The sequence below is a fragment of the Micrococcus sp. HMSC067E09 genome, assembly GCF_001812555.1.
GTDB classification, from domain to species: Bacteria; Actinomycetota; Actinomycetes; order Actinomycetales; family Micrococcaceae; genus Micrococcus; species Micrococcus lylae.
Map to the genome: position 1 here is coordinate 102,182 of NZ_KV809452.1, position 86,539 is coordinate 188,720.

Below are 86,539 nucleotides of genomic sequence, written 5' to 3' on the forward strand. Positions count from 1 at the left end.
GGCCTCCATGCGGCGCCACAGCTCCTGGGACGCACGGTGGTGGTCCTCGTCGGTGGTCCGTATGAAGCGGTCGTAGGACACGTTCAGCACGTCGTCGTCCATCGCCTTGAAGGCGGCGGAGTTGCGGGTGGCCAGCTCCATGGGGGTCAGGCCCAGCTTCTCTGCGGCCTGGGCCATCTTCTGGCCGTGCTCGTCCGTGCCGGTGAGGAAGAAGACCTCGCGGCCGTCGAGGCGCATGAAGCGGGCGAGGGCGTCGGCGCCCACCATCTCGTAGGCGTGGCCGATGTGCGGCTCGCCGTTCGGGTAGTGGATGGCCGAAGTGACATAGAAGGGATCGCGCTGGGTGCTCACCCGCACGATTCTAACGACGACGGCCCCGTCACCCTGATCGGGTGACGGGGCCGCTTCCGTGCCGGGGCCGTGGCCGCGGCGGCTGCGGTGTGCCGCGGCGGGTCTGCCCGCTGACCGGCTCAGCGCTCGGCGAGGTCCACCTCGGCGGCGCGTTCTGCCTCGATGGCCTGCTCGAGCTTGTCCAGGGTGCCCGGCTGCAGCGCCGAGTCGATCTGGAGCACGGCCAGGGCGGTGCCGCCCTCGGCCTCGCGGGAGACGTCCATGCCGGCGATGTTCACGCCCTGCTCTCCCAGCGCCTGGCCGAGGATGCCGATGACGCCAGGCCGGTCCGTGTAGCGGAAGGCGAGAAGGTGCTCGGACAGCGGCACCTCGATCTCCGCGCGGTCCACGCCCACCAGCTTCTGCCGCTGGCGCGGGCCCACGAGGGTGCCGGAGACGGAGACCTGGTCTCCCTGCGCGGTGGCGCCGCGGACGGTGACCACGTTGCGGTAGGAGCTGGATTCGGCGGTGGTGGTCAGGCGGGTCTCCACACCACGCTGCTCGGCGAGCACCGGCGCGTTGACATAGGAGACCTGGTCCGAGACGACGTCCGTGAAGACGCCCTTGAGGGCGGCCAGCTGCAGGGAGGAGACGTCCTGCGCGGCGATCTCTCCGGCGACCTCCACCTCCACGGCGGTGAGCGAGCGCTCGCCCAGCAGAGCGGTGAGCACGCGCCCGAGGTTCTCGGCCAGCGGCAGGCCCGGGCGCACGTCCTCGTGGATGACGCCGCCGGCGACGTTCACGGCGTCCGGCACCAGCTCTCCGGCCAGCGCCAGGCGCACGGAGCGGGCGACGGCGACGCCGGCCTTCTCCTGCGCCTCTGCGGTGGAAGCGCCCAGGTGCGGGGTGACGGTGGAGTGGTCGTGGGCGAAGAACGGCAGGTCCGTGGCAGGCTCGGAGGCGAACACATCGATGCCGGCGCCGGCGATCTTCCCGGCGGCCAGGGCGCGGTCGAGGGCCTCCTCGTCCACCAGTCCGCCGCGGGCGACGTTCACCACGAACGCGGAGTCCTTCATGCGCTCGAACTGGTCGTCCGAGAGCATGCCGACGGTCTCCGGGGTCTTGGGCATGTGGATGGTGACGAAGTCCGCGCGCTCGAGGAGCTCGTCGAGCTCGACCAGCTCGGCGCCGAGCTGCTGCGCCCGGGCCGCGGTGATGTAGGGGTCGTAGGCGAGGATGTCCATGCCGAAGGCCTTCATGCGCTCGGCCACGAGGGCGCCGATGCGGCCCAGGCCGATGATGCCGAGGGACTTGCCGAACAGCTCGACTCCGGAGTACTTGGAGCGCTTCCACTCCCCCTGCTTGAGGGCGGCGTTGGCCGGCGCGATGTTGCGGGCCGAGGCCAGGATGTGGCCGCAGGTCAGCTCGGCGGCGGAGAGGATGTTGGAGGTCGGGGCGTTGACCACCATGACGCCGGCGGCGGTGGCGGCGGGCACGTCCACGTTGTCCAAGCCGACGCCGGCGCGGGCGATGACCTTGAGGTTCGTGGCGGCGGCCATGGCCTCGGCGTCCATCTGGGTGGCCGAGCGGATGAGGACGGCGTCGGCACCGGGCAGGTCCGCCAGCAGGCGGGCACGGTCGGCACCGTCGGTGTGACGGATCTCGAAGTCGGGGCCGAGGGCCTCGACCGTGGCCGGGGACAGCTCCTCGGCGATCAGGACGACGGGCTGGGCAGCGCTCACGGTTCTTCCTTCACGGGGTGCGGATCGGATGCGGCGGGTCGTGGCCGAGCCTAGCCGCATTTCTATGCAAGGAATGGAATATGAAGACGGCGCCGGCACCTCACGGGGTGACGGCGCCGTCGTCGGGGATCAGCCGGGGCGATCAGAGGGCGGGCGCACCGTCCGGGTCAGCGGGCAGCGGTGCCCTCGGTGTAGTCGTCGTCGGTGTCCTTGAGCCAGGCGAACATCTGGCGCAGCTCGCGGCCGGTCTCCTCGATCGGGTGCTGCTCGGCCTTGGCGCGCAGCTGCCTGAACTCGGGGGCGCCGGCCTTCTGGTCGTCCATGAAGCGCTGGGCGAAGGCGCCGGACTGGATGTCCGCGAGGACGGCCTTCATGTTCTCCTTGACGCGCTCGTCGATGACGCGCGGGCCGGAGACGTAGTCGCCGAACTCCGCGGTGTCGGAGATGGACCAGCGCTGCTTGGCCAGGCCGCCTTCGACCATGAGGTCCACGATCAGCTTGAGCTCGTGCAGCACCTCGAAGTAGGCGATCTCCGGCTGGTAGCCGGCCTCGGTGAGGGTCTCGAAGCCGTACTGGATCAGCTGGGAGGCGCCGCCGCAGAGCACGGCCTGCTCGCCGAACAGGTCGGACTCGGTCTCCTCGGTGAAGGTGGTCTCGATGACGCCGGCGCGGGTGCCGCCGATGCCCTTCGCGTAGGACAGGGCGAGGGCGTGGGCCTCGCCGGAGGCGTCCTGCTCCACGGCGATCAGGGCGGGGACGCCGCGGCCGGCCTCGAACTCGCGGCGCACCACGTGGCCCGGGCCCTTCGGGGCCACGAGGGCGACGTCCACGCCGGCCGGGGCCTGGATGTAGCCGAAGCGCACGTTGAAGCCGTGGGCGAAGAAGAGGGCGTCGCCGTCCTGGAGGTTCGGCGCGATGTGCTCGTTGTAGACGTCCGCCTGGACCTGGTCCGGGGTGAGGATCATGATCAGGTCGGCCTCGGCGGCGGCGGTGGCCACGTCGACCACGCGGAGGCCCTCGGCCTCGGCCTTGGCCCGGGACGTGGATCCCTCGGCCAGGCCGACGCGGACGTCCACGCCGGAGTCACGCAGGGACAGGGAGTGGGCGTGGCCCTGGGAGCCGTAGCCGATCACGGCGACGGTGCGGCCCTGGATGATCGAGAGGTCGGCGTCGGCGTCGTAGAACTTCTTCGCGGACATGGCGGTTCTCCTTCGGTTCACAGGTCCCGACCGGTGCGGCGGCCGGGGCTCTGACGGATGACGGGTTCGGTGTGCCGGTCCGCTCGGAGGCGGGCCGACGGGGCGGTGGGGTCCGGGGCCGGGCGGCGCCGGGGACGTCAGCGGGCCAGGGCCCGCTCGGTCATGGACCGGCCTCCTCGGGCGACGCCGAGGGTGCCGGAGCGGACGAGCTCGCGGACCCCGAAGGGGGCGAGCAGCTCGAGCAGGGCGTTGAGCTTGTCCCTGGAGCCGGTGGCCTCGAGGGTCAGCGACTCCGGGGCGACGTCCACGACCTGCGCGCGGAACAGCTCCGCGGCCTGGACGACCTGGCCGCGGGTCGTGGCGTCGGCGCGGACCTTGACGAGCAGGTGGTCGCGCTGCACCGATGCCTCCGGGGCGAGCTCGATGACCTTGATGACGTTGATCAGCTTGTTGAGCTGCTTCGTCACCTGCTCGAGCAGGCGCGGGTCCGTGTCCACCACCACCGTGATGCGGGACAGGCCCTCGACCTCGGTGACGCCCACGGCGAGCGAGTGGATGTTGAACGCGCGCCGGGCGAACAGTCCTGCCACCCGGGTCAGCACGCCCGGCACGTCCTGGACCAGGACGGACAGGGTGTGGCGCTGGGTGGGCTCCGTCTCGTTGACCATGTCTCAGTCCTCCTGCGTGAAGTCCGGCGTCATGCCGCGGGCGACCTGGATGGCGTCGTTGCTGACACCGGCCGGAACCATCGGCCACACCATCGAGTCCCTGGAGACCACGAAGTCGATGACCACGGGGCGGTCGTCCACCTCCAGGGCCTTCCGAATGGTCTCGTCCAGGTCCTCCTCGCGCTCGCAGCGCAGGCCGACCGCACCGTAGGCGTCGGCGAGCTTCACGAAGTCCGGGACGCGCACGGTGCCGTGTCCGGTGTTCAGGTCCGTGTTGGAATAGCGCGAGTCGTAGAACAGGGTCTGCCACTGCCGGACCATGCCCAGGGACGAGTTGTTGATGACGGCCACCTTGATGGGGATCCGGTTGATCACGCAGGTGGCCAGCTCCTGGTTGGTCATCTGGAAGCAGCCGTCGCCGTCGATGGCCCAGACCACGCGGTCCGGATCGCCGACCTTGGCGCCCATGGCGGCGGGCACGGCGTAGCCCATGGTTCCCAGTCCGGCCGAGTTCAGCCACTGGCGCGGGCGCTCGTACTGCACGAACTGCGCGGCCCACATCTGATGCTGGCCGACGCCGGCGACGTAGGTCGCCTCGGACCCGGAGAGCTCGGACAGGCGCTGGATGACCTTCTGCGGTGCCAGCAGGCCGTCCTCCGGCTCGGTCCAGCCGAGCGGGTAGGTCTCGCGCAGGCGGTTCAGCACGCCCCACCAGCCGGTGAGGTCGGGCATGCCCACACCGTCGGGGTCGCGGCGCAGTTCCTCGGTGAGGTCCGGGACGATCTCCTTGAGGTCGCCGACGATCGGGATGTCCGCCTGACGGTTCTTGGAGATCTCGGCGGGGTCCACGTCCGCGTGGATGACCTTGGCCCCCGGGGCGAAGCTCGCGAGCAGTCCGGTGACGCGGTCGTCGAAGCGTGCACCGAGCGTGATGAGCAGGTCCGACTGCTGCAGGGCCGCCACGGCGGAGACGGAGCCGTGCATGCCGGGCATGCCGACATGCAGCTCATGGGAGTCCGGGAAGACGCCCCGCGCCGTCAGCGTGGTCACCACGGGGATGCCGGTCACTTCGGCGAGCTCGCGCAGCTCGGCCGAGGCGTCGGCGCGCGCGATGCCGCCGCCGACGTACAGCACCGGTCGGGCGCTCTGCCGGATCAGCCGCGCGGCGGCCCGGATCTGCCGCGGGTGGCCGCGGCGCACCGGCCGGTAGCCGGGCAGCTCGGGCTTCGGCGGCCAGGAGAACTCGAACTCGCCGACCTGGGCGTCCTTGGTGATGTCCACCAGCACCGGGCCCGGCCGGCCGGTGGCGGCGATGTGGAAGGCCTCGGCGAGTGCCTGCGGGATGTCCTCCGCCCGGGTGACGAGGCGGGAGTGCTTGGCGATCGGCATGGTGACGCCGACGATGTCCGCCTCCTGGAAGGCGTCCGTGCCGATCGCCGTGGAGTTCACCTGCCCGGTGATGAACACGACGGCCTGGGAGTCCATGTGGGCGTCGGCGATGGCGGTGACGAGATTGGTGGCTCCGGGCCCGGAGGTGGCCAGGGCGACTCCGGGACGGCCGGTGGCCAGGTAGTAGCCCTGGGCGGCGTGGCCTGCGCCCTGCTCGTGGCGCACCAGGATGTGACGGATGGACGAGGAGTCCATCAGCGGGTCGTAGGTCGGGAGGATCGCGCCGCCCGGAAGGCCGAAGACATCGGTCACACCGATCTCCTCAAGGCTGCGGACGATGCCGGCGGAGCCGGTCATGCGGGTCGGCTTGACCGTGCGGCACGGGCCGGGGACGCGCGGCTCGATGTTGTCGGAGCGGTGGGGACGGGGCGGGCGGGGCGTCGGCGGTGCCGTGGCCGTGCCCGCGCGCTGCGGCGTGCTCATGAATGCTCACCTCGGTGGACGGAGGGTGGTGGAACTCTGGGTCCATCCGCGGACCCGCCGACCTGGTGGGGCCGGGGGTCCTCCGCGGCCGGCCCTATGGTGGGGGACGGACGCGACGGGTGGTCTCCTGGGTCACACTATCCGCGCAGCGCGGCGACCCCGGCCATGTGTCCGCGGGGACGTCTCACCATGCGGGATCCATGACCGGATCGTGAACAGCGCGGCCGACGAGGTCCGTGACGAGCACCTGTGCGGGGACACCCGGGCGCAGCCTGCCAAGATCGAGGCCGAGCGCGTCGGCGGGCACCGCGGTGACGGCACGCAGCGCCTGTTCCAAGCCGATCCCGGCGGCCACGGCGTGCTCGACGGAGCCTGCCAGGGTGACCGTCGAGCCGGCGATCGCCCCGGGCTCCCGGCCCCCGCCGAGTATCCGGGCGACACCGCCGGCGACCGTCACCGCGAGGGGCCCGAGCCGGTAGTCGCCGTCCGCGCAGCAGGCGGCCGCCATCGCGTCGGAGACCATCGCCCACCGCCGGCCCGCCTCGGCGGCGGTGCGGCGCAGCACGGCCGGATGCAGGTGCACGCCGTCTGCGATCGTCTCGATCGTCACCAACCCGGCCCGGGCACCCTCCAGGAGCGCAAGGACAGGACCGGGGTCCCGGTGGGTCGGTCGGCGGCAGCCGTTGTACAGGTGCGTCGCCACGGTGGCCCCCGCCTCGATGGCCTGCAGCGTGGTCCCGTAGTCGGCGGCGGTGTGTCCGACCCCGACGACGGCCCCCGCCTCCGCCAGCCGCCGCACCGCGTCGAGGCCGCCGGGCAGCTCGGGCGCGAGTGTCACCATCAGCGGCGCCCCGTCGGCGGCGGCGAGCAGCCGGTCCACGTCGGCCGGTGTCGGAGCGCAGAGCGCCGCTGGGTCGTGTGCGCCGCGGTGGTCCGAGGCGAGCCACGGCCCCTCGAGATGGAGCCCGGCCAGCACCCCCTCGGCCACGAGCGGGGCCAGGGCACGGACCTGGCGCTCCACCACGGGCACCGGCTCGCTCACGAGTGAGGCCACGACGTGCGCCGTGCCGTGGGCCCGCAGCGTCGCCGCGGCGTGGCGGGCCGCCTCCGGCCCCTCGGAGAAGGACGCACCCCCGGCGCCATGGCAGTGGATGTCCACCGGCGCCGGTGCGAGGACCACGTCGCCGAGATCGTGGACCGGCGCCCCCGCCAGGCGTGCGGCGAGCGCCCTGCCTGCGCTCGGCTCGCCCGCGGCCGCAGGGCCCTCCCCCGGGCCGTCGACGACGGTCGACGCGGAGCGTGCCGGCGGCAGACCCGGACCGGACCACACGGCCAGGACGCGGCCGCCGTCCAGGGCGAGGCGGCCGTCGTCGTGCATCACGTCCCCGTCATGGACGTGCGCGGCGCGCAGGATGCAGGGGCCCGCGCCCGGCACACGCCGACCGCCCCCGGCGTCAGGCACGGGGGCGGTCGGCGGCGTCGGCGTCATGGCCTCGAGGACCTGGGGACCCGGGCCTCAGCCCAGGTAGGCGCCCTCGGCGGCCGAGTGGACGAGCTTGGCGTACTTGCCGAGCACGCCGGTGGTGAACTTCGGCTGCACCGGCTCCCAGGACTCGCGGCGGGCGGCCAGCTCGGCCTCATCCACGAGCAGGTCCATGGAGCGTCCGGCGATGTCCACGCGGATGCGGTCGCCGTCCTGCACCAGGCCGATCGGACCGCCTTCAGCGGCCTCCGGGGCGATGTGGCCGATGCACAGGCCCGTGGTGCCGCCGGAGAAGCGGCCGTCGGTGATGAGCAGGACGTCCTTGCCCAGGCCGGCGCCCTTGATCGCGCCGGTGATCGCGAGCATCTCGCGCATGCCCGGGCCGCCCTTCGGCCCCTCGTAGCGGATGACCACGACGTCGCCGGCGGTGATGGTGCCGTCCTCGAGGGCGTCCATGGCGGCGCGCTCGCGGTCGAAGACGCGGGCGGTGCCCTCGAAGATGTCGGCGTCGAAGCCGGCGGACTTCACGACGGCGCCCTCGGGAGCGAGCGAGCCGTGGAGGATCGCGATGCCGCCGTTGGGGTGCATCGCGTCGTCCATGGTGCGGATGACCTTGCCGTCCACCGGGTCGGGGTCGAGCGCGGCCAGGTTCTCGGCGAGGGTCTTGCCGGTGACGGTGAGGGTGTCCCCGTGCAGCAGGCCCTCGTCCAGCAGGGCCTTCATGACCACCGGGACGCCGCCGATGCGGTCCACGTCCGTCATGACGTACTGGCCGAACGGCTTGAGGTCTGCGATGTGCGGGGTGCGGTCGGCGATGCGGTTGAAGTCGGACAGCTGCAGGTCCACGCCCGCCTCCCGGGCGATGGCGAGCAGGTGCAGCACGGCGTTGGTGGACCCGCCGAACGCCATGGTCACGGCGATCGCGTTCTCGAACGCGGGCTTGGTCATGATGTCCCGGGCCGTGATGCCCTGGCGGAGCATGGTCACCACGGCCTCGCCCGAGCGGCGTGCGAAGGCGTCGCGGCGGCGGTCCGCGGACGGGGCGGCGGCGGAACCGGGCAGGGACATGCCGAGCGCCTCGCCGATGGAGGCCATGGTGTTGGCGGTGTACATGCCGCCGCAGGCGCCTTCGCCCGGCACGATGGACTTCTCGATGCGGAGCAGGTCCTCCTCGGACATGAGGCCGCGGGCGCAGGCACCGACCGCCTCGAAGGCGTCGATGATGGTGACCTGCTTCTCGGTGCCGTCGGTCAGGCGGGCCACGCCCGGCATGGTCGATCCGGCGTAGACGAACACGGAGGCCAGGTCCAGGCGGGCGGCGGCCATGAGCATGCCCGGCAACGACTTGTCGCAGCCGGCGAGCAGGACGGAGCCGTCCAGGCGCTCGGCCATCATCACGGTCTCCACCGAGTCGGCGATCACCTCACGGGAGACGAGGGAGAAGTGCATGCCCTCGTGGCCCATGGAGATGCCGTCCGAGACGGACACGGTGCCGAACTCCAGCGGGAAGCCGCCGGCGGCATGGACGCCGTCCTTGGAGGCCTGGGCGAGGCGGTCCAGGGAGAGGTTGCACGGGGTGATCGCGTTCCAGGACGAGGCGATGCCGATCTGCGGCTTATCGAAGTCCTCGTCCCCCATGCCGACCGCGCGGAGCATGCCGCGGGCGGCGGTGCGCTCCTTGCCGTCGGTGACGTCGCGGGAGCGAGGCCTGGCGTCGACCTCCGCCGACCCTGCAGTGCTGTCCTGAGCCTTCGAGGTGGTGTCCATGCGCACATCATAGGGACGGCGTGCGGCAGTGAGACGGTCGCGTCCGCCAGATGACATGCAATCGGATCGTGACCTGTCACGGCACTGCCCCGCCGACGGCCTCACGTACGTTGGAGACATGGACTCGCTCACCCTCCAACGACGGCTGCGCGGCGTGTTCGACGCTCGGGTCTTCAACCACGGCGACTACAACCTCGTCTACGGCCAGACCTCCGGCACGGCCACGCCGTACGTGATCGGCTACCGGCGCGCCCCGCAGGAGCTCGTGCTGTGCCCGGTCGATCCGTCACGCCCGGTGGTGGAGGACGATGCGGACCCGAGCGAGGTCTCCACGGTCTCCCTGGGGAACGTGGCCACCGTCGCGGACACGGGCAGCGGCTATCAGCTGGAGACGGTGACGGGCTTCCGCACCTGGTTCGAGGTCTCCCCCCGCTGCCGCGTGCACGTGGGTGACCTCTCCGAGACCGGCGTGGCCGAGCTGGACCAGTCCGACGACGCCGCGGACTTCCACGAGTTCATGTCCGGATTCATGGACGAGCTCGACGGTCTCTACGCCGATGTGGACATTCGCAAGAAGGCCTGATAGAGTCTTCTCTCGTTGCAACGGAGCGAGTCCGAAAGGAACGGTCCGGAGCATGGCCTGCGCCTCTAGCTCAATTGGCAGAGCATCAGACTCTTAATCTGCAGGTTCCGGGTTCAAGTCCCGGGGGGCGCACACACCAGAAGGGCCCGTCACCGCGAGGTGACGGGCCCTTCGTCGTCCCGGGCGCCCGCACCGCGATCGGTGGTGTGAGAAACGCCTCATCCTCCCGGGGCGGGCGCGGACCGCATGTGTCAGAGTGGAGCCATGACCACCGAGAACACCCGCCTTGCCGTCGGGGACACCGCACCCGACTTCACCCTCCAGGACCAGGACGGCCGCCCCGTCTCCCTGCACGACCATGCCGGCAAGAACGTCATCGTCTACTTCTATCCGGCCGCCTCCACTCCGGGCTGCACCAAGCAGGCCTGCGACTTCCGCGACTCCCTCGCCTCCCTCAAGGCCGCCGGCTACGTGGTGCTCGGCATCTCCCCGGACCCGATCGGCAAGATCATCCGCTTCGCCCAGAAGGAGGGCCTGACCTTCCCCCTGCTGTCCGACGAGGACCATGCGGTGGCCGAGGCCTACGGCGCCTGGGGCGAGAAGAAGAACTACGGCAGGACCTACGAGGGCCTGATCCGCTCCACGATCGTGGTGGACCCGGCCGGCAAGGTCAGCCTCGCGCAGTACAACGTGAAGGCCACCGGCCACGTGGAGCGCCTGCGCAGGGCCCTCGGGGTCGACTGATCCGCCCCGGTCCGGGCCGATACACTGGGCACCCTGACCGGGCCGTCCAGCGCGGCCCGTCCGCGCGGGCGTGGCGGAACTGGCAGACGCGCTGGATTTAGGTTCCAGTGTCCTACGACGTGGGGGTTCGAGTCCCCCCGCCCGCACTCGTCACGACGACGGCCGCGTCCGTCCGGAGGACACCGCACCAGGGTGCCCCGCCGCAGGGACGGCGCCAAGACCGAACGACACCGAGGGAGGCCTGCCATGGAGCTGTCGCGCCGTGCCGCCCTGGGCCTGGGCCTGTCCGGGCTCGCCCTCGCCGCGGCAGGCTGCACCGAGGACCTGCGCCGCCCGGCTTCGCCGACCCCCTCGCCGAGCGCCTCCTCCAGCGCAGTCGCGGCGACCGGACCCCGCGGCCGAACCCTGGTGGTCGGCTCCCCCGGGCGTCTCACCTCCCGCGACCCTCACCTGCAGTGGGACTCGGAGACCTTCCGCCTCTCCCGCCAGGTGTTCGAGACCCTGCTGGGCGTGGACCCGGAGACCGGCAAGGCCGTGCCCGCCCTGGCCGAGAGCCACGAGGTGACCGCCGACGGTCGCATCCACCGCTTCCGCCTGCGCGAGGGGGTGGTGTTCTCCGATGACACCCCGTGCGATGCGGCTGCCGTGGCGGCCAACGTGGAGCGCTGGGCGGCGAAGGATGAGCGCGAGGACGTCACCGCCTCCCCCTTCGTCTCCGTCTTCGGCGCCCACCTGGGCGAGGAGGACTGCCGTCTGGACTCCGTCGAGGTCGAGGACGAGCTGACCCTGCGGCTGACGCTCAGCACGCCGCTGCGACATCTGGCGATGGCCTTGACGGCACCGCATTTCGCCATCTCCTCGCCCCAGTCCTGGGAACGCACCGCCCATACCCCCGAGGGCAGCGTCTCCTCCCCCGCCGGCACGGGGCCCTATCGCTGGGCCACGGCACAGGAGTCGCACGCGGCCCTCTCGGCCGCCTCGGCGGTGCGCCGAGGCGCCGTGCTGGTCGCCAGCTCCACCTACCGCGGTGAGCGCCCGCAGGCGTCCCCGGTGATCGTGGCCTCCTGGGGCCGGGTCGGCACCCGCCTGCGCGAGTTCCGCCGCGGCCATGCGGACGTCATCGACGTGGTCTCCCCGCCGCAGCTGCGCCCGCTCGTGGAGTCCGGCGCCCAGGTCCTGCAGCGTGACCCGCTGTCCGTGCTCTACCTGGGCATGAACATGGCGCACCCGGTGATGGGCTCGCTCTACGTCCGGCAGGCCGTGGCGCACGGCGTGGACCGGCCGGCCCTCGCCCGTTCCGGGCTCTTCCTGGACGGCACCTCGATGGCCCATGACGTGGTGCCGCCGACCCTGGGCGTGGCCAACGAGGACGCCGAGCGCTACGACATCAACCCCCGTGAGGCCCGCGACCTGCTCCACCTGGCCGGCTACGAGGGCGAGCCGCTCGAGTTCCTCTACCCGACCGGCACCGGCCGGCCGTCCCTGCCCACCCCGGAACTCGTCTACGCCCGGATCGCCGAGGACCTCGGGAAGATCGGGCTGAACATCGTGCCCGTGCCTGTGCCCGCGGACGAGGACTACCAGCGCACGGTCCGTGAGCGCGAGGGCCGAGCGCTGCACCTGATGAGCCGTGACGGCCTCTTCCGCGACCCCCACGCCTTCATCGAGCCGCTCTGCCGTTCGGACGCCGCGGAGACGAACTACGCGAACCCCCACGTGCAGCGGCTGCTGCAGCGCGCGGCCCTGGCCGAGGACGACGATCGCCGTCGCGAGGTGTTCGGGCAGATCCTCGCCTCCCTCGCCCTCGACCTCCCGGTGCTGCCGCTGGTCTACCCGATCTCCGCGGCCGCCGTGGGCGCCCGGGTCCAGGCCTACCCGACCTCCCCGCTGCTGGACGAGCACTACTCCTCCGTCCGGCTCTCCGCCGACTGAAGCGGCACCTGCCCGGAGTGCGTCCGGGGCCGCCAGACCCGGCCCGTCGGAGTGAGTCCCGTCATGCCGGTGACAGGACGTGGGCGCGGCGTCCGCGGTAGTAGACTCGGGCCCGAGCGGACGGACCCCGCAGACCTCCCGTCCACGGTGGTCGGGACCGGGTCCCACCCGCACCCGCATCCGCGTCCTTGACCTCGGAGAGTTGTTTTTCGTGACCACGCAGACCACCACCACGCACGACGTCGTCCTCATCGGCGGCGGCATCATGTCCGCCACGCTCGGCACCCTGCTGCAGAAGCTGGAGCCGACCTGGTCGATCGCCCTCTACGAGAACCTGGACCAGGCCGGCCTGGAGTCCTCGGATCCGTGGAACAACGCCGGCACCGGCCACGCCGCCCTGTGCGAGCTGAACTACGCACCCCGCCAGGCCGACGGCACCGTGGACCCGACCAAGGCCCTCGGCATCAACGAGCAGTTCTGGGTGTCCCGCCAGTTCTGGTCCTCCCTCGTGCAGGACGGCACCCTGAAGGACCCGAAGTCCTTCATCAACCCGCTGCCGCACATGTCCTTCGTGTGGGGCGACGACCATGCCGACTACCTGCAGGCCCGCTACGAGGCGATGTCCGCGCAGCCGCTGTTCGAGACCATGGAGCACACCGAGGACCCGGAGAAGATCCGCGAGTGGACCCCGCTGCTCATCAACGGCCGCCACGACGGCAAGCGCCTGGCCGCCTCCCGCGTGGCCGGCGGCACCGACGTCGACTTCGGCGCCCTGACCCGCCAGCTCGTCACCCGCATGGCCGACTCCGGCGTGGACGTGCGCTTCGGCCACAAGGCGACCGGCCTCACCCGCGGCACCGACGGCCGCTGGGAGGTCGGCGTGAAGAACCGTGCCGCCGGCGAGTCCTTCACCGACCGCGCCCGCTTCGTGTTCATCGGCGCCGGCGGCGGCGCCCTGCACCTGCTGCAGGCCTCGGGCATCCCGGAGGCCAAGGGCTTCGGCGGCTTCCCGGTGTCCGGCCAGTTCCTGCGCTGCACCGACGAGTCGATCGTGTCCCAGCACATGGCCAAGGTCTACGGCCAGGCCCAGGTCGGCGCCCCGCCGATGTCCGTGCCGCACCTGGACACCCGCTTCGTCGACGGCAAGCGCTCCCTCCTGTTCGGCCCGTACGCCGGCTTCTCCACCAACTTCCTGAAGTCGGGCTCCTACCTGGACCTGCCGTTGTCGGTCCGTCCGCACAACCTGGTGCCGATGCTCGCCGTGGCCAAGGACAACATGGACCTGACCAAGTACCTGGTCACCGAGGTCCTGAAGTCCCAGGACAAGAAGGTCGAGACCCTCAAGGACTTCTTCCCGGAGGCCGACGGCTCGAAGTGGGAGCTGATCACCGCGGGCCAGCGCGTCCAGGTGATGAAGAAGGACAAGAAGAAGGGCGGCGTGCTGCAGTTCGGCACCGAGGTCGTCACCCACGGCGACGGTTCCCTGAGCGCCCTGCTCGGCGCCTCCCCGGGCGCCTCCACCGCAGCGCCGATCATGCTGTCCCTCCTGGAGCGCTGCTTCCCGGCCAAGATGGACGCCTGGAAGCCGCAGTTCGAGGCGCTGGTGCCGTCCTACGGCCGCAAGCTCAACGAGGACCGTGCCCTGCTGGACAAGGTGCGCTCGGCCACCGATTCCGCCCTGCAGCTGAACTGACCTCGTGAGGGCTCTCGCGCGGTTCTCCCTAGCACACCGCGCGCTGATCGCGCTGGTCACGGTGTTCTGCACCGTGTTCGGCGTGATCGCGGCGGGTCAGCTCAAGCAGGAGCTGGTCCCGTCGCTGGAGCTGCCGGTGATCTCCGTCACCACGGTGTATCCGGGTGCCGGCCCCGAGGTCGTCGACGACGCCGTCGGCGAACCCCTCGAGCGTGCCCTCCAGGCCGTCGAGGGGCTCGAGTCGACGCGGTCGACCTCGTCGAACGGCTTCAACGCCGTGCTCCTGCAGTTCGAGTACGGGACCGATCTGAACCGTGCCCGCGGTCAGGTCGACCGCGCCGTCTCCAACCTCGCCCCGCAGCTGCCGGACGAGGCGGAGACCACCTCCTTCGCCGGCTCGTTCTCCGACTTCCCGGTGATGTTCCTCGCGGTGTCCTCGGACTCGGACCTGAACCGCACCCGGCAGCGGGTGGAGGACGTGGCGGTGCCCCGACTGCAGCGTCTGGAGGGCGTGCGCGGCGCGGAGGTCACCGGCGGCACACAGGAGTACGTCTCGATCGTCCCGGACCAGGCGGGGCTCGCCGCCGCGGGGCTGTCCACGCAGGACATCGTCACCGCACTCGAGGAGAACGCCGGCCTGTTCCCCATCGGCCAGGTGACGGAGGGCTCGCTGACGCTCCCCGTCCAGGCCGGGTCTCCGGTCGAGGACATCGAGGATCTGAAGGGCATCGTGCTGGTGCCCGCGGACGGCGAGTCCTCCTCCCCGGACCGCGCTCCCCCGGCCCTGGGCGATGTCGCGGAGGTCTCGATGGCCGAGGCCGAGCCCACATCGGTCTCCCGCACCAACGGCGTGGACACGCTGTCCCTGAGCATCACCGCCACCCCGGACGCTGATCTGGTGCGCGTCTCCGAGGCCGTGGAGGAGATCCTGCCGGAGCTGGAGGGCGTCGTCGGGGACAACGCCCGCTTCACGGTGGTCTTCGATCAGGCCCCGTTCATCCAGCAGTCCATCGACACGCTGTTCCTGGAGGGCGTCCTGGGCCTGGGCTTCGCGGTCCTGGTGATCGCCGTCTTCCTGCTCTCCCTGCGTTCCACCCTGGTCACGGCGGTCTCGATCCCGCTGTCGCTGCTGGCCACGCTGATCGGCGTCTGGCTGTCCGGCTACTCGCTGAACATGCTCACGCTGGGCGCGCTGACCATCGCGATCGGCCGTGTGGTGGACGACTCGATCGTGGTGGTGGAGAACATCCGCCGCCACCTCGGCCTCGGCGAGGATCGGCGCACGGCGATCGTGCGCGGCACCGGCGAGGTCGGTCTGGCGATCACCGCCTCCACCCTCACCTCGGTGGCGGTGTTCCTCCCGGTCGCGTTCGTCTCCGGCCTGGCCGGCGAGCTGTTCCGGCCGTTCGCCGTGACCATGTCCCTGGCCCTGCTGGTCTCCCTGCTGGTGGCGTTGACGATCGTGCCGGTGCTGTCCTTCTGGTTCCTCGGCGGCACGGCGTCGCGGCAGGCAGCGGGACAGGCGGCCACTCAGCGGCGTGTCGACGACGGCCCCTCGCCCTCCGCTCGCCCGGTCGCCCACGCCTCCTGGCTGTCCCGGGCGTACCGCCCGGTGCTCCGCGGCACCCAGGCTCATCCGAAGACCACGATCGCCGCCGCGCTGGCCGTGCTCGTCGGCACCGGGGCCCTCGTCCCCCTGCTGCCCACCAACCTGCTGGGCGACACGGGCCAGAACTCCTTCACCGTCACCGCACGCCAGAGTCCAGGCTCCTCGCTGGAGACCACGACCGCCGCGGCAGAGAAGGTCGACGAGGCCCTGCGCGGAACCGAGGGCGTGCAGGATGTGCAATTCACGGTCGGCTCGGCCGGGATGATGGCGATGTTCGGCGGCGGCGCCACGGACGAGGCCAGCTTCACCGTGGTCACCGACCCGGCCGTGGACCAGCCCGCCCTGCAGGACGAGGTGCGCGGCAGGCTGGCCCGTCTGCAGGACGTGGGCGAGGTGGAGGTCTCCCCCGCCGAGGGCTTCGGCGGCTCGGACATCGAGGTCACGGTCACCGCGCCGACCCCGGAGCAGCTGTCCGCCGCAGCGGAGCAGGTCGCGGACCGGATGCGCGGCCTGGAGGGGGTGCGCGAGGTGACCACGCCGGCCACAGACACCCGCCCCACCTTCCAGGTCGAGGTCGACCCGCAGGCCGCGGCCGCCGCCGGGCTCACCGAGGAGGCGGTCTCCGGCCAGGTGGCCGCCGCGTTGGATGCGGTCCCCTCTGGCCAGGTGCGCTTCGGGTTCACCGACTACACCGTGCGCCTGGGCGATCCCGAGCCGGTCACCTCTCGCGCCGAGCTCGAGGCCGTCGAGGTCATGACACCCACGGGGCCGGTGGCCCTGTCCGAGCTGGCAGAGGTCCGCCAGGAGGACGTCCCGGCGAGCGTGACCTCCTCCGACGGCGAGCGGACCGCGGTGGTGTCCGTGACTCCCGGCTCCGACGACCTCGGCGCGGCCGCCGCGGCTGTCCGTGAGGCCCTCGACGGCATGGAGTTCGCCGAGGGCGTCGCGGCGGAGATCGGGGGCGCCGCCTCCCAGCAGGAGAAGACGTTCCGGGATCTGGGCCTGGCCCTGCTGGCGGCGGTGGCGGCGGTGTACGTCGTCATGGTGGCGACGTTCCGCTCGCTGCTGCAGCCGTTCGTGCTGCTGGTCTCCATCCCGTTCGCAGCCACCGGCGCGTTCATCGCCCTGCTGGTGACGGGCACCTCCCTGGGGCTGCCGAGCCTGATCGGCATGCTCATGTTGGTGGGCGTGGTGGTGACGAACGCGATCGTGCTGATCGACCTGATCAACCAGTACCGCCGGGATGTGGGGCTCGGGCTGGACGAGGCGATCGAGCTGGGTGCGCTGAACCGCGTCCGCCCGGTGGTCATGACGGCCCTGGCGACCATCCTGGCGCTCATGCCCATGGCCCTGGGCGTGACCGGCCACGGCGGTTTCATCTCGCAGCCGCTGGCGGTGGCGGTGGTGGGCGGCCTGCTGTCCTCCACGGTGCTGACGCTGGTCGTGCTGCCCGTGCTCTACCGGCTCGCGGAGGCCCGCGGCGAGCGCCGCCGCCGGGCGGAGCAGTCCCGGATCGAGCAGGCACGGGCCGAGCGGGAACGACAGCTGCGCGAGGCCGCGGCGGCCGCACAGGCCGGTGCCGGGGACCCCGCCCCCGCTCCGGGCCGTCGGCGCCGCGGCCTGCGCGAGCGCCTGAAGACGTTCTCCCTGCGGCGACGCGGCACCGCCTGAGCGTGACTGCCGACGTCGGCAGCGCCTGAGCAGCGTTGCCGGCCGCGGCACCGCCTGAGCGCCGTTGCCGACGCTGCGCCACCGACCCACGCGACCAGGGCCTTCGATTGCGCGCTCGAGGCCCTTCCCACACCCGGTCTCAGTCTCCGTCGTGGACGGCGAGCGAGGAGCCGCGGCGGTGCTTGGTGACGGCCAGGCGGGTGGGGATGTCGTTCTTCATGCGCTCGACGTGGCTGACGAGCCCGACGGTGCGGCCGCCGGTGCGCAGGGAGTCCACGACCCCCATCACCTCGTCCAGGGTCTCCGTGTCCAGGGACCCGAACCCCTCGTCCACGAAGAGCGTATCCAGCTCGATGCCGCCGGAGGCCGCCTGCACGGTGTCCGCAAGACCCAGGGCGAGGGACAGGGAGGCCATGAAGGTCTCGCCGCCGGACAGGGTGGAGGGGTGCCGGACCTCGTCCACATAGTGGTCGCGCACGACGATCTCGAGGCCCTTGTTGCCGCGCCCGCCGACCGCGTCCGAGTACTCGAGGCAGTAGCGGTCGTCGGTCATCTTCCGCAGGCGTTCGGAGGCCGCGGCGGCGACCTCCTCGAGGCGCCCGGCCAGCACGTAGCTGGTGAGCGGCATCTTCAGGCGGTTCTCGCCGGAGCCGCGCACCAGGGCGAGCAGGCCGGTGACGCGCTCGTGCTCGGCGATCAGGTCCGCCGCCCGGCCCAGGACCTCGCGCAGGACGGCGGACTGCCGGCGTACGGCGGACACCAGGGCGGCCCGCGAGCCGACGACGGCCCCCTGCTCCCGGGAGGCGGCCTCGGCCGCCTGCAGACGCTCGACGGCGGCCGCGGTCTGCGCCTCGTCCGGCGCCTGCGTCCCCTCCGCCCGGAGCCGGCGCCCCTCGGCCACCAGGGCGGTGGCGGCGAGCTCGGCCAGCGCGGACTCCTCGCGCGCGTAGGCCTGCACGGCGGCCTCCTTCGCGGCGGCGTCCTCGGGCGAGAGGCGGGCGGCACGGGCCGCAGCCACGTCCGCGAAGTCCTTCTCCGCCAGCGCCGAACGCAGTGCGTCCTCGGCCTGGGCGGCCAGAGCGCCGGCGGAGGCACGGCGGCCGAGGGCCTCGTCGAGGCTCTCCAGCAGCGACCGGGCGGCGACGACGGCGTCCCGGCGCGCCTCCAGGTCCCCGCCCTCGCCGGCGGCCGCGGCGACGGACTCCTCGAGATCGGCGATGCGCTCGGCACGCTGGGCGGACTGCTCCTCGAGCTTGCCGTCCTCGGTGGCCAGCTCGGCCAGGAGCGCGGCGACGGACTCCTGCTTCGTCTGAGCCGTGGTCAGACGGCGGCGTGTCGCCGCCAGTGCACGCTTGGCGGCGGCCAGCTCCTGCTTGGCCGTCTCAGCGGCCGAGACCGCCTCCGAGGCCTCGTCCACGCCCAGTCCGCCGGCGGCGGTCTGCGCCTCGTGGAGGCGGGCCTGGGCGGCGGTCACGTCGGCCGCGGCCGCGGCGGTGGCGGCGGACGCCTTCTCCAGGGCCTTCTCGGCCCGCTGGACGGCGGCCTCGGTGACGTCCTCGTCCACGGGGTCGGCCGGCCGGGGGTGCTCCACGGAGCCGCAGACCAGGCAGGGATGACCGTCCTCGAGCTGCGCGGCCAGCTCGGAGGCGGCCTGCTCGTAGCGGGACCGGAGCAGGTCGAGGCGCCGCTGGGCGGCCTTCTCCTCGGCCTGGCGAGCCTGGGTGTGGGCGGCCTCGGCGGTCTCGAGCTCGGCGGCGCGGGCAGCGGCCGTCTCGGCCGCCTTGCGACGGGCCCGCGCGGCGGCCAGCTCCGCGTCCACGGCGTCCTGGGCCCCGAGCTTCGCGGCGCCGGCCTCGACCTCCTCCCGCAGCGCGGCGACCTCCTCAGCCCGGGCGTCGCGCTCGGTCTCCGCGGTCCGGCGCTCCCCCACGATGGCCTCACGACGCTGCGCGGCGGCGGCCTGCTGTTCCTGCAGCCGTCCGATGCGGATGCGGTCCTTCAGGGCCGCGGCGACCGCATCGGCGGCGGAGGCGCCGGCCTGGACGGCGGAGCGCACGGCCTTCCGGGCACGTTCCTCCTGCACCGTCTCCCGGGCCTCTGCCTGCTCGCCCTGCTGCACCTCCCCCTGCTCCGCGCGGGCCGCGGCCAGCCATCCGGCGGCGGTGGCGTCGGCTTCGGCCCGCTCGCGGGCAGCCTCCTCCTGGGCGGCGGCGGACTCCGCGGCGCCCGCCGCCTTCTCGGCGCGAGCGGCGGCGGTGACCACGGCCTCGGCGCGGCGGTGGGCCTCCACGGCCGTCCGGTCCGCAGCGGTGGCCTCGGCCTTCGACCGATGGTCCTCGTCCCGGACCGCCCAACCCGCGGCGGCCTCGAGCGCCTGGCCGGTGCGGCGCAGCTGCTCGAGCGCGGTGCGTGCGGCCTTCTCGGCGGCCTCGGCCTCGTCCTGGCGGGTCTTCGCCGCGGCGTGGGCGGCGTCGGCCCGCTCGGCGACCAGCGTCAGGAGGTCGTCGTCGTCCTCCGGATAGGGGGCGGGGTCGTGCCAGTCCTGGCCGAGCTCCTCGCGGGCGGCCTCACGCAGCTGCTCGCGCGCGCTCTGCGCGATCTGCCTGTCCGCGGCCGCACGGCTGTCCAGGCGGTCGGCCTCGGCCTTGAGGTGCTCTTCCACGCCGTCGAACCGCTGGGTGCCGAACAGCCGGCGGAGCAGGTCCCTGCGCTCGTCCGATGTGGCCGTGAGGAAGCGCGCGAACTGGCCCTGCGGGAGCATGACGACCTGCATGAACTGCTCGGCGTCCAGGTGCATCACGGAGGCGATCTGCTGGCCGACCTCGTCCGCGCGGGTCAGCGGCGCCGTCCAGGCGCCGTCCTTCAGCTCGCGCAGGGACACGGAGGCCGGGGTCGTGGTGGTGCCCTTGCCCCGCTTCTTGGGACGCGCGTGGCGGGGCGAGCGGAGCACCTCGAAGCGCCGTGTCTGGACGGTGAACTCGACGAGCACTTCCGGGGCCACAGTGCCGGCGGGACGGAGCGTGGTGACCAGGGAATCGGGCGAGCGGCCGCCCGGCACGGAGCCGTAGAGGGCGTAGCAGAGCGCGGTGAGGATGGTGGATTTGCCGGCGCCGGTGGGACCGTCCAGCAGGAACAGCCCGGCGCTGTTGAGCGCCTCGAAGTCCACGTCCTGGGTCTCGGCGTACGGGCCGATCCCGGTGAGGCGGATGCTGTGGATCCTCATGCCTGGACCTCCTGCACACGGGCGGCGGAGAGGGCGGCGTCCAGCAGGGCCGTCTCCTCCTCGGTGGCAGCGCGCTCGCGCACGTGGTGCACGAAGCCGGTGGTCAGGGCCAGGTCGGACGGGGCGTCCCGCAGCGCCTGGGCGTAGGTCTTCTCCCGCTCCTTGCGCCCGCCGGCGGGCTCGTGGCGGAAGACGAGCACGTGCGGGTAGCGCGCGCGCAGGCGCTCCAGCGCCTTCTCCGGGCGTTCGTCGTCTGTGACCGTGACCTGCACCCAGCGGTCCTCGGCCCAGTCGAACTCGGCGGACTCGAGCAGTTCGGCGGTCGGTCCGGAGAGCACGGCGAGCTGCCGCCCTCCGGGCCAGTCCACCTTCTCCACCGCGGTCACGTCGCCGCCGCTGACGTGGACGAGCCAGCCGCCCTTGTCCTGCTGCCACTCGCCGAAGGAGTACGGCAGCGGGGAGCCCGAGTAGCGCACGTGCTCGGCCATGGTCTGACGGCCGTGCAGGTGGCCGAGGGCCACATAGTCGAGACCGTCGAACACGCTGACGGGCACCTGGCCGAGCGTGCCGACGAGCGCCTCGGGGTCCTCGGCGCCGCAGTCCAGGTGCTCGCCCTCGCCGATGTCCCGCTCCCCCTCGGACCCCTGGCCGCCGGCGGCGAAGAGGTGGGCGAGCACGATCGAGGCGAGCGGGCCGCCGTCGGGGTCCTGCCGACGCGCGGCGAGGTCCGCGCGGATGCGGCGCACGGCCTCCTGCATCACCGGCGTGTGGTGCGGGTCCACACCCCACTCCTGCCCGAGATGGCGGGGTTCCAGGTAGGGGATGCCGTACACGGCGGCCCGCTCCCCGTCCCGGCCCTCCAGGAGGATCGGCTCGGCCAGGCGCTCCGGGTCGGTGCGCAGGTGCACGCCGGAGGCCTCCATGAGGGCGCCGCCGAAGCCGAGGCGGACGGCGGAGTCGTGGTTGCCGCTGGTCATGACCACGGCGGCGCCGGCGGCGCGGATCGCGGCGAGGGTCTCGTCCAGCAGGCGCACGGCGTCCGCCGGAGGCAGGGCACGGTCGTAGACGTCCCCGGCCAGGAGCACGGCGTCCACGCCGCGCTCGCGCACGGTGGCCACCAGCTGGTCCAGCACGGCGCGCTGCGACTCGAGCAGTCCGGTGCCGTGGAAGGAGCGTCCGATGTGCCAGTCGGAGGTGTGGAGCAGGATCATGGTCGTCACTCTAGTGAGGCCTGCGGACAGGATAAGGGCGGGCTGTGCACAGCCGGCGCTCACTAGCATGGAGGCATGACCGCCGAGCCCCTCGCCGACCCGCGCCTGCCCGACTATCCCGCCCGCGTCCTGGCCACCCTCGCCGCCGGGGCGGCCGGAGACGCCTACGGCTACACCGTGGAGTTCGACCGCGCCGACGCGATCGTGTCCGCCTGGGGCCCGACGGGCCTCGGGACCCCGGCCGAGCTGCTCGAGCGCCTGGGCGTGGCGCACCTGCCGATCTCCGACGACACGCAGATGACCCTCTTCGTGTCCGACGGCCTGCGCGAGTGGATCGAATGGCAGAACCGCGGACAGATGGCCGACGCCGCCGCCTGCGTCTGGCTGGCCTGCCTGCGCTGGCACCGCACCCAGACCGGCGCCCTGCCACAGGGTGCTCCCCCGGCACAGGACACCTGGCTGGATGCCCGCCGCGAGCTCCACGAGCGCCGCACCCCCGGCAACGCCTGCCTGTCCGGCCTCGCCGAGCCCGGCATGGGCGTGCCCACGGACCCGAAGAACCCGGCCTCCAAGGGGTGCGGCACCATCATGCGCTCGGCGCCCTACGGCATGGTCCCCGGCCTGCCGGACACCCATGTGGCGTCCTTCGCCCGCCAGGGTGCCGTGCTCACCCATGGGCATCCGACCGCCTGGACCTCCGCGGCCGCCTTCGCCCTGATCGTGGACGCGCTCTTCGCCGGCCGCACCCTGGCCGAGGCCGTGGAGACCGGCCGTGCCTGGCTCGCCGCCCAGGGCGAGGACGCAGCCGAGTCCCTCACCGCCCTCGAGCTCGCCCGGCAGCTGGCCGTCACGGCGGAGGGGGACGACGACGGCACGCGCCTGGGTGCCCCGGGGCACCTCCCCGTGGGGCTGGGCGAGGGCTGGGTGGCCGAGGAGGCGCTGGCGATCGCCGTCTACGCCGCACTCGTGGCCGAGCGGACGACGGACACCCCGGCCGCCGCGCTGGCCCTGGCCCTGCGGATCGGCGCGAACCACGACGGCGACTCGGACTCCACCGCCTCCCTGGCCGGGCAGCTGCTCGGCGCCGCCCACGGCATGGCGGTGTTCGGCGTGGAGTCGGCCGACGGGGTCCCGGTGGCGGCGCTGGCCGACGCGGTGCCGGAGTGGATCGCCGAGCGTGACGTGGTGGTCGAGGCCGCCGAACGCTGGGTGGCCGCCACCAGCTGACGACGTCGGCTGTCTTCCGTCAGGAGGCTGCCCGCCTGGCGCCGGCCACCGGTGCCGATGGTCGTCGAGCCCGTGGCGGGCCCGCCGGCATCACCGGGCGGCCGGGGGCCAGTTCCCGCCGAGCATCTGGAGGAATTCGGGCTCGGAGACCAGGGCGATCTGCTGTCCGGCCGCGCGACGGCGCAGCGCGTCGCGGGTCTTGCGGTGGGCCAGGGCCGTGGTGGTGACGCGGTCCGCGCCGCGGGCCGGGGCGCCGGAGCCGTCCGCCTCCCTGGCGGTGAGGACGAGATCCTCGGCGCAGAAGCCGTCCCCGATGACGAGCATGGTGGTGCGCGCGCTGACGCGGGAGGAGGGCTGCGCGCCGAGCGCAGCCGCCCGGTCCTTGGCCTCCTGCCGGGACATGCCGATGCCGCCGGTGAACACCACGACGTGCCCGAACAGGGGGTTCTGCGGGGACGCGTCCGGGTTGGCCGGCGTGTTCACGCCCTCCTCCGGCCAGCGCATGAAGTCCGGCATGGAGCGGTCGGAGCGCAGCGGCACCCGGGCGTCGAAGACGTCCTTCATGTCCCGCGCCTGACGGGTGGGGCGGGACTCGTGCCCCCGGCCGTGGGGGTGGCCGGCGAGACGGCCGACCTCGAGGCCGTGGGCGCCCAGGACGTGGGCGACCGGCACCGGGCCGGCGGCGTCCTGATGGGCACGGCGCCCGACGTCGATCAGGATCGCGGCGCAGGCCTCGGCATCCGCGAGCGCCTCATGGTGGCGGCCGGGCACGAAGCCGGCGGCGCGGCTGGCCGAGGGCAACGCGTAGCTGGGCAGGTCGTAGGCCTTGCGGGCCAGCATGAGCGTGCACGCGTACTCCAGCGGGGGCACGTCCGCATCCGACACCTCGAGGGCGGACTCGATGACGCCGACGTCGAAGCCCGCGTTGTGGGCCACGAGGACGTCCTGGCCGCAGAAGGCCCGCAGGTCCTCGAACACCTCGGCGAAGCGCGGCTGACGGGCGACCTGCTCCGCGGTGATGCCATGGATCCTCACGTTGCGGGGGTCGAAGCGGTCGAAGCCCAGCGGCGGCCGCATCATCCAGGAGGCGCGGTCCACCATCGCCCCGTCCCGCACGCGGACGACTCCCACGGAGCAGGGCGAGCCGCGGAAGCCGTTGGCGGTCTCGAAGTCGATCGCCGTGAAGTCCAGCCCGGGCACGGGCGCGGAGGACGACGGGGCGCTCATGTGGTGTGCTCCTCCTGGGCACGCAGGGCCTCGACGAGGGCCGGCAGCAGCGCGGTGAACGCCTCGCCGCGGTGGCTGATGGCGTTCTTCTCCTCCGCGGACAGCTGTGCGGTGGACACCTGCCGACCCTCGGGCTGGAGGATCGGGTCATAGCCGAAGCCGCCGTCGCCCACCGGCGCGGTGAGCAGGGTGCCGCGCAGGTGCCCCTCGGCGACGGTCTCGAAGACGATCTCACGGGCCCCGTCGGCGCCGGCCGGGCCCGGCACGGCGAGCGCGGCGCAGCAGACGAACCCCGCGCCGCGGTGCTCGGCCGGCACGTCCGCGAGCTGGTCCAGCAGCAGGCGGAGGTTCGCGGCGTCGTCCCCGTGGCGGCCTGCCCACCGGGCCGAGAAGATCCCCGGGGCGCCCCCGAGGACGTCGACGGACAGTCCGGAGTCGTCCGCCACGGCGATGAGGCCGGAGGCCGAGGCCACCGCGCGGGCCTTCTTCAGGGCGTTCGCGGAGAACGTCACGCCGTCCTCGACCACGTCCGGGGCGTCGACGGCCGCGGCGTCCACCACGGCGGCCTCCACATCCAGCTCCGGCATGGCGGCGGCGAGCATCTGGCGCAGCTCGCGGACCTTGCCGGCGTTGCGGGTGGCCAGGACCAGGCGGGCTCCCGAGGGGACGCCGTGCTCCGTCCCGGCGGGGGCGGTTCGGCTCATGCCCGCTCCCCGCGGAGGGTCTCGGCCTGGATCTGCGCCAGCTCGGCGGTGCCGGACAGGGCCAGGTCCAGGAGGGTGTCCAGCTCCTCACGGCGGAACGGGGCGCCTTCGGCGGTGCCCTGGACCTCCACGAAGTCGCCGGAGCCGGTGACCACCACGTTCATGTCCGTCTCCGCTTTGACGTCCTCGACGTAGGGCAGGTCCAGCACGGGCACGCCGTCCACGATGCCCACGGAGATCGCGGAGACCGAGTCCTTGAGGACCTTCGCCTCGCGCTTGACGTGGCCCTCGCGGCGGGCCCACTCGACGGCTTCGACGAGCGCGACGTAGGCGCCGGTGATGCTGGCGGTGCGGGTGCCGCCGTCTGCGTCCAGCACGTCACAGTCCAGGACGATCGTGTTCTCGCCGAGGGCGTCCATGTCGATCACGGCGCGCAGGGAGCGGCCGATGAGCCGCGAGATCTCGTGCGTGCGGCCGCCGATCTTGCCCTTGATGGACTCGCGGGTGCTGCGGGAGTCCGTGGCGCGCGGGAGCATCGCGTACTCCGCGGTGACCCAGCCGGTCCCCTCGCCCTTGAGCCAGCGGGGCACACCCTCGGTGAAGGAGGCGGTGCAGAGGACACGGGTGTTCCCGAACTCGATCAGGGCCGACCCCTCGGCCTGCCGGGACCAGCCCCGGGTGATGGTGATGGGGCGCAGCTCGTCGACGGCGCGTCCGTCCGGGCGGGTGTGGTTCTGGTCAGCAGCGGTCATGCCCACCAGTCTAGGACTCGCCTCAGACGCGGTAGCTCATGCCGGAGACGGCCACGGTGAGGGGTCCGTCATAGGCCTGCGCGGCCTCGGACACGGCCCGCTGGGGGTCGTTCCACACCGGAAGGTGCGTCAGCAGCAGACGCCTGGCGCGGGCACGGGCGGCCATACGCCCGGCGCGCAGGCCGGTGAGGTGCACGCCCTCGATCGCGTCGTCGCGGCCCTCGTGGAACGCGGCCTCGCAGAGGAACAGGTCGGCGTCGCGGGCGGCCTCGACGAGGCCGTCGCACTCGTCGGTGTCCCCCGAGTAGGTGAGCACGCGGGTGGTGGCGGAGCCGTCCGCGTCCGTCTCGTCCACCTCGATGCGCAGGGCGTAGGCCTCGTCGATGGGGTGGCGCACCGGGTGGGGCGTGATGCGGAACGGGCCAAGCCGGGCCGGCGTCAGCGGCTCCCACGTGGTGAAGTCGAAGTCCGGGTGCATGCCGGGCTCCGGGTCCATGCCGTAGGCCACGGCGATGCGCTCGGCGGTGCCGGTCGGGCCCAGCACCGGGACACGCCCGCGGTGCCAGCCGTCCGGGTTCCAGCGCACCGCCACGTGCAGGCCGCACAGGTCCATGAAGTGGTCCGGGTGCAGGTGGGACAGGCAGACACCGTCCAGGTCCTCCAGCATGATGTAGCGCTGCAGGGTGCCCAGGGAGCCGTTGCCCATGTCCAGCAGGATGCGCCACGTCTTCGGGGTGACGCCGTCCTCGGCCACGCCGTCCGCAGTGACGAGGTAGCAGGAGGCGGGCGACCCCGGGCCGGGGAACGACCCGCTGGCTCCGATGATGGTCAGCTTCATGCGGTGGGCTCCTCCCTCGTGACCGGCGGCCGGCGTCGGCTGCGCTCGATCATCTCGGGCGTGATCTGGGCGAGGACCCCGGTGGGGTACCGCTCACGGACGGTGTCGATGTGCTGGACGGCCCCGACCTCGGGGCCGAGGAAGCGGCGGGCCAGCGTCTGGAACTGCTCGGGGTCGCCGGTCGCCATGAAGCGGTGGTCCACGGCCTGGGCGGCGCCGGCCGCGGAGTGCGGGTGCCCGAGCCCGTGCTGGACGAGGGCACGGTACAGGTCCTTGGCCGTCTCCTCGGCCGAGGAGACCAGGGTGACGTCCTCCCCCATCACGAGGGACAGCACGCCGGTCAGCAGCGGGTAGTGGGTGCAGCCGAGCACCATCGTGTCCACGCCGGCGGCCTTGAGCGGGGCGACGTACTCCTCAGCGGTCTCGATGAGCTCGGGGCCGGCGGTGATGCCGGCCTCCACGAACTCCACGAAGCGCGGGCACGCCGAGGAGACGACCTCCAGGTGCGGCGCGGCGGAGAAGGAGTCCTCGTAGGCGCGGGAGCCCACGGTGGCCTGGGTCCCGATCACGCCGATGCGCCCGTTGCGGGTGGCCGCCACGGCGCGGCGCACGGCGGGCTGGATGACCTCCACCACGGGGATCCCGTAGCGGCCGGTGTAGCGTTCGCGGGCATCCCGGAGCACGGCCGCCGAGGCCGAGTTGCAGGCGATCACCAGCGCCTTCACCCCCGCCTCCACGAGCTCGTCCATGATGCCGAGCGCCAGCGCCCGGACCTGGGCGATCGGACGGGGACCGTACGGGGCGTGCTCGGTGTCGCCGACGTAGATCAGCGGCTCGTGGGGCAGCTGGTCCATGATCGCGCGGGCCACGGTCAGCCCGCCCACGCCGGAGTCGAAGATGCCGATCGGCGCGGCGGCGGTGGGCCCGGCGGAGGCGGCGTTCATCGGATGTCCTCTCCGGCGTCCGGATCCTCGGCGCCGGGCACGTCCTCGCGGCCGTCCTCGGGCAGGCCGCGCAGCATCTGGTCCATGAGGCTCTCGAGCAGCCACGAGGTGAAGTTGTACAGCAGCGCCATGGCGGACTGCTCGTCCGCGGCGTGCTTCCAGTCGTCCACGGAGTGCACGCGGGCGGCGGACTGCGCGTCCGTGATCCCGAGCCGGGCGGAGAGCACGAGCCTGACATCGTTGAGGGCGCGGCTGAAGGCCAGGGCCTCGGCGTCGTCCAGGCGCAGCTCGGTGGAGCGCAGCAGCTCGCGGGCACGCTCGGCGTCGGCGAGCTTCGCGTCGATCAGCAGGTCCTCGGCGTCCGCGCGGTGCTCGGCGTCCCGCTGGGCGTCTGCGGCGGCCTTCCCGGGGTCGTCCGCGCCGGTCCCGGACGGCGAGCCGAAGCTCGGCGGCAGCAGGCGCAGCAGCGCCGGATCGGCAGGGGCCTGGCGGGTGGCGGCGCCGAGACTGAGGCCGGAGACCAGCGACCAGAAGGCGCCGTCCGCACCGGAGCCGTCCGTCGGCTCGTCCCCGGTCTGCTCCGACGAGGAGGCGTCCTCCGAGGCGGAGTCGGCGGCCGTCGTCGTGCCCTCGTCCGGGCGGCCCGGCACAGGCGCCGTGGACGCGGCGTCCCGGGCGGGGGCGGCGGAGTCCTCGGCCGCGTCGTCGCGACGGCCGCTCAGCAGCGTCGCCACATCCTTGAACAGGCCGCGCAGCAGGCGCGCCTCGGCAGGCTCCAGACGCGCCCGATAGCCGCGCCGTGTCCAGCGGAATCCCTCGGCCACGGTCTCAGCCCTCCGCCTCTTCGAGGGTGGCCCACAGCCCGAAGCCATGCATGGCGCTGACGTGACGCTCGGCCGTCTCGCGGCCGGCGCGCGCCACCACGGCGCGGCCGTTCTCATGGACCTGCATCATCAGGGAGTGCGCCTTCGCTGCCGAGTAGCCGAAGTGGCTGCGGAAGACGAAGGCCACATAGCTCATCAGGTTCACGGGGTCGTCCCAGACGACCACGTTCCACGGACGGTCCGCGAGCGCGGCCGGATCCGGGCGCTCCAGCAGAGCGGTGTCGGCGGCGCCACGGGGGCCGGGGACACCGGATTCCGTCATCGACATGGGCTCCATCCTACTCACCGTGTTCCCGGGGACGGGGGCGGAACGGACCGTGGAGCCTGCCACACCGTGGCATAGGGTGGCTCACGTGAACCACACCGACCTCCACCAGGACACCGCGCAGCGCGAGCCGTGGCACACCACCACGGCCTTGATGACGGACCACTACGAGCTGACCATGCTGCAGGCCGCCCTGACGGCCGGCACCGCCCAGCGCAGGAGCCGGTTCGAGCTGTTCACCCGCCGCCTCGCCGACGGCCGCCGCTACGGCGTGGTGGCCGGCACCGGCCGCATCCTCGAGGGCCTGTCCCGCTTCCGCTTCGGCACCGCCGAACTGGACCATCTGGCGGACACGAAGGTGGTGGACGATGCGACCCTCCAATGGCTGGCCGACTTCCGGTTCTCCGGCACGATCATCGGCTACGCCGAGGGCGAGGCCTACTTCCCGCACTCGCCGATCCTGCAGGTCGAGTCCACGTTCGCTGAGGCCTGCATCCTCGAGACGTTCCTGCTCTCGGTGATGAACTACGACTCCGCCGTGGCCTCCGCCGCCTCCCGCATGACCGCGGTGGCCGGTGGCCGCCCGTGCATCGAGATGGGCTCGCGCCGCACCCACGAGGAGTCCGCCGTGGCCGCCGCCCGCGCCGCGGTGATCGCGGGCTTCGCCTCGACCTCCAACCTGGAGGCGGCCCGCCGCTACGGGCTCAGCACCGGCGGCACCGCCGCCCACTCCTTCACCCTGCTGCACGACTCCGAGCGCGCGGCCTTCGAGGCGCAGGTGGCCGCCCTCGGCGCGGACACCACCCTGCTCGTGGACACCTATGACGTGGAGCAGGGCGTCCGCACCGCCGTGGACGTGGCGGGCAGGGCCCTGAAGAACGTCCGGCTCGACTCCGGCGACCTCGTCTCCCAGACCCACTCCGTCCGCGAGCTGCTGGACGGGCTGGGCAACACGGAGACCGGCATCATGGTCACCTCGGACCTGGACGAGTATGCGATCGCCCACCTGCGCTCCGCCCCGGTGGACTCGTACGGCGTGGGCACCCGCCTGGTCACCGGCTCCGGGGCGCCGACCGCCGCGATGGTCTACAAACTCGTGGCCCGCCAGAACGACGACGGCGCATGGGTGGACGTGGCCAAGGCCTCCAAGGGCAAGGCCTCCCTGGGCGGCCGCAAGGACGCCGCCCGCCGCCGGGACACCCGCGGCCGCGCCGTCGCCGAGCTGGTGGGCGTCAACCGCTCGCCGGAGGCCGACGCGGACGACCGCCCGCTGCTGCACGAGTTCGTGGTGGACGGCGAGTTGCAGGCCGGCTGGACCGGCCCCGAGGCCGTCACCCGTGCCGCCGAACGCCACCGGGCCTCCCTCGCCGAGCTGCCCGCCTCGGTGGGACGCCTGCAGGCGGGCGAGCCCGCCATCCCCACCCTGTTCCAGGAATTCTGAGGAGGACCGCCATGACCGAGCTGACCCGCGCCCTGGTGATCGTGGACGTCCAGAACGACTTCTGTGCGGGCGGATCCCTTGCGACCGCCGACGGCGCCGACGTGGCCGCCGCGATCACCGAGCACCTGGCCGACCGCCGCGACGAGTACGACGTGGTGGTGGCCACCCGCGACTGGCACGTGGACCCGGCAGAGCACTTCGCCGCCGCCGGCGAAGAGCCGGACTTCTCCGTGTCCTGGCCCGTGCACTGCGTGGCCGGCACGGCCGGCGCCGAGCTGCACGCGGACCTGGACATGGAGGAGGTCCGCCCGGACGCCCAGTTCCTCAAGGGTCTGCACTCGGCCTCGTACTCCGGCTTCGACGGCCAGCTCGGCGAGCCGGACGAGGTCCGCTCCGGTGAGGGCGCCGAAGCCGGCGTGGGTCCCTACGGTGCCACCCGCGCCGCGGCCGACGCCGTGGAGCCGGGCGCCGAGACGCTCGACGAGTGGCTCCGCTCCCAGGACGTGGAGGCCCTCACCGTGGTGGGCATCGCCACGGACCACTGTGTGAAGGCGACGGTGCTGGACGGCATCGAGAACGGCTACGAGGTCACCGTGCTGACCGACCTGGTGGCCGGCGTGGCCGAGGACACCGCCGAGGCCGCGCTGGAGGAGATGAAGGACGCCGGGGCGATCCTGGCGACCTCGTGACCCCGTTCGGCCCCTCCCTGCCCGTGCGGAGGGTGTCCGAGCACGCCCTCGGAGGGCGTCTTGACCGTTCGGCGTGGCCGGCGACCGTCCCCACCGTCGCCCAGGTGCTGGACGAGGGACTGGACCTGTCCCCGGCGACCGTGCTGGTCGGCCCGAACGGTGCCGGCAAGTCCACACTGGTCGAGGCGATCGCCGCGGCCGCGGGGCTGAACCCGGAGGGCGGCACCCACCACGTCCGCCACTCCACCCGTGTCACCGAGTCCCCGCTGGCCGAGCACCTGCAGCTCACCCGCGGCGCCGGGGCCCCGCGCGGCGGCGTGTTCCTGCGTGCCGAGGCCATGCACGGGCTGTTCACGCACCTGGAGGGCGTCTCGCTCGGCTCCCGCCTGCACGAGATGAGCCACGGCGAGTCCTTCCTCGCCTTCTGCCGCGAGCGGGCGGGGGTGCGCGGGCTCTGGGTCCTGGACGAGCCCGAGTCCGCGCTGTCCTTCGAGAACTGCCTCGCGCTCACCGCCTTCCTCCTGGAGCGGGTGGAGCAGGATTGCCAGGTGCTGCTGTCCACGCACTCCCCCGTGCTCGCCGCCCTGCCCGGCGCCCGGATCCTCGAGGCCGGAGACCACGGCCTGCGCGAGACCCGCTGGGAGGAGTGGGAGACCGTGGACCACTGGCGGCGCTTCCTCGCCGGCCCCGAGCGGTACCTGCGCCACCTCTGACGGGCTTCGCCGCCGTGGTCACCGCCATCGACGGCGGTCGCCGGGTGGGTCTGGCCCGGGTGGTCTCGGACGGCCACGCACCTTCGGGTGCGTGGCCGTCGGTCTGCGTAGGGCAGGGGTCCGGCGGTCGGCTCAGGCCGCAGCCGGATGCCGCCGACCCTGCGCGCCGGTCGCGGGGAGGTCACCGAGCCGTTCGGCCTCGCGCGGGCCGGGCTTCATGGCACGCAGGGCGTTGACGATGGCCACGACGTCCACCAGCTCCTGGAACAGTGCACCCACGAGGGCCGGGATGGCGCCCGTGGCGGCGATCAGCATCAGACCCAGGGAGAGCACGATGCCCACCCAGATCGACTGCTTCGCCACCTGCAGGGTGCGCTGGCCGGTGGACACGGCGACGGCGACCTTGGAGACGTCGTCGGCGAGCAGCACCACGTCGGCGGACTCGGAGGCGGCGGTCGACCCGCGGGCGCCCATGGCGACGCCCACGTCCGCGGCGGCGAGCACGGGAACGTCGTTGACGCCGTCGCCGACCATCATCACCGGGCGCTCCGGGCGCTCGGAGAGCACGCGGACCTTGTCCGCCGGCAGCAGGTCCGCGTGGACCTCGTCGATGCCGGCCTCGCCGGCGATGTGCCGTCCGGTGGCCTCGGCGTCGCCGGTGAGCATGAGGACCTTGCCGGCGCCGAGGCGGTGCAGCGCCTGTACGGTGGCGGCGGGCTCGGGGCGGATGCGGTCGGCCAGCAGCAGCACGCCCGCGAAGGCCCCGTCCACGGCCACGTAGACGGCGGACTGGCCGGCGGCGAGGTCCGCGGCGACGGTGTCGGGCGCGGCCTCGGTGACGTAGGCGCGCTTGCCGACGACGACCCGGCGTCCCTCGAGCACCGCCACGACGCCGTTCGTCGCCTCCTCCGTGGCGTCCTGGGACGACGTCAGGGACAGCCCGCGCTCCTCGGCCGCGGCCCGGATGGCGTCGGCGAGCACGTGGACCGAGTACTGCTCGGCCGAGGCGGCCAGGCGCAGCAGCTCGTCCTCGGCGAAGCCGGCGGCCGGGCGCACACCGACCAGCTCGGGGCGGCCGGCAGTGAGCGTGCCGGTCTTGTCGAACCCCACGGTCTGCACGGAGCCGAGGGCCTCGATGGTCCCGCCCGACTTCACGATCACACCGGACTTGGCGGCACGGGACATGCCACCGAGGAAGGCCACCGGGGCCGCGATCAGCAGCGGGCACGGGGTGGCCACCACGAGCACCTCGGCGAAGCGCACCGGATCCTGGGACAGCCACCAGGCCAGGCCTGCGATGAGGTAGGCGACGGCGGTGAACGGCACGGCGTAGCGATCGGCCAGGCGCACCATCGGGGCGCGTGACTCGGCCGCCTGCTTCACGAGGGAGACGATGACCGCGTACTGCGAGTCCGCGGCGGAGGCGGTCGCCTCGAGCACGAAGGCACGGGTGCCGTTGAGCGCGCCGGACATCACGGTCGAGCCGGGGCGGTGTGTGACCGGCAGGGACTCGCCGGTCAGCGAGGACTCGTCCAGGTCCACGGCGATCTCGCCGCCGTCCTCGGCGGAGGCCACGGTGCCGTCCACGGGCAGGACCTCCGCGGGGCGGACCAGCAGGCGGTCCCCGGGGCGCACCTGCTCCACGGAGACGTCCTCCACGGAGCCGTCCGGGCTCAGGCGGTGGGCGTGCTGCGGGGCACGGTCCAGCAGGGCGGACAGGTCGCGCCGGGCCCGGCCGGCCGCGTAGTCCTCGAGGGCCTCTCCGCCGGTGAGCATCAGGCAGACCAGCACGGCGGCGAGGTACTCCCCCACCAGCACGGTGGCGACGATCGCGGTGACGGCAAGGATATCCACGCCCCAGTGCCCGCGCATGAGGTCCTTGACCATGCCCACCGAGGTCCAGGCCGCCACCACGAGCGCATACGCCGAGGCGATCCAGCGGGCGGGGTCCTCCGCCCCGGCCAGGTGCAGGCCGAGGGTGAGGACGAAGACGATGACGGTGGCCACCACCCAGGGGTAGTGGCGGACGATGCCGGTGATGCGCTACATGGCTGCGGGGCCTCCTTGCTCCTGTGGCCTCCATCGTCGCCCAGCAGGCGCCCCGGTGCCACGCAGGTGAGGCATGCCTGCCCCGCCTCCGTTCAGCGCCGACACGGGCCGGCCCCGACCGGAGGCGACGACGGCCGCCCGCGGTGGGCGGCCGTCGTCGTCAAGCCAGCAGGGGGCGGCTCAGGTGCGGCCGACGAACGAGGACCGGACGGCCTCGACGATCAACGACCCCCTCTGCTGGTCCGCAGGTGGAACAGCGACCACACTCACATCCGTCAGCTCCAGTCTTCGTCGGCGAAGAGGAGATCGACGGCACGCTCCATCTGTCGACGGTCGAGTTCCACTCCCGTGAGGTCGAGCACGACGCGATCGTTGACACGGGCATCGTCACCGAGGATCTCTTTGAGCCGACGGGCCTCGTCCGCATCCTCGAACTCGAGGTAAGTCCCCACGGAAGTCCGCCAGGCGTCACGGCATCCCTCATCGGGGCAGACATCGCTCGTGACACTTCGCGGACGCAGTTCGGTGTCATCGTGGAAATTGGCCATCAGATCGGCCAGGTGGGATCCCCTCGCAGCGAAGGATCCTGCCCCCCACCACGCGCCCGCTCCCAGCAACATGGCGAGGGCGACGATGACACCAATGACCACCATCCTCCTGCGCCCATTACCACGGTCACGAGGTGCGGCCGAGGGGTTGTGGATTTCCTGCACTGTCAACCTCTTCCGTCGCGTCAGTACCGGTTTGCCGTCTTCCAGTTGCAACGGTGGATCGCAACACCGTATGACCAGTGAACAGTTCTGTTCGGCCGCCACTTCTCAAGGTTCCACTCACCCGCGAACGGAGACCCGAGTGCGTGACACTCGAACTGCTGTCGCATGCTGTCCTTATTCAGGGCTCGGCGTACGTCAGCGCCTCGGCTCCATACTTCGAGCCACCCGTAAGTGTTGAGAACCGCCTGCCCTCCAGCCGGCCCGCCGGGAACACCTACCCCGGCCCAGACCAACTTCCCCCATGCCGAAGGGTTGGCATTGACCCTCATGGCGCCATGGGTCCAGTCCGTGTAAACATGTCCAAACAAGTTCTTACCCAGCCAAGGGTCCGCAACAACGGGGTAGGCGGCACCCCGGTGCTCCACTACCTGAGTCAACTGGTTTCCGTCCACTTCATAATGTGTTGCCACATCCCGCCCGTCAGCGTCCTTGGCCCATGCAGGTGCCACACCGCCGACCATCTGCTCATCGGCGTCGAGAATCAAGACAGAGTCGCCAGAAATTACCAGCTCCCCACCGGTAGGCACCGAGATATCGTATGTAAACTCCGTGGGCGCGTCAGCTTCTTCTATCACCGTATGAGCCTGCACTGTGGCATCTTCCCTCAGTACTGGAACATAGGAGAATCCATCTGGATGCTCGTACGAAACCACTCCGTAGTCGCCATCGATAGCCGCGCCGATGAACTCATCAGAACCGACCAGATCCAGCTCAAGTGCTGGGGTTCTACCGTCCATCGATTCGAGTCTGGCAGCACCCCCGTCCTCGGTGGCCAATGTTGCCTCGATGCCGTTCCTGGCTGCCGTCGGGTTGACGAGCGGATGGCCCTCACGGGCCACTACACCGGCGTCTTCCAGAGTCGGGCTTGCCCGCATTACGGCCGCAGTGGCATCCATCCTGATCTGTGCGTTCTCGTCCGCATTAACAGTTCCACCAGTCAGGCCGCTAGCCACAAGTGCTAGCGCCCCCCCCAACTGCTGCAGCCTTCATAGCGCTCCTTCAACGATTCCCATTCTCCGCGAGACCGGAGATGATGGAAATCGTACAGGTCTTTCGCTGGGGGAGGGATAGTACCTTCGTCCACACTTTCCGATCGATGGGGCCCACCGAGAACCTGGTTCGTCCGGGGGCGGCTCAGGTGCGGCCGACGAACCAGCCGCGCAGGGTCTCCAGACGCTTCTCCAGCTGCGCCTGGGTCGCCTGGGCGACCGCCGGGCCGCCGCTGATCTCACGCAGGCGGTTGTGGATCACCCCGTGCGGGGTGGCGGTGCGGGCCGCCCAGGCCGAGACCGTCTTGGACAGCTCGGAGCGCAGCTCCTTCAGCCGCCGGTGGTCCACCACCTCCTGCGGAGGGGCCGCCGTGGCCTTCGGCTTGCGCTTGAGCTGCTCGGCCTGGCGGGCGCGCAGCAGCTCGGACACCTGGTCCGCGTCCAGCAGGCCCGGGATGCCGAGGAAGTCGAGCTCCTCCTCCGAGCCCACGGCGCCGCCGAGGCCGAACTCGCCGCCGTCGAAGAGGACCTTGTCGAAGCTGGCCTGGGACTCCATCGCCTGGAACTGTTGGCGGTTCAGGGTGTCCGAGGCGGACTCGGCGCGGTTGGCCTCGGCGAGCAGGTCCTCCTCCGGAGCCTCGGCGAGATCCTCGATCTCCACCTCCTGGCCGGTCTTGCGGTCAAGGGCGTGGTCGCGCTCCACCTCCATCTCGTTGGCCAGCAGCATCAGATGCGGCACGGACGGCAGGAACACGGAGGCCACCTCGCCGCGCCTGCGGGAGCGCACGAAGCGGCCCACGGCCTGGGCGAAGAACAGCGGGGTGGAGGTGTTGGTGGCGTAGACGCCCACGCACAGGCGGGGCACGTCTACGCCCTCGGACACCATGCGCACGGCCACCATCCAGCGCTCATCCGACGCGGAGAAGGACTCGATGCGGTCCGAGGCGCCCTTGTCGTCCGAGAGGATCACCGCGGGCCTCTGACCGGTCAGCGCCTCCAGCTGGGCGGCGTAGGCACGCGCGTCCTCGTGGTCCGAGGCGATCACCAGGCCGCCGGCGTCCGGGACGTTGCGCCGCACCTCGGTGAGACGGCGGTCCGCGGCGCGCAGCACGGCCGGGATCCACTCGCCCTCCGGGTTCAGCGCGGTGCGCCAGGCCGAGTTGGTGATGTCCTTCGAGGCGGCCTCGCCGAGCTGGGCCTCCATCACGTCCCCGGTGGAGGTCTTCCAGCGCATCTGGCCCGAGTAGGCCATGAAGATCACCGGGCGCACCACGTGGTCCCGCAGCGCGGGGCCGTAGCCGTAGGTGTAGTCCGCCTTGGAGCGGGCGATGCCGTCCGCACCCTCGGCGTACTCCACGAACGGGATGGTCGCGGTGTCCGAACGGAACGGGGTGCCGGTCAGGGCGAGGCGCCGGGTGGCGGGCTCGAAGGCCTCCCGGATGCCGTCGCCCCAGCTCAGGGCATCGCCGCCGTGGTGGATCTCGTCCAGGATCACCAGGGTCTTGGCGGCCTCGGTGCGGTTGCGGTGCAGGATCGGCTTGTTCGCCACCTGGGCGTAGGTGAGCGCGACGCCGCGGTACTCCGCACCGTGGCGACCGTCCGCGTTCTTGAAGTTCGGGTCGATCGCCAGGCCCACACGGGCGGCGTTGTCCGCCCACTGCCGCTTCAGGTGGTCCGTGGGCGCGACGACGGTCAGGCGCTGCACGGCGCCGGAGTCCATGAGGATCTTCGCCACGCGCAGGGCGAAGGTGGTCTTGCCGGCGCCGGGGGTGGCGACGGCGAGGAAGTCACGGGGTGAGGCGGCGAGGTACTTCTCCAGGGCCTCCTGCTGCCACTGGCGCAGCTTCGGCGCCGTGCCCCAGGCCGCCCTCTCGGGCATGGCCGGGGGCAGGTCCTCGCCGACGTGGAACAGTGCCGCGGGATCCTGACGATCAGACATGCGTGCCGCTGATCAGCCCTTGTTCCTGCCGAACCAGCCGCGCTTGCCGCCGCCCGAGCCGCCGTCGCCGCCGTCCTGCGGGTCACGCAGGCCGTCGTAGACCTCCTTGCACTGCGGGCAGACCGGGAACTTGTTCGGGTCGCGACCCGGCACCCACACCTTGCCGCAGAGCGCGATCACGGGCTCGCCGGTCATGGCGGACTCCATGATCTTCTCCTTGCGGACGTAGTGCGCGAAGCGCTCGTGGTCGCCCGGCTCGATCAGCTGCTCCTGCTCCTGACGTTCGAGCACGGAGGTGCCGCCGCCGGAGGTGGACAGCGGATCGTTCTGGTTCGGTTCGCCGGGGAGAGTCATGCCGGACATTCTACGACCCCGCCGGAGGTGGACACCGCCCGTGTGGAACGTGGGTCCCCCGCGCCGCCCGGGCTGCGTGCAGTGCGCGCTCAGAACCGCGCCACCGTCTGATAGGTCTCCGCAGCGGTGCGGTCCAGCCAACGCCCGCCCAGGCGCACGCCGAGCAGGAGCACTCCCCCACCCCAGAGCAGGCCCACAGCGAGGGTGACCGCGCCCCACAGCGCCGTCATGCCCAGGAGCAGGTAGGCGACCACGCACGCGGTGATCGGCAGGGTGATCAGCAGGGACAGCAGCAGCGAGGCCATCTGCACCACCACGGTCCGCATGCCGGCACCCTGCGGCGTGGCGAACGGTGAGTCGCCGGGCTTGGGCACGGCGTAGACCAGGCGCGCCGAGAGCAGGCTGGCCATGCCGGTGACGCAGGCCAGCGTACCGACCGAGGCGCCGAGCACCACGGCCAGGTGGTCCCACATCCCGTAGAGCGCCACGGAGCCCACCGCGCCCAACAGCGTGGCCGGGACGCCGAGGACGCCCATGCCCAGCACGCGGCCCCAGCGGTCGTCCGCGCCGCGCACACCGGCGGTGACGTGGTGGTGGAAGGCGGTGTGGTCGTAGGCGATGTCCGCCGAGACCGCCACGCCCATGGTCCAGGCGATCATCGGGCCGAGCAGCAGCATCGTGGGGATCAGCGGTCCGCTCCCGACGTCGCCCCGGCTGCCGAGGAACCACAGGAGCACGGCGAACAGGGGCACCACCACCAGCGTGGCGGAGTAGCGCGGGTCCGTGAACCAGTAGCGCTGGCACCGGGCGGCGATCGCCGTGACGGGGCCGGTGGCCGGACGGCCGATCCAGCGCAGCGGCCGCTCCCGGGCCGTCGCGTCACCGGAGGAGGCACGACGACGGCCGCCCACCTCCGCCACGGGCTCCACCGTGCGCTGCAGGCCCCACGCCCACAGGGCGACGGCGGCGGCCAGCCAGGCCAGGCCGACCGCCAGGTGGACGGCGGCCGTCAGGTGGGCGCCCGACGCCGCGGCGCCGGCGGCGGCGCCGGCGGCCCCGAACGGGGTCCAGGCGAGCACCGCGGCGACCGGCTCGGCCAGCGCCACGAGCTGGTCGAAGGAGTCGACGATCCGGTTCAGGACCACGCCGCCGAGCATCAGCGGGATGAAGACCAGGACGGAGACGATGTCCCGGATGCGCCGTTGCCCGGTGTAGGAGGACAGGACGGCGGTGACGCCGTAGGCCAGGGCGAGCGCGGTGGCCGCGGTGAGGACGCCGCCGGCCAGGCCCCAGGGCAGGGCGGCCGGGTGGTCCCGCCAGGAGACGCCCACGGCGAGCGCGAAGACGAGGGTCAGCACACCCTGCGGCGTGGTGAGCGTGCCCACGAGCAGACCGGTGACCAGCGGCAGGCGGCGGATCGGGTAGGGCTGGAAGCTGCGCGGGTCCAGGGTGGCGTCCACGCCCGTGATGAACGGGGCGACCAGCGACCAGCCGAGCACCAGGCCCGCGCAGAACAGGGTGGTCACGGCGGCGCGGAGGGCCATCGACTCCGGCGCGGGGGCGAAGACCACGGCCGCGGAGGCCAGCAGGGTGAGGCCTCCGAAGTAGAGCACTCCGATGATGCTGAACACGAACGTGGCGGTGGAGCGGCGCCAGCCGGACACCATCAGGGCCCAGCGCAGGCGCACGAGGATGCCGACCGCCCGGCCGAGGCCGATCTCGGGGGCGCGACGGCCGTCCGGGCCGAGGGAGCGTGCTGCCGTGCCCGAGCCGGCCCGGCCGGCCGCTGCGTCCGGTGCTGCAGGCACGCCGTCGGTACGGTCGGTGCCGGTCACAGCCATGCCAGCCCCTCGCCGGCGTGGCGGCCACCGACGAGCTCGACGAACCGCTCCTCCAGGTCCTGGCCGCCTCGGACCTCGTCCACGGTGCCGGAGGCGACGAGCCTGCCCTCGGCGATGACGGCCACATGCGAGCACATGCGCTGCACCAGGTCCATGACGTGGCTGGAGACGATCACGGTGCCGCCGCGCTCCACGTAGCTGTGCAGGATGTCCCGGATGTTCGCGGCGGAGACCGGGTCCACGGCCTCGAACGGCTCGTCCAGCACCAGCACGTCCGGGGCATGGACCATGGCCGCGGCCAGCAGCACCTTCTTTGTCATGCCGGCCGAGTAGTCCACCACGGGCTTGCGGCCGGCGTCGGCCAGATCCATGACCCGCAGCAGGTCTGCCGTGCGTGCGGCCACCACGTCCGCGTCCAGACCGTGGAGCAGCCCGGCGTAGGTGACCAGCTGGGCGCCGGAGAGGCGATCGAAGGTGCGCACACCGTCCGCGAGCACACCGACGCGGGACTTGGCCTCGCGCGGCCGCTGCCAGACGTCCACCCCGTGGATCCAGGCCCGGCCGTGGTCCGGCCGCAGCAGGCCGGTGGCCATGGACAGGGCGGTCGTCTTGCCGGCGCCGTTCGGGCCGACGACGCCGAAGAACGAGCCGGCGGGCACGTCCAGGTCGAGACCCTGCAGGGCGAGGCGGTCGCCGAAGCGCTTGGTCAGCGCTCGGGCGACGAGGGCGAAGTCCGGGTCCGGGGCGTTCTCTGCTCGCATGGCGTCCACGCTAGCGGGCGCACAGCCTCCGCCGACTCCGTCTCAGGACGGAGATCAGGGTGTTCACCGGAGCCTCGCCTCCCCGTCGTCTCGGCCCCGCCGGGCACGATGACGGCCGCCCGCCTCGGCAGGCCGACGGCCGTCGTCGGGAAGCCGGCTCCGTGAGGAGCCGACGGGCTCAGAAGAGCGCGGAGGCGAGCTTGCGGCGGGAGGCCTGGACGCGCGGGTCGTCCGATCCGACCACGGTGTAGAGGTCCACCAGGTGCGCGCGGGCCGGCTCGCGGTCCTCGCCGGGGTGCAGGGCGATGAAGCGGACCAGGCGTTGGAAGGCGTCCTCCACATGGCCGCCGAGCAGGTCCAGGTCCGCGACGGCGGCCTGGGCGGCCACGTCGTCCGGATTCTCCGCGCCGGCCTGGCGCACGGCCGCGGCGTCCATGTCCGCGGTGCGGCGCATGAGCTTCGCGGAGGCCAGGCCCTGCTGGGCGGCGGTGTCCGCAGGGTTGTCATTGAGGGCCTTCTCCCAGGCGCCCACGGCGGCCTCCCAGTCGCCGGCGGCCAAAGCCTCCTGGGCCTGACGATGCAGCGGCGGCACCGGCGTCGCGGAGGCCTGCTGCCCGGCGCCGGCGCGGGCCGGGGCCACGGGCGGAACCTGGCCGGAGACGCCGTTCTGCCGCGCCACCTGCTGGATCTCCCCGACGAGCTTCTCCAGCGCGTCGGCCGGCAGGACCTGGTTGGCCAACGGCACCGGCTGGCCGGCCACCAGGGCCAGGACGGCCGGGCCGGCCTGCATGCCGAACGCCTGCAGCAGCTGGGGCTCGGCCGTGACGTCCACACGTCCCATGACGAGGCGACCGGCCTGGCCGTCCACCGCGTCCGCGAACTGCGTGTGCAGCTGCTCCGAGGTCTCGTCCCCCGGCACGTGCAGCAGCACGACCACCGGCACCTGGGCGGACAGCTGCACGAGCTGCTGCAGCACCTGCTGGTCGGCCTGCTCGATCACCCACGAGCCCTCCGATGCGGCATCTGCGGCGGCGGGCGACGACGTCCCCGGGGCGGAGGCGCCCGGCCCACCGCCGGGCGCCGTGCCCGGAGCGGCCAGGGAGGACAGGTCGACGGCGCCGCGCAGGCGGTCTGCGCCGGACGGCTGCTCGGCGTGCGGGATGCTCATGGCGGAGCGGGTCCTTTCATCAGGGAGCGGGGTCATCAGGGGGGCGGGGTCATCAGAGTGCGGAGTCTCCGCCGCCTGTGCCGACGGTCGCGGACCTCCGGCAGGCTCAGACGGCTATGGAGTCCCACGGTAGCGCCGTGCCCCGGCGCTGCCGAGAGACGCGAGGGCGGATTCGCCGACAGCGTGCACGGCGGGTCGGGGCACCGTCCGGCATCCTGGGGCCGGGTGAGACCCGGTGTGGTCCGGGCCACCGGCTGGCGTACCCTGACCGCGTGGACGAACAGCACCAGCGCAGCGGATCCGAGGTCCCGACGGCCGCCGAGGCACAGACCCGAGCCGCGACGGAACGACAGGACGGCCGACGGGCCTCCCGAGCCGTGCGTGCGGCCCGGCGCGGAGGCACCCTGCGCCGCCTCGGCCGCCGGCTCCCCCGCCCCCGCCGCATGGAGTTCACGGTCGACGACGTGCCGGAGCCGGCCACGGAGCCCGGCGGCGTCACCGCGCAGGCGGGCGCCGACGTCGTGACCGGCCGTGCGGATGCCCCGGGCGAGCGCGTGGGAGACGGGGCACCGGCCGTCGTCCTCCGTGCCCCGGTCACCTCCGGCTTCCTGCTCACGGCCGGGGTCGGCCTGGCGCTGCTGATCTTCTGGATGCTCTCGGCCAACTGGGAGCTCATCGTCTGGATCCTGGCCGCGCTGTTCATCGCGCTGGGCCTGGACCCGATCGTGCGGAAGATCGAGTCCTGGGGCGCCCCGCGCCCGGTCGGCGTGCTCGCGGCCGTCCTCGGACTGGCCGGACTGGCCGCCGCGTTCCTGTCGCTGCTGGTGCCGACGGTGGTGGAGCAGTCCGCAGAGTTCGTCAACGCCGTGCCGCAGATCGTGGAGGACGTCATGGGCTCGGCGATCTTCCACGACCTGGATCGAGAGTTCCAGATCCGCGACGCCGTGGACAGCCAGGTGGAGAAGCTCGTCCAGGACCAGAACGCCTGGAGCCAGGTCTTCGGAGGGCTCGTGGGACTGGGGCAGTTCCTGATCAACACGGCGTTCTCCACGCTCGTGGTGCTCGTGCTGACCCTGTACTTCCTGGCCTCGCTGCCGGCCATGAAGTACTGGCTCTACCGCCTGGCGCCGCGTTCGCGCCGCGTCCGCGTGGAATACCTGGCGGAGAAGATCACCTCCTCCGTGGGCCACTACGTCATGGGCCAGTCCTTCGTGGCCCTGCTCAACGGCACGGTGGCCTTCGTGGCGATGTCGATCGCCGGCACACCCTATGCCGCGCTGCTGGCGTTCTTCGCCGGCATGACGGCGTTCATCCCGCTGGTGGGCGCCATGATCGGCGGTCTCATCATCACGGGCATCTGCCTGACCGTGGACTGGCAGACCGCGGCCCTCTTCGCCGCCATCTACTTCGTCTACCTGCAGATCGAGGCCTACGTGGTCTCCCCCAGGGTCATGGCCCGTGCCGTCGCCGTGCCGGCCTCCATGGCCGTGATCGCCGTGATCGCCGGAGGCACGCTGCTCGGCGTGCTGGGAGCCCTCATGGCGATCCCGACCGCCGCCGCCGTCATGATCCTGGTGCGGGAGGTGTACATCCCGCGCCAGGACCGTCGCTGAGGCGCCGGGCGCAGCCGCTCGGCGCCGGGCGAGGAGACGCTGTAACGGCCCCGTCTCAACGCGAGTGACGCGTCCGCCAGCAGACCGGATGCCAGTGGCGGCGTTCCGCCCCGGCGTCCTCGTCCCCCATGATCCAGTCACTGCGCCAGGCCACCAGGTGTGCGGCCCCCTGCGGGATCCGACGCCCACAGCCCGGACAGGTGTAGTCCTTCACCGCACGCCAAGCCGGGACCTGCCGCACATGCCAGCCCCCGTCCGATCCCGTCTGGTGGCTGTAGCCGGTGTCCAGGCCCAGCAGCTCCTCAAGCCGATCCGCGCGGCCGGGGCCGACGGGATTCCGGCCGCCGGGCGGGCGCGCACGGGAGGAGCCGCCGCGACGGCGGCGCTGCGGGGAACGGGGCATGGCTCCATGCTCGCACACACCCGGCGTGAGGCCCGGAGCGAGGCCCGGAGCGAGGCCGGCGCGAAGCCCGGCATGCAGCCAGACGTGAGGCCCGGAGTGAGGCCCGGAGTGAGGCCCGGAGCGAGGCCGGCGCGAAGCTCGGCATGCAGCCCGACGTGAGGCCCGGCGCAGCCGCGCTCTCCCACTACACTGGCCGGGTGCGTCTCGTCATTGCCCGCTGCTCCGTGACCTACGAGGGCCGTCTCAACGCCCACCTGCCCACCGCGACCCGCCTGCTCATGGTGAAGGCGGACGGCTCGGTGCTGGTGCACTCCGACGGCGGCTCCTACAAGCCCCTGAACTGGATGAGCCCTCCGGCGACCCTCCACGTGGAGGAACCGACCGCGGACCAGGCCGCTCAGGGCATCGAGGAGGTCTGGCGGGTACAGGCGAAGAAGAGCGACGACCGCCTGGTGGTCCTGCTCGAACAGATCCACTCGGACACCCATCACGACCTGGGCGTGGACCCCGGACTCGTGAAGGACGGCGTCGAGGCGGACCTGCAGCGCCTGCTCGCCGAACAGATCACCACGCTCGGCGAGGGCTGGACCCTGGTCCGCCGCGAGTACATGACGGCGATCGGCCCCGTGGACATCCTGGCCCGTGACGGCGAGGGCGCGACCGTGGCCGTGGAGCTGAAACGCCGAGGAGACATCGACGGGGTGGAGCAGCTCACCCGCTACCTCGAGCTGATGAACCGCGATCCTCTGCTCGCCCCGGTGACGGGCGTGTTCGCCGCTCAGCAGATCAAGCCGCAGGCACGGACACTCGCGGAGGACCGCGGCATCCGCTGCGTGACCCTGGACTACGACGCCATGCGCGGCGTGGACGACGCCGAGGCCCGCCTGTTCTGACGCCGCTGCGGCCCGGAGCCGTGCACGTGAGAGAGCCCGTCCACCACGCAGACCTGATCGCTCCGTGCCGCAGATCTGCGGCGCCGGGAGGGCGAGGCGCCGCTCAGAGGCGGCCGGAGTTCCACCAGGGCTGGACCGCCTGGGACGGGCCGGCCTCGATCCAGGCGCGCAGGCCGGAGGCGTCGGCGGGGTCCAGGTCCAGCGTGAAGCTCGCCGTGGAGTCGGTGACCCGCACGCGCACGGCGGTCTCCGGAAGGTCGTCGGCATGCACCCGTTCCAGGTCCATGCCGCAGCGCTGGGCCGACCAGGCGGGCCGCACCTTGCAGGAGTAGCTGCGGAACAGCCGCAGGGTGTCGTCGTCGTACTGTCCGACGACGCGGTGACGCCGGCCCCGGCGGTCCGTGCCGACGGCGGGGAAGGTCCCCGGAGACGCCATGAGGGCCCGGTGCCGGATCAGCCACATGGCCAGCAGGATCGCTCCTGCCGCCACTGCGGCGATCACCAGCACCGGGCCCTTCATGCGTTCGGATCCCAGCGGGTGAGCGGGTCAGTCCTGCTTCCCAGAGCCCATGCGGGCGCTGGTGGCAGCGATGACGACCTGGTCGTTGTCCACGGAGAAGAATCCACCGGTGGCGTGGGCCGTCACCGTGGAGCCGTCCGTGGTGCGGAGCACGACCTCACCGTCGCCGAGCACGGCGAGCAGCGGGGTGTGGCCGGGCAGGATGCCGATCTCACCGTCGATCGTCCGTGCGGACACCGCAGAGGCGGTGCCGTTCCACACGGAGCGCTCCTCGGAGACGATCTCCACCTTCAGCTCTGCCATGACGATCAGCCCTCAGCCTGGATCTTGGCCCACTCGCGCTCGACGTCGTCCATGCCGCCGACGTTGTAGAAGGCCTGCTCGGCGATGTGGTCGACGTCGCCGTCGCAGATGGCCTTGAAGCCCTCGACGGTGTCCTTGATCGGCACGGTCGAGCCCTCGACACCGGTGAACTGCTTCGCGGTGTAGGTGTTCTGCGAGAGGAACTGCTCGATCTTGCGGGCGCGCGCCACGGTGATCTTGTCCTCCTCGCCGAGCTCGTCGACGCCGAGGATCGCGATGATGTCCTGCAGCTCCTTGTTCTTCTGCAGGATCTGCTTCACGCGGATCGCGGTGTCGTAGTGGTCCTGGCCCACGTACTGCGGGTCGAGGATGCGCGAGGTCGATGCCAGCGGATCCACGGCCGGGTACAGGCCACGCGAGGCGAGGTCACGGGTCAGGTTGGTGGTGGCGTCCAGGTGGGCGAACACGTTGGCCGGGGCGGGGTCGGTGTAGTCGTCCGCCGGGACGTAGACCGCCTGCATCGAGGTGATGGAGTGGCCGCGAGTCGAGGTGATGCGCTCCTGCAGCACACCCATCTCGTCCGCCAGGTTCGGCTGGTAGCCCACCGCGGAGGGCATGCGGCCCAGCAGGGTGGAGACCTCGGAGCCGGCCTGGGAGAAGCGGAAGATGTTGTCGATGAACAGCAGCACGTCCTGGTTCTGCACATCGCGGAAGTACTCCGCCATGGTCAGCGCGGACAGGGCCACGCGCAGACGGGTTCCCGGCGGCTCGTCCATCTGGCCGAACACCAGGGCGGTGTCCTTGAGCACGTCGGCCTCGTCCATCTCGACCCAGAGGTCGTTGCCCTCACGGGTGCGCTCGCCGACGCCGGCGAACACAGAGGTGCCGCCGAAGTTGCGGGCCACACGGGTGATCATCTCCTGGATGAGCACGGTCTTGCCCACACCCGCACCGCCGAACAGGCCGATCTTGCCGCCCTTGATGTAGGGGGTCAGCAGGTCGATCACCTTGATGCCGGTCTCCAGCATCTCGGTGGAGCCCTCCAGGGCGGCGAAGGACGGGGCGGCACGGTGGATCGGCCAGCGCTCGGTCACGTCGAGCGAGTCGATCGGGGTGTCCAGGGTCTCGCCCAGCACGTTGAACAGGTGGCCCTTGACCACGTCGCCGACCGGCACGGAGATCGGTGCGCCCGAGTCGGTGACCTGGGCGCCGCGGACGAGGCCGTCGGTGGACTGCAGGGAGATCGCGCGGACCATGTTGTCGCCCAGGTGCTGGGCGACCTCGAAGGTCACGACGCGGGTCTGGCCGTTGAGGGTCAGCTCAGCGGTCAGCGCGTTGTAGATCTCCGGCATGGCGTTGGCGGGGAACTCGGCATCGATCACCGGACCGATGACGCGGGCGACGCGCCCGATGGCACCGCCGGTGGAGGCCCCGGTGCCCTGATCGTTGATGGTGGCAGTCATCTCTCTCACTTCTTATCGTGTGTGGATGGCGGGTCGGATGGCGTCTGCGCTCAGGAGTTGTTGAGCGCGTCTGCACCGGCGATGAGCTCGGTGAGCTCCTGCGTGATCTCCGCCTGTCGAGCGTTGTTCATCAGGAGCGTGTAGTCCTTGATGAGGTTCGTGGCGTTGTCGCCCGCCGACTTCATCGCGCGCTGGCGGTTGGCCAGCTCGGAGGCGGCCGCCTGCAGCATCGCGTTGAAGATGCGGGACTCGATGTACTTCGGCAGGAGGGCGTCCAGGACCTGCTCCGCGTCCGGCTCGTACTCGTACAGCGGCAGGACGTCGTCCGGGTCGGTGACCTGCTCCTCGACGACCTCGAGGGGAAGCAGGCGCACGACCGACGGATTCTGCTTGACGAGCGAGACGAACTCGGTGAAGACCACGTGGATCTCGTCCACGCCGCCGGCGGCGGTGTCCTTGAGGAACGCGTCGACGAGCGTCTCGCCGATCTCCTTGGCGCGCTCGGCGACCGGGGCGTCGGTCTGGCCGGTCCACACCTTGACGTACTCGCGGCTGCGGAAGTCCAGGTATCCCTGGGCCTTGCGGCCGAGCACGTAGAGGTCGATCTCCTTGCCCTCGTCGGTGAGGCGCTGGATGAGCTCCTCCGACTTGCGCAGGACGTTCGCCGAGTAGGCGCCGGCCAGGCCCCGGTCGGAGGACATGATCAGCACGGCGGCCCGGGTCGGGTTCTCCGGCTCGGTGGTCAGCACGTGGTCGATGTCGTGCTGGGACGAGACTGCGGAGACGGCGCGCGTGATCGCGTTCGCGTACGGCAGCGACTGGTTGACCCGCTCGCGTGCCTTCGTGATGCGGGACGTGGCGATCAGTTCCATCGCCTTGAAGATCTTCTTCATCGACGAGGTCGATGCGATCTTCTGACGGTAGACCCGGATCTGGGCTCCCATGATGGTCCTTTCCTGGCGGAGGGGCGGCGGCCCGGCGCCGGCATGACGCCGGGCCGCTCACTGATCCTCTGCGGTCAGCGCTTCTGCTTGGTGATCTGCTCCTGCGCGACCTGATCCTCGTCGATCGCCTGGTGCTCCTCGTTGCCGGCGGCGACGCCGTCCTTGCCCGAGGGCTCGAAGTTCTTCTTGAACTCCTCGATCTCCGAGGTCAGGACCTCGAGGGTGTCGTCCTCGAGCTTGCCGGTAGAGCCGATCGCACCGAGCGCCACGTCCTTGCGGCGCAGGTGGTCGATGAACTCACGCTCGAAGCGGAGGACATCGTCCACGGCCACCTCGTCGAGGTGGCCCTTGGAACCGGCCCAGATCGACACGACCTGCTCCTCGACCGGGTACGGCATGTACTGCGGCTGCTTCAGGAGCTCCATGAGGCGCTCACCGCGGGCGAGCTGGCGGCGGGTGGCCGGGTCCAGGTCAGAGGCGAACATGGAGAACGCCTGCATGTCGCGGTACTGGGCCAGGTCCAGCTTCAGGGTGCCGGAGACCTTCTTCATGGCCTTCACCTGGGCGGCACCGCCCACGCGGGACACGGAGATGCCGACGTCCACGGCCGGACGCTGGTTCGCGTTGAACAGGTCCGACTGCAGGAAGATCTGCCCGTCGGTGATGGAGATGACGTTGGTCGGGATGTAGGCCGACACGTCGTTCGCCTTGGTCTCGATGATCGGCAGGCCGGTCATGGAGCCGGCGCCCATCTCGTCGGACAGCTTCGCGCAGCGCTCGAGCAGCCGGGAGTGCAGGTAGAACACGTCGCCCGGGTAGGCCTCGCGTCCCGGGGGACGACGGAGGAGGAGGGAGACGGCGCGGTAGGCCTCGGCCTGCTTCGACAGGTCGTCGAAGATGATCAGGACGTGCTTGCCGCCGTACATCCAGTGCTGGCCGATGGCCGAGCCGGCGTACGGGGCCAGGTACTTGAAGCCCGCCGGGTCGGAGGCCGGGGACGCCACGATGGTGGTGTACTCCAGCGCGCCCTGCTCCTCGAGGGTGGCGCGCACACCGGCGATGGTGGAGGCCTTCTGGCCGACGGCGACGTAGACGCAGCGGACCTGCTTCTCCGGATCGCCGGACTCCCAGTTGGCCTTCTGGTTCAGGATGGTGTCGACCGCGATGGCGGTCTTGCCGGTCTGGCGGTCGCCGATGATCAGCTGGCGCTGGCCACGGCCGATCGGGATCATGGCGTCGATCGCCTTGATGCCGGTCTGCAGCGGCTCGTGCACCGACTTGCGCTCGGTCACGGTCGGCGCCTGCAGCTCGAGGGCACGGCGGCCCTCGGCCTCGATCGGGCCCAGGTCGTCCAGCGGCTGGCCCAGCGGGTCCACGACGCGGCCCATGAAGCCGTCGCCGACCGGGACCGAGAGGATCTCGCCGGTGCGGTGCACCTCCATGCCCTCGCGGATCTGCTGGAACTCGCCCAGCACGACGACGCCGATCTCACGGGTGTCGAGGTTCTGGGCCAGGCCCAGGGTGCCGTTCTCGAAACGGAGGAGCTCGTTCGCCATGACGGAGGGCAGGCCCTCCACACGGGCGATGCCGTCCGCGGCGGTGAGCACGTGGCCCACCTCGGTGCGGTCTCCGCCGGTCGGTTCGTAGGATGCCGCGAAGTCGTTCAAGGCATTGCGGACATCGCCAGCGTTGATGGTCAGTTCGGCCATCTGCAGTCCCTGCTCTCTGTTGCTTTGGCGATCATCGACGTGACGATGATGCAGCGGTTCGTAAGTGTTCCGTCCCCGGTGCGGCCGACCCGCGGGTCAGCCGGCCATCCGGCGCTGGAGGTCGTTGAGTCGGCTCGACATGGACGCGTCGATCACGTCGTCGCCCACCTGCACGCGGATGCCGCCCACCACGGTGGGGTCGACGGTCATGTCCAGGACGAGCTCGCGACCGAAGGCGCGGCTCAGGCCCTGGGCCAGGCGATCCTGCTGGGTCTCGTCCAGGGGCTTGGCGACGGTGACGTCGGCGATCCACTGACGCTGACGGTCTGCCACGACGTCAGCACAGTCGCGCACGGCGCGGAAGGGCTTGCGGCCGCGGGGAGCCTTGACGGCCCGCTCCACGAGCAGCTTGCCCGGCTCGGTGGCGTCCTTGCCCAGCAGGCGGTGCGCCAGCGCCACACGGGCCTCGGCGGGGGCCTGCTGGTCGGTCAGCGCCCACTGCACCTCGTGCGAGGAGTCGGCGGTGCGGTTGAAGCCGAGCAGCTCGCGGGACAGGCCCGCAAGGCCCTCGTGCCCGCCGCGCTCGGCCTCGGCGGCCGCGGCATGGGAGGCCACGACCTCCAGGGCGTCGCCGAGATCCCGCTCAGTCGACCAGCGACGACCGGCCAGATCCTTCAGGACCTGCAGCGCACCGGGGGTCACCCGGGTGCCGAACAGGGAGTCGACGAGGCCGTGACGGCGCTCGGTCGTCCAGGCCGGGTCGGTCAGCGCGCGACGCACGGCACCGTGCTCGTCCATGACGTCCAGGGCGCCGAAGAGCTCACGGGCCAGGGCGACGCCGCCCTCGTTCAGCACCGGCTCCGCCGCCTGGAGGGCAGCGGCCAGGGAGTCCCTCGATGCACCGGTCATCATTCGGACACACCTGCGTTCTGGTGCTTGTCGAGATCAGCCAGGAAACGGTCGACCACTCGCTGGGAGCGGGCGTCGTCGTCCAGGGACTCGCCCACGATCTTGCCGGCCAGCGTGGTGGCCAGGGTGCCGACCTCGGTGCGCAGCTGGGTGGCAGCCTGGGCGCGGTCAGCGGCGATCTGGGTGTGGGCCTGCTCGGTGATGCGGTTCGCCTCGGCCTGAGCACGCTCCTTGGCCTCCGCGACGATCTGAGCGCCCTCGGTGCGGGCCTCCTCGCGGATGCGGTTGGCCTCGTGGCGGGCGTCGGCGAGCTGCTGCTCGTAGTCCGCCATCATCGCGTTCGCCTCGGCCTGGGCCTTCTCGGCCTTGGCCAGGCCGCCCTCGATCGCCTCGACACGGTCCTGGTAGGACTTCTCGAGGGCCGGGACGATGAACTTGATGACGATGAACATCAGCACGGCGAAGCCCACCGCGACGACGAGCATCTCCCACGGGTTGGGAACGAGAGGATTCGCACCCTCAGCCGCGCCCAGGATCAGTGCAGAGCTGATCATGTTTCAACCATCCTTCGGTCATGAGTCCTGAATAGGAGGAGCCGCCGGGCCGACCCTCAGGTCGGCCGACCGCTCGCTGGACACGGGCGCGTCAGGCGCCGATGACGAAGGCGAAGACCAGGCCCAGGATGGCGAGGGCCTCGGCCAGCGCGAAGCCGAGCAGGGCGATCGGCTGCAGGATGCGCTGGGCCTCCGGCTGGCGGGCGACGCCGTTGATGTAGGCGGCGAAGATGAGGCCCACGCCGATGGCGGAGCCGATGGAGGCCAGGCCGTAGCCGATCATGTTGAGAGAACCGTGGAGATCCATGGTGTTCCTTTCACGATGCCGGAGTCGGTCCCCGGCAGGGTCGGAGGGTGTTCCCGATGTGGCCCGGCGGTCACCGGCATCGAGACGTCTGTGGGGTGGCGGCCGCCGGCCGCCGCTCCGTGGCCGGTGCGCTCAGGCTGCCGGCCCCGGAAAACTCAGTGGTCGTTCGCCGCGATCGCTCCCTGGACGTAGATCGCGGTGAGCAGGGTGAACACGAAGGCCTGCAGGTACATGATCAGCAGCTCGAGGAAGTACAGCGCGACCGAGCCGATGATCGCCAGGACACCGGCGCCCTGCAGGAAGAGGGAGCCCGACTCCATGATCAGGTAGGCGGCACCGGTGCCGGCCAGCATCACGATCATGTGGCCGGCGAGCATGGTCGCCATCAGACGCAGGGAGTGGGTCAGCGGGCGCACGATGAAGTTCGAGATGACCTCGAGCGGCACGAGCAGCGGGAGGATCCAGCCCGGGACGCCGGACGGGACGACGGCCAGCTTGAAGTACTTCGGGCCGTGGTGGCGGATGCCGACGCCGATCCAGATGACGTAGACGATCAGGGCGAGGGCGTAGGTGGCGCCGGCGTGGGAGAACGACGGCAGCTGCAGCAGCGGGATCGCGCCGAAGATGTTGTTGACCAGCACGAAGAAGAAGAGGCCGAACAGCAGCGGGACCCAGGCCTTGAAGTCCTTCTCTCCGAGGATGTCCTTGGCGATGGAGTTGCGCACGAAGGAGTAGCCCGACTCGGCCAGCCACTGGGTCTTGCCCGGGACCAGCTTCGGCTTGCGCATGGCCAGCATGAAGAAGCCGGAGATCAGGACGATCGACAGGATGACCATCAGCATCTGCTTGCCGAAGCCGGTGCCGTACTCGGCACCCCACGGCAGGATCTCCGGCAGGTGGGCGTCGCTGATGCTGGGCGGCGTGAAGCCGGCGCTGGCGACATTGGCGAGCACGAGGGAAAGCACGCGGGTCCTCTCTGGCAGTGATGCGTCGACAGCCCGGCTGCCGGCTCCCGCATCCGCGCACGTCAGGGCCACGGTCGGCGGCTCTGCCATGGGGTGATGTGGTCGCGCACGGCGGCACCTGTGGCCGTCGATTGTGATCTGAGATAACGATACCAAAAAGATGCCCCCGCGAACGAACTGCAGACGCCGTCAGGAGTGTGGCGCTCACCCCATTCGGGCATGGCCTGCCCGGTCCGACGCCCGCCCCGCAGATCTGCGGCGCAGGACCCGTTTCACGCGTCAGTAGATGCTGCGGCGGGTGCGTGCGAACACGAGCACCTCCGCGGCCTGCCAGACCACGATCGCCACGAGCGCGGCCACCCCTGCGGCGAGCTCGTCGAGCCACGGCGGTCGGGGGACGACGGTGAGTGCGAGGCCGTAGAGCACGATCTTGAGGACGAATGCACCGATGCTCAGCACCATGACCATCTCGCGCTGCCGGTCCCACAGCCAGGCGATGAGGGCGAGGGTGACCGCGGACAGCAGCAGCACCAGTCCCCCGCCGAGGCCGGCGGAGGCGGCGGCCGCTCCCCCATGCATCAGGCCGGACACGAGCGCGCAGACGGCGACGGCCGCGGCGGTGGCCGCCACCGAGACCAGGAGGATCCCCCACCAGCCCCGGGTGTTCTCGCGCGGGGCTCGTCGTCGGCGGGCGGTCATCGCAGCTCCTGGGGGTCGACCTCGTCGGGGGTGGTCTCGGCCGCGCCTCGGCGGCGGCGCACCATGGGGTGCAGGGTGAGGTACCCGGCGGCGAGCAGCAGCACGGCCAGGACCGGGAGGACGACGCGGTCGTCGAAGAAGTTCAGGGACACCGCTCCCCAGGAGACGAGGAAGCTCCAGAGCCAGAGCAGCGCCACGGCCTGCGGCTGGGTGTAGCCGCCGTCCACGAGCTTGTGGTGGAGGTGGCCGCGGTCCGCGGAGAACGGGCTTGAGCCGCGGGCGGTGCGGCGGATCACCGCCGTGGTCAGGTCGATCAGCGGCAGGGCGAGCACGGCCAGCGGCAGCAGGATCGGCATGTATGCCGGCACGTTGCGGAACCGGAACCCGTCCAGCGCGTCGACGTCGGCCGTCACGGCGACGGCGGCCGTGGCCAGCAGCAGCCCGATGAGCAGGGCGCCGGCCTCTCCCATGAAGATCTTGGCCGGGCTGACGTTGTACGGCAGGAACCCGAGGGCGGCCCCGACGAGCAGCGCCATCATGAGCGTCGCGAGGTTCGAGTAGTCGAACTCGTTGATCGTCCTGGTCAGCAGGTACGAGTACACGAAGAAGGCCGACCCGCCGATCAGCGCGACGCCCGCGGCGAGGCCGTCCAGCCCGTCCACGAAGTTGATGGCGTTCATGGTCAGCACGATCACGAACACGGTCAGCAGGATCTGGATCGGCTCGTTGCCGACCGGGATCCAGGCGAAGGGCATGGCCTCGACCCTGATGCCGCCCATCGCCACCGCGAGGGCCGCGGCGATCTGCCCGGCCATCTTCGCCCACCAGCGCAGGTCCCAGAGGTCGTCCACGATCCCGAGGACCGTGATGATGCCGAGCGCCGCGAGGAGCCCGCGGACGGGGGCGGAGTCGGTGAAGATGCCGTCGAGGAAGGGCACGGTGCCGGCGACCGTCATGCCCAGGAGCACGGCCATGACCATGGCCACCCCGCCGAGCTTGGGGACGGCGCGGACGTGCATGTCGCGGGTGCGGTGCGGGCTGTAGGCGCGGCCCCGGAGCGCGACCTGGCGGATCAGCGGCGTCGTCACCAGGCAGGTGAGCGCCGTGACCGCGATGACCAGGACGTAGGCACGCATGGGGGACGGTCAGTCCCGGGGCAGGTGTTCGTCGGCCTCGTCCTCGGCGGCCTCCTCCGGCACGGAGGCGCCCCCGTTCCCCGGGGCGGGGACGCCGTCGGCGGGGTCGACGCTGGAGAAGGTCCCCGGGTCGGCGGGGGTGGCGGTGTCCGGCGGCGGGGCGTCCTCGCCCTCGGCCAGCAGGTCCGGGACGGTCTCGCGCAGCACCTCGAGCGGCAGGGCGCCCTGGCGGGCGACCCGGAAGGGGGTGACGGTGCAGTCGACGATGGTCGACGGGGTGTTCTCGGCGCGCGGGCCGCCGTCCAGGTAGACGGAGACGGTCTCGCCGAGCATCTCCTGGGCCTCCTGGACGGTGGTGGCCGCGGCCATGCCGGTGCGGTTGGCGGAGGAGACGGCCATCGGGCCCACGGCGTAGAGCAGTTCGCGCGCGGCCGGGTCCGCAGGCACGCGCAGGGCCACGGTGCCGCGGGTCTCGCCGAGGTCCCAGGTAAGGGTCGGCTGGGACTTGAGGATCAGGGTGAGCGGCCCGGGCCAGTGCTCGGCGGCCAGCTGTTCGGCGGCCTCGGGGACGTCGTACGCCAGGCCCTGCATCACGTTGCGGTCCGCGATGAGCACCGGCGGCGGCATGGTGCGGCCTCGGCCCTTGGCGGCCAGCAGCACGGCGACGGCCAGCGGGGAGAACGCGTCCGCACCGATGCCGTAGACGGTGTCGGTCGGCAGCACCACGCACTCGCGGTTGCCCAGGGCCGTCCGGGCACGCTCCACGGCGTGGTGAAGGTCGGAGGTGTCCGTGACGTCGATCAGCTCACTCACGCGGTCCATTCTTCCATCATCGTCCTCTCTGTCGGTCAGGCGCGCACGGCGTGCAGCCAGCGGGGGCGTCCGGTCAGGTCCTGGTGCCCGACGACGTCGGCCCAGGCCCCCTGTGCCCTCACGGCCGCGACCAGCTCGGGCCCGTGGGTCTCGTCGTGCTCCATGGTCAGCACTCCCCCGGTCCGGAGCAGCCGGGCGGCCGCCGTGGCCATCGTCAGGGGGATGCGGGTGCCGGCCGCGTCGCCGCCGTAGAGGGCGATCGCCGGATCGAGGCGAGCCTCCGGCTGGGCCGGCAGCCGCCCGTCGGGCACGTACGGCGGGTTGACGGTCACCGCGTCCGCCGTGCCGTCCAGCTCGGACAGCGCCGCGGCGGCATCGCCGAGCACCAGGTGGACGCCGAGCGGCTCCAGGTTCCGGGCCGCCCAGCGGTGGGCGGCCGGGTCCAGCTCCACGGCGTGCACGTCGGCGGGCCGCCCGGTCTCGGCGCGGGCGTGGGCGAGGGCGGCGGCGACGGCGCCGGAGCCGGTGCACAGGTCCACCAGCACGGGGCGGTCGATCCCCGCCACGGCTGCCAGGGTGTGCTCGACGAGCAGCTCGGTCTCCGGGCGCGGCAGGAAGACCCCGGGGCCCACTTGCAGGCACACGCCGTGGAAGGAGGCCTCGCCCGTGAGGTGCTGCAGCGGCACGCGCTCGACGCGCCGGGCGACGAGCTCGCCGTAGCGCGCGGCCTCGTCCGCCGACGCCTGGGCGCCGGCGAGGATGCGGGCCAGGGCGGCACCGGTCTGAAGACCCATCACGTGGGCGGCGAGCTGCTCGGCGTCGGCCCGCGGGCTGTCCACCCCGGAGCCGGACAGACGCCGGAGCGCACCGCGCACGAGCAGGTGCCAGTCCGTCGTCGCCGGCTGCGGGAGGGCACCGCCGGAGGCGGGCCCGGCACCGTCCGCGGACAGGCCGCTGCCGGTCATGCCGCTCCCCCGCCGAGGGCGTCGAGGCGGCGCTGCTCGTCCTGGGCCTGCAGGGAGGCGATGACGGGGCCGAGGTCTCCGTCCAGCACGGCGTCCAGGTTGTAGGCCTTGTAACCGGAGCGGTGGTCCGCGATCCGGTTCTCCGGGAAGTTGTAGGTCCGCACGCGCTCGGAGCGGTCCAGGGTGCGGACCTGGCCGTGGCGTGCGGCGGCGTCCGCTGCCTCGCGCTCCTGGCGCTGCAGGTCCAGCAGGCGGGAGCGCAGCACGCGCAGGGCGGCCTCGCGGTTCTGCAGCTGCGACTTCTCGTTCTGCATGGACACCACGATGCCCGTCGGCAGGTGGGTCAGGCGCACGGCCGAGTCGGTCGTGTTCACGGACTGCCCGCCCGGGCCCGAGGAACGGAAGACATCCACCTTCAACTCGTGCGGATCGATCCGGACCTCCTCGGCCTCCTCCGCCTCCGGCAGCACCAGCACGCCGGCGGCCGAGGTGTGGATGCGCCCGGCGGACTCGGTGACGGGCACGCGCTGCACCCGGTGCACACCGCCTTCGAACTTCAGGGCCGCGAACACACCCTCGGACGGGCCGGACCCCGTGCCGCGCACGGCGATCTGCGCGTCCTTGTACCCGCCGAGGTCCGATTCCGTGGCGGAGAGCACCTGGCAGGACCAGCCGCGGGACTCGGCGTAGCGCAGGTACATCCGCACCAGGTCCCCGGCGAACAGCGCGGCCTCCTCGCCGCCTTCGCCGGCCTTGACCTCCATGATCACGTCTCGGGCGTCGTCCGGGTCGCGCGGGATGAGCACGCGGCGCAGGCGCTCGGCGGCCTCGTCCCGGCGTGCGGTGAGCCCGGGCAGCTCGGCGGCGAAGGCCTCGCCGTCCTCCCCGGGCTCGGCGGCCAGCTCGGCGGCGTCGGCCAGGTCCTCCTCCGCCTGCTCCCACGCGGTGTGGGCCGCGACGACGGCCCCCAGCTCCGCGTACCGCCGCCCCAGGCGTCGGGCCAGGGCGGCATCTGCGTGCACGGCCGGGTCGGCCAGGCGCTCGGTGAGCTCGCGGTGCTCGGCGAGCAGCTCGGTGACGGAGTCGAACACGGCGGTGGCCTTTCGGGGTGGGACGGGGCAGCGGCGGACAGGACAGGGGCGGACACGACGACGCCGGCCCCGGCGGAAGCAGGTGCTCCCGCCGGGGCCGGCGTGGCGGTGTGGACTAGTCGTCGCCCTTCGAGCCCAGGGTGGTCTTGGAGACCAGCATGAGGAACTCGGCGTTGGACGCGGTGTCCTTGATCTTGTTGGTGAGCAGCTCCAGCGCCTGCTGGGTCTCCAGACCGGAGAGCACGCGGCGCAGCTTCCACATGATCTTGACCTCCTCGGGGGAGAGCAGGGCCTCCTCGCGGCGGGTGCCGGACGCGTTGACGTCCACCGCCGGGAAGATCCGGCGCTCGGCGAGCTGGCGGGACAGGCGCAGCTCCATGTTGCCGGTGCCCTTGAACTCCTCGAAGATGACCTCGTCCATGCGGGAGCCGGTCTCCACCAGGGCGGTGGCGAGGATGGTCAGGGAGCCGCCGTTCTCGATGTTGCGGGCGGCGCCGAAGAACTTCTTCGGCGGGTACAGCGCCGAGGAGTCCACACCGCCGGAGAGGATGCGGCCCGAGGCCGGCGCGGCCAGGTTGTAGGCGCGGCCCAGGCGGGTCATGGAGTCGAGCAGGACCACCACGTCTCGGCCCAGCTCCACGAGGCGCTTGGCACGCTCGATCGCCAGCTCGGCCACGGTGGTGTGGTCGTCCGCCGGCCGGTCGAAGGTCGAGGCGATGACCTCGCCCTTCACCGAACGCTGCATGTCCGTGACCTCCTCCGGGCGCTCGTCGACGAGCACCATCATGAGGTGGACCTCGGGGTTGTTCGTGGTGATCGCGTTGGCGATCGACTGCAGGATCATCGTCTTGCCGGCCTTCGGCGGGGAGACGATGAGGCCGCGCTGGCCCTTGCCGATCGGGCTGACCAGGTCGATCACGCGCGGGCCGACCAGCTTGTGGTCGGTCTCCAGGCGCAGGCGCTCCTGCGGGTACAGCGGGACCAGCTTGGAGAACTCGACGCGGGTCGGATCCTCCTCGGCCGGGGCGCCGTTCACGGTGGACAGCTTCACCAGGGCGTTGAACTTCTGGCGGTTGCCGCCGCCGCTGTTGCGCTTCTCGCCCTCACGCGGGGCACGGATGGCGCCGACCACGGCGTCGCCCTTGCGCAGGCCGTACTTCTTGACCATCTGCAGGGAGACGTAGACGTCGTTCTGGCCGGGCAGGTAGCCGGAGGTGCGGACGAAGGCGTAGTTGTCCAGCACGTCGAGGATGCCGGCCACCGGCTGCAGGACGTCGTCCTCGGTCAGCTCGGTGTCGTCCACCTCGGGGCCGCCGCGGCCGCGGCGGTTCCGGTTGCGGTCGTTGCGGTTGCGGTTGCGGCGGGAGCGACGCGAACCGCGCTCGTCGTCGTCGCGGTCGCCGCGGTTCCGATTCCGGCCGCCCTTGTCATTGCGGCCGCCGTTGTCGCGGTCGTCCTCGTCGCGGTCGCCGCGCTTCCGGTTCCGGCCGCCGTTGTCGTTGCGGCCGCCGTTGTCGCGGTCGTCCTCGTCGCTGCTGCGGCCGCCCTTGTCCCTGCGGCCGTTCTCGCGCTCGTGGCTGCCGGACTTCTTCTCGTCCTCAGAGCGGTCGCCGCGGTCCTCGCGGTCGCCGCCGGAGGCCTTGTCCTGGCCCTCGCCACGGGTCTCGTCCTGACCCTGCTTCCGGCGGCCACGGTCGCGGCTGTCCTGCTCGCCCTGGCTCTGCTCGTCCCGGCTCTGCTCGTCCTTGCGGTCCCCGCGCTGCTCGGCCGGCGCGGAGCCGTCCGAGTCGACGCGGCGGGAGCGGCGGGCCGGGCGCTCGGAGCGCTGTTCGCCCTGCGCGGTCTCGTCCTTCTCCGTCTTCTCGGCGGCCTTCTTCTGCTCGGCGGCCTTCTTCTCGGCCGCACGCTTCTCCGCGGCCTCGCGGTCGGCCACGGCACCGCCGCGCTGGTGGTCGGCGATCGCGGCCACCAGGTCCGACTTGCGCATGCGGCGGCTGCCGGTGATGCCGAGCTGGGAGGCCAGGGCCTGGAGCTGGGCGAGCTTGAGAGAGGCCAGTCCGCCGCCGGCGTTCGCGGAGGGGGCGGTCTGTTCCATGGATTCGGTCACGAAGGGTCCTTCTGACTCGGTTTCGGCCGTGGCGCGCTCACTGCGGGCACGGCTCGTCGATGGTTTCCGGCCGTGCTGCGCTGCGGCAGCCCTGAGGGCCGGGTGAAAAAGAGGGGGTTCTCCGCCACGGGTGGGGAGGTGGTCGTCGCCGTCGCGGCGATGCCTGCGAACCGGTCCTTGCCGATGTCCCAGAACGGGACGTGTGGAAGACGGGTCCGCCACCGCAGCAGAAGCCTGGATCGGCTCCCGTCAGCCGTGTTGGAGTGTCTCCACCCTAACACCCTCGGACGCCACGGCACTCACCGTCACGGTCCAGCGCGCCGCGGTCGACTCCGCCTCGGCCTGCAACAGCCCGGCCGCTTCTTCGGCGGCCGTCGCGCCGGCGGCGAGCACCAGCACGGTCGGGCCGGCACCGGAGACCACGGCCGCGTGGCCGGCGCGGCGCAGCACCTGGACCAGCCGGGCGCTCTCCGGCATCGCAGAGGCACGGAAGTCCTGGTGCAGCCAGTCCTTGGTGGCCGGCAGCAGCAGGGACGGGTCCTCGGCGAGGGCGTGCGTCAACAGCGCGGCGCGGCCGGCCTGGGCGGCGGCCACGGCGTGCGGCACGGTCTCCGGCAGCAGTCCGCGGGCGGTGTGGGTGGCCAGTCGGGCGTCCGGCACCGCCACCACCGGCACCAGGTCCGGGTGCAGTCGCAGCCTGGCGGTGCGGAAGCCGCCGTCGGCGTCGTCGACCCAGGAGGCGGTGGCGCCTCCGACCAGGGCGGGCGCCACGTTGTCCGGGTGGCCTTCGCGGTGCGCACACGCGTCCAGCAGGCCGGCCGGATCCAGCCGGCCCCTCGGCTCGAGCAGCGCCTCGGCACCGGCCAGGGCCGCCACCACGGCGGCCGCGGACGACCCCAGGCCGCGCGAGTGTGGGATCACGTTGCGGGCCTGCAGGGCGAGACCGGGCGCCGTGGCGCCCCTGATGGCCAGATGCTCCAGGGCGAGGCGGACGATCAGATGCGTGCCGTCGTCGGGCAGGGCCCCCTCCCCCTCCCCGGTGACGCGGGCGGACGAGGGGCCGTCCACCACGGTGAACGTCACCTCGTCCCGCAGCTCCAGGGCGAGGCCGAGGGTGTCGAAGCCCGGGCCGAGGTTCGCGGAGGTGGCCGGCACGGCCACGCGCACGGACCGGCCGGCCGGGAGCGCACGCAGCGTCGGCATCAGGACAGCCCCAGCGCCTTGGCCACGGTGACCACGTCGACGTCCACGGACTCGGGGGTGACGTCAGATCCGTCGGCTGCCTTGAGGGCCCACTGCGGGTCCTTCAGGCCGTGCCCGGTGACGGTGATGACCCAGGTCTTGCCCTCGGGCACGTCGCCGGCGGCATGGTGCTTGAGCAGCCCTGCCACGCCGGCGGCGGAGGCCGGCTCCACGAACACGCCCTCCTTGGAGGAGAGCCAGCGGTGCGCCTGAAGGATCTCTTCGTCCGTCACGGAGTCGATGAGGCCGCCGGAGGCGTCGCGGGCGGCGGTGGCCTGGTCCCAGGAGGCGGGGTTGCCGATGCGGATGGCCGTGGCGATCGTGTCCGGCTCGAGGATCGGGTGGCCTGCCACGATCGGGGCCGCGCCGGCGGCCTGGAAGCCCCACATCGTCGGCGTCGTGGTGGCCACGGCCGGAAGCTCCTCGTCCGAGGTGCCCGGGTGCGGGTTCACGTACGGTCGGGCGTACTCCTGGTAGCCCTTCCAGTACGCGGTGATGTTGCCGGCGTTGCCGACCGGCAGCAGGTGGTAGTCCGGGGCGTCGCCGAGGGCGTCGACCACCTCGAACGCGCCGGTCTTCTGGCCCTCGATGCGCGCCGGGTTCACCGAGTTCACAAGGAACACCGGGTAGTTCTCGGAGAGCTTGCGGGCCACCTCGAGGCAGTTGTCGAAGTTGCCCTGGACCTGCAGGATCTGGGCGCCGTGGGCCACGGCCTGGGACATCTTGCCCATGGAGATCTTGCCCTCCGGCACCAGCACCGCGCAGGTGATGCCGGCCTGTGCCGCGTAGGCGGCGGCAGAGGCGGAGGTGTTGCCGGTGGAGGCACAGACCACAGCCTCGGCCCCCTCGGCCACGGCGGCCGTGATGGCCATGGTCATGCCGCGGTCCTTGAAGGAGCCGGTGGGGTTCATGCCCTCGAACTTCACGTACACGTCGCCGGCCACGAGCTCGGACAGGTGCGGAGCCTGGATCAGCGGGGTGCCGCCCTCGCCCAGGGTGATGACGCGGGTGTGCTCGGTGACCGGCAGGCGGTCGGCGTACTCGCGGACGACGCCCTTCCACTGATGTGCCATCAGGTGTTCACTTTCCTTCGACTCGGACGACGGAGACGACGCCGCGGACGACGTCCAGGTCGCGCAGCTCCTCGACGGTGGCGTCGAGGTCCCGCTGGCGGGCGTGGTGGGTGATGATGCGCAGCTGGACCTCGCTCTCGCCCTCGGCGGTGGCGGAGTTCTGGCGCATCGCCTCGATGGAGACGCCGTGGCCCTCGAAGACGCCGGCCACGCGGCGCAGCACGCCGGGGGCATCGGCGACGGTGAGGACCACCATCACGGAGGTGTGGGCCTCCTCGGCGTCCAGCGCCGGCAGCGAGGCGATCGAGGTGCGCACGCGGGCCGGGCCGCCGCGCACGAGGCGCTCGGCCACCGAGACCACGTCGCCCATCACCGCGGAGGCGGTGGGGGCTCCGCCGGCGCCCGGGCCGTAGAACATGAGCTCACCGGCGTTCTCCGCTTCCACGTACACGGCGTTGTAGGCGCCGCGGACGGCGGCGAGCGGATGCTCACGCGGGACCATGGTGGGGTGCACGCGCAGCACGGCGCCCTCGGTCCCGTCCTGTCCGGTGCGGCGCTCGGCGATGCCGAGCAGCTTGATGACGTAGCCGGCGTCCGCGGCCGCGGCGGAGTCGGCGGCGGTGATCTGCGTGATGCCCTCGCAGGAGACCTCGTCGATGGAGTAGTCCGTGCCGAAGGCGAGGGTGGCCAGGATGGCGACCTTCGCGGCGGCGTCGTGGCCCTCCACGTCTGCGGTGGGGTCGGCCTCGGCGTAGCCCAGCTCCTGGGCCTCGGCCAGCGCGTCGGCGAAGTCCGCGCCGGCGCTGTCCATGCGGTCCAGGATGAAGTTCGTGGTGCCGTTGGCGATGCCCATGATGCGGGTGACCCGGTCCCCGGAGAGCGAGTCGCGCAGCGGGCGCAGGATGGGGATGGCGCCGGCCACGGCGGCCTCGAAGGCCAGCTGGGCGCCGTGCTCGGCGGCGATGGCCGAGAGCTCCTCGCCGTGCCGGGCCAGCAGCGCCTTGTTGCCGGTGACCACGGCCTTGCCGTCCCGCAGCGCCTGCTCGATCAGGGTGCGCGCCGGTTCGATGCCGCCCATCAGCTCGACCACGATGTCCGCGCCGTCGATCAGCGGCTCGGCCTCCGTTGTGTACACGTCCTTCGGCAGCTGGTAGTCACGTCTCCGGTCCGTCGAGCGCACGGCCACGCCGGCCAGGCGCAGCGGAGCACCGGCCTTGGCGGCGAGCATGTCCGCGTCCTCGGTGAGGATGCGGGCCACCTGGGATCCCACGGTGCCGCCGCCGAGCAGGGCGACGGTGATGGCCTGGGTGGTGGTCTGCGGCTGCGTCATGGTCCTCCTGGTGGGCGTTGCTTCGACTGTGCGCGGCACGGGGCGGCCGTCGGTGCGGTGTGTGCCGTCCGCCGTCCTCAGCGGGCGGGGTCCTGCGGGTCGACCTCGCGATCCAGCAGGTCCGCGACCGTCTCCCGGCGGATGATCGTGCGGGCCGCTCCCCCGGTGACGGCCACGACGGCCGGGCGGGGCAGCGCGTTGTAGTTGGAGCCCATCACGTGGGTGTAGGCGCCGGTGGCCGGGACGGCGAGCAGGTCGCCGCGGGCCACGTCTGACGGAAGGTACACGTCCTTCACCACGATGTCCCCGGACTCGCAGTGCTTGCCCACCACGCGAGACAGCACGGGGGTGGCCTGCGGCGCGCGGTTCGCGCAGACGGCCGTGTAGTCCGCGTCGTAGAGCACGGGACGGGGGTTGTCCGACATGCCGCCGTCCACGGCCACGTAGCGGCGGGCGGCGGTGGTGCCGTCCGGGGCGTCCACGTCCACGGTCTTGGTGACCCCGACGGTGTACAGGGTCAGGCCGGCGGGGCCGGCGATGGCGCGGCCGGGCTCGATGGAGATCCGCGGGCAGGCCAGACCGTGCTCGGCGGTGGCGGCGCGGACGGCCTCGGCCAGCGCCGCGGCGATCTGCGCCGGCGGCCTCGGAGTGTCCACGGCGGTGTAGGCGATGCCGTGGCCGCCGCCGAGGTCCAGCTCGGCCAGCTCGACGCCGTGGGCATCGCGCACCTCGGCGAGGAAGGCGAGCACGCGCTGGGCGGCGAGGGCGAAGCCGTCGGCCTCGAAGATCTGGGAGCCGATGTGGCAGTGCACGCCGATCAGCTCCACGGACTCCGCGGCCAGGGCCGCCTCCACGGCCACGGCGGCCGGCGAGCGCCCGGTGACGTTGCCGTCGTCGTCCCCCGTGGCCGGGGCCAGGGAGAGGCCGAATTTCTGGTCCTCGTGCGCGGTGGCGATGAACTCGTGGGTGTGCGCGTGCACGCCGGGGGTCAGACGCAGCATCACCGGAGCCGTCAGACCGTGCTGCGCGGCGAGCTCGGCCAGGTGGCGCAGCTCGTCCACGGAGTCCACGATGATCCGGCCGACGCCCTGGGTGAGCGCGTCCAGCATCTCGGCGTCCGACTTGTTGTTTCCGTGCAGCCCGATGTGCGCCGGGTCCACACCGGCGCGCAGGGCGATGGCGAGCTCGCCGCCGGAGGCGGTGTCCACGCGCAGGCCCTCCTCGGCTGCCCACCGAGCCGTGGAGAGGGTGAGGAAGGACTTGCCTGCGAAGTAGACGTCCGCTCCCCCGCAGAGGTCGGCGAAGGCGGCGTCGAAGCCGGACTTGAAGGCGCGGGCACGGGCGCGGAAGTCGTCCTCGTCCACCACGAGCAGCGGGGTGCCGAAGGTCTCCGCGAGCTCGGCGGCGGGGATCCCCTGCACGGTGAGCTGCCCGGCGCCGTCGCGCGCCACGCCGGCGGCCCACAGTCGGTCCGTCAGCGCGTTGGCGTCGCCCGGGGCGGGCAGCCAGTCCGGGGCCAGCGGGGAGGCGCCCGCGGCCGGGGGCTGCGCGGACTCCCCTGCGACGACGGCCGGTCCGGTGGTCTTGTCGGGCTCGCTCATTGCGGGCCTCCTCACATTTTTGCGGGAGCGGAGACGCCGAGCAGGTCCAGGCCGTTGCGCAGGACCTGGGCGGTGGCGTCGTTGAGCCAGAGGCGGGTGCGGTTGACGTCCTGCACTGCGCCGCGGGTGCCGTCCTGTTCCGGGGCGGGGACGATGCGGCAGGCGGCGTACCAGGAGTGGTAGGCGCCGGCGACGACCTCGAGGTGGCGGGCGATGCGGTGCGGCTCGCGCAGGCGGGCGGCCATGCCCACCACGGACGGGAACTCGGCCAGCTGGGCGAGCAGCTCGCCCTCGGTCGGGTGCGTCAGCAGGGAGGCGTCGAACGCGGAGCGGTCCACGTCGTGGGCGGCGGCGGTCTCGGCGGCGTTGCAGGCGCGAGCGTGGGCGTACTGCACGTAGAAGACCGGGTTGTCGTTGGTGGCCGAGCGCAGCAGCTCCGGGTCGATCGTGATCGGCGAGTCGGCCGGGTAGCGGGCCAGGTCGTAGCGCAGGGCGTCGCGGCCGAGCCACTCGACGAGGTCCTTGAGCTCGATGATGTTGCCGGCGCGCTTGGACAGCTTGGCGCCGTTGACGGAGATCAGCTGGCCGATGAGGATCTCGATGTTCTGCGCCGGGTCGTCGCCGGCAGCGGCCGCGATGGCCTTGAGGCGGCCGACGTAGCCGTGGTGGTCCGCACCGAGCAGGTACACCTTCTCGGTGAATCCGCGGTCGCGCTTGTCCAGGTAGTAGGCGGCGTCGGCGGCGAAGTAGGTGGGTTCGCCGTTGGCCCGGATGAGGACGCGGTCCTTGTCGTCGCCGAAGGCGGTGGTCTTCAGCCACACGGCACCCTCGCGCTCCTCCACGTGGCCCTGCTCCCGCAGGCGCTCGACGGCCTGGCCGATGGCGCCGGTGTCGTGGAGGCGGCGTTCGGAGGTGAACACGTCGAAGTGCACGTCGAAGGCCGTGAGCGTGTCCTTGATGTCCTGCATCTGCAGCTCGTAGGCGGCCTCGCGGACCACCGGGCGGGCGGCCTCGTCCGTGAGGTCCAGGACGTCCGGGTGGTCCTTGGCCACCTGGTCGGCGAGGTCCTGCACGTACTGGCCGGGGTAGCCGCCCTCGGGGACCTCGCGCCCGTGCAGGCGGGCGAGCACGGAGTCGGCGAAGACGTTCATCTGGTTGCCCGCGTCGTTGACGTAGTACTCGGCGGTGACGTCCGCTCCGGAGGCGCGCAGCAGGCGGGTGATGGCGTCGCCCAGGGCGGCCCAGCGGGTGTGGCCGATGTGCAGCGGGCCGGTGGGGTTGGCGGAGACGAACTCCATGTTCACCACGTGGCCGGCCAGGGCGTCGTTGCGGCCGTAGGCCTCGCCGGCCTCCACGATCTGGCGGGCCAGCTGCCCGGCGGCCGCGGCGTCCAGGGTGATGTTGAGGAAGCCGGGGCCGGCCACGTCGACCTTCGCCACGCCTTCCTGGGCGCCCACGCGCTCGGCGAGGACGGCGGCGAACTCGCGCGGGTTCATGCCGGCCTTCTTGGCGAACTGCATGGCCACGTTGGTGGCCCAGTCTCCGTGCTCGCGGCTGCGGGGACGCTCGACGCGGACGCGATCTTCCGAGAGCTCCTCACGGAGGGTCTCCGGCAGAGCGCCGTCCTCGACGGCGGCCAGCAGCTGGGCATGGATCAGGGAGGCGAGTTCTTCAGGCTTCACGGGGCCAAGTCTAGGGGCGGGACGTCCTGCGCGTCGTCCTGTGGCGCGGGGGTCCGGCCGGTGGGTTCCCGGCGGCCCTCGTCCCGCCACGCAGCCAGTCCCCCGCCGAGCGTGTGCAGGGTGTCCGCGAGCTCTGGGCGGGCATCGGCGAGCGCTGCGAGACTGCGGGCGGACCGGGCGCCGGAAGCGCACCAGAGCACCACGGTCCGCGCGCCGTCGGGTCGGAGCCGCTGCGGGTCGGCCAGCAGCTCGTCCAGCGGCAGGTGACGGTCGGCAACGCCTTCGGGCGGCTCGATCCGGTCCACCCGTCGCTCCCACCCCTCCCGGACGTCCACCAGCATCAGGCCCGCGCGGGCCTGAGGGTCCGCGAACAGGGCGGCGAGCGCCGCGGGGGCCAGTTCGCCCGTGGCTCGTCCCCGCGCAGCGGCATCGGCGCCGTCGGCACGAGCAGGGGCTGTGCCGTCCTGCCGTCCCTGATCCTCGACGACGGCGGCGCATCCGGGAGCGCCGTGCGCCTCGTGCTCGCTCAGGTCCGTGACGGGTGGGCGCGCCGGATCCGGGGCGAGGGCCAGGGTGGTGAAGCGCAGGGTGAGCGCGTCCACGGTGAGCAGCCGGTCGGTGAGCGTCTCCCCCACGCCGGCGAGGTGCTTGATCGCCTCGGCCGCCATGAGGGAGCCGACGATGCCCGGCAGCACGCCGATCACGCCGGCGGCGGCGCAGGTGGGCACCTGGCCCGGCTCGGGCTCCTCCGGGAAGACGTCCCGGTAGCGCGTACGGCCCGGGGCGAAGAGGGACAGCTGCCCGGCGAAGCGCAGAATCGCTCCCCACACCACGGGCACGCCGGCGATCTCGCAGGCGTCGGCCACCAGGTAGCGGGTGCCGTAGGTGTCCGCACCGTCCACCACCAGGTCCATGCCGGTGATCAGCTCCAGGGCGTTGGCCGCCGTGAGTCGCACCGGGTGCTCGACCACCCGGCACTGCGGGTGCAGCTCCCGCATCCGCGCCGCTGCCGAGGAGGTCTTGGGCTCCCCCAGGGTGGACTCGCCGTGGATCACCTGGCGGTGCAGGTTGGAGCGGTCCACCACGTCGTCGTCCACCACGTGGATCTCCCCCACCCCGGCGGCGGCAAGATAGGCCAGCACGGGCGAGCCGAGCCCGCCGGCGCCGACCACGAGCACGCGGGAGCGCAGCAGCGCCAGCTGTGCCTCGGGACCGAAGCCGTCCAGGGTGAGCTGCCGGGAGAAGCGCTCCAGCTGGGTGTCGTCCAGGTCCTCCAGGCCCTGCGGGCCCCCGCGGGGCCGGGAGGAATGCTGCGGGGAATCCAGTGGGGTCCGACTCACCGCCCCTGCCCTCCGTGCGCGTCCCCTTCCCCGGCGGCGTCCGGCGTCGGGTCGATCCGGCCCACCCGCGGCGAGGAGGCCCGGGCGTGCTCACGGCGCGGAATCCGCCCGGCCCGGGCGGCGTGCCAGCCGGAGGCCACAGCGAGCCGACAGGCGGAGGCCATGCGGGCCGGGTCGGCGGCGCGGGTGATGGCGGAGGCGGCCAGGACGGCGTCGCACCCGGCCTCCATGGCCAGGGTGACGTCCGAGGCGGTGCCGACGCCGGCGTCGAGCACCACGGGCACACCGGCCCGGGCGACGATCAGCTCCAGGTGGTGCCGGTTGAGGATGCCCAGCCCGGAGCCGATGGGCGACCCCAGGGGCATGACGGCGGCGGCGCCGGCCTGCTCCAGGCGCAGGGCGGTGACGGGGTCGTCCGAGGTGTAGGCGAGCACGGTGAAGCCGTCTGCGGCCAGCCGCTCGGTGGCCTCGAGGGTCTCCACCACGTCCGGCAGCAGGGTGTGCTCGTCCGCGATGACCTCCACCTTCACCAGGTCCGTCTCCAGGGCTTCCCGGCCCAGCCGGGCGGTGAGCACGGCGTCCCGGGCGGTGTGGCAGCCTGCGGTGTTGGGCAGCACGTCGATGCCGAGGCGGTCCAGCAGCTGGACCAGAGAGGCGCGGGTGTCCGTGGCCCAGCGGCGCAGGGCGACCGTGGTGAGCGTGGTGCCGGAGGCCACCAGCGCACGTTCCAGAGCGGCGAGGTCCGTGATGCCGCCGGTGCCCATGATCAGGCGGGAGGCGAGCTCGTACCCGCCGATCCGCAGGGGCGGCACGGCGGTGTTGCACCCGCTCCCGTCCGGCACGGCGGTATCCGCAGCGGTGTCCACGCTCAGCCTCCCTGGACAGCGGTGACGAGGTCCACGGCCGCACCGTCCCGCGGCACCGTGGCGTCCCAGGCCGAGCGCGGCACCACGTGGCGGTCCACGGCCACGGCCACACCGAGGCGGCCGCCGTCGGCCGCGGTGCCGTCAACGGCGACCTCGCGGCCGATGGTCTCGGCCACGAGCTGCCGCAACGTGGTGCCGGCGGGGACCTCAGCGGACTTCCCGTTGAGGGTCAGGGTCAGGGTGCTCATGCGTGTGCGCTCCTTGCGTCGGACTGGCAGGTGGTCGGGGCGTGGGCCGAGGTGCCGTCGAACCGGGCGGGGTCCGCGGCGGCCAGGGTGGCGGCCAGAGCCGGATCGATCTGCGGCAGGACGCCGCCGGCGTGCTCGGCGAGCGCGCACCCGGCCTCGGCGGCCCAGGGAGCCAGCAGGATGCCGTGGCGGTGGTAGCCGGTGGACACCACGATCCGCGGTGCGTGCGGGAGGGCGCCGAGGCAGGGGCGGTCGTCCGGGGTGCCGGGGCGCGCGGCCGTGTGCACCTGGTGCAGCTCGCAGTCCCGCAGGGCGGGCACCAGGGTGCAGGCGTCCTGCAGCAGGTCCAGCACGCCGCCGGCACGGGTGCCGGCCAGCCGGTCCTCCCGGGCGGTGGCGCCGACCACCAGCGTGCCGTCCGCCCGTGGCACGAGGTACACCTGCCGGCCGTGGACGAGCCCGCGGACGGTGCGGTCGAGCAGGTGGTCCTCGCCCGGCAGCAGCTGGTCGGCCGGCGCACGCAGGCGCAGCACGTCCCCGTGGACCGGGCGCAGCGGCAGCGGGGTCGCGGTGGGGTCCCCGGCGATCAGACCGTGCCCCAGCCCGGCGGCCAGGACCGCGACGTCGGCCGTGGCCTCCGCCTCGCCGGCCGCCTCGGGGCGCCGGCCGGCATCGGCCGTGGGGACGGACTCGCCTGGCGCGTCGCCCTGCACCCCGCCGTCACCGGCCGAACGGATCCGGACTCGCACGTGCTCCTCCTCCTGCACCGCCTCGGTCACCTGTCCGGCGGTGAGTCGAGCCGACGGCCCAGGCAGGACGTCGCAGGCGGGGCGGATCAGGGCACGCAGCAGGGTCGCGGCGAGCGCCCGCGGGTCCACCTGGTGGTCGTCCGGAGCGTCCCAGCCGCCGGCGAGTCCCGGGGCGAGGGCGGGTGAGGCCGAGCGCAGGGCGCGGGCCGTGACGGGGGTGAGGCGGCCGTCGTCGGGACCGGTGCGGGCGAGCAGGTGGGCCCAGGCGTCCCGGTCGGCGGCGTCCGCGGCGACGATCCATGAACCCTCGGTGCGATGCCCGGTGGAGCCGGCGCCGGCGGCGGTGAGCAGCTCGATCAGTGCCGGCCAGCCGGCCCAAGCCCGGCGCAGCAGCGGGCCGAGGGCGTCCTGGCCGTGCTGGGTCTCGGCCACCGGGGCGAGCATTCCGGCGGCGGCGTGTGTGGCCCCGGCGACTCTCAGCCGGGATGGGTCCGGAGCCGGCCCGGCGAGGACAGCGGCGAGTTCGGGGGCCACGAGCTGGACGGCGTGCCCGGCGGCACGCAGGCCCACGGCGGTGGTCAGGCCGATGATCCCGGCACCGGCGACGAGGACACGCATCCCCTCGGTCTCCTCCCCACGGCGGCATGATCCGCATCGAGTCAGATGGTCGGCCTGCCGCGGGAAGCCCGGTGGGGCGGTCCCGGCCGTGTGGCCCTCTCAGCCCGGCGGTCTCGGCCCGGGCTCCCATGGAACGGCACCCAGTCTGCCACAGTGGTGTCATGGCCCATACCGATCCCGCTGCGTTGCGTGACCGCCTCGCCGACGCCCGCCTGTACCTGTGCACGGATCTGGCCCGGTTCCTGGACGCCGGAGGCGGGCTGGAGAAGGACCGCTTCTCCACGTTCTGCCGCGCGGTGTTCACCGGCGGAGTGGACATCCTGCAGGTGCGGGACAAACAGGTGCCCGTGGCGGTGGAGCTGCAGGCGCTGGCCCTGGTGCGCGAGGCCGCCGAGGCCCACAGCGCCCTGGTGGCCGCCAATGACCGCGCGGACGTGGCGCGGCTGGCCGGCGTGGACGTCTTCCATGTGGGTCAGACGGACCTGACCACGCAGCAGGCCCGTGCCGTGCTCGGCCCGGACGTGGTGCTGGGCCGGTCCTGTCACACCCCGGAGCAGGTGGACGCCGCTCTGGCCGACGAGGGGCTGGACTACTTCTGCACCGGTCCGATCTGGCCGACCCCCACCAAGCCCGGCCGCCCCGCCGTGGGGCTCCGCCTGCCGCAGCACGCCGCGGCCCGAAGCACGCAGATCGCCGCCGGCGGCGGGAAGCCGTCCCCGTTCTTCGCCATCGGCGGCATCGATGTGCCACAGGTGCCCCAGGTGCGCGCGGCCGGAGCCGAGCGGATCGTGGTGGTCCGCGCGATCACCCAGGCCGAGGACCCGGAGGCTGCGGCACGGGCGCTGCGCCAGGCGATGGTGTAGTGTTGTCGAGTCCGCCGCGTCCTGGTGACGCGCGCCGACCCCCGCCTCCGTAGCTCAGGGGATAGAGCGTTGGTTTCCGGTACCAAAGGCCGCAGGTTCGATTCCTGCCGGGGGCACTCACCGACGTCGAGCCGGGTCCACGCAGCGATGCGCGGACCCGGCTCCTCTCGTTCTCAGCGCCGCCCGCGCTCCCGCCAGCCGTGGTCCACGGGACCGTGCCAGCCGGGCAGCTCCGCTCTGCCGACCGCGAGCGCCTCACCCCGGCCCATCGCCTCGGCCAGCCACGGCTTGGCCTGCCGCAGCGCCTGTTCCCAGTCGAGCCGGGCGCCGGCGAGCGTGGCCAGCGCGGAGGCCAGGGTGCAGCCGGTCCCGTGCGTGGACCGCACGCGCTGCCAGGGCCCCGTCACGACGACGGCGTCCTCCCCCGGCACGACCAGCGCGTCCGGCACGCCGGCCGGATGCTCGTCCGGGTCCAGATGGCCGCCCTTGACCAGCACGGTCACCGCGTGCCGTGCCGCCAGCTCTCCGGCGGCCTCCATGGCACTCTCCCAGTCCGGCAGCCTCTCCCCGGTGAGGATCTCCAGCTCCGGCAGGTTCGGTGTCACCAGGTCGGCGGCGTCCAACAGCCGCACCCACGCGGCGGCGTCCACGGCGGTGAGGCTGTCCCCGCTGCTGGCGACCATCACCGGATCCAGCACCACCGGGGCCGCGCAACCCTCCAGCCACGCGGAGACCACCTCCATCACCGCCGGCGAGCCGAGCATGCCGACCTTCACGGCATCCACCGCGATGTCCGAGCCGACCGCATCCAGCTGGTCCTGCACCACCTCCGGCGGCAGCGGGTGCACCGCCTGCACACCCTGCGTGTTCTGCGCCGTCACGGCCGTCACCACGGTCATCCCGTAGCCGCCCCAGGCCGCGATCGTCTTCACGTCGGCCTGGATCCCGGCGCCGCCGCCGCTGTCCGATCCTGCGATGCTCAGCACCCGCGGCACCGCCTGTGCGCGCGCTGCGGCTGGCACGCCTGCTGCGGCCGCTGCAGGGGCGCCCGTCTCCTCCGTCATCTGCCTGTCTCCCTCCGTCGTCGCCACGCACCCTAACCGGTGAGATGAGACGCGCGCCACGGACTGTGCTAGCGTCCAGGGCACCCCCACGGGAGTCCCACGGCACGGGACTGAGATCGGGCTGATGCCGCCTGACAACCGTCTGAACCTGTCCGGATCATGCCGGCGAAGGAAGAAGGAGAGTGATGGCGCATGTCCGCGCCCGAGAACTACCGCACCCACCGTCTCGCCCACCTCGAGGACGCCGAGCACGGCATCCGCGTCCCCGTCACCGAGATCACCCAGGACGACTCCCCGGACGGCACCCCGAACGAGCCCCTGCGGGTCTACCGCACGATGGGTCCGGGCTGCGACCCGGCGCAGGGCCTGCCGCCACAGCGCGAGGACTGGATCCGCGACCGCGGTGACGTGGAGGAGTACACCGGCCGCGAGCGCGACCTGCTCGACGACGGCCGCTCGGCCGTGCGCCGCGGCGCCGCCTCGCAGGAGTGGGCCGGCGAGCGCCGTGCCCCGCTGCGCGCCAAGGAGGGCGCGTGCGTCACGCAGATGCACTACGCCCGCCGCGGCGAGATCACCCCGGAGATGCGCTTCGTCGCCCTGCGTGAGGGCGTGGACGTGGAGCTGGTGCGCTCCGAGGTCGCGGCCGGCCGCGCCATCATCCCGGCGAACGTGAACCACCCCGAGTCCGAGCCGATGATCATCGGCAAGGCGTTCGCCGTGAAGGTCAACGCGAACATCGGCAACTCGGCGGTGACCAGCTCGATCGCCGAGGAGGTCTCGAAGCTGCAGTGGGCCACCCGCTGGGGCGCAGACACCGTGATGGACCTGTCCACGGGCGACGACATCCACACCACCCGCGAGTGGATCCTGCGCAACTCCCCGGTGCCGATCGGCACCGTGCCGATCTACCAGGCGCTCGAGAAGGTCGGCGGGGACCACCAGGCCCTGACCTGGGAGGTCTTCCGGGACACCGTGATCGAGCAGTGCGAGCAGGGCGTGGACTACATGACCGTCCACGCCGGCGTGCTGCTGCGCCACGTGCCGCTGTCCGCAGACCGCGTGACGGGCATCGTCTCCCGCGGCGGCTCCATCATGGCCGGCTGGTGCCTGGGCCACCACAAGGAGAACTTCCTCTACGAGAACTTCGACGAGCTCTGCGAGATCTTCGCGCGCTACGACGTCGCGTTCTCCCTGGGCGACGGCCTGCGGCCGGGCTCCGTGGCGGACGCCAACGACGCCGCCCAGTTCGCCGAACTCGACACGCTCGCCGAGTTGACGGAGCGGGCGTGGGCGCACGACGTGCAGGTGATGGTGGAGGGCCCCGGCCACATCCCGCTGCACCTGGTGCGGGAGAACGTGGAGCGCCAGCAGGAGCTCTGCCACGGGGCGCCGTTCTACACGCTCGGCCCCCTCGTCACGGACATCGCCCCGGCGTACGACCACATCACCTCCGCCATCGGCGCCACCGAGATCGCCCGCTACGGCACCGCGATGCTCTGCTACGTCACGCCGAAGGAGCACCTGGGCCTGCCGAACCGGGACGACGTGAAGACCGGTGTGATCACCTACAAGATCGCCGCGCACGCCGCGGACGTGGCCAAGGGTCACCCCGGCGCCCGGGACCGGGACGACGCGCTGTCCAAGGCGCGCTTCGAGTTCCGCTGGCGCGATCAGTTCGGGCTGTCCCTGGATCCGCAGCTGGCCGAGGAGTTCCATGACGAGACCCTCCCGGCCGAACCGGCGAAGACCGCGCACTTCTGCTCCATGTGCGGGCCGAAGTTCTGCTCCATGCGGATCAGCCAGGACATCCGCTCCGAGTTCGGCGGAGCCGACGAGCAGGCGCGCATCGCCGCGGAGGGCATGGCCGCCAAGGCCGCGGAGTTCAGGGCCGCCGGTGGCAGCGTCTACCTGCCCGAGCCCACCGTGCGCACCGCGGCCGACGCCTGAGCCGCGAGTCCGGCTCCGGGCCGGCGGTACAGTCCTGCGCGGCCGCCGCCCTCCTGACGCGCGACGACGGCCGGTGGCCTTCTGCGGAAGGCGACCGGCCGGCGTCGTTCTCCGGGGCCGCCGCCTCTGACCCGGCTCAGTACAGCAGGTGGGCCATGCCCACGATCACCGGCAGGCAGATCACGGTGCGCAGCAGGAAGATCGAGACCAGGTGGTGGAAGCGGACGGGGATGGCCGAGCCCAGCAGCAGGCCACCGACCTCGGACATGTAGATCAGCTGGGACACGGACAGGGCGCCGATGACGAACCGGGTCATCTCCGCGGTGACGTCCGAGACGATGACCGCCGGCAGGAGCATGTCCGCGAAGCCGATGAACAGGGCCTGCGAGGCCGCCTCGGCCTCCGGGACGCCCATGAGCTCCAACACCGGGATGAACGGGGCGCCGAGCCAGGTGAACAGCGGGGTGTGCTCGGCGACCAGCACGGCGGCGGTGCCGATGGCCATGATCACCGGCAGGATGCCCAGCCACATCTCCAGCACGTTCGAGGCAGCGGTGCGGGCGACCTCCCGCACCCCCACCTCGTCCGCGCGGCGGCGGGCGGCGTGCCAGGCACGGGACAGCGGCGGGCGCGGGTCGGAGGCGGCGGTGTCGTCCTCGTTCTCGACCTGCGGGGCGCCGGGGAAGCGCTCGTCCGGGAACAGGGACAGCGGAGGGATGCGGGGCATGATGACGGCGGCCACCAGGCCGGCCACCACGATCGTCAGGTAGAACGGGCCGAACATGTGCTGCAGGGACAGCTGGCCGACGATCACGATGGTGAAGGTCACCGAGACCACGTTGAAGGTGGTGCCCAGCACGGCGGCCTCACGGCGGGTGAAGTGGCCGGCCTGGTACTGCTGGCCGGTCATCAGCACGCCGATGGAGCCGTCGCCGAGCCAGGCGGCCAGGGAGGAGACCGAGGCGCGGCCCGGCACCGTGAACAGCGGGCGCATGACCTTGCGCATCAGTGCGCCGGCGAACTCGAGCAGGCCGAAGTCCAGCAGCAGCGGCAGCAGCAGGCCGGCGATGAGGAACACGGTGACCATCAGGGTCACCAGATCCATGATCAGCCCGCCGGTGTCCTCGCCCACGAGCGCCTCCGGCCCGATCCGCAGGGCGGTCATGACCCCGAGCACGAGGCCCACCACGCGGACGACGGTCCACACGGGGCCGACGTCGAACAGGGACCTCACCATGGGCCGGGCGCTCAGGTCCGGCTTCGTCAGCGCGACCACCAGGACGCCGAGCACGGAGACGGCCATCACGGCCACCGCGATCCACGGCCGCGCCGGGGCCAGCACGTCCTGCAGAGCGCCTGCGATCAGCGCGATCGGGATGGACACCCCGTCCTCGCCGGCCGGCAGCGGCACCACGAACAGGGCCAGGCCGATCAGGGACGGGACGAGGAACCAGGCCGCCGAGCGGCGGTGGGACCCGACGGCCGACGCGGCCGCGGTGCGGGTCTCGGTCATGGAGTGCTCTCCCCTCGTCGTCGGGGCCGTTCCCCGCTCAGACACCCGGCCCACGGTATCCACCGTGAGTTGACCCACAAAATCACCGGGGCAGGGTCCGCCTGCCGCCCGGCCGAAGGCGAGGGAGCCGCCGTCGGGAGCGCGAGGGACCCGGTCGGTGCGTCCCGTCTCACACGAACCTCTCCCCCAGGCGTTACGGTGACCGCATGACCTCCTCCGCCGCCACCGAGCCCGCCCACGACGACGGCCGCTTCCATCGGCAGCTGCGGCCCACCGGGCCGCTGGGCATCGCCGGAGCGGTGGCCGTGGTGCTGTCCCTGATCGGCTTCTCCGACCTCATCGGGTTGGTCTACCCGGCGCTGGGCTACGCCGGCATGGTGATCATCGTGCTGGTCCTCGCGCGCTGGGCCATGGCCCGGAAGGACGCGGCGGACGTAGCCTGAACCCATGAGCACCCTCGCCGCCCGCGGCGCGAACATCGACGCCCTCGTCAAGGCCACCTCCATCGCGTGGGAGGACTGGACCGCCCGGCTGGACGCCGCCGGCGGGAAGGAGCTGGACCACCGCGGACTGGCGGAGCACGCCCTCGCCGCCATCCGGGAGCAGGGCGGCTGCTCCAACCCGGAGTGGTGGGCACAGGGGATCGCCGTGGCCTACGAGCAGCACATCGGACGCCGGCTGCCCGGCCAGCGCAAGGACGGCACCTTCGACGCCAACGTCTCCCGCACCGTGGCCGGCACCATGGACGAGGCGCTGGAGCGGGTGGTCGAGGTCTTCCCGGCGGTGCTGGCCGAGGACGGCGCCGCCTGGACGCTGGAGGGCGAACCGCGCACCTCCGCCACCGAGAAGTGGCGCTACTGGCGCGCCGACTTCACCGACGGCACCTCCGTGGCCGTGACGATCAACGACAAGAAGGTCGCCGAGGGCGCCGCACCCAAGGCCGCTGTGGCCCTCGGCCACGCCAGGCTCCCGTCCTCGGAGGCCGTCACCGAGGCCAAGGCCTTCTGGAAGGGCGTCCTCGGGCGGCTCTGAGCGGATGTCTCGAAAGGACGGCTCCGGCGGCGCCCTACGGTGGTGCCATGGACTGCGTGATCGGCGACGACGGCCTCGCCCGCCCACCCTGGGCGACGGCGGACGAGATGCTCCGCGAGTACTACGACACCGAATGGGGCCTGCCCGTCACGGACGAGGCCGGCCTCTACGAGCGCCTGAGCCTGGAGGCGTTCCAGTCCGGGCTGAGCTGGCGCACCGTGCTGGCCAAGCGCCCGGCCTTCCGTGAGGCCTTCGCCAGCTTCGACCCGGAGGCCGTGGCCGCGTTCGGCCCGGAGCGGGTCCGGGCCCTGCTCGCCGATCCGGGGATCATCCGGAACCGGCTGAAGGTCGCCGCGGCGATCGCCAACGCGCAGGCCACGCTGGCGATCCGGGACGAGGAGTTCGCCCCGCTGCATCCGGGCTCTCCCGGGGCGGGACACGGCTGGGACGGGGCGGGCGACCGTCCGCACCGTGGCCTGCCCGGACTGGTCTGGGCCCACCAGCCCGCGCAGACGCCCGCCCCGGCACGCATGGACGAGGTGCCCTCGACCTCGGCGGAATCGCGCGCCCTGGCGAAGGCCCTGAAGCGGCACGGGTTCCGGTTCGTCGGACCCACCACCTGCTTCGCCCTCATGGAGGCGGTGGGCGTGGTGGACACCCACCTGCTCGGCTCCTGGCGAAGGGGAACGTCGGGCATCTGGACCGACTGACCGCCCGGACGATTGGATGGAGGGGAACGACGTTCCCGACTATCGACAGCGAAGGAGTCACCGACGTGACCGCACCCTCCACCGCCGACCGCGGCTACCGCACCCAGAACCCCGCCACCGGTGAGCTGGTCCGCGAGTACCCGACCGCCACCGACGCCGAGGTGGCCCAGGCCCTCGACGCCGCCCAGGCCGCCTTCGAACAGTGGTCCTCCCGGCCGCTGTCCGAGCGCGCCGCGATCGTCAAGCGCGCCTCCGAGCTGCTCGCCGAGCGTGCCAAGGACATCGCCGCCGTCGTGACCAAGGAGATGGGCAAACGCCTCGGCGAGGCCATCGGCGAGGTCCGTTTCTCCGCCCAGATCTTCGGCTACTACGCCGACAATGCGGCGACGCTGCTGGCGCACCAGGAGATCACCGACTTCGACGGCGGCACCGCGTACATCGAGAAGCTTCCGCTCGGTCCGATCCTCGGCATCATGCCGTGGAACTACCCGATCTACCAGGTCGCCCGCTTCGCCGCCCCGAACCTCGTGCTCGGCAACACCGTGCTGCTCAAGCACGCCGAGATCACCCCGGAGTGTGCCCAGCTGCTGCAGGATCTGCTGGACGAGGCGGGCCTGCCGGCCGGCGTGTACCAGAACCTCTTCGCCTCGCATGACCAGGTGTCCACGATCATCGCGGACCCGCGCGTGCAGGGCGTCTCCCTCACCGGCTCCGAGCGCGCCGGCGCGGCCGTGGCCGAACAGGCCGGCCGCCACCTGAAGAAGTGCGTGCTCGAGCTCGGCGGCTCCGACCCGTACATCGTGCTCTCCGCCGCGGACGCCCGCGAGGCGGCCCGCGAGGCGCTGCAGCGCCGCATGGGCAACTGGGGCCAGGCCTGCAACTCCAACAAGCGCATGATCGTCATGGAGGACCTCTACGAGGACTTCGTGGACGAGCTCGTCACCCAGGTCAAGGCCCTCAGGCCGGGCGACCCGACCGGCCGCGAGACCGACATCTACGGCCCGCTGTCCTCCGAGGCCGCGGCCTACGGCCTCGCGAAGCAGATCGCCGACGCCCGCGCCGGCGGCGCCACCGTCCACGTGGGCGGCGAGCGCGTCGAGGGCCCGGCCGGCGGCGGCTTCTACCTCTCCCCGGCTGTCATCACCGATGTGGACGAGGACAACGCCGCCTACCGCGACGAGCTCTTCGGCCCGGCCTGCGTGGTCTACAAGGTCTCCTCCGCGGACGAGGCCGTGGACCTGGCCAACGACTCCGCCTTCGGCCTCGGCTCCGCCGTGTACTCCACGGACACCGAGCAGGCGAAGCAGGTCGCCTCCCGCCTGCACGTCGGCATGGCCAACGTGAACATGGACGCCGCCATGGGCGCCCAGATGCCGTTCGGCGGCGTGAAGCGCTCCGGTTTCGGCCGCGAGCTCGGCCCGCTCGGCATCGACGAGTTCGCCAACAAGCGTCTCTACGCCGTGAAGGGCTGACGCCGCGGACAGACGAAGGGCCCCGCCGGATCGGAATCCGGCGGGGCCCTTCGTGTGCGTCAGGCGATCAGACGGTCGGAGCGGCGCTGGAGCCGCCCTCGGCCGTGGTGGCCTTCAGGTCGGCGGCAGTCACCTCGTTGCCGGCGACGATGTCGATGGCGCCGGTGAACTCGCGGTTGATCTCCTCGTTCACCTGGCGGGAGCGCTGGGTGAACAGGGACACCACCACACCGAGGATCAGAGCGGTCAGGAAGCCGGGGACGATCTCGTAGAGGCCGAACCACTCCCAGGTCTTCTCATCGGCCTTGGACCAGAACCAGGCGACGGCGGCACCGGAGACCACGGCGGCCATGGCGCCCCAGGAGGTGAACTTCTCCCAGTACAGCGCCAGGAGGATCACCGGGCCGAAGGCGGCGCCGAAGCCGGCCCAGGCGAAGGACACGAGCTCGAGCACGGAGGCCTCCGGGTTCAGGGCCAGGATGCCGGCGATCACGGCGACGATCAGCACGCCGATGCGGCCGAGCCACAGGCCGGTGTTCGGGGACGGGTCCTTGCCGGCCACCTTGTAGAGGTCCTCCACCAGGGCGGAGGAGCACACGATCAGCTGCGAGGAGATCGTGGACATGATGGCGGCCAGGACGGCGGCCAACACCAGGCCGGCGACGAACGGGTGGAACAGGATCGCGGCCAGGACCAGGAACACGGTCTCCGTGTCATCCAGGGTGGTGCCGGGGTTGGCCTGGAAGTAGGCGATGCCCACCAGCGCCACCATCACGGCACCGAAGACGGACAGGGCCATCCAGCTGACGCCGACGCGACGGCCGGTGGTGGCATCCTGCGGGGTGCGCAGCGCCATGAAGCGGACGATGATGTGCGGCTGTCCGAAGTAGCCCAGGCCCCAGGCCACGGAGGACAGGACGCCGATCAGGGTGGCGTTCTTGAACAGGGACAGGTGGTCGACCATCACGCCCTCGGCGTTGGGCTGGGCGTCCACGGCGCGGATGCCCTCGACCACGGCGTTCCAGCCGCCCATGTCCACGATCACGAAGATCGGCACCAGGAGCAGGGAGACGAACATCAGCAGGCCCTGGGCGACGTCGGTCAGGGAGGCGCCGAGGAAGCCGCCGAACAGGGTGTAGAGCACGGTGATGCCGGCGACCACGAGCATGCCGGTGAGGTAGTTGATCTCCAGGCCCTCGGCATAGAAGGAGTTCGGGCCGAAGGTGGACTCCACGAACTTGCCACCGGCCACCATGCCGGAGGAGACGTAGAAGGTGAAGAACACGAGGATGATCAGGCCGGAGACGATCCGCAGGATGTGAGTGCGGTCCTTGAAGCGGTTCTCCAGGAAGGACGGGATGGTGATCGAGTCGCCGGACACCTCCGTGTAGGAGCGCAGTCGCGGGGCGACGACCTTCCAGTTCACCCAGGCGCCGACGGTGAGGCCGATGGCCATCCAGCCTTCAACGAGACCGGAGGCGTAGATCGCACCCGGCAGGCCCATCAGCAGCCAGCCGGACATGTCCGAGGCACCGGCGGAGAGCGCCGCGACGGACGGCTTCATGTTGCGCCCGGCGAGCATGTAGTCGTCAAGGTCGGTGTTCTGGCGAGCCGCGTACAGGCCGATGAAGATCATCGCCGTGAAATACAGCAGAATCGCCGCTATCAGGAAGACGGTGTTCAAGTCCATGATTCCACCGTTGCACAATCAGCCACTCATCCCCAATGGAACCCCAGGTCAGAGCGAGATTCAGGGAGTATGGAGACTGGTCACAGCAGGGGTTTGTGAGATGGAACACAGTCGGCTGCCTTCGAGGCTGCCACGTAGACTGTGCGACGTCATGACGCACCCCACCACTTCTTCCCCCGCCGTCGGCGCGCGCCCGGTCACCTTCCCCGAGCACCTCCCGGTCGCGGCCCGGCGGGAGGAGATCATGGAGGCGATCGCCGAGCACCAGGTGGTGATCGTCGCCGGCGAGACCGGCTCCGGCAAGACCACCCAGCTGCCCAAGATGTGCCTGGCCCTCGGCCTGGACGAGCACGGGACGATCGGCCACACCCAGCCGCGCCGCATCGCGGCCCGCTCCGTGGCCGAGCGCATCGCCGAGGAGCTGCAGGAGCCCATTGGCCAGACCGTCGGCTACCAGGTCCGCTTCACCTCGGCCACCTCCGCGGACACCCGCGTGAAGGTCATGACGGACGGCATCCTGCTCGCCGAGATCCCCCACGACCCACTGCTGCAGCGGTACTCCGTGATCATCATCGACGAGGCCCACGAGCGCAGCCTGAACATCGACTTCCTGCTCGGCTACCTCAAGCAGATCCTGCCGCAGCGCCCGGACCTGAAGCTCATCGTCACCTCCGCGACCATCGACCCCGAGTCCTTCGCCCGCCACTTCGGCCGTCCCGCCACGGAGCAGGACGATCCGGATCAGACCGTCGAGGTCCAGGAGGGGGCCGTCGTCGTGCCCGCCCCGGTGATCGAGGTCTCCGGACGCACCTACCCGGTTCAGATCCGCTATCGGCCGCTGGCGGCCGAGCCCTCCCCGGACGACGAGTACGACGACGCGGACGACGCCGCCGAGACCCGGGACCCCGTGGACGCGATCGGCGACGCCGTGCTGGAGCTGGCCGACGAGCCGGACGGGGACATCCTGGTGTTCCTTCCCGGCGAGCGCGAGATCCGCGACGCCGCCGACGCCCTCCAGTCCGTGGTGGCCCGGCACGCCACGCTCGCCGGCACCGAGATCCTGCCGCTCTACGGCCGCCTGTCCATGGCCGAGCAGCACCGTGTGTTCTCCCGGGCGGGCAAGGGCGTGCGGCGCCGGATCGTGCTGGCCACCAACGTGGCGGAGACGTCCCTGACCGTGCCGGGCATCAAGTACGTCATCGACACCGGCACCGCCCGCATCTCCCGGTACTCGAACCGCACGAAGGTCCAGCGTCTGCCGATCGAGCGCGTCTCCCAGGCCTCTGCGAACCAGCGTTCGGGACGTTCCGGCCGCACCTCGGACGGCATCGCGATCCGCCTGTACTCGGAGGAGGACTTCCTCTCCCGCCCCGAGTTCACAGACCCGGAGATCCTGCGCACCTCCCTGGCCTCGGTGATCCTGCAGATGCTCTCGCTCGGGGTGGCCACCACCCCCGGCGAGGTGCGGGACTTCCCGTTCCTGCAGTCCCCGGACGGACGGCAGGTCTCCGACGGCGCCACCGCCCTCACCGAACTCGGTGCCCTGAACACCGGTCAGCCGGTCACCCTGAGGAACGGGCGGACCCGCGCCTTCCCGGCCGGGACCATCACCCCGCTCGGCCGCCGCCTGGCCCGCCTGCCCGTGGACCCGCGCCTGGGCCGCATGATCCTGGAGGCCGGCGAGCGCGGCTGCGTCCGCGAGGTCATGGTGGTGACCGCCTTCCTCACCCTCCAGGACCCGCGCGAGCGCCCCGCCGAGAAGCGAGAGCAGGCGGACGAGCTGCACGGCCGCTTCGCGGACGCGCACTCGGACTTCACGGCGATCCTCAACCTCTGGGCCTATCTGCGTGAGCAGCAGAAGGAGCTCTCCGGCAACGCGTTCCGCCGCCTGTGCCGCACCGAGCACATCAACTACCTGCGCGTGCGCGAGTGGCAGGACCTGGTCCAACAGCTGCGCCAGCTCGCCCAGCAGGTGGGCGTGTCCGTGCAGGCCGGCCCCGTGGACCCGGTGGGCCAGCACGAACCCGTGCACAAGGCGCTGCTGTCCGGGCTGCTCTCCCAGATCGGCTCCTACGACGAGCGGCGCCGGGAGTACGCCGGACCGCGCGGCACCCGGTTCGCCGTGTTCCCCGGCTCCGCCCTGTTCAAGAAACGCCACCCGCTGGTGATGGCCGCCGAGCTGGTGGAGACCTCCCGGCTCTGGGCCCGCACCGTGGCGCGGATCGAGCCGGAGTGGGCAGAGGAGGTCGGCGCCGGGCTGGTCAAGCGCAGCTACTCCGAGCCGCACTGGTCCCGCCGCCAGGGCTCCGTGGTGGCGCAGGAGAAGGTCACGCTGCTCGGGGTGACGCTGGTGCAGGACCGCATGGTGCGCTTCGGCCGGATCGACCCGGTGCTGTCCCGCGAGCTGTTCCTCCGCCGCGCCCTGGTGGAGGGCGACTGGAAGACCCGTCACCACTTCTTCGCCCGCAACCGGAAGGCCCTGGCCGAGGTGGACGAGCTCGAGGCCCGCCTGCGCCGCCGGGACCTGCGCGTCTCGGACGAGGACCTCTTCGCCTTCTACGACGAGCGCGTGCCCGCGAACGTGGTCTCCGAGCGGCACTTCGACACCTGGTGGAAGAAGCAGCGCCACAAGACCCCGGACCTGCTGGACTTCGACCCCGCCCAGCTGATGACCACCGCGGCCGAGGAACTGGACCAGGACGCATTCCCCACCACCTTCATGCACCCGCTGCCCGGCGGGGACGCGCTCGAACTGGACCTGGACTACACCTTCGACCCCACCGGAGCCTCCGGCACCGACGGCATCACGGTCACCCTGGACGTGCTGGTGCTGAACCAGATGGACCCGGAGCGCTTCGCCTGGCTCGTGCCCGGCCTGCGAGCCGAGCTCATCACCGCCCTGATCAAGGCGCTGCCCAAGGCCACCCGCAAGCACCTGGTCCCGGCCCCGGACGTGGCCCGCGAGCTCGCCGCCGCCCTGGAGTCCGACGCGGACCCGCGCACCGAGTCCCTGCCGGAGGCGCTGTCCACGGCGGTGAGACGGCTGCGCGGGCAGATCGTGGAGCCCGGCGCCTGGCGCCTGGACGCCGTGCCGGACCACCTGCGCATGGACTACCGGATCGTGGACCACCGCGGCGCCGTGGTGGGCGCCGGTCAGGACCTGGCCGACCTGCAGACCCGCCTGGCCACGGCCAACCGCTCGGCCATCGCCGCACGCCTGTCCGGCAAGGACACCGCCGCCCCCACGCCCGGAGCCGGTCAGAGCAAGGGCCGGCGGGGACGGGGCACGGCGGGCCCAGGCACCCGGGAGGGGGCCGTCGTCGGGAAGGACGGGCGCGATGCCCAGGGCTCGGCGGCCGCCTTCCAGGAGCTGCACGGGCTGACGTCCTGGTCGTTCGGGACGCTCGAGCGGAAGGTGTCCACCGCTTCGGCCCCGGGCGGGCCGCGGATCACCGGCTATCCCACGCTCGTGCCGGAGCCGGGCCCGAGGGGTTCCCCGGCCGCCGGGCTGACGGTGGCGCGTTCCCGGGAGGATCAGGCCGTCTGGCACCGTGCCGGCGTGATCCAGCTGTTGCTGGCCACCCTGCCCTCACCGCAGCGCTACGTGATGGACCACCTGGACAACCGGGAGAAGCTGACCTTCACCCAGAACCCCCACGGCTCCGTGGACTCGCTGGTGGCGGACTGCACGACGGCGGCGGTGGACCGGCTCGTCGGGGACGAGCTGCCCTTCTCCGAGGCCGAGTTCCGGGCCCTGTTCGACCGCGTCCGCGCCGAGCTGATCGACACGGTCTTCGCGGTGACATCCCTGGTGGAGCGGGTGCTCTCCGGGGCCGCGGCGGTGCGCCGCCGTCTCAAGGGGTCCGTGTCCCTGGCGATGGCCCCGGCCCTGTCCGACGTGAAGGCGCACCTGGACCAGCTCGTCTTCGACGGCTTCGTGGCCGCCACCGGCTGGCAGCAGCTGCAGCACCTGCCCCGGTACATCGCCGGCATCGAGGCGCGGCTGGCCAAGCTGGACGCCGGCGGCCACCTGCAGCGCGACGGCCAGCACATGGCGATCGTCCAGGGACTCGAGGACGACTTCGACGCCGCCGTGGAGGCGCACCGGAGCCGATACCCGGACACCCCACTGCCGGCGGATCTGGACGCGGTGCGCTGGCTGCTCGAGGAGCTGCGGGTGTCCTTCTTCGCCCAGGAGCTCAACACCGCCGTGTCCGTGTCCGAGAAGCGCGTGCGCCAGGCGCTGAACCGGGCGAAGGGTGCCTGAGCGGCTGAGGCGGGCCCGAGTGCCCCGTCCTGTCCGTGAACGACGACGGCCGCCCACCTCTCGCGGTGGGCGGACGTCGGTGGCCTCGACTGGTGCGTTCCTGGTCGTCCGTCCTCAGGATCCCGACGTTCTCCCGCACGAAAGCCGGGGAGGACGCGACCGTTTCACGAACGAAAGTGTCAGTGTGGTGGTGCATCTCAGGTCTGGGGGACGCGCTCGCCGTGGCCGGCGTCGCGCAAGGCGGCACGGATCTTCTCCGCGGCCTCGTCCAGGTCCGCCTGGTCCGGGTTCTGGTCCTTCCGGTCCAGGTCGAAGTCCCGCAGCGAGTTGGAGGGCCACACGTGCACGTGCAGGTGCGGGACCTCATAGCCGGCCACCATGAGGCCGGCGCGGGCGGCTCCGAAGGCCTCCACCTGCGCCTTGCCGATGGTGTGGGCCACGCCCATCACATGCGCCACCGTCTCCGGGTCTGCGTCCGTCCAGCGGTCGACCTCGTCGACGGGGACCACGAGGACGTGTCCGGGCTGCAGCGGCGCGACGTCCAGGAAGGCGACGCAGGTCTCGTCCCTCCACACGAAGCGGCCGGGGATCTCTCCGTTGATGATGCGGGTGAAGATCGTGGCGGACATGAGGTGTCTCCTTCGACGTCGTCGGGTGTCTCGATCTGTGCGGTCATGCTCCGGGGCCGGCGTGCTCCGTCCGGTCCGTCAGCGGCTCCGAGGTGCGAGGCTGCCGACGGCAGAGCCGTCAGGCACGGAACCGGCAGGCTCCGGGCCGGTGGCCACGGGTCGGTGCGGGTCGTTGCACCAAGCAGACCACGAGCCGGGGAACAGCGCCACCCCGTGCAGGCCGGCGGCCGCCATGGCCATCACCTGGTGCGCGGCCGTCACCCCGGACCCGCAGTACACGGCCACCGGGGCGTCCTCGTCCACCCCGGCGGTGACGGCGGCGAAGCGCTCGGCGAGGTCCTCCTGGGGAAGGAGGCGGCCGTCGTCGTCCAGGTTGCCGGTGGTCGGCAGGTTCACGGCGCGAGGGATGTGCCCGGCCGCCGGGTCCAGCGGCTCGGTCTCGCCGCGATACCGTTCCGGCGCGCGGGCGTCCAGCAGCAGGCCCGCCTCGGCGATCGCCTCGGCGCCGTCCGCATCCACCACCGGCATGCGACCCCAGGAGGCGCAGGCGGAGCCGGGGGCCGGGATGACCTCGCCGGCCTGCAGGGCCAGGCCCGCCTCCCGCCAGGCGGCCAGGCCGCCGTCGAGCACCAGGCAGGAGCGGATGCCGGCATGGCGCAGCAGCCACCATGCGCGGGCGGCGGAGGTGCCGCCGCAGTCGTCGTAGACCACCACGGTGTCACCGTCGTCCACACCCCAGCGCTGCACGGTCTCGGCGAAGTCGGCCGGCGTCGGCAGCGGGTGGCGGCCGTCCTGCGGGCTGCCGTGGCCGGCCAGGTCACCGTCCATGGAGACGTACACGGCTCCGGGGAGGTGGCCGCGCAGGTAGGCGGCGTGGTCCGCGCCCCCGGCCGCAACGGACCAGCGCACGTCCAGCAGCACGACGCCCCGGCCACCCTCCGGGCCGTCCCCGGAGGCGAAGGCGGGAGAGGCCGCACGCGCCGGAGGGGTGCCGCCCGGGATCTCGTGGCCCAGCCACGCCGCCAACGTCTCCACGCTCACGAGCAGGGGCGGGCCCGCCGGGTCTGCGGGGGCGGCCGACTCGACGACGGTGTGCGATCTGCTCTGGCTGTCCACGGCTCCCACTCTAGTCCCGGCCTCCGGTCCACGGCAGGGCCTGTGCACAACCCCGGCAGCCACGGATTGCTAGGCTGACAGGCAGGGATCGGCGCCGTCCACCTGTTGTGTCCGGCACAGCCGCCGGTCCCCCGATGCACCGATGTGAGCCTGTAGGAGGCAGACACCGTGACCACCACCGGCCCCCAGGGCACCGCGCCCCGCGGACGCACCACCCGTCAGAAGGTGGCCGTGGACCGCGCCCTGGGGGAACTCGACGACTTCGTCTCCGCCCAGGAGCTGCACCAGCACCTCAAGGACGCCGGGGACCGCGTCTCCTTGGCCACCGTGTACCGCACCCTCCAGCAGCAGCTGGACGAGGGCCGCGTGGACGTGCTGCGCCGCGAGGACGGCGAGTCCGTCTACCGCCGTTGCGTCGCCGACGAGCACCACCACCACCTGGTCTGCCGCCGCTGCTGGAAGACCGTGGAGATCACCGCCCCGGACGTGGAGGAGTGGGCACAGCGGGTCGCCCGGGACCACGGGTACACCGAGCCGTCCCACACCCTGGAGGTCACCGGTCTCTGTGCGGAGTGCTCCGCCTCCTGACGGTGCGTCGACTGAAGGTGCTTCGGCTGAAGGTGCGTCGGCTGTAGGGGCTTCGGCCCGTCTTCCCCTGCAGAGCGGGGCGTAAGCCTGGCGCGTACTGGTGAGGACACACCCTCTCGCGCGTACTGGTGAGGACACACCGTCTCAGGCTACTCCGCGGCGGACGATGAGGGCGTGTCCTCACCAGTTGGCGACGACGGACGGGACCAGTTCGCGACGA

The 86,539-nt window shown here is 72.2% G+C and carries 73 protein-coding genes, 3 tRNA genes and 1 riboswitch (1 of these 77 only partly in view); of the genes, 22 read left to right on the forward strand and 54 right to left on the reverse strand.

The features are described 5' to 3' along the window. The 7 genes from metG to ilvD form a co-directional block, all read right to left on the reverse strand. Window positions 1-357 carry the 5' portion of a methionine--tRNA ligase gene (metG, locus tag HMPREF2863_RS09890; RefSeq protein ID WP_371327631.1) on the reverse strand. Its footprint begins 1,263 nt before the window's first position, so only the first 357 of its 1,620 coding nucleotides appear in the window; it begins with the start codon at window positions 355-357; the stop codon falls past the left edge of the window. A gap of 113 nt (window positions 358-470) precedes the next feature. Beyond that, window positions 471-2,072: a phosphoglycerate dehydrogenase gene (gene serA, locus HMPREF2863_RS09895; RefSeq protein ID WP_067188787.1), complete on the reverse strand. Its 1,602-nt coding sequence runs from the start codon at window positions 2,070-2,072 to the stop codon at window positions 471-473. Between the two features lie 167 nt (window positions 2,073-2,239). After that, window positions 2,240-3,271: a ketol-acid reductoisomerase gene (ilvC, locus tag HMPREF2863_RS09900; protein ID WP_067188789.1), complete on the reverse strand. Its 1,032-nt coding sequence runs from the start codon at window positions 3,269-3,271 to the stop codon at window positions 2,240-2,242. A gap of 137 nt (window positions 3,272-3,408) precedes the next feature. Further along, on the reverse strand, window positions 3,409-3,939 hold the full coding sequence (gene ilvN / locus HMPREF2863_RS09905; protein ID WP_067188791.1) for an acetolactate synthase small subunit: 531 nt from the start codon (window positions 3,937-3,939) through the stop codon (window positions 3,409-3,411). Between the two features lie 3 nt (window positions 3,940-3,942). Beyond that, window positions 3,943-5,811, reverse strand: a complete 1,869-nt coding sequence (locus HMPREF2863_RS09910) for an acetolactate synthase large subunit (protein ID WP_070639778.1) — start codon at window positions 5,809-5,811, stop codon at window positions 3,943-3,945. A gap of 184 nt (window positions 5,812-5,995) precedes the next feature. After that, a complete protein-coding gene (locus HMPREF2863_RS09915) occupies window positions 5,996-7,273 on the reverse strand; it encodes an N-acetylglucosamine-6-phosphate deacetylase (protein WP_246828875.1) in 1,278 nt (425 codons plus the stop codon). A 54-nt stretch (window positions 7,274-7,327) separates the two neighbouring features. Further along, entirely contained in the window at window positions 7,328-9,061 is a 1,734-nt protein-coding gene (gene ilvD / locus HMPREF2863_RS09920; protein WP_070639780.1) for a dihydroxy-acid dehydratase, read from the reverse strand. Between the two features lie 118 nt (window positions 9,062-9,179). Here ilvD and HMPREF2863_RS09925 point away from each other — a divergent pair, with 118 nt between their 5' ends. The 7 genes from HMPREF2863_RS09925 (at window position 9,180) to HMPREF2863_RS09955 (ending at window position 17,293) form a co-directional block, all read left to right on the forward strand. Beyond that, on the forward strand, window positions 9,180-9,644 hold the full coding sequence (locus tag HMPREF2863_RS09925) for a hypothetical protein (RefSeq protein WP_067188796.1): 465 nt from the start codon (window positions 9,180-9,182) through the stop codon (window positions 9,642-9,644). Window positions 9,645-9,703: 59 nt separating this feature from the next. Beyond that, window positions 9,704-9,776 (forward strand) — tRNA-Lys (locus HMPREF2863_RS09930). A 132-nt stretch (window positions 9,777-9,908) separates the two neighbouring features. After that, window positions 9,909-10,388 (forward strand): thioredoxin-dependent thiol peroxidase, encoded by a 480-nt coding sequence (gene bcp / locus HMPREF2863_RS09935; protein ID WP_067188798.1) that lies wholly within the window; start codon window positions 9,909-9,911, stop codon window positions 10,386-10,388. 64 nt (window positions 10,389-10,452) lie between these two features. Next, window positions 10,453-10,534: transfer RNA gene (locus HMPREF2863_RS09940), tRNA-Leu, on the forward strand. 100 nt (window positions 10,535-10,634) lie between these two features. Beyond that, on the forward strand, window positions 10,635-12,320 hold the full coding sequence (locus HMPREF2863_RS09945) for an ABC transporter substrate-binding protein (RefSeq protein WP_067188804.1): 1,686 nt from the start codon (window positions 10,635-10,637) through the stop codon (window positions 12,318-12,320). 211 nt (window positions 12,321-12,531) lie between these two features. Continuing rightward, window positions 12,532-14,013: a malate:quinone oxidoreductase gene (locus HMPREF2863_RS09950; protein ID WP_070639782.1), complete on the forward strand. Its 1,482-nt coding sequence runs from the start codon at window positions 12,532-12,534 to the stop codon at window positions 14,011-14,013. 4 nt (window positions 14,014-14,017) lie between these two features. Continuing rightward, complete coding sequence (locus tag HMPREF2863_RS09955) at window positions 14,018-17,293, forward strand: efflux RND transporter permease subunit (protein ID WP_070639784.1); 3,276 nt, start codon at window positions 14,018-14,020, stop codon at window positions 17,291-17,293. Between the two features lie 139 nt (window positions 17,294-17,432). Here the strand turns inward: HMPREF2863_RS09955 and HMPREF2863_RS09960 are convergent, their stop codons facing one another. Beyond that, the gene (locus HMPREF2863_RS09960) at window positions 17,433-20,516 is read right to left on the reverse strand and encodes an AAA family ATPase (RefSeq protein ID WP_070639786.1); all 3,084 of its coding nucleotides are present in this window, start codon (window positions 20,514-20,516) and stop codon (window positions 17,433-17,435) included. Continuing rightward, complete coding sequence (locus HMPREF2863_RS09965; RefSeq protein WP_067188859.1) at window positions 20,513-21,727, reverse strand: exonuclease SbcCD subunit D; 1,215 nt, start codon at window positions 21,725-21,727, stop codon at window positions 20,513-20,515. Before HMPREF2863_RS09965 ends, HMPREF2863_RS09960 begins: the two co-directional genes overlap by 4 nt. A gap of 75 nt (window positions 21,728-21,802) precedes the next feature. Between HMPREF2863_RS09965 and HMPREF2863_RS09970 the strand changes: the two genes are divergently transcribed. Next, entirely contained in the window at window positions 21,803-22,954 is a 1,152-nt protein-coding gene (locus HMPREF2863_RS09970; protein WP_067188811.1) for an ADP-ribosylglycohydrolase family protein, read from the forward strand. A 90-nt stretch (window positions 22,955-23,044) separates the two neighbouring features. On the opposite strand, the gene HMPREF2863_RS09975 is transcribed toward HMPREF2863_RS09970, so the two are convergent. From HMPREF2863_RS09975 to clpS, 7 genes are read right to left on the reverse strand one after another with little or no spacing between them, the layout of a single operon-like run. Then, entirely contained in the window at window positions 23,045-24,181 is a 1,137-nt protein-coding gene (locus HMPREF2863_RS09975) for a 3'-5' exonuclease (protein WP_067188813.1), read from the reverse strand. Continuing rightward, window positions 24,178-24,885 (reverse strand): non-canonical purine NTP pyrophosphatase, encoded by a 708-nt coding sequence (locus tag HMPREF2863_RS09980; protein ID WP_067188815.1) that lies wholly within the window; start codon window positions 24,883-24,885, stop codon window positions 24,178-24,180. Before HMPREF2863_RS09980 ends, HMPREF2863_RS09975 begins: the two co-directional genes overlap by 4 nt. Continuing rightward, complete coding sequence (gene rph / locus HMPREF2863_RS09985; RefSeq protein ID WP_067188817.1) at window positions 24,882-25,637, reverse strand: ribonuclease PH; 756 nt, start codon at window positions 25,635-25,637, stop codon at window positions 24,882-24,884. The genes HMPREF2863_RS09980 and rph overlap by 4 nt, the downstream gene beginning before the upstream one ends. Before the next feature lie 22 nt (window positions 25,638-25,659). After that, the gene (locus tag HMPREF2863_RS09990) at window positions 25,660-26,475 is read right to left on the reverse strand and encodes an MBL fold metallo-hydrolase (RefSeq protein WP_067188819.1); all 816 of its coding nucleotides are present in this window, start codon (window positions 26,473-26,475) and stop codon (window positions 25,660-25,662) included. Beyond that, the gene (gene murI / locus HMPREF2863_RS09995) at window positions 26,472-27,419 is read right to left on the reverse strand and encodes a glutamate racemase (protein ID WP_067188821.1); all 948 of its coding nucleotides are present in this window, start codon (window positions 27,417-27,419) and stop codon (window positions 26,472-26,474) included. The genes HMPREF2863_RS09990 and murI overlap by 4 nt, the downstream gene beginning before the upstream one ends. Further along, window positions 27,416-28,243, reverse strand: a complete 828-nt coding sequence (locus HMPREF2863_RS10000) for a DUF2017 family protein (protein ID WP_067188823.1) — start codon at window positions 28,241-28,243, stop codon at window positions 27,416-27,418. The genes murI and HMPREF2863_RS10000 overlap by 4 nt, the downstream gene beginning before the upstream one ends. A gap of 4 nt (window positions 28,244-28,247) precedes the next feature. Then, window positions 28,248-28,565 carry an ATP-dependent Clp protease adapter ClpS gene (gene clpS, locus HMPREF2863_RS10005; RefSeq protein ID WP_067188861.1) on the reverse strand — a complete coding sequence of 106 codons (318 nt, stop codon included), beginning with the start codon at window positions 28,563-28,565 and terminating at the stop codon, window positions 28,248-28,250. Between the two features lie 91 nt (window positions 28,566-28,656). Between clpS and HMPREF2863_RS10010 the strand changes: the two genes are divergently transcribed. The 3 genes from HMPREF2863_RS10010 to HMPREF2863_RS10020 are packed head-to-tail and all read left to right on the forward strand — an operon-like array spanning window position 28,657 to window position 31,411. Then, a complete protein-coding gene (locus HMPREF2863_RS10010; RefSeq protein ID WP_256388821.1) occupies window positions 28,657-30,009 on the forward strand; it encodes a nicotinate phosphoribosyltransferase in 1,353 nt (450 codons plus the stop codon). Between the two features lie 11 nt (window positions 30,010-30,020). After that, on the forward strand, window positions 30,021-30,698 hold the full coding sequence (locus HMPREF2863_RS10015) for an isochorismatase family protein (protein ID WP_070639788.1): 678 nt from the start codon (window positions 30,021-30,023) through the stop codon (window positions 30,696-30,698). Window positions 30,699-30,730: 32 nt separating this feature from the next. After that, entirely contained in the window at window positions 30,731-31,411 is a 681-nt protein-coding gene (locus HMPREF2863_RS10020) for an AAA family ATPase (protein ID WP_246828876.1), read from the forward strand. Window positions 31,412-31,543: 132 nt separating this feature from the next. On the opposite strand, the gene HMPREF2863_RS10025 is transcribed toward HMPREF2863_RS10020, so the two are convergent. From HMPREF2863_RS10025 to HMPREF2863_RS10055, 8 genes are all read right to left on the reverse strand, one after another. Next, window positions 31,544-33,421: a heavy metal translocating P-type ATPase gene (locus tag HMPREF2863_RS10025; RefSeq protein WP_371327632.1), complete on the reverse strand. Its 1,878-nt coding sequence runs from the start codon at window positions 33,419-33,421 to the stop codon at window positions 31,544-31,546. Between the two features lie 314 nt (window positions 33,422-33,735). Continuing rightward, entirely contained in the window at window positions 33,736-34,113 is a 378-nt protein-coding gene (locus HMPREF2863_RS10030; RefSeq protein WP_070639794.1) for a hypothetical protein, read from the reverse strand. Between the two features lie 80 nt (window positions 34,114-34,193). Beyond that, window positions 34,194-35,129 (reverse strand): DUF2599 domain-containing protein, encoded by a 936-nt coding sequence (locus tag HMPREF2863_RS11620; protein WP_141756421.1) that lies wholly within the window; start codon window positions 35,127-35,129, stop codon window positions 34,194-34,196. Between the two features lie 238 nt (window positions 35,130-35,367). Continuing rightward, window positions 35,368-37,161 (reverse strand): DEAD/DEAH box helicase, encoded by a 1,794-nt coding sequence (locus HMPREF2863_RS10035; protein WP_067188831.1) that lies wholly within the window; start codon window positions 37,159-37,161, stop codon window positions 35,368-35,370. A 12-nt stretch (window positions 37,162-37,173) separates the two neighbouring features. Continuing rightward, complete coding sequence (locus HMPREF2863_RS10040; protein WP_067188833.1) at window positions 37,174-37,515, reverse strand: DUF3039 domain-containing protein; 342 nt, start codon at window positions 37,513-37,515, stop codon at window positions 37,174-37,176. Window positions 37,516-37,604: 89 nt separating this feature from the next. Continuing rightward, window positions 37,605-39,356 (reverse strand): Tat (twin-arginine translocation) pathway signal sequence, encoded by a 1,752-nt coding sequence (locus HMPREF2863_RS10045; protein ID WP_245232031.1) that lies wholly within the window; start codon window positions 39,354-39,356, stop codon window positions 37,605-37,607. Then, on the reverse strand, window positions 39,347-40,117 hold the full coding sequence (locus HMPREF2863_RS10050; RefSeq protein ID WP_067188835.1) for an ABC transporter ATP-binding protein: 771 nt from the start codon (window positions 40,115-40,117) through the stop codon (window positions 39,347-39,349). The genes HMPREF2863_RS10045 and HMPREF2863_RS10050 overlap by 10 nt, the downstream gene beginning before the upstream one ends. A gap of 178 nt (window positions 40,118-40,295) precedes the next feature. Next, window positions 40,296-41,285: a co-chaperone YbbN gene (locus HMPREF2863_RS10055; protein WP_067188837.1), complete on the reverse strand. Its 990-nt coding sequence runs from the start codon at window positions 41,283-41,285 to the stop codon at window positions 40,296-40,298. Between the two features lie 272 nt (window positions 41,286-41,557). Here HMPREF2863_RS10055 and HMPREF2863_RS10060 point away from each other — a divergent pair, with 272 nt between their 5' ends. Then, window positions 41,558-42,898, forward strand: coding sequence for an AI-2E family transporter (locus HMPREF2863_RS10060; protein WP_245232030.1), 1,341 nt, complete (start codon window positions 41,558-41,560; stop codon window positions 42,896-42,898). Between the two features lie 55 nt (window positions 42,899-42,953). Here HMPREF2863_RS10060 and HMPREF2863_RS10065 read toward each other — a convergent pair whose 3' ends face one another. Further along, on the reverse strand, window positions 42,954-43,301 hold the full coding sequence (locus HMPREF2863_RS10065; protein ID WP_067188840.1) for a hypothetical protein: 348 nt from the start codon (window positions 43,299-43,301) through the stop codon (window positions 42,954-42,956). Window positions 43,302-43,498: 197 nt separating this feature from the next. On the opposite strand from HMPREF2863_RS10065, the gene nucS reads away from it, so the two are divergent. After that, on the forward strand, window positions 43,499-44,194 hold the full coding sequence (gene nucS / locus HMPREF2863_RS10070; protein ID WP_067188867.1) for an endonuclease NucS: 696 nt from the start codon (window positions 43,499-43,501) through the stop codon (window positions 44,192-44,194). 103 nt (window positions 44,195-44,297) lie between these two features. Here nucS and HMPREF2863_RS10075 read toward each other — a convergent pair whose 3' ends face one another. The 24 genes from HMPREF2863_RS10075 to HMPREF2863_RS10190 all read right to left on the reverse strand — a co-directional run bounded on the left by HMPREF2863_RS10075 (window position 44,298) and on the right by HMPREF2863_RS10190 (window position 69,428). Then, window positions 44,298-44,714 (reverse strand): DUF2550 family protein, encoded by a 417-nt coding sequence (locus HMPREF2863_RS10075; RefSeq protein WP_067188841.1) that lies wholly within the window; start codon window positions 44,712-44,714, stop codon window positions 44,298-44,300. Between the two features lie 27 nt (window positions 44,715-44,741). Then, window positions 44,742-45,017 (reverse strand): F0F1 ATP synthase subunit epsilon, encoded by a 276-nt coding sequence (locus HMPREF2863_RS10080; protein ID WP_067188842.1) that lies wholly within the window; start codon window positions 45,015-45,017, stop codon window positions 44,742-44,744. A gap of 5 nt (window positions 45,018-45,022) precedes the next feature. Continuing rightward, window positions 45,023-46,480, reverse strand: a complete 1,458-nt coding sequence (atpD, locus tag HMPREF2863_RS10085; protein WP_070639796.1) for a F0F1 ATP synthase subunit beta — start codon at window positions 46,478-46,480, stop codon at window positions 45,023-45,025. A 50-nt stretch (window positions 46,481-46,530) separates the two neighbouring features. Continuing rightward, complete coding sequence (locus HMPREF2863_RS10090) at window positions 46,531-47,424, reverse strand: F0F1 ATP synthase subunit gamma (RefSeq protein ID WP_067189202.1); 894 nt, start codon at window positions 47,422-47,424, stop codon at window positions 46,531-46,533. A 74-nt stretch (window positions 47,425-47,498) separates the two neighbouring features. Beyond that, entirely contained in the window at window positions 47,499-49,133 is a 1,635-nt protein-coding gene (gene atpA / locus HMPREF2863_RS10095) for a F0F1 ATP synthase subunit alpha (RefSeq protein WP_070639798.1), read from the reverse strand. A 96-nt stretch (window positions 49,134-49,229) separates the two neighbouring features. Beyond that, complete coding sequence (locus HMPREF2863_RS10100) at window positions 49,230-50,045, reverse strand: F0F1 ATP synthase subunit delta (protein ID WP_067189198.1); 816 nt, start codon at window positions 50,043-50,045, stop codon at window positions 49,230-49,232. Then, the gene (locus HMPREF2863_RS10105) at window positions 50,042-50,596 is read right to left on the reverse strand and encodes a F0F1 ATP synthase subunit B (RefSeq protein WP_067189196.1); all 555 of its coding nucleotides are present in this window, start codon (window positions 50,594-50,596) and stop codon (window positions 50,042-50,044) included. The genes HMPREF2863_RS10100 and HMPREF2863_RS10105 overlap by 4 nt, the downstream gene beginning before the upstream one ends. A gap of 91 nt (window positions 50,597-50,687) precedes the next feature. Beyond that, window positions 50,688-50,903 carry an ATP synthase subunit C gene (locus tag HMPREF2863_RS10110; protein WP_067189194.1) on the reverse strand — a complete coding sequence of 72 codons (216 nt, stop codon included), beginning with the start codon at window positions 50,901-50,903 and terminating at the stop codon, window positions 50,688-50,690. Between the two features lie 155 nt (window positions 50,904-51,058). Then, a complete protein-coding gene (atpB, locus tag HMPREF2863_RS10115) occupies window positions 51,059-51,868 on the reverse strand; it encodes a F0F1 ATP synthase subunit A (protein ID WP_070639800.1) in 810 nt (269 codons plus the stop codon). Window positions 51,869-52,147: 279 nt separating this feature from the next. Continuing rightward, window positions 52,148-52,567 carry a Cg1360 family ATP-synthase-associated protein gene (locus HMPREF2863_RS10120; protein WP_067189189.1) on the reverse strand — a complete coding sequence of 140 codons (420 nt, stop codon included), beginning with the start codon at window positions 52,565-52,567 and terminating at the stop codon, window positions 52,148-52,150. Beyond that, window positions 52,564-53,703: an MraY family glycosyltransferase gene (locus HMPREF2863_RS10125; RefSeq protein ID WP_067189187.1), complete on the reverse strand. Its 1,140-nt coding sequence runs from the start codon at window positions 53,701-53,703 to the stop codon at window positions 52,564-52,566. Before HMPREF2863_RS10125 ends, HMPREF2863_RS10120 begins: the two co-directional genes overlap by 4 nt. A 9-nt stretch (window positions 53,704-53,712) precedes the next feature. After that, window positions 53,713-54,525 carry an L-threonylcarbamoyladenylate synthase gene (locus tag HMPREF2863_RS10130; protein ID WP_083315368.1) on the reverse strand — a complete coding sequence of 271 codons (813 nt, stop codon included), beginning with the start codon at window positions 54,523-54,525 and terminating at the stop codon, window positions 53,713-53,715. Window positions 54,526-54,551: 26 nt separating this feature from the next. Beyond that, window positions 54,552-55,481: a N5-glutamine methyltransferase family protein gene (locus HMPREF2863_RS10135; protein ID WP_083315369.1), complete on the reverse strand. Its 930-nt coding sequence runs from the start codon at window positions 55,479-55,481 to the stop codon at window positions 54,552-54,554. Beyond that, window positions 55,478-56,572, reverse strand: coding sequence for a peptide chain release factor 1 (gene prfA / locus HMPREF2863_RS10140; protein ID WP_070639801.1), 1,095 nt, complete (start codon window positions 56,570-56,572; stop codon window positions 55,478-55,480). The genes HMPREF2863_RS10135 and prfA overlap by 4 nt, the downstream gene beginning before the upstream one ends. A 115-nt stretch (window positions 56,573-56,687) precedes the next feature. After that, the gene (gene rho / locus HMPREF2863_RS10145; RefSeq protein ID WP_180525309.1) at window positions 56,688-58,667 is read right to left on the reverse strand and encodes a transcription termination factor Rho; all 1,980 of its coding nucleotides are present in this window, start codon (window positions 58,665-58,667) and stop codon (window positions 56,688-56,690) included. Window positions 58,668-58,928: 261 nt separating this feature from the next. Further along, a complete protein-coding gene (gene thrB, locus HMPREF2863_RS10150) occupies window positions 58,929-59,882 on the reverse strand; it encodes a homoserine kinase (RefSeq protein ID WP_070639806.1) in 954 nt (317 codons plus the stop codon). Continuing rightward, window positions 59,882-60,994, reverse strand: a complete 1,113-nt coding sequence (gene thrC, locus HMPREF2863_RS10155; RefSeq protein WP_070639808.1) for a threonine synthase — start codon at window positions 60,992-60,994, stop codon at window positions 59,882-59,884. Before thrC ends, thrB begins: the two co-directional genes overlap by 1 nt. Before the next feature lie 7 nt (window positions 60,995-61,001). Then, entirely contained in the window at window positions 61,002-62,324 is a 1,323-nt protein-coding gene (locus HMPREF2863_RS10160; RefSeq protein ID WP_070639811.1) for a homoserine dehydrogenase, read from the reverse strand. A gap of 77 nt (window positions 62,325-62,401) precedes the next feature. Further along, window positions 62,402-63,925 (reverse strand): diaminopimelate decarboxylase, encoded by a 1,524-nt coding sequence (gene lysA, locus HMPREF2863_RS10165; protein WP_083315370.1) that lies wholly within the window; start codon window positions 63,923-63,925, stop codon window positions 62,402-62,404. Between the two features lie 11 nt (window positions 63,926-63,936). After that, window positions 63,937-65,607 carry an arginine--tRNA ligase gene (gene argS, locus HMPREF2863_RS10170; RefSeq protein ID WP_070639814.1) on the reverse strand — a complete coding sequence of 557 codons (1,671 nt, stop codon included), beginning with the start codon at window positions 65,605-65,607 and terminating at the stop codon, window positions 63,937-63,939. Beyond that, window positions 65,604-66,947 (reverse strand): HesA/MoeB/ThiF family protein, encoded by a 1,344-nt coding sequence (locus tag HMPREF2863_RS10175; protein ID WP_246828877.1) that lies wholly within the window; start codon window positions 66,945-66,947, stop codon window positions 65,604-65,606. The genes argS and HMPREF2863_RS10175 overlap by 4 nt, the downstream gene beginning before the upstream one ends. Then, the gene (locus HMPREF2863_RS10180; RefSeq protein WP_305791291.1) at window positions 66,944-67,813 is read right to left on the reverse strand and encodes a thiazole synthase; all 870 of its coding nucleotides are present in this window, start codon (window positions 67,811-67,813) and stop codon (window positions 66,944-66,946) included. Before HMPREF2863_RS10180 ends, HMPREF2863_RS10175 begins: the two co-directional genes overlap by 4 nt. Before the next feature lie 2 nt (window positions 67,814-67,815). Further along, window positions 67,816-68,061, reverse strand: a complete 246-nt coding sequence (thiS, locus tag HMPREF2863_RS10185; protein WP_067189167.1) for a sulfur carrier protein ThiS — start codon at window positions 68,059-68,061, stop codon at window positions 67,816-67,818. Next, a complete protein-coding gene (locus tag HMPREF2863_RS10190; protein WP_070639817.1) occupies window positions 68,058-69,428 on the reverse strand; it encodes an FAD-dependent oxidoreductase in 1,371 nt (456 codons plus the stop codon). Before HMPREF2863_RS10190 ends, thiS begins: the two co-directional genes overlap by 4 nt. A gap of 161 nt (window positions 69,429-69,589) precedes the next feature. On the opposite strand from HMPREF2863_RS10190, the gene thiE reads away from it, so the two are divergent. Continuing rightward, entirely contained in the window at window positions 69,590-70,291 is a 702-nt protein-coding gene (gene thiE / locus HMPREF2863_RS10195) for a thiamine phosphate synthase (RefSeq protein ID WP_070639819.1), read from the forward strand. A gap of 43 nt (window positions 70,292-70,334) precedes the next feature. Then, window positions 70,335-70,407, forward strand: a tRNA-Arg gene (locus HMPREF2863_RS10200). A 57-nt stretch (window positions 70,408-70,464) separates the two neighbouring features. Here the strand turns inward: HMPREF2863_RS10200 and thiD are convergent. Further along, on the reverse strand, window positions 70,465-71,277 hold the full coding sequence (thiD, locus tag HMPREF2863_RS10205) for a bifunctional hydroxymethylpyrimidine kinase/phosphomethylpyrimidine kinase (RefSeq protein WP_246828878.1): 813 nt from the start codon (window positions 71,275-71,277) through the stop codon (window positions 70,465-70,467). 156 nt (window positions 71,278-71,433) lie between these two features. Beyond that, a riboswitch (TPP riboswitch) is annotated at window positions 71,434-71,546 on the forward strand. A gap of 1 nt (window position 71,547) precedes the next feature. Here thiD and thiC point away from each other — a divergent pair. After that, window positions 71,548-73,302, forward strand: a complete 1,755-nt coding sequence (gene thiC / locus HMPREF2863_RS10210; RefSeq protein ID WP_067189164.1) for a phosphomethylpyrimidine synthase ThiC — start codon at window positions 71,548-71,550, stop codon at window positions 73,300-73,302. 136 nt (window positions 73,303-73,438) lie between these two features. Here thiC and HMPREF2863_RS10215 read toward each other — a convergent pair whose 3' ends face one another. After that, window positions 73,439-74,815, reverse strand: a complete 1,377-nt coding sequence (locus HMPREF2863_RS10215; protein ID WP_070639821.1) for a YjiH family protein — start codon at window positions 74,813-74,815, stop codon at window positions 73,439-73,441. A gap of 206 nt (window positions 74,816-75,021) precedes the next feature. Here HMPREF2863_RS10215 and HMPREF2863_RS10220 point away from each other — a divergent pair, with 206 nt between their 5' ends. The 4 genes from HMPREF2863_RS10220 to HMPREF2863_RS10235 all read left to right on the forward strand — a co-directional run bounded on the left by HMPREF2863_RS10220 (window position 75,022) and on the right by HMPREF2863_RS10235 (window position 78,029). Next, window positions 75,022-75,258: a hypothetical protein gene (locus HMPREF2863_RS10220; RefSeq protein ID WP_070639824.1), complete on the forward strand. Its 237-nt coding sequence runs from the start codon at window positions 75,022-75,024 to the stop codon at window positions 75,256-75,258. A 4-nt stretch (window positions 75,259-75,262) separates the two neighbouring features. After that, the gene (locus tag HMPREF2863_RS10225; protein WP_070639828.1) at window positions 75,263-75,847 is read left to right on the forward strand and encodes a hypothetical protein; all 585 of its coding nucleotides are present in this window, start codon (window positions 75,263-75,265) and stop codon (window positions 75,845-75,847) included. A 47-nt stretch (window positions 75,848-75,894) separates the two neighbouring features. Continuing rightward, a complete protein-coding gene (locus HMPREF2863_RS10230) occupies window positions 75,895-76,557 on the forward strand; it encodes a DNA-3-methyladenine glycosylase I (RefSeq protein ID WP_070639831.1) in 663 nt (220 codons plus the stop codon). 65 nt (window positions 76,558-76,622) lie between these two features. Beyond that, on the forward strand, window positions 76,623-78,029 hold the full coding sequence (locus tag HMPREF2863_RS10235) for an NAD-dependent succinate-semialdehyde dehydrogenase (protein WP_067189156.1): 1,407 nt from the start codon (window positions 76,623-76,625) through the stop codon (window positions 78,027-78,029). A 67-nt stretch (window positions 78,030-78,096) separates the two neighbouring features. Here HMPREF2863_RS10235 and putP read toward each other — a convergent pair whose 3' ends face one another. Beyond that, window positions 78,097-79,719, reverse strand: coding sequence for a sodium/proline symporter PutP (gene putP / locus HMPREF2863_RS10240; protein ID WP_067189154.1), 1,623 nt, complete (start codon window positions 79,717-79,719; stop codon window positions 78,097-78,099). Between the two features lie 151 nt (window positions 79,720-79,870). On the opposite strand from putP, the gene hrpA reads away from it, so the two are divergent. Further along, window positions 79,871-83,986 (forward strand): ATP-dependent RNA helicase HrpA, encoded by a 4,116-nt coding sequence (hrpA, locus tag HMPREF2863_RS10245; protein WP_067189152.1) that lies wholly within the window; start codon window positions 79,871-79,873, stop codon window positions 83,984-83,986. Between the two features lie 197 nt (window positions 83,987-84,183). Here hrpA and HMPREF2863_RS10250 read toward each other — a convergent pair whose 3' ends face one another. Together HMPREF2863_RS10250 and HMPREF2863_RS10255 are read right to left on the reverse strand one after the other, a co-directional pair. Next, window positions 84,184-84,615 (reverse strand): HIT family protein, encoded by a 432-nt coding sequence (locus HMPREF2863_RS10250; protein WP_067189139.1) that lies wholly within the window; start codon window positions 84,613-84,615, stop codon window positions 84,184-84,186. A gap of 78 nt (window positions 84,616-84,693) precedes the next feature. Then, entirely contained in the window at window positions 84,694-85,536 is an 843-nt protein-coding gene (locus tag HMPREF2863_RS10255) for a sulfurtransferase (protein WP_245232042.1), read from the reverse strand. Window positions 85,537-85,899: 363 nt separating this feature from the next. On the opposite strand from HMPREF2863_RS10255, the gene HMPREF2863_RS10260 reads away from it, so the two are divergent. Beyond that, window positions 85,900-86,319, forward strand: coding sequence for a Fur family transcriptional regulator (locus HMPREF2863_RS10260; RefSeq protein ID WP_070639834.1), 420 nt, complete (start codon window positions 85,900-85,902; stop codon window positions 86,317-86,319). The last annotated feature ends 220 nt before the right edge of the window (window positions 86,320-86,539 follow it).

Bases quoted from the DNA above. Each gene is read 5' to 3' on its own strand.
- HMPREF2863_RS09960 (WP_070639786.1), bottom strand. From the start codon at position 20,516: ATGAGGATCCACAGCATCCGCCTCACCGGGATCGGCCCGTACGCCGAG.
- HMPREF2863_RS10160 (WP_070639811.1), bottom strand. From the start codon at position 62,324: ATGACGCAGCCGCAGACCACCACCCAGGCCATCACCGTCGCCCTGCTC.
- HMPREF2863_RS10215 (WP_070639821.1), bottom strand. From the start codon at position 74,815: ATGACCGAGACCCGCACCGCGGCCGCGTCGGCCGTCGGGTCCCACCGC.
- thiC (WP_067189164.1), top strand. From the start codon at position 71,548: ATGTCCGCGCCCGAGAACTACCGCACCCACCGTCTCGCCCACCTCGAG.
- HMPREF2863_RS10040 (WP_067188833.1), bottom strand. From the start codon at position 37,515: ATGACTCTCCCCGGCGAACCGAACCAGAACGATCCGCTGTCCACCTCC.
- putP (WP_067189154.1), bottom strand. From the start codon at position 79,719: ATGGACTTGAACACCGTCTTCCTGATAGCGGCGATTCTGCTGTATTTC.
- HMPREF2863_RS10030 (WP_070639794.1), bottom strand. From the start codon at position 34,113: ATGGTGGTCATTGGTGTCATCGTCGCCCTCGCCATGTTGCTGGGAGCG.
- HMPREF2863_RS10080 (WP_067188842.1), bottom strand. From the start codon at position 45,017: ATGGCAGAGCTGAAGGTGGAGATCGTCTCCGAGGAGCGCTCCGTGTGG.
- HMPREF2863_RS10105 (WP_067189196.1), bottom strand. From the start codon at position 50,596: ATGATCAGCTCTGCACTGATCCTGGGCGCGGCTGAGGGTGCGAATCCT.
- HMPREF2863_RS10015 (WP_070639788.1), top strand. From the start codon at position 30,021: ATGACCGAGCTGACCCGCGCCCTGGTGATCGTGGACGTCCAGAACGAC.
- HMPREF2863_RS09925 (WP_067188796.1), top strand. From the start codon at position 9,180: ATGGACTCGCTCACCCTCCAACGACGGCTGCGCGGCGTGTTCGACGCT.
- ilvN (WP_067188791.1), bottom strand. From the start codon at position 3,939: ATGGTCAACGAGACGGAGCCCACCCAGCGCCACACCCTGTCCGTCCTG.
- bcp (WP_067188798.1), top strand. From the start codon at position 9,909: ATGACCACCGAGAACACCCGCCTTGCCGTCGGGGACACCGCACCCGAC.
- HMPREF2863_RS10045 (WP_245232031.1), bottom strand. From the start codon at position 39,356: ATGGCTGTGACCGGCACCGACCGTACCGACGGCGTGCCTGCAGCACCG.
- thrC (WP_070639808.1), bottom strand. From the start codon at position 60,994: ATGGCACATCAGTGGAAGGGCGTCGTCCGCGAGTACGCCGACCGCCTG.
- HMPREF2863_RS10120 (WP_067189189.1), bottom strand. From the start codon at position 52,567: ATGACCGCCCGCCGACGACGAGCCCCGCGCGAGAACACCCGGGGCTGG.
- HMPREF2863_RS10065 (WP_067188840.1), bottom strand. From the start codon at position 43,301: ATGCCCCGTTCCCCGCAGCGCCGCCGTCGCGGCGGCTCCTCCCGTGCG.
- HMPREF2863_RS09970 (WP_067188811.1), top strand. From the start codon at position 21,803: ATGACCGCCGAGCCCCTCGCCGACCCGCGCCTGCCCGACTATCCCGCC.
- HMPREF2863_RS09910 (WP_070639778.1), bottom strand. From the start codon at position 5,811: ATGAGCACGCCGCAGCGCGCGGGCACGGCCACGGCACCGCCGACGCCC.
- thrB (WP_070639806.1), bottom strand. From the start codon at position 59,882: ATGCCGACGCTGCGTGCGCTCCCGGCCGGCCGGTCCGTGCGCGTGGCC.
- ilvD (WP_070639780.1), bottom strand. From the start codon at position 9,061: ATGGACACCACCTCGAAGGCTCAGGACAGCACTGCAGGGTCGGCGGAG.
- HMPREF2863_RS10225 (WP_070639828.1), top strand. From the start codon at position 75,263: ATGAGCACCCTCGCCGCCCGCGGCGCGAACATCGACGCCCTCGTCAAG.
- HMPREF2863_RS10100 (WP_067189198.1), bottom strand. From the start codon at position 50,045: ATGATGACCGGTGCATCGAGGGACTCCCTGGCCGCTGCCCTCCAGGCG.
- thiS (WP_067189167.1), bottom strand. From the start codon at position 68,061: ATGAGCACCCTGACCCTGACCCTCAACGGGAAGTCCGCTGAGGTCCCC.
- HMPREF2863_RS09990 (WP_067188819.1), bottom strand. From the start codon at position 26,475: ATGAAGCTGACCATCATCGGAGCCAGCGGGTCGTTCCCCGGCCCGGGG.
- rho (WP_180525309.1), bottom strand. From the start codon at position 58,667: ATGGAACAGACCGCCCCCTCCGCGAACGCCGGCGGCGGACTGGCCTCT.
- HMPREF2863_RS10250 (WP_067189139.1), bottom strand. From the start codon at position 84,615: ATGTCCGCCACGATCTTCACCCGCATCATCAACGGAGAGATCCCCGGC.
- HMPREF2863_RS09975 (WP_067188813.1), bottom strand. From the start codon at position 24,181: ATGAGCGCCCCGTCGTCCTCCGCGCCCGTGCCCGGGCTGGACTTCACG.
- HMPREF2863_RS10125 (WP_067189187.1), bottom strand. From the start codon at position 53,703: ATGCGTGCCTACGTCCTGGTCATCGCGGTCACGGCGCTCACCTGCCTG.
- HMPREF2863_RS10230 (WP_070639831.1), top strand. From the start codon at position 75,895: ATGGACTGCGTGATCGGCGACGACGGCCTCGCCCGCCCACCCTGGGCG.
- HMPREF2863_RS11620 (WP_141756421.1), bottom strand. From the start codon at position 35,129: ATGGATGCCACTGCGGCCGTAATGCGGGCAAGCCCGACTCTGGAAGAC.
- lysA (WP_083315370.1), bottom strand. From the start codon at position 63,925: ATGAGCGAGCCCGACAAGACCACCGGACCGGCCGTCGTCGCAGGGGAG.
- rph (WP_067188817.1), bottom strand. From the start codon at position 25,637: ATGACCGCTGCTGACCAGAACCACACCCGCCCGGACGGACGCGCCGTC.
- HMPREF2863_RS10035 (WP_067188831.1), bottom strand. From the start codon at position 37,161: ATGTCTGATCGTCAGGATCCCGCGGCACTGTTCCACGTCGGCGAGGAC.
- HMPREF2863_RS10090 (WP_067189202.1), bottom strand. From the start codon at position 47,424: ATGGGAGCCCAGATCCGGGTCTACCGTCAGAAGATCGCATCGACCTCG.
- atpA (WP_070639798.1), bottom strand. From the start codon at position 49,133: ATGGCCGAACTGACCATCAACGCTGGCGATGTCCGCAATGCCTTGAAC.
- HMPREF2863_RS09965 (WP_067188859.1), bottom strand. From the start codon at position 21,727: ATGATCCTGCTCCACACCTCCGACTGGCACATCGGACGCTCCTTCCAC.
- thiE (WP_070639819.1), top strand. From the start codon at position 69,590: ATGGCCCATACCGATCCCGCTGCGTTGCGTGACCGCCTCGCCGACGCC.
- ilvC (WP_067188789.1), bottom strand. From the start codon at position 3,271: ATGTCCGCGAAGAAGTTCTACGACGCCGACGCCGACCTCTCGATCATC.
- HMPREF2863_RS10190 (WP_070639817.1), bottom strand. From the start codon at position 69,428: ATGCGTGTCCTCGTCGCCGGTGCCGGGATCATCGGCCTGACCACCGCC.
- HMPREF2863_RS09980 (WP_067188815.1), bottom strand. From the start codon at position 24,885: ATGAGCCGAACCGCCCCCGCCGGGACGGAGCACGGCGTCCCCTCGGGA.
- HMPREF2863_RS09945 (WP_067188804.1), top strand. From the start codon at position 10,635: ATGGAGCTGTCGCGCCGTGCCGCCCTGGGCCTGGGCCTGTCCGGGCTC.
- HMPREF2863_RS10055 (WP_067188837.1), bottom strand. From the start codon at position 41,285: ATGAGCATCCCGCACGCCGAGCAGCCGTCCGGCGCAGACCGCCTGCGC.
- murI (WP_067188821.1), bottom strand. From the start codon at position 27,419: ATGAACGCCGCCTCCGCCGGGCCCACCGCCGCCGCGCCGATCGGCATC.
- HMPREF2863_RS10130 (WP_083315368.1), bottom strand. From the start codon at position 54,525: ATGGACCGCGTGAGTGAGCTGATCGACGTCACGGACACCTCCGACCTT.
- HMPREF2863_RS10135 (WP_083315369.1), bottom strand. From the start codon at position 55,481: ATGACCGGCAGCGGCCTGTCCGCGGACGGTGCCGGGCCCGCCTCCGGC.
- HMPREF2863_RS10050 (WP_067188835.1), bottom strand. From the start codon at position 40,117: ATGCGAGCAGAGAACGCCCCGGACCCGGACTTCGCCCTCGTCGCCCGA.
- HMPREF2863_RS10075 (WP_067188841.1), bottom strand. From the start codon at position 44,714: ATGAAGGGCCCGGTGCTGGTGATCGCCGCAGTGGCGGCAGGAGCGATC.
- HMPREF2863_RS10110 (WP_067189194.1), bottom strand. From the start codon at position 50,903: ATGGATCTCCACGGTTCTCTCAACATGATCGGCTACGGCCTGGCCTCC.
- atpD (WP_070639796.1), bottom strand. From the start codon at position 46,480: ATGACTGCCACCATCAACGATCAGGGCACCGGGGCCTCCACCGGCGGT.
- HMPREF2863_RS10220 (WP_070639824.1), top strand. From the start codon at position 75,022: ATGACCTCCTCCGCCGCCACCGAGCCCGCCCACGACGACGGCCGCTTC.
- hrpA (WP_067189152.1), top strand. From the start codon at position 79,871: ATGACGCACCCCACCACTTCTTCCCCCGCCGTCGGCGCGCGCCCGGTC.
- clpS (WP_067188861.1), bottom strand. From the start codon at position 28,565: ATGACGGAATCCGGTGTCCCCGGCCCCCGTGGCGCCGCCGACACCGCT.